We start from the raw sequence: 115,343 nt of genomic DNA, 5'->3' as shown, positions 1-115,343 counted from the left end.
ATGCATGACGGAACATTGATACAATTACCATTATTCATAATGATCATTGCAATTAGCATGATGTTAGTGTTTTATCTTACCATTAACAAGAAGTAAATAGGGTGCATCTATTGAATAACTCACCTTATGCATGGTATTAGACACTGTTAACAAAGCTTTGTTAACAGTGTCTAAAAGTCATAGGAAAAATAGCCAGGCGTCATTGCAAGGGGTCACTTTGGTGGCGACGAAGCAATCTAATGAATGTAGATTGCCATAACCAACGTGGTAATAATTTAAAAGTTTTTGCTTGACCAATAGGGCAATATATGTCAAAAGAATAATACATCCATAAAACCTAGAACTTCTTTTAAAACTAGGCCGCTATAGCTTAGAGGTAGAGCACATCATTGGTAATGATGAGGTCGCAGGTTCAATTCCTGCTAGCGGCACCATACATCTGAGGTTTTGTAACTTCACTAAACCATTTTTATTTTGGTTTCCCACCAAAAGTCCCCAAATTTGACCTACAAAACAGTCTATTTTTAACCGTTTTTCACGGGGGGAAAGTATGACAGAATCGTTAATTTTCCCTGAGAATTTAGTTGAAAATACTGATGCTATTTTCTATAACATAGCCGGTAATTTCACCCCACCTGAATGGCGGAGCCTTACCAATAATTATGGTAAACAATTAAGTAAGACTTCTCGTCAACTTCTATAGTGAAACCTATTGAATTAGGTGATACAAACTTTGTGTTAACCTTGCGAAAGCAGGTATCTAGATTCCAGCCTTCGCGGGAATGACATCTTACAATCGTTATGTTCTTTATCACCTAATCCTATGAGCATAACTATAGAAGCAGTTGAAGAAGATTGCAATAAGATCACTCTCAAACCAGCTAGTGCCTTTATTGGGCATTGGATTAAGGATAAATACAGCAAAGATATGTACTGTGGCATGGAAAAAATAAGCAATCCCGCAAAAATAATGAAAACGGCTATTAGTGGAGCGTAAAAATCTGTTATATTTATAGATATAAGCTAATTTGGAATAACTAAATATAAAAAATTTAATAATAATACAAATAATAGAAAATAAACTATTGACAGCAATCTTTAGTTGAGATATGCTGCGAAATATAGGGGGGTGTTTTCAATTAATTAATTGCTAAAAAGCCTGGAAATCAGGTGTAATAAAGGGGATTACAAGGAATATTTATATGATTAAATATTATGGTTTGTTTGAAAAATATTTAGCAAAGATATCATCTAGGAGACTGTTGGAGATGGCTAATTAATTATATTTTGAGCTATTTTTCGACGAGAATAAATAGGATTTTTGAAGGAATAGTGTACCTATTTCCAGAGAATCTTATAATTTGTAGCAAAAAAGACTTTATTCACCCATTAAATAAGCTTTGTTAACAGTGTCTAGATTACAACAAGCTAATGAAATAGCAGAAAAAGTAGGCTTTTCACCATTTGCTATTGGTAGGAAATATTTACGGGAAGAGATGATAACTAAAGTAAGAAATTTGCTAGGTACGTGTCGAATAGATGCCGAGAAATGTCAGCGTGGTATTAATGGTCTCTATGAGTTTGACGCTACTATAGTTATGCCTATAGGATTAGGTGATAAAGAACATAACTATTGTAAGTTGTCATTCTTAGCAACGGCGGGAATCTAGATACCTGCTTTCGCAAGGTTAACACAAAGTTTGTATCACCTAATTCAATAGGTTTCACTATATCAGTAACTTTTTGCCTGAGATTTATGATAATATCAACTGGGATGAATGTTTTAAACTATTTTTTGAGCTGAGAGGGACTCCAAGTTCAATCCTTAAGAATGAGCAAGAAGTATTACAAATCAGACAACAACGTAAGATGATGCAAATGCAACAATTACAACAGCAGCAACAGACACAAGGGTAAGAAGAATAAATGAAACTATTAATTAACTCTTCATCCCCAGCAAATTTACTAACAAAAGAGCAATTAAAATCAATTTATTGCAAGCTTTTTAGCGGAAAAGATGGTAAAATAATATTAGAGGATTTAGCTCAAATGAGTGGTATATATCGCAGCAATTTTGTTAGGCAAGAAAGTGATTACACTGCCTTCCTTGAAGGCTACCTAAGCGTTGTTTCTATATATCTGCTCGCAGGTTTCAGAAGATGATGGAGTTAATAATATCGATGGTGCTAAAATAGAGTAGTTTTTTATAATGAGGATAAGTTATGAGCAGTAAACCGCTGATGTCGTTGGACTACGCAATTAAATTTTTACTGAAAAATAAAGGTGACTATGAGATAGTCGAGGGCTTTATTTCGGCGATACTTAGAGATGTCGGTGGCTATCCAGCAGTAAAAATCATTGCCTTGCTTGAAAGTGAAAGTAATAAAGAAAGTGCAGAACTAAAGAAAAGCATTGCTGACGTTATTGTTGAAGACCATCAAGGTCATAAATATATTGTTGAAATAGATCGCACATATACTAGCCTCTTTCTCCACAAAGCTTGTTTTAATACTAGTCGGTTGATTGTTGATAGTATTTATGCTAGTCAAGATTATACTAGCATAAAGAAAATATTTCATATCAACTTAATATATTTTGCTTATGCAGGGATGAAATCGCCTTTATGTCATGGTAAGACTATTTTTAGAGAAATCGATAGAGAACATCCTTTAGATGTACATCTTGCCGATAAGGAGGGTAAGGTAGTGGATATTCATAATGTATTTCCAGAATATTTTATTATTTCTGTACCACTTTTTGACGATATTATAAAAAAGGAAATGGATGAATGGTTGTATTTTGCTAAACATGCTGAAGTTAGAGATGATTTTAAATCACCTTATATGAAGAAAGTAGCTGAACGACTTAGCATCCTAAAAATGACTGATAAAGAACGTATAGAGTATAATAGATATGTCAATGAATCCTTAAAACAACGTGATTATATAGTTTCAGCTGAGCAAAAAGGTAGAGAAGAAGGTAGGGAAGAAGGTAGGGAAGAAGGTAGGGAAGAAGGTCTTGAAATAGGTGAAGAAAAAAGAGCTATAGCTATGGCAAAGAAAATGTTGGCTAAAAGAAAGCCAATAGATGAAATCATTGAATTTACCGGACTAACCATTGAAGAAATAAAAAAGTTAAAAAAAGAACTAGAAAATTCAAAAGAAGAATAACCTATGAGCAAAGAAGTAACTGCTAATAACTATGAAACTAGCCCTACTTCCTCTGGTAATGATTGGCTAACTAATATGCCTGAGGAAATACGTAAAGCTGAGTCACTGGGCAAATTCAAAGATGTATCATCTTTAGCTCAGAGCTATTTGGAAGCAGAGAAAAGCTTGAATCAGCGAGTTGCTGTGCCAAAAGATGACAGCTCTGATGAAGAGTGGCATAAATTCTATAGTCGCTTGGGACTGCCTGAAGATAAGAGATATACTGATAAACGCTCCAAAGAAGATGAAGAGTATTTAGCTCGTTATGAGGACATGTTTTACCAAAGCGGATTATCTAAAAGGCAAGGTGAGAAGCTACTTAATTCTCTATATGGTTTTTCGCAGGATTTGCAGAAACAGCAACAAAATGATATTGAGCAAACACGTCACTCTCACATTGGTTGGCTGAAAGACAATTATGGTGAAGGTTTTGACAGTAAAATGACAGTGATGCAGGCAGCCTTATCTAAGTTTGGCACTAAAGAACTGGCTAAATTAATTGAAGATTCACATTACTCACCAGCTTTAGTTGATTTATTAGTTAAAGTCGGTGAAACCTTAAAATCCGACTCGTTAGTAACTGGTAAAGAGATACCAGCAATTAACAGTAGGGATGGGGCATTAGCAGAGATAGAAAAACTTGAATCTAACCCCGAGTTTGTGGTAAAATTAAAGAGTAAAGATCATACGGGACATGAGCAAGCTGTTAAACGTAGGGAACAATTGTACAAAATCGCTTATGATAAGAAACAATAGACTTTTTGCATAAGTCAATCTAGTTGGTGATTTTGTCGTCGAAACTCGCCTCCGCTCCTCACGTACGTCTATGTACGCTGCGGTACTCGGTTTCGTTTCTCCTAAAAATCCCTCAACTATTTTTGACTTATGCAAAAAGTCTAGGGCGTGTCATCAAATGAGTTGACATAGTGATATAAATCATTAAGTTTATAAAAAACTAAAGGGAAAGTTGAAATGCGTCGGTATGCTTTAAGAGATGAGCAATGGGAGAGGATAAAGGATATACTACCTGGAAAAGAAGGAGATGTAGGAGTAACAGCTAAGGACAATCGTCTTTTTGTAGAGGCGGTACTATATAGATATAGAGCAGGAATAGCTTGGAGAGATTTGCCTGAGAGATTTGGGGATTTTAGGGTAATTCATACAAGACATACAAGATGGAGTCAGAGAGGAGTTTGGCAGAAGGTATTTGAGTTACTTGCAGCTGATGCAGACAATGAGTATGCGATGATCGATTCTACAATAGTGCGTGCACATCAACATAGTGCTGGTGCAAAAAAAAAGTCATAACAACTGATCAAGCTATTGGTCGCAGCAAGGGTGGTTTGTCAACTAAAATACATGCAACTGTCGATGGGCTTGGTAACCCGACTGGCTTTCATTTAACAGCAGGACAAGTACATGATTTGCAAGGGAGTGATGCACTAATGGAAAGACTAACACAAGGATTGCATGTACTTGCAGATAAGGCTTATGATGCATATGAGCGGGTAAGGAACAGGCTAAAAGAAAAAGGTTGTGTGGCTGTAATGCCATCAAGGAAGAATCGCAAAATTCCAATAGAATTGGATACAGAGCTTTATAAGGCACGGCACTTAATTGAAAGTTTTTTTGCTAAGCTTAAACAATATAGTGAAACCTATTGAATTAGGTGATACAAACTTTGTGTCATACCTGCGAAAGCAGGTATCTAGATTCCCGCCTTCGCGGGAATGACAACTTACAATCGTTATGTTCTTTATCACCTAATCCTATGAGCATAACTATATAGGGCGATTGCCACACGCTATGATAAAACGGCTCAAAACTTTTTGGGGGCGATTCATCTTGCTGCTTCTGTAATTTTGTTGAATTGATGACACGCCCTAGACAAAAGGTACCACCTTATACGGTTCAAGAAATTAGACGTTTTGTAAAGTTGATTTTTTCAAGCTTATTTACGACAACAAAGGAAGCATTCTTAAGCCTATCCTTATGGCGAAGACGACACCAAGCCAGAGCAAAAGATTGTCACTTTAAAGATAAAGAAAGAACCCGTGTACTGTATGCATAAAGTTTACGACTGTAGTACTAGGCTGTGAACAAAATTTAAATGAAGAATCTTAAATGAAAATAGCTACTTGGAATATTAATTCTATAAGAACGAGACTACAACATTTACGTGACTTTCTAACGGACGTAGATCCCGACATTGTTTTGTTACAAGAAATCAAGTGTGAAACTGAGAAATTTCCTTTTGATGAATTATCGAACTTAGCTTATAATGTCTATGTGCATGGTCAGAAATCCTATAATGGTGTTGCTATTTTATCAAAATTTCCAGCTGATGAAGTGATAAAAGATTTTCCGGCGATTAACTGTACTGGGCAAGCACGAATGATAGAAATCACTGTACAAACTCCAATAGGTTTTTGTAGTATTACTTCATTATATGCCCCTAACGGCTCATTGGTAGGTAGTGATAAATTTGAGATGAAATTAGGATTTTATGACGGTTTAATTAATTACTTACAATCCAAGAAATCTCCTGATACTAAGATAATAGTTGGAGGGGACTTTAATATTGCTCCTTTTGATATTGATGTATACTCAGCAAAAGAGTTACAAAATACCACTTGTTTTACTAATGAAGAAAAACAACGATTGAGAATTATTTTAAATTCTGGTTTTGAGGATTTATATAGATTAGCAAATCCCACTAAGCAAGAATTCTCTTGGTGGGATTATAGAGCAGGTTGTTTTGAACAAAATAAAGGTATGCGTATTGATATGATACTTGCCTCGAGCAATGTTGCAGATTATTTAGATAACTGCTACATGTGTTACAATTTGCGAGCTAAAGTTAAACCTTCTGATCACATACCAGTTGTTGCCGTTATTTAGTTATTCACCTTGACGTATGGCATTTAAAAGTCACAGGGGAAACAGCACAGCGTCTTGCGAGGAACCGCTTTGGGTGGGGGGCGACGAAGCAATCCTGTTTTGTGTTATACGCCTGCGAGGTTTAACTTGTCATACCTGCGAAAGCAGGTATCTATAGTGAAACCTATTGAATTAGGTGATACAAACTTTGTGTCATACCTGCGAAAGCAGGTATCTAGATTCCCGCCTTCGCGGGAATGACAACTTACAATCGTTATGTTCTTTATCACCTAATCCTATGAGCATAACTATAGTCGCTCCGTCAAAAAGGCTGTAGGTATGAGAGGTAATGCATGTTTGCGGTTAAAAATCACATCAAAATCCATAAGATTTTCACCTTATTTTGTCAAAAACCTTATGGATTTACAAAGTTTTTATAACCTAATCACAGTACCAAGCTTGTCATCCCTGCGAAGGCAGGGATCTAAAATAGTGGACAAAAAGCCCTGAGATATTATAGATTCCTGCCTACGCAGGAATGACATCCTTTTTGTTTAAACATAGCAGATGTTGTATCTTTAGACTTTTGACGGGGGCTATCTAGATTCCCACCTACGCGGGAATGACAACTTACAACGCGGGAATGGCAACTTACAATTGCCACGATCACTCGCGTGGTTTCGCAATGACGCCCTGTATTTCCTGCAATTTTTAAATTGCCGTGTGATTATGCGTAAAGTGAGTTAGTCAGGCTGTAAAGGTTTCTTAAGTTGCTATGAACAAAATATGGGAGCTATTATAATTCAGATAAATTTCTACTATCTTTTCGTCATTTTATTATTATACTACGAGTTATGATTATAATGAACTATAATAGCCATATATGAATCAACATATTGCAAATTCTTCTGATTCACTTGATGAAAAGCGTAATAATGCCCGTCAAGGGGGAGGGGAAGAAAGAATTGCCGTACAACATAAGAAAGGTAAGCTTACTGCCAGAGAGAGAATAGAGTTATTGCTAGATCCTGAGAGTTTTGAAGAAACAGGAATGTTTGTTGAGCATAGATGTAGTAATTTTGGAATGGAAGAAAAAAAATTCCTAGGAGATGCAGTAATAACTGGACATGGCACCATAAATGGTAGGTTAGTTTTTGTATATAGCCAAGATTTTACGGTATTCGGTGGATCCCTTGGTGAGTATCATGCTAAAAAAATATGTTCTATACTCGATTCTGCTCTGGCGGTAGGAGCCCCAGTTATTGGGATAAATGATTCGGGAGGAGCAAGAATCCAGGAAGGAGTCGATGCTCTCGCTGGTTATGGTGAATTATTCCAACGCAATGTAATTGCTTCCGGTATTATTCCGCAAATCACCTTAATTATGGGGCCTTGTGCTGGAGGGGCTGTTTATTCTCCTGCCTTAACAGATTTCATATTCATGGTGCGAAACACTTCTTATATGTTTGTAACAGGACCGGATGTAGTTAAAACTGTTACAGGTGAAGAAGTAAGCCAAGAACAGCTTGGCGGGGCAAAGATGCATACTACCAAGAGTGGTGTTGCTGACTTTGCTTTTAAAAATGATATAGAAGCACTCCTAGAAACTAGAAGATTTTTTAATTTTTTACCTCTATCAAATCGTAGTCCACTATCATATCGTCACACCGAAGATCCAGCTGATCGAGTTGATATGTCTCTAAATACCTTAGTCCCAAGTATTCCAAACAAAGCTTACGATATGAAAGAATTAATTGAACGTATTGTGGATGAAGGAGAATTTTTTGAGTTGCAACCAGATTTTGCTAGAAACGTTATAATCGGTTTTGGTTATATGGAAGGAAGATCTACAGGATTTGTTGCAAATCAACCATTACATTTAGCTGGCTGTTTGGATATTAACGCATCAAGAAAGGCAGCAAGATTTGTACGTTTTTGTGATGCATTTAATATTCCGATAGTAACTTTAGTTGATGTACCGGGCTTTTTACCTGGTATTTCCCAAGAGCATAACGGGATTATCAAACATGGAGCAAAATTATTGTATGCATACGCTGAAGCAACTGTACCGAAAATTACCATAATTACCAGGAAAGCTTATGGTGGGGCTTATATAGTAATGAATTCAAAGCATCTTCGTGGTGACGTGAATTACGCGTGGTTCAATTCAGAAATTGCGGTACTTGGAGCTGAAGGGGCTGCTGAAATAATATTTAAAGAAGAATGTAAAGATCCAGAATCAAAAAAACGGAAGATTCAGGAGTATAAAGATACTGTTACTTCTCCTTTCGTTGCAGCATCTAGAGGGTATCTAGATGATATTATCAAACCTCAGAATACTAGATGGCGTATATGTAAAGCACTAAACTTTCTTCAAAACAAGAAAGTACAGTTACCATGGAAGAAACATGACAACTTGCCACTTTAGCGTACTCTTCTACTTTAAAAAATTGACCAAGAATGCAAATGGTGAACAAGTACAGGATTAGTAGGAGATGCATATACTCAAATGACCTGGAGAATTGGATTTGAAAATGAGGGAATAGCACACGCAGCTGTCGAAAGTTAGAAGGGGAAGCGGGTTTAGATAGTACACTTTAAAAGTCGTATGTGGTCAACGTCATTGTGAGGAGCCACTTTAGTGGTGACGAAGCAATCCAAAAAAGCGACCAGAAATGGATTGCTTCGTCGGCTTACGCCTCCTCGCAATGACGCCAGTTATTTTTCTGCAACTTTTAAACTGCTATGATGACCTCTAAACCCGCTCTACCTTCTAACTTTCGACAGTTGTGACTAAAGTGGTTCTTAGGTACACACCTTATTAATTCTGTGTGTATCTCATAGCTGTGAATAAGATACACACAAAAATTAGTGAAATTATTTTTAATTATCTATTAGTGGGGGGCAGAACATCTGGTATAATGCCTAATATTATATTTAAGTACGAGACTTTATGACTAAACCGTTATTTGATAAAATTCTAATCGCCAATCGTGGTGAAATAGCTTTGAGAATAATGCGAACACTAAAAAAGATGGGTATTACATCAGTTGCAGTATATTCGGAAACCGATACCCATTCAATGCATGTACAATATGCTGATGAAGCTTATTATATCGGCAATTCTCCTGCCACTGAAAGTTATTTGTCAATTAAAAATATTATAAATGCTATTAGAGCGAGTGGTGCTGGGGCGGTACATCCAGGATATGGGTTTCTATCGGAAAATTCAAATTTCGCAAATATTCTAAAAAGGGAAGGAGTGACCTTAATAGGTCCAAATGCTTCTGCCATTAAGAAAATGGGCGATAAAATTGAAGCAAAGAAAATCGCTTTGGAAGCAGGAGTTAGCACAGTTCCTGGCTATATGGGTACTATCAGCAATATAAATCAGGCAATAGAAATTGCAGAGGGAATAGGTTTCCCTGTTATAGTTAAGGCAACAGCTGGTGGCGGTGGACGCGGAATGAGAGTGGTGAGGAACTCTGAAGAAATGGCTAATGCCTTTGAATCAGCTAAGCTTGAGGCAGTAAATAATTTTAGTGATGGTAGATTATTCATTGAAAAATTAATTAAGTCCCCAAGGCATATTGAAATACAATTATTAGCTGATCAGTATGGTAATAGTGTTTGTCTAGGTGAGCGAGAATGTTCAATTCAACGCTATCATCAAAAAGTGATCGAAGAAGCCCCAAGCTCCTTTATTACTGAGGAAATACGACAAAAAATGTATCAGGAGACCGTAGCTTTATCTAGTAAAGTAGGTTATTACTCTGCCGGTACAGTTGAGTTTATAGTTGATTTAGATAAGAATTTTTATTTTCTTGAAATGAATACTAGGTTGCAAGTTGAGCATCCAGTGACGGAGCTAATTACTGGTATTGATATAGTAGAAGAGATGATAAAAATTGCTGCTGGTGAGAAATTATCATTTTCCCAAGAAGATATAAAGTTAAAGGGTCACGCATTTGAATCTAGAATTTGTGCAGAAAATCCAATGCGTGGATTTTTGCCGTCTGGTGGTAGAATTACTGAATATTCAGAACCCCCAAAAAATGCTAATATCCGTGTGGATACTGGTTTCGGACTTGGAGGGGAAGTCAGTATGTTTTATGATTCAATGATTGCAAAACTTTGTACTTATGGAGAAACTAGAAAACAAGCTATTGAAGTTATGCGTTCTGCTTTAAGCTCTTATATAATACAAGGTATTTCCCATAATATTAGTTTTCTAGAAGCGGTAATATCACATCCTCGTTTTATAGCAGGTGATATAAATACCGCGTTTATAGAAGAGGAATATCCAGATGGTTTTTCTGGGGCAAGCTTAACATCTGAAATTACTAAAATATTCCTTGCTACAACCATTTTTATTTATATGGCTGAGCAGAAACGGGCATCGTTAATTTCTGGTCAAATAATCGATCAAACTAATAAAATTGGTACTAGATGGGTTGTATCAATTGATGATAAGCTATTCTCAGTGTTAATTAAATCAGTAGATTATGGTTATAACATAAGACAAGAAAATGATAGAATCTACATACGCAGTAATTGGACTTTAGGTAGTAGGCTTTTTCCCTGTATTGTAAATGGTAGAAAAGCCAATGTAAAAATTGAAAATATCGTAACAGGTTATATGTTATCGCATTCAGGCATTACTGTGAAAGCTTATGTCCGCTCTCCAAGAACGTCTGAACTAGAAGCGTTAATGATTACCAAAAATATCCAAGAAGAGCAAACAGAGATGCAAGCTCCTCTTGCAGGGCAAATCATTGCAATTAAGGTTCAAGAAGGTAGTGAGATAATTGTTGGTCAAGAAATTATGGTTTTAACTGCTATGAAAATGGAAAATATACTTGTTGCTGAGCGTAATGGAAAAATTGCTAAAATCCTAGTTAATGAAAAGGAGCAGGTGGTTAGTGGTCAAGTATTACTAGAGTTTGCTTAGGTTGAAAATGTTGCATCACTTTTATCGAGATCTTAAAAAATATTGTGATAGTGGTAAATTACTATTTGTTCTAATAATTGTAGCCGTCATATTGGCTTGCTCAACTTATTATGTGATTTCAATTGAGCCAAAGTCTCTTGGTCCAGACCCAAGTAGAGTTATCGGGCTGATATTAGTAGATCTTACTATATTATTATTTTTAGGTATTTTATTAGCTCGTAAATTTCTACGAGATTTTGTTGATAAAGGAGAGGGGGAAAAGTCCTCGAAATTGCAAAATCGTATCATCATTGCCTTTAGTTTGGTTGCTACAATCCCAACTATTGTTGTTTCAGTATTTTCAGCATATTTTTTTAATTTTGGCATTCAGTCTTGGTTTGATAAAAAGATTTCTGCGGTGCTTGATCAATCGATAATAGTAGCAGAATCTTATATCAATGAGCATAAACTGCAATTGCGAGAAACAGCGTTATCTGTCGCTTATGATTTAAGTGAAATGTATTATGACTTAATACATAACCCCATTTTATTTAATGAAACATTAAATTCTGAAGCTGAGATGCGTTCTCTTGATGAAGTTATAGTTTTACATAAACCTACTAATACTGTTATTGCTAACACCTTCCTAAGTTTTGCAATTTCATTTGCTACTATTCCAGCTCATTTAATGAAAAGAGCTGAAATAGGAGAGATTGTTGAGATAAAATCTGATCCAACAAAGATTCGAATGCTTATAAAACTTAAGGAGCAGAATGATGTATATTTGTTGGTAGGTAGATTGATTGATGCTAAAATTACCGATCATATTAATAAAACTAATGGAGCAGCTGAAGAATATTATCGTCTTAAAAAACATATATCCAGTATGCAGATCAAATTTTCTATAGTATTTATTTTTATTGCTTTATTACTACTGTTAGCTGCAATAAGTTGGGGGATGATCTTTGCTATAAAAATAGTAACTCCTATTCGAAAATTAGTGATTGCTGCTGAAAAAGTTAAAGATGGCGACTTAACTATCCAGGTGCCAGAAGACGTTATTAATAAAAATGAAATAAGCGTTTTATCCTCAGCTTTTAATAGGATGATTAAACAAATTGATCGTCAACAAAGAGATTTAGTTATAGCTCAGCGTGCACTTGCTTGGTCTGATGTTGCAAGGAAAGTAGCTCATGAGATTAAGAATCCTTTGACACCCATTCACCTTGCCTCCGAAAGATTGTTGAGGAAATTTAGTAATCAAGTTGAAGATAAAGCGGAGTTTAATAAATATATACAGATGATCGTACGTCACACTGATGATATTAAGAAGATTGTCTCTGAATTTGTTAATTTTGCAAGATTACCAGCTCCAGTATTTATGGATTGTGATTTAGTAATTCTTATAAAAAATATGGTTGAATCACGAAAATTAATTAATGATAAAATATTATATAGGTTTCTTACAAATGATCCGCATATAGATTTTATCTGTGACACAACTCAAATTAATCAAATTATGGTTAATTTATTAAAAAATGCCGAGGAATCTATAGGGCTTACTAAATTGCAACAAGGTGTTATTACTGTTTCTATAACTAAATCTAATCATCAAGTTACTATTACAGTAGATGACAATGGGGTAGGTTTCCAAGCAAATTTAATTGATAGAGCCACAGAAGCTTATATAACAACTAGATCTAAGGGAACTGGTTTAGGGTTAGCTATTATCAAAAAAATAGCACAAGATCATTGTGCAACATTAGAGTTAGCAAACCGGCTAGAAGGTGGGGCTATTATCAACATAACGTTTAATCTTGATGAATTAAAATTAAAGATCAATAATTCGAAGCAGAGTATTCAAATGGATAACAAGTGAAAGTGCAAGATTATAAATTTTATAATGATTTAATATCACAGGTTGTAGTTGAAGAAATTTGGCTATTTGGTTCTAGAGCAAGGAATGATAATCAGGATAGAGCAGATATTGATTTAGCTATAGTATGTCCTAATGCTACCATCAATGATTGGTTAAAATTGCAAGAGATTATTGATAATGCTGACACACTTTTAAAGATAGATTGTATAAGACTTGACGAATTAGATGATTCATCAAACTTAAAATTATCTATAATACGAGAAGGAGTGAAATTATATGAAAGATACTAAAATAGACTTAGGGTTCTCAAAGTTAAGTAGAGCTTTAATCTCTTTAGAAGATATTGCATTTAAGCCTCAGCAAGAAGATCGGAGTAACATAGATGCTAGCATTCAAAGATTTGAATTTACAATAGAACTATTTTGGAAATTATTAAGGGTAATTCTTGAGAGCAAAGGAGTAGCAGTACAGTATCCTAAAGATGTTTTAAGAGAGGCGTTTAAAGGGCATCTGATTGAGCATGAACAAGAATGGCTAAAAATGCTTCTAGATAGAAATGTTACTTCACACACTTATGATGAGCAGTTAGCAGATAAAATTTATAATAATATTAAATCCTACATTCCCATATTAAGAAGTACATTTGATAGGCTGAATTTTCTTAGAGATTCCATCGTTTGACAAAGTGCTATAAAACTGTTAAGCTATTATAAACCACGAACAAGTATGGAGCAACACCAAATTACGTGAATAGGTAAATTCTTAGATAGGAGCAATTTAATTACTAATACTTCAAAAATACTGATTATTAATAATCAGAAAATATTAAATGAATTATGTCAACAATTATTGAATTGTAAAACTATAAGTATTGATACTGAGTTCTTGCGTAAAAATACCTATTTTGCTCAGCTTAGCATAATTCAAATTATGACAAATAGTCACAAAGTGATAATTGACACTTTGTGCGATTTAGATCTTTCGCCTCTTAACGAAATATTTTTGAACGATAAGGTTCTTAAAATAGTTCACGCCCCTAGAGAGGATTTTGAGATATTTTATCATTTATTTAAGAAATTGCCAAAAAATGTTTTTGACATACAAATTGCCGCTGGTATTTGTGATTTTGGTAAACATTTAAGTTATTCGGATATATGTAGCAAAATTTGCTTTGTTCATATTGATAAAACTTATCAAAGGTCTGATTGGTTAAAGCGTCCTATTAGTGCTAATATGTTAGATTATGCTATTAAAGATGTTGAATATTTAGAACCGATTTACAAAATATTACAACCAATAATACAGGATAATAATCTACAAAATGAATATGACGAGCAAATAAAATCTTTGCTTAATATTGAAAATTATATTGTTAATGCCCAAAAGGCTTGGCAAAAAGTCAAATTCCATAATCATTCAGAGTTTTTTATTAATAAAATGAAAATTATGGCAGCTTATCGGGAAGAACAAGCAAGTACCATAGATCTACCAAGGAGACATTTTATTAGTGATGAAGAGTTAGTAAAGATTTGTCAATATTTACCTACCAGTAACCAAGATTTTGAAAATCTTAAATTAAATGGTCGCTATCTTAGTAAGCAAAAATATAGAACTCAATTAGCAGATCTGTGTCTTGCAATACAAGAATTAGGTGAATAATTGCACTTTATTTATGTTAGTTGTAAAATAAAATTGCTATTTTCTCGGCTCTGTCCAGAAAAGTGTGTAAATTTCGAGATAGGTTATATATAAAAATATAACAAAAAAGGAAATTACATGAATAAAAAAACAAATGAATCAATAAAGCAAGCAGTAGATTTATTAATAGATAATGATACAGATGTAAGCACAATACTGAAAGAAGGAGGATTATTAAAAGAATTGACCAAACGCTTGATAGAGAAGGCATTGCAGTCAGAATTGAATAATCATCTAGGCTATGATAAATACAGTCGTGTAGATAATGATAATGCTCGTAATGGTATAACTAGCAAAAAACTGATCTCCGAACATGGAGCGGTTGAGATAGAAGTACCAAGAGATAGGCGTAGTACCTTTGAACCAGCAATACTACCGAAAAGACAAAAACGTTTTGATGGTTTTGATGATAAAGTCTTATCATTATATGCTAAAGGTATGAGTGTATCTGATATTAAGGTTCAATTACAAGAGTTGTATAGTGTTGAAATAAGTGAGAGTTTAATCAGTCAGATCACCGATGATGTAATGGATGATGTAAAAGCTTGGCAGAGTAGACCGTTAGAAGAGATATATCCGATAGTATTTTTTGATTGTTTAGTAGTAAAAGTTAGGCAAGACAAAAGGATAATTAACAAGGCAATATATGTTGCATTAGGGATTGATTTATCTGGTAGAAAAGATATATTGGGATTATGGATCAGTGAAAATGAAGGGGCAAAATTTTGGCTTGGTAATTTTACTGAAATGAAAAATAGAGGATTAAAGGATATACTGATTGCCTGTAGTGATAATCTTACTGGTATGTCTGAGGCGATAGAAGCAGTTTATCCAAAAACAGAACATCAATTATGTATTGTACATCAGATTAGAAATAGTTTAAAATACGTATCATATAAAGATAGGAAGCAGGTGGCTAGCGATTTAAAGCCGATATATACTGCAGCAACGGAAGAACAAGCACATTTAGCTTTAGTATATTTTGAAGAAAAATGGAATAAACAATATCCACAAATTGCCAAATCATGGTATAATCATTGGGATAATTTAATGATTTTTCTAGGATATCCAGAGGCAATTAGAAAGGTAATTTATACCACTAATTCAGTTGAATCTGTTAATAGTCAATTGCGTAAAGTAACAAATAATAAGCGCGTTTTCCCTAGTGATAGTGCTGTTTTTAAAAGTTTATATTTGACAATTGACTATATGACCAAAAAATGGACTATGCCTATTCCCAACTGGAATGAAGCTATGGCTCATTTGATGATCAAATTTGAAGATAGGCTTAACAAAATTTAATGACCTATTTTGGAAATTTACACACTTTTCTGGACAGAGCCATTTTCTCAAAGGTTGACTAAAACAGAAATCTTATATCTTCTGGCTTTATTGCATGGCAATGTTTAGTGTAGTTTTTTTTAAAACCATTTCTGTATTACTGAGCGTAGTAATTGGTTTCCTAGCAGGAAGATACTCTAAAGTTGAGAGAGATAGTATAGCTTCGTTGTTATTCTATTTTATCTCTCCTATTGTTTTTTTTGCTATTCCCGCCAGTACTACTTTAACTTTATCAGCTTTAAGCGTTACTGTAGTTGTTTTTTTCATTGCCAGCTCGTTATCAATATTTTCCTACTATTTTTTTGGACGATATTGGCTTGATCATACACGAAACATTATAGCATTATCTGCAGGTACCGCTAATGGTGGTTATTTTATGCTGCCAATAGCCGCTGCTCTCTTTGATGATTATGTTTTAAGTATCTATATGATGGCAGTCATAGGTGTAAATATTTTTGAATCCTCAGTAGGTTTTTATATTTGTGCTAGGAGTTTTGCCAATAGTAGTGAAAGTATCTTGAAAGTTGTGAAGTTACCAATTTTAAATGCTTTTTTACTTGGTTGTTTATTTAGTTTCACTGGTTTTACTTTACCTGACTTTCTGGATGATTTTATATATAATATGCGAGGGGCATTTTCTATACTTGGTATGGTTATGGTTGGTTTAGCTCTTTCAGCCTTGCAAAAGTTTGAAATAGACATAAAGTTCACTCTTGCCACTTTTCTAGCAAAATTCCTATTTTATCCAATAGGAATTAACATATTTATCCTTTTAGATAGATTTGTTTTAGGATGGTATGATGAAAATTATTACAATGCTTTCAGACTTCTTGCAACTGCTCCTATGGCAGCAAATGTAATTGTTATAGCTAGTTTACAAAAATTCTATCCAGAAAAAGTTGCTACTACAGTATTTCTTTCCCTAATTTTTAGTGTAATATATATACCAGTTATGGTAAGTATATTCTTAAGCGATTTGAATTAATTATTATAGCTAACCCGATTAGCATTTAGCCATAGTAAACTTTTGTCATTGCGAGGAGGTGTAAGCCAACTAAGCAATCTTGTTTTCTGTCATCCCTGCGAAAGCAGGGATATTATAGATTCCCGCCACGCGGGAATGACATAATTACGCGGGAATGACGACTTACAATTGCTCCGTCGCTACTAAAGTAGCTCCTTGCAATGACGTCTGTGAATTTGGTATAATGCTAGTCAAGTTAGCTATAGCACCAATGATATGAAAATATGATACAAAAATTTATCCAAGTTGGACCTTATATTAATTGGTTCGGCTCACAATATATCCCAGCCCATCAGCTTGCTTATCTTGAGTTTGGTAATCCTAATAATAAAAATGTAATAGTATGTGCCCATGGTCTGACTAGGAATGCTCATGATTTTGATAAAATCGCTATGGCATTAAGTGATAATTTTCGAGTAATTGCTATAGATTATCCAGGACGTGGAAATAGTGATTTTTTTAAAAAGAAAGAACATTATAATTATCCAGTATATATAAAAGATACAGTACTTTTTTTAAGGAAGTTAGCTATTAAGAACTGTATTTGGCTTGGTAGTTCAATGGGTGGGATAATTGGTATGGTTCTAGCTAGTAGATATAACAAACTTATCAAAGCAATGATTATAAATGATATAGGTCCTTTTATTCCGTCATCCCCTCTAGTTAAAATTGGTCTATATGCAGGTCAAACTTCATATTTTGTTGATTTAGCTAGTGCCAAGCAACATTTAAAGCTAATATATAGCCAATTTGGTATTAGTAGTGAGGAAGATTGGGATCATCTTACCAAATATAGTTTTATAAAGACTCAAGACGGAAAATATAAAATGAATTATGATCCTGGTATAGTACACGGTATGAGTGCTAATGCAAGTAAGCAAAAAAATGTTGATATGTGGGCTATATGGAATAAAATTATTTGTAAATTATTGGTTATTCATGGAGCTAAGTCTGACATTTTACAACAATCTACTATTGAAAAAATGAAAAGAAACAAAGAGTTTGATCTTTTCACTGTCGATTATGCTGGTCATGTACCTTCATTAATGACCAATGATCAAATTAACTATATAAAATCTTGGCTAGATACTTTTTGACAAGGATATTAATTATGACTATTTCTACTAAAGTACTTATTATAGGCTCAGGCCCTGCTGGTTTAAGTGCAGCAATCTATACAGCTAGGGCGGCACTAAAACCGATATTATTACATGGTATGCAGCCAGGTGGGCAGCTAACCATTACGACAGATGTTGAAAATTATCCAGGTTTTGCTGATCCTGTGCAAGGTCCTTGGCTAATGGAGCAGATGACTCAGCAGGCAAAAAATGTTGGAGCAGAAATTATTTATGATTATGTAGAAAAAGTAGATTTATCAAAAAAACCCTTAGTGGTGACCACTGGTTCTGGTATAATTTACTGGGCGGACAGCGTTATAATATGTACCGGGGCAGAAGCAAAATGGCTTAATATTCCTTCCGAAACACAATTCAAAGGATATGGGGTCTCAGCCTGTGCTACTTGTGATGGTTTCTTTTTCAAGAATCAGCATGTATTAGTTATGGGTGGAGGAAATAGTGCTGTTGAAGAGGCATTATATTTGACTAATCATGCAAGTCAGGTGACTATTGTTCATCGTCGGGATAGTTTTAGAGCTGAGAAAATTTTACAAGAGAGATTATTTAAGAATCCTAAAATATCTGTTATTTGGAATCATAAGCTGATTGAAGTTATTGGTACAGATAACCCTAAATCAGTTACTTCAGCTAGGCTAGAAAATACCCAAACAGGTGAGTTTAGTTCAATTAATTGTACTGGTATATTCGTAGCGATTGGACATATGCCAAATACTAGTTTGTTCAAAGGACAATTAGATATAGATAGTGATAATTATATTATTACTAAACCTAATTCAACGGAAACCAGTATTAGAGGTGTTTTTGCCGCTGGAGATGTGCAAGATAAGATTTTTAGACAAGCAGTTACTGCTGCTGGTACTGGATGTATGGCAGCTTTAGAAGCAGAGAAGTTTTTAAACCATTAGGTCTGTGAATATTTCTCTTTAATGGGTGATCTCGTCGTTGTTTTCGTTCTCGAATCCTCACGTACACTAGAGTACGCTGCGGTTCTGTGGGCAAAAACGTCTATAAATCTCCACATTAAAGAGAAATATTCACAGACCTAAATCTAAGAGTATAAAAAATTATGGCTCGTAGTAAAGCGATTGATAAAACAGATAAATTAACTGGCTCAAATGAATCAGGTGTAGTTATGCCTGTTGCCCGAACTTTACCGGCAAACGTTCAGGCTGAGCAAATGTTAATAGGAGCGATTTTAGTTAACCATGATTACTACAATACTGTTTCAGAATTCCTGAGACCAAACCATTTTTTTGAGCCACTGCATCAAAAGATCTATAATGCTATTGAAGTTATTACAGAAAAAGGCTTAATTGCTACTCCAGTAACGCTTAGAAGCATGTTAGAACGAGATGAATTATTTCAGCAATTAGATGGTAGTGACTATCTCAATAAGCTGGTCACCTTGTCAATGATGGTAATTAATCCTCTAGATTATGGAAAAATAATCTATGATTTAGCAATAAGGCGTAATTTAATTCAGATAGGGGAAGGGGTAGTTAATAATGCTTATGATTCTTCTTTAGAGTATGATTCAAGTCAACAAATAGAACACGCAGAAGGTAAGCTTTATCACCTTGCTAGTGAAGGAGTTAATGAAAAAAGCTTTGTTAAAGTTGCTGTGTCTCTTTCAGAGTCTCTAGCCAGTATTAACAGGGCGATGAAGAATTCCAGTCATGTAATAGGTATTTCTACCGGCTTAATTGATTTGGATAAAAAATTATCCGGTTTTCAGAACTCAGACTTAGTTATAATTGCTGGACGCCCATCAATGGGAAAAACAGCTTTTGCTATAAATCTTGCAGTGAATAGTTGTAAAGCTATACAACTGAAAAATAATGGACAAGAAAAAGAAAGACAATCAGTAGGTTTCTTCTCTCTTGAAATGTCATCTGAGCAGCTTGCTACTCGTATTCTTTCAATGCATACTGAAATTGATTCATCGTCCCTTCAGTCAGGTCATGTGACGGAAGAGAATTACAATCGATTACGCAAAGAAGTTATCTCTCTTTCTGAGCTACCATTTTTTATTGATGATACACCAGCTTTATCCATTGCTGCCATTCGTACTAGGGCTAGAAAAATGAAGCGTAAGCATAATCTTGGTATATTATTTATAGATTATCTTCAGTTAATTAGAGGAATAAACAAGTCAGATAATAGGGTAAATGAAATTTCAGAAATTACTCAAGGATTAAAAGCTATAGCCAAAGAATTAAATATCCCAGTAATTGCTTTATCACAATTATCTAGAGCTGTTGAACTTAGAGAAGACAAAAAGCCGATGTTATCAGACTTACGGGAATCTGGGTCTATTGAACAAGATTCTGATATAGTAATGTTTATCTATCGAGAAGAATACTACTTAACCCGTAAAGAACCTTCGGCGGGTAGCGAAAAACACTCAGAGTGGGTAAATAAGATAAATCAAGTATATAATGTTGCAGATATTATAGTAGCGAAACATCGTAATGGTCCCGTTGGCAATGTTCAGCTTCATTATGATAATCAATATTCAAAATTTGGTAATTTACAGAGAAACTATCAAAGTGTTTAATAAAAAGTTGTTTTAAACAAAATTAGCTGGTTGCTCCGTCAAAAAGGCTGTAAGTATGAGAGGTATAGCACTTAACATATAGGTTCATACATTATTTTAAACGTTCTACAACTTGCCTCAAATACAGAAATACCTTTATCTAATAATTTTCTAATGTTATTTTTTATCGGAAACCAATGATGTTCAATAGGATTTAAATCAGGGGAATAAGGTGGTAAAAATTTTAGTTTGCAGCCAGCTTTTTCAATTAATTCTTTAGCCCTTTTGGATTTATGAAAGCTTGCATTATCAGCAATGACAACCTGTCCAGGCTTTAGCTCCGGCACAAGGCAATTTTCTATATAAGCTTCAAATACCTTACTATCACAGCTCCCAGTAAAGACTAGTGATGCGATTAAACTATTCTGATTTAACGCACCAATAAAACTTGTTCTTTCACTACGTTTTCCCGATTTACTCCCATTACAACGACTTCCTTTCATTGACCATCCATATTCATATGATTCATTATCATTTATGCCCGCTTCATCAAGATAAACACGTTTCTCTTTCGGCACTTTTTCTAATTCACTGAGAAAATCTTGTCGCTTTCCTTCATCTCTTTCTTTATACGCATATGTCTTTTTTTTCGAGTAATGTTGAGTTTCTTTAAAGCTCGGCTGATAGTCATTATACTTGCAACATTATCTAATTCTTTTGCTATTTCTGTAAGCGTTAACGAGTTACCTTTTTCTACTAAATGACGCAACTCCGATAAATCAGGGATTTTATGACCATATCCTTTCTGGTATCCCTCCTTTGACTTTATATCTCCAGTTTGTTTCTTTAATCTAATCCAATCATAGATTATTGACCGACTAATTTTAAAGGTTTCGCATGTAAGTGCTACTTTCTTATATTTCTCATAATGTTCTATAACTCTAGAACGTAAATCGTAACTGTAGGGGGATGCCATATTGCTATTATAAAATTTTTTTATTATTTATCATTATAACTTATTTGAATCCATATGTTAAGTGCTATAATACATATTTGCGGTTAAAAATCACATCAAAATCCATAAGATTTTTACCTATTTTGTCAAAAACCTTATGGATTTACAAAGTTTTTATAACCTAATCACAGTACCAAGCTTGTCATCCCTGCGAAAGCAGGGATCTAAAATAGTGGACAAAAAGCCCTGAGATATTATATAGTGAAACCTATTGAATTAGGTGATACAAACTTTGTGTCATACCTGCGAAAGCAGGTATCTAGATTCCCGCCTTCGCGGGAATGACAACTTACAATCGTTATGTTCTTTATCACCTAATCCTATGAGCATAACTATATCATAAAGCTCAAGGTATAATAGGCACAGCTCTAGCCAATAAAATGGGTATCAGTCGGGCATCAGTATATAAAATACTAAAAGAAGAGCAGCCAATAGGTTTAAGCAAAATATGAATGTACCAGTAATAAGATGACAAAAAAACCAAAACATGATCAGTTATTTAAAAAAATAATGGGCAATGAAATAGCCGCCCAAGAGTTCTTAGAATATTATCTACCGAATGATTTTCAGGAAAAGATAGATTTGTCAAAGATCAAAGTAGAGAAGGAAAGCTATATTGAAGAGAGTCTAAGGCGAAAATATAGTGATATAGTTTATTCGGTAAAAACTAAAAATGATGAGACGGCTTTCATCTATGTGCTGTTGGATCATCAATCAACGGCTGATTATTGGATGGCACTAAGACTCTATAAATACGCATTACTATTATGTGAAAGGCATAAAAAAAATGAGGATAAGTTACCATTAATTTGTCCGATTATCATGTATAACGGCGTAGAAGAATATAATGTTCCAAAAAACTTGTGGGATTTGTTCACTGAACCTGAGCAAGCTAAAAAGCTGATGACCGAGGATTATCAATTGGTGAACTTACAGAGTATGTCGGATGAGGAGATAGTACAGAAGAAACATTTGGGGATGATGGAATATGTGATGAAGTATATCCATATGCGGGATATGATAAAATTATGGGAGCAGTTTTTAGAAAAGTTTAAGTTAGAGATATTAGTTGATAAAGAGAATGGCTATATTTACTTAAGATCGTTTTTATGGTATACTGATACCAAGCTACCTGAAGACAGGCAATCAGAATTAGAACAACTGCTAGCTAAGTATTTATCTGAAGAAGAAAAAGGGAACATTATGAGAACTGTTGCACAAAAATATATAGAAGAGGGTACGCAGTACGGAATCCAAATTGGTAAAGCTGAAGGTAAAGCTGAAGGTAAAGCTGAAGAAAGAGCGGCTGTAGCTAGAAACTTGTTTAAAGTTGGGGTATCAGTTGACATAATTTCTGCGTCTACTGGTTTATCTAAAAAAGAAATAGAAGAGTTAATGGTATAATTATTACAATAATATTAACTTCTTCAAGATATCTAGTAATAACTTTGGTGCATCAGAGGAAAGTTGGTAACATTTTTCAGGTTGTTGAATAGAGTGAAATGATTTTGTTAATGAGTTACTACGAAAACACATTATGCATGCTTTTCAACTTGAACAATAAGTGTGTGGTACTATGATATGTTATAAGCTTAACCGAATGCCATTGATTTTTAAGTAGGGGTACGTTTCTGAGAGAACTCACTCCCATTACTGAAAGTGAGTTACTCGGCAAAAAGAAATAAGTAGCATTAAAATTTTTATCTTGTATACATATCTGGGTTAAATTACAGCACCAAACAAGCAGAATACGATCAAGAGTTTGCACAAAGAGTAGAATCGAGTAAAGCTAATGATGCTCCAAGTTCTACTATACAAGTTGATTCTTCAGATATAGCCGGCAAGAAAACAATCTGAGTTAGATGCATTTAAACGATTACAAGAAGAACAAGCTAAGGCACTATTAGCAAAAGCAAAAGAACAGTTAGCTCAAAAAGCTATGGTAGATTTAGCAAATACTAAAGTAAAATTGGAAAATAAAGCTAATGAACAACAGAAGGCAACTATCCAAGAGTTTAATAATAAACTCAAAGAATTTACTAATAAAGACTTTCTTGAAAAAATAAAAGATATAATAGAACAAGAGAGTAATGTTGAAAATTTAATTGAACAACAATATGCAGCCATTTTGCAAGGTGTTGTGACGGATTTAGCGTTGCAGGATTATGTATAAATTTTATATTAAACTACTATAATCCTGAGCATGAAACAACCATTATCGATATATATACACTGGCCATTCTGTTTATCAAAATGTCCGTATTGTGATTTTAACTCTCATGTTTCAGATAAAGTAGACCATGATGATTGGCTGAAATGTTATGAGCTGGAGCTAAATCATTTCAGAGATACTATAGGTCATAAATATATAAAATCTATTTTCTTTGGCGGTGGTACTCCATCTTTGATGAAGCCATTTGTTGTTGAAGGAATAATTAAAAAAATAGCAAATCTAGCAACAATAGATGAGCAAACAGAAATTACTTTGGAAACAAATCCTACTTCATTTGAGACTGAGAAATTTAGGGATTTTAGATCAGCTGGAATAAATCGTGTGTCAATTGGCGTCCAATCTCTAGTAGAAAATGACTTAAAGAATTTAGGGAGACAACATGATGTGGGGCAAGCAATCAAGACTATTGAAACAGCTCGTCGTATTTTTCCTAGAATATCTTTTGACCTAATTTATGCAAGAAGTAACCAAACTCTAGAAAGTTGGCAAGATGAATTGACTAATGCCATGGAACTTGCCTCAGGTCATATCTCATTGTATCAATTAGTCATCGAGAAAGGTACGTTATTTTATAAATTATTTAACGATGGGAATCTGACTATACCAAGCTCAGATCAAGCAGCTGATCAGTATGAATGGACTAACTTGTACTTAAAATCCCAAGGATATCTTAGATATGAAATATCAAATTATGCTATATTAGGTCATGAATGTAAGCATAATTTGACATATTGGCAATATAATAATTATTTAGGTATAGGTCCTGGTGCTCACAGTAGAGTTAATATGTACGATAGTAATTCTACATCTCATCTCTATAGTATCATGATGTGGCATAAACCAGAAAAATGGTTGCAAACTGTTAATAGTCTGGGGTGTGGTGTTCAGCATATTAATAAACTTTCTACGCAAGAAATAATTGAAGAAATGTTAATGATGGGGCTACGTCTTGAAAAGGGTCTAAATATTGACATTATACAGAAAAGAACTGGTAAACAATTATTTGATATTTTGGATAGACAAAAGGCAACATACTATAAAAAGCTAGGTCTACTTCAGTGGGATGAGGAATTAGGTGAAAAAGGTTACATTAATCTTGCAGATAAAGGTCTAATGTTACACAGTTATATAGTACCAAGGTTATTTAAATAGAATTCTTTTGTATTTCTTACTATAGCTAATCCGATTAGCATTACTCCGTCTATTAGCAGGGCAGTTTAAAAGTCGCAACTAATGATATAAAATACTAGATTTTAGAAACGAATAACCGTCATCGCGAGCCACGAAGTGGCGTGGCGATCCAAATAAACAGCTTGCTGTTTTATTTTTGCCGTTGCAATTTTTTGGATTGCCGTGTCGTAGCGAAGCGGCTCCTCGCAATGACGTTTATGCATTTCTCAAAACAGATTCTTATATCATTAGTTGCGACTTTTAAACTTCCCTGGTCTATTATAGTGAAACCTATTGAATTAGGTGATACAAACTTTGTGTTAACCTTGCGAAAGCAGGTATCTAGATTCCCGCCTTCGCGGGAATGACATCTTACAATCGTTATGTTCTTTATCACCTAATCCTATAGGCATAACTATATATAAACCAGGGAATATACTAGAGGTAAAGATACCAAAGGAAGGAAGCCCGGGTAAATATAGGACTTTAGGGATTAGCAATTTCGAAGATAAGCTCTGCCAAAAGATGATGAAGAAAGTACTTGAGAACATCTATGAGCCATTATTCCTTAAATGTTCCTACGGTTTCAGGGCAGGAATTGGATGTCATGATGCAGTAAGAGAGCTTTCAAAACATCTTTATGAAAAGGAGGTTGAGAGCATAATAGACTTAGACTTAGCAAACTTTTTTGGTACAGTGGACAGGAAGATATTGATCGAAATATTACAGGAGAAAGTCCAGGATATGAGGCTAATTAGGTATTTAATCCGTATGTTTAAGTCGGGAGTATTATCTGATGGAGAGTTAACTATCCAGGAAGAAGGGGTAATTGCAGGAGCTTTATGCAAAGCAACCTATCAAATCCAAGTACCAATAATAATTTTATTGCATTTTACTTTGCATAATGTCCTAGATTGATAGTGTAGTGCAACTCACTACGTAATTATCATTCTAGGAGACATAATTATGGAAAAGAAATTATTAACTGTTCTAATCAATGATCTTGAACAGGAAATGCTGCGGCTTAACTATACCCCTGGCTCTATGCAATTCTACCGTAGACGATGGAGAATGTTACTGCAATTTGCTCAGGAATGCGGTGAAATTTTCTATTCAGAACGTTTAGGAATAGATTTTGTTGAAAAGCATTTTCGTATCTTTGAGAAAGATTTTAATCGAACCCTTTCTCAATCTGAAACCCAGGAATTGCGTATTATACGAATGATAGGTGATTTTCAATTGCATAATACTATTTTACGCCGATACTATAAGCATGAAGAAATTCTTACTGCACCATATTTTATCGCTATCAGCGATCAATTTAAATCATATTGTGTAAGTAAAGGTTATTCAAAGGTTACAACCAATCACTATGTTACGCAATCTGCACGATTCATGGATTATCTTGTTTCACAAAACATAGCAAATTGCCAATCACTCAACATTACGCTGATCAATAATTATATCAAAACCTTGGCTGGATATACATATAAAACTGTGGAACAAAATATCTGCTCTATGCGAGCTTTCTTCCGCTTTCTTTTAGAAACAGGAGAAGTGCAAACTGATTTTGCTGCAAAAACACCAATGGTACAAGCAAGAAAACAAACTCGGATTCCTTCAGTATGGACTGCAGATGAATTAAAAAAATTAATTATAGCAATTGATAGAGGTAGTCCTAAGGGCAAGAGAGATTATGCTATAATCTTATTGGCATGCTGTTTAGGGATGCGTTGCACAGATATTAAGTCTCTTAAAATGGAAAACTTCAATTGGTCAGAAAAGAAATTAGTTTTTATTCAATCAAAGACAAAAACGTCATTATCTTTACCATTAACACAAGAAGTAGGATGGGCTGTAATTGATTACCTTAAATATGGTCGTCCTAATATAGATAATTCATATGTGTTCGTAAGACATTTAGCCCCCTTTTTGCCTTTTTCAGAAGGAGATCATTTAACCCAAATCATTAAAAGGTACGTGGAGCTAGCACATCTTCCTACTCTCAAGAAAAGAAGGGGAATGCATTCTCTTAGGCATACTATGGCAAGTACTTTACTTGAGCAAGATACTCCTCTTTCTACTATTTCAGAAATTTTAGGTCATGCTGATCCAGATTCAACAGCCATTTATTTGAAGGTTAATATAGCAAAGCTGAAAGAATGTGCCATTTCATTTGAAGAGGTTAGCAACCATGAATGATATTTTTTACACAGGTTCTTTTAAGAGTCATATTCAAGATCATATAGAACTAAAACAAGCTATAGGATACAAATATGACGCTGAAGCTAAGCATTTAAAACGCTTCGATAGATTCGTACTAGACCATTATCCTAACGCTACTGTTCTTACCAAAGAAATTGTACGTGACTGGTGTTGTAAAAAAAGTTACGAAGCACAAGCTAATCAATGTTCTCGCTCATCTATCATCCGACAATTTGCTAAATATCTGGATTCTATCGGATTAGAAGCTTACATCCTTCCAAAAGGCTATTATCCAACAGAAAAACAATATATGCCCTATATTTATACTACATCAGAGTTAGCAAGATTTTTTGCAGAAACTGATAAATGTAAATATTGCTGTGAATGTCCATATCGGCATCACATTATGCCCATAATTTTTAGGATGATTTATATGTGCGGACTAAGGCTATCAGAAGCAAGACTTCTTAAAGTTAGTGATGTTAATCTTGAAGATGGTATCCTTACCATTGATCATTCTAAAAAAGATAATAGTAGATTGGTTCCTATGTCTAATACACTTACAGAACGTTGCCGAGATTTTTCGAAAGAAGTACATCCATACCAGGTTGCAGAGAATTATTTTTTTCCTGCTCTTGGGGGCAGACCAATGACAATAGGGAATCTTTATAAAAATTTCCGTAAGTTCCTATGGCGAGCTAGCATCTCACATGGTGGCAAAGGGAATGGTCCACGTATCCATGACTTTCGTCATACTTATGCTGTTCATTGTTTAAAAAGATGGGTTGAGGAAGAAAAAGATCTAACTGCATATTTTCCGGCTCTGTCCAGAAAAGTGTGTAAATTTCGAGATAGGTTATATATAAAAATATAACAAAAAAGGAAATTACATGAATAAAAAAACAAATGAATCAATAAAGCAAGCAGTAGATTTATTAATAGATAATGATACAGATGTAAGCACAATACTGAAAGAAGGAGGATTATTAAAAGAATTGACCAAACGCTTGATAGAGAAGGCATTGCAGTCAGAATTGAATAATCATCTAGGCTATGATAAATACAGTCGTGTAGATAATGATAATGCTCGTAATGGTATAACTAGCAAAAAACTGATCTCCGAACATGGAGCGGTTGAGATAGAAGTACCAAGAGATAGGCGTAGTACCTTTGAACCAGCAATACTACCGAAAAGACAAAAACGTTTTGATGGTTTTGATGATAAAGTCTTATCATTATATGCTAAAGGTATGAGTGTATCTGATATTAAGGTTCAATTACAAGAGTTGTATAGTGTTGAAATAAGTGAGAGTTTAATCAGTCAGATCACCGATGATGTAATGGATGATGTAAAAGCTTGGCAGAGTAGACCGTTAGAAGAGATATATCCGATAGTATTTTTTGATTGTTTAGTAGTAAAAGTTAGGCAAGACAAAAGGATAATTAACAAGGCAATATATGTTGCATTAGGGATTGATTTATCTGGTAGAAAAGATATATTGGGATTATGGATCAGTGAAAATGAAGGGGCAAAATTTTGGCTTGGTAATTTTACTGAAATGAAAAATAGAGGATTAAAGGATATACTGATTGCCTGTAGTGATAATCTTACTGGTATGTCTGAGGCGATAGAAGCAGTTTATCCAAAAACAGAACATCAATTATGTATTGTACATCAGATTAGAAATAGTTTAAAATACGTATCATATAAAGATAGGAAGCAGGTGGCTAGCGATTTAAAGCCGATATATACTGCAGCAACGGAAGAACAAGCACATTTAGCTTTAGTATATTTTGAAGAAAAATGGAATAAACAATATCCACAAATTGCCAAATCATGGTATAATCATTGGGATAATTTAATGATTTTTCTAGGATATCCAGAGGCAATTAGAAAGGTAATTTATACCACTAATTCAGTTGAATCTGTTAATAGTCAATTGCGTAAAGTAACAAATAATAAGCGTGTTTTCCCTAGTGATAGTGCTGTTTTTAAAAGCTTATATTTGACAATTGACTATATGACCAAAAAATGGACTATGCCTATTCCCAACTGGAATGAAGCTATGGCTCATTTGATGATCAAATTTGAAGATAGGCTTAACAAAATTTAATGACCTATTTTGGAAATTTACACACTTTTCTGGACAGAGCATATTTTCCTGTACTTAAAACCTATATGGGTCACGATTCGTTCCAAGAAACGGCTTATTACTTACGTATGACTGCAGATGTGTTTCCCAATATGATGCTAAAAATAGAAAGCAAATACTTAAATATCATTCCTCAATTAGAAAAAGGAGATTATAATGACACCTACTAATTTTGCAAAATACCTTACTGAGTTTCTTTCAGCTTATTTACCATCACAAAAGAATGTTAGCAAAAATACTATCCATTCTTATCGTGATACCTTCAAGCTTTTAATTAACTTCTGCCAGGAGAGAAAAAATATCTCAGTTGAACAAATTACACTCAATACTCTTTCAAGCGAGCTTATTATTGATTTTTTGGAATGGATTGAGGTTAATAGAAAATGTAGTATCTCCACTAGAAACCAAAGACTTGCAGCCGTCCATTCATTTTTTAGATATGTACAAGCAGAAGAACCATCTGGTATGTTTCACTTTCAGAAAGTAACAGCTATACCTATTAAGAAAGCAAAAAAAGCTGTAATAGAACATCTGACACCGGAAGCAATTAAACTACTTCTAGAACAACCAGATAAACATAGTGCTAGGGGCAGACGTGACCTTACCCTAATGAGTACTTTGTATGACTCAGGGGCACGAGTACAAGAGTTAATAGATATTAGGGTTTGTGATGTTAATTTGCAATCCTCTGCTATCATTACCTTAACTGGTAAAGGAAATAAAGCTAGAAGAGTTCCAATAATGAAAAATACGGCTTCTTTATTACAAAATTATATCCTAGAAAATAAACTAGATAAACCTTGGAAAAATGAACACCAATTATTTATCAATAATCAGCATCATAAACTTACTAAAGAAGGCATTGCTTACATTGTTTCTAAATATGCCATATCCGCAAGGAAAACGTCAACAATTATACCTTTTAAAGTAAAAGTACATATGTTTCGTCATTCAAAGGCTATGCATTTATTACAGGCAGGAGTCAACCTCATATATATCCGTGATTTCCTTGGTCATGTTGATTTAAAAACCACAGAAATTTATGCTAGGGTAGATACTGAGGTAAAAAGAAAGGCAATAGAAAATGCTTATCCCGATTTGATTGAAAGTAATCTTCCGGATTGGAGTAAGGATCAAGCTTTGCTTTCTTGGTTGTCAGAATTAAGGTAGCTTGGATATTATGCAAAGTAAATAAATAAAAAAGTCTGGAGTATAGCAGATTGTAGAGCTTTACTTTGCATAATACTTTACTTCGCATAAGGAGCTTTATGCAAAGCTTTGCATAATGAACCTTGAGGTGTACCTTTATTTGTTGGATAGAATTTATTCCTTTCGATATATCCAGCTTTCAACCATTTCTGTAAAATGGATTTATCTATAGGAATATTTTCCATTATCCAATCATGGCTTATCTCATCGAAACAACTTTTTATATCACCTTCTAGAACATAATTTGCCGAAATTTTCATTCGCAATGCTATCCAGCATTGTTCGATAGCATCCTTTGTAGATCTTCCTGGACGAAAGCCATAGGAATTCGGATCTGCCTTGCATTCAGCTATGGGAAGTAGAGGCAGCGAATATAGTGCTTGCTGACATCTGTCCCGCATTGTTGGAATGCCTAGCGGTCTTAATTTTCCATTTGCTTTCTTAATCATAACTCTTCTTAGAGGTTCTGGTTTGTATCCCTTCTTCTTCAATTTTGCAATCATCTGCCATTTAGCAGTAGGGGAATCAAGTTTAATTCCATCTACGCCTACAGTGTTTTTACCTTTATTAATTTCAGCTACTCGTTTGATGCTTAGTGTTTTCGCAGCAAAAGAGCTTGTAAGAATACGAGACAAGGCTTTCACCTTGTTCCATTTCTTACTTTGTTCAGCCTTGACAATACGCATTTGTAATCTTCTAACAATCACCTCATGTTGTTCCCATTGTATTTGAGACCAACTAGATATTCTATTGTCTATGGGTGCACCAGTAATATTACTCACAATCTATTTGCTTTCCTCATATTCGAATTGTTTACTCATTTTCTTGTCATCAAAGACCAACTGGAAGTCTGCCCGCTTTCGCGTGGAGAATTTTCTCCTATCTGTTACATTACATAACAGCCTTTGCTTTCTCCAGAATCGTTTACCCCCTTACTTATCAATCTTCCTTACGGTTAACCTACCAATTTCTTGGTGAAGTAAAGGGGCTTACCCTGTTCCAGATTAAGTAACATTAATGGGTTAGGTGTTGCCTCTCGACCGATGGGGTTGTTGTCTTCGTAATGGCACTGAAGAATCCATTATCCACCCATTTACCTTTTTGGTTGAGGCGTATTAGTATCTTCCGCCTCTTATTCCTAACGATCTTTATCAGCAATTCACGTATGTTCACCTTACCATCATAGCCTAGCCCTCCAACCGCTTTGATACTAGCAGTTATATACTATCTCACGACTCGTATACCGATTGAACCAGGAGGTACATTGTCTCGGGTGCTTCTAACCCCCTCGTTACCAAGGAAGCCAGACCCGATAGACTCTGCCGGAAGAACAGCAGGATTAAGTAGAATTAAACTTTCGCTTTATTCTATCAATCAATTACTTTAATCGACTTTCCAGGTCGCACCTTTAAAAAAAATTCAAGTATCCCTGACCACGCCCTTTGTTTCAACTGCTCATCTGGTATCTCGTGAACATTGACTAATTGGTAGTCATTGATCCAGCTACTCCTTGCTAGCTTACTATCTTCAAACAAATCCCACAAGTTCCTTGGAACATTATATTTTTCCGTCCCGTTATAAAATATTAGCGGGTAGACTAACGGCAGAGTCTTTGTCTTGGGGTTTAAAATTAAATATCTATCACAGATATTAATTAGGTATTTAAACATCCTGTATGCCATGAAGTGATCAGCTGAACTTTGGTGCTCAATCAGGAGAAATAAATATCCATCCTTACTATCAAACTTAGCAGAAAATAACACATCAGAGATAGAATCTCTTAGATTTTGCTCTATAAAACTGGTATTTTCAAATTTTAAACTAGGGAAATCTATAAGAGCTTTAATATGTTTAGGCAAATGGGCGTTTAAGAATTCATGTGCTACTAGTGGATTCTCCATTGCTTTGCGGAAAATTTGGTCATGTTTTAAACGTTCAGTCATTTTACCCACCTATTTTAGGGAACTCCTTAATAAATATGTTTTGACATAAAAACTTTTAACAGGCAATATAATATATGCTTTGCTACAAAATATTATTATCTATACTATCATTTTTAATGATCTTAAGCCCATATGTAAAACAGATTTAATCCTTGATTATTTTTGCTTTATTACAAAATTTACCTTGCATATCAAATATCTGTACTACCACGGCGGCCTCATGAACAATTAGTTAATTTCTATTAAAGCATTAGTAAAACGTTTTAAGTTCTTTGGTGACCAACCCATAGTAAGCATCATTTTGGGTCTAGTCTCCCTTTTAGTCTTTATTTTATTTAAAATATTTAATACAAATCTTCTGATAATTGCCATATTCGCAGGAGCATTGCCTTGTCTTATGCTACTTGCATCCTCGTTAAATACCACGTCTATAGTTATGCTCATAGGATTAGGTGATAAAGAACATAACGATTGTAAGTTGTCATTCCCGCGAAGGCGGGAATCTAGATACCTGCTTTCGCAGGTATGACACAAAGTTTGTATCACCTAATTCAATAGGTTTCACTATAGTATCCAATGCATAGATTCAACTCCCCAATGGGACCTTATATTCTTTAACATTACTTCAGCAGAATTGTTGGAACTACTGATATAATAATTTACTGATTCTGACACTTTATTTTTTTCAACTACTTTTCTTTTGATCTCAATAACAGAACTCAAACTAGCCCATTGATCATCATTAGTTATTTTCTTAATATCACGAATTATGCGACATTTTCTTTCCTCAATTCTGCCATGTCCCTTTTCATATGTTCCTGCAATATCCGTTCCTAAAAACTCAAAAACCTCTGTCTGAAAAGCTTTTTCAACCTCGTTGTACAATCCAGGGTGATTCATCTTTAAACCCAAAATATATTCACCCTCTTTCTCTACAATTTGCTTAGCTATATTTTTTTGACACCCCATTGCATCAATACTAACTATTGCTCCTTTGATATCCAAACACTCTATTGCTTCTGGAATAGATGTAATCTCATTCTTTTTACTATCAATAACTTTGCCGAATAAAGTTATACCTGATTCAGCTGCATATACATTTAAAAAATGTAATGCTCTGATACCCTCATGTTTTGTTCCTCTCAGCGTTTTACCATCTATTGCATAATGTTTTTCACTTAAATTGTTAGTAAAATATTTTACTAACACCTTATTTAATTGACTAGAATCAAGACTAGTAAAAAAACGTCTAATTGTACAATCACTAGGCGTACCATTTTCAAACGGAAAATATTCTCTCAAAGTATCAATATGTGCCTTGCCAAATTCTTCAATCTCCTCCCAACTCTCCGCCCGTGCGGCAACCGCTACTATTGCTAAAAACACTAACTCTATTAAGGGATATGCTATCTTACTTTCTTGTCTATGATCTTCAATATAGTGAAACCTATTGAATTAGGTGATACAAACTTTGTGTTAACCTTGCGAAAGCAGGCATCTAGATTCCCGCCTTCGCGGGAATGACAACTTACAATCGTTATGTTCTTTATCACCTAATCCTATGGGCATAACTATATCGCAAAAATGTTCTGCAAAGTTCTTGACGAATTCTCTCTCTCTTAACATCACTATCTCCAAATAATAATTATTTTATTAAGAGATTCTTACGATATTACTCCACTATTTGCAAAAACTTTATTATTAACATTTCTTTACCTTCTGTTCATGAGACCGCCGTGGATACTCTATAGAAGCTCAAAAATATAGATTACAGGAATATTGTATACGTAAAAATTTAGAAATCTTAAAAACCTTTGAATTTTCTGAATCATCAACAGTAGGTAATCGTAAAAAGTTCCAGGAAACTGTTGACTTTGCTAAAAAGCATAAAGAAGTTATCGCAATAGTAGCGGATAAGGTAGATAGAATGCAACGTAGTTATAAAGAAACCCCTTTACTAAATGATCTAATTGAAAGAGGAAAAATCGAATTACATTTTTATACGGAAAATTGTATCATTCATAGATACTCTACATCCCAAGAAAAAATGGTATGGAATCTTTTTGTGATGATGGCTCAATCTTACGTAGATAACCTTAGAGATAATGTAAATCGCAGTATTGCTCAAAAGCTCCGTCAAGGAGAGTGGATAAGCACAGCACCTATAGGCTATTTGCATATAAAAAGCAATAATAGCAGAGATAGAGGCAAAGGTAAAATAATAGTTGACCCAGCTCGTGTTCCTTTGATCAAAAAATTATTTGAAACATATGCTACAGGGGCTCATACTCTATCTGAGATGCTAGAGAAAACAAAAGAATGGGGATTACGTAATTCTAGAGGTAATCAAGGTCAGTTATGTCAATCACATCTTTATTCCATTATTACAAACCCATTTTACTATGGAGTAATGAGAGTATTAAAAACTAAAAAAGAATACCCACATATCTACCCACCTATTATTACCAAGGAGGTATTTGATGCTTGCCAGGCAGTTCGACTTGGTTGGAACAAAAAACCATTTAAATATGGAGAAAAAGAGTATATATTTAGAGGATTAATAAAATGTGCGTCTACTGGTCGAATAGTTACTGCTGCTACCAAAAAGAAAACTTACGGTAATGGTGAAGTTGGTGAATGGACATATTTACGAGCATGGGATCCAGATAACAATAATAGGGCAATATACGTGAAAGAAGAAATAATATTAAAAGAAGTCGAAAAGGTTTTTGAAACACTAAGATTAAAGCCTGAGTTACTGAAAGAAGTAATATCTTATATAAAAAGCTCAGCCAGTATCGAACAAGGTTATCATAAGAGCCGTATATCTGAGTTACAATCTGAACACACAAAGATGAAAACTCGTATGGATAAGCTAACAGATTTATTTTTAGATGGCGATCTGACAAAAGAAGTATATGAAGAAAAGCGTCAGCAATTAACCAAAAAACGAGAGGATATTGTCAACGAAATAGCAAGTCACGACAATGCCGATGATAAATTTTCAGAATGCCTGGTCAACTTAGTAGAATTGGCTTCCGGAGCGTCAGAAGCCTTCAAAGGTTCCACTGTCGAAGGAAAACGCAAATTGATAAATTTAGTATTTGTTAACCTGGAAATAAAAACCGGGAAGCTAGACTTTAAGCTACGTCCACCGTTTGATATGTTCGTAAAATGTACCAAAATCGAAGAATGGTGCGCCCTAGTGTCTAGTTTGGTAACCTTGACAGAGTTAAGAATGGCTACCGTCCAATGTTCTTTACCCCTATCACTTTCACTCAATGACAATTATGCTTAACTTCAATTAACATAACTCATCTCAACACTTTTATTATAAAATACTATATCAATTTTAAGGAATCTGTCTAATATTAGGTGACTAATTCACTCTTGTATCATTTTTTTATTTTGAATTTATTCAACTAATTGTAATTTTTATTAATGGTGCCGCACCGCAATTTAGATTAATCATACGTGCAGTATAAGAATTTTATTTTATATAAATCTACTCGCTAGGCTAGCTTGTTTGTGTTATTATTTACTTAATAAAGTTTATAATAGTATTTCTCATATAACAAAATTAACATGACAGTAGAACTTTCTGATAATATATCAACCAAAGAAATTAATATCATTAGTGCTAATAGTAAGCCACCCAAAATGATGGTAGGAACAGATGAGTTTTATGATTTGCTAGTTAATAGTGATATCTTTGTTGATAAAAGCTTAATGATCAAAGAATTATTGGAAGATAGTGGTAAGGTTATACTCATCACCAGACCAAGGCGATGGGGTAAGAGTTTGAATATGAGTATGCTCCAAAAATTTTTTGAGATAGAAATTGACCAAAATGGTGTTCCTTTACCTACAGAAGATAGAGTCAATCGCATGCTATTTACCGGTGGTATAGTAGATTTAGGTATTAAAGGAAAAAGAACTTTAGAACCTTTAAAGATTAACGATAATGAATATGCCATGGTTCAACAAGGCAGTTACCCTGTGATTCTGCTCAATCTTAAAGACGTTAAAGGTAGTAGTTACCAGGAAATTGAAAGTGGGATAAAAAATCAAGTAACTAAGTTATTTGTAAACCATCGGTACTTAAAGCATTATATAGCAAAAGATGAAAATTTACTAGATGATGTACAAAAGGAAAAGTTAAGTCGATATTTTACAGGAAAGGTTGATAAGGAAGACTTAAAAGATAGTTTAAAATTTTTAAGCGAATTACTCTTTAAGTATTTTAATCAGAAAGTCTATATATTAATTGATGAATACGACACGCCGATCAATAGCTCTTACATTAAATTTGATAGTAAGCTGGAAGAGTTTGAGCAGGTACTTGAATTATTTCGCGGCATGTTTGGTAGTAGCTTAAAGACTAATAGTTGTGTAGAAAAAGGAGTAATAACTGGTATATTACGGGTTGCTAAAGCTAATTTATTTTCAGATTTGAATAATGTTAGTGAATATACCTTACTAGATAAAAAGTTTGCTAAGTTTTATGGCTTTACCCAAGCGGAAGTTGATGAGTTATTGACCAAAGTACCACTCGATACTGATCCCGATCAAATTAAAGGTTGGTATAATGGTTATAATTTTGGTGGTGAGGTAATTTACAATCCCTGGTCAATTATGCAGTGTTTATCTAATGAGGGCAAACTTGATCATTATTGGCTAGATAGCGGTGGCACTGGTTTGGTTGATAAAATATTACTATCCGATGAAATGCAAATTGATCTCCAACAATTAGCTAGTGGCAAAAGTATCATCGCACCTATTACCAAACAAATCACTTTCAGTGATATTAATACGCGAAGTGGGTTATTTAGTCTTTTACTATTTAGCGGTTATTTAAACCCAACAGCTATTGAACCTGCAAAAGATATCTACGAATTATCAGTGCCTAATAAGGAAGTAGAATATATATATGAAACCAGGCTATTACAATGGGTGAGTAGCAAATTACAGATGGATAGTTCTTTATATTATCCTCTTGTCACCCTATTACCTAACGAACGATTAGAGGAATTTAGAGAAAAATTACAAGAATTATTACTAAACGCTACTAGTTTTCATCAAACTGGTGAGAAAAAAGCCGAGCTATTTTATAGTGGTTTTATGCTAGGTTTAATTAACACGTTATCTCCTGGCTATATCATAGAAAGTGAAAGAGAGAGCGGCAGTGGTAGAGCTGATATTATATTGCTACCTAAAGTCGGAAAACATAACAATGCTATTATTATTGAATATAAAATATGCAAATCTCCTGATATTCTAAAATCTGTTGCAAAAGAAGGGTTGGATCAAATTGTGAGAAAACAATATGATACTAAAATAAAAGAATATTCACATATTCAGAAAATCATTAAAATTGCTATGGCTTTTCGTGGTAAAGAAGTTGCATTGCAGTATCAAATTGATATGGTTTCTTAAGCCTAATATAGGATTTAGGTACGATAATTTACTGATACGGCTACAATGCTAATAACTATAGCATCACAAAGCTATGAAACTTTTAAAGGTTCTGAAATTCCTCAAAAACATAAAATGATAAATTTCGTATTTCAGAACCTTGAACTGAATGGCAGAAAACTTGAGCACTCTCTACTTTTCCCGTTCGATATTTTTGGAAAAATGATAACTTGTACCGAATGGCGGGGCGTAGTGGACAATTTTAGAACCACAATAGACATAAAATTATTAATTATTCAAGCCTCTATGCTCATATTAGAATAAACTATTTTAGGGATTTTTTTGCCTAAGGAGTTGTAAGAAAATAACGTTTATAAGGTCTACATTATTCATACAGAACAGTATAACATTTTTTACGACACTAGCAATATATGTTACAAGTATCACACAATCACAATTTAGCAAATCTCAGAAAAACTACGCTATAAAAAATACTAAATATTGTAATTTTATACCATTCCAAACTAAGTCCAACAGACTTCCAGGTCAACACTTCTAAAACTTGATTATCGAGTTACAATCTACAACTAATTATGTAATCATTGCATAATTGCCACTAAATTTAATATCTTTACTATTTTTTATAACAATTACTTTACATACCAAAATACATCTTTACTATATAAAGCGTATGATTTTAGGAATAATAAAACTTCCTAAATTTATCATTTAAGGTTTACAAGTCAAAGAAGTTTGTCAAGTAAGTTAATTAAGAAAGAAACTTAAATGGAAGAAATTAAATAATATAGTTGATATAGTTATGCCTATAGGATTAGGTGATAAAGAACATAACGATTGTAAGATGTCATTCCCGCGAAGGCGGGAATCTAGATACCTGCTTTCGCAGGTATGACACAAAGTTTGTATCACCTAATTCAATAGGTTTCACTATATATACTCGAATGATTGTTTGATTGGATCGTAAAACAAGGGGAAAGATAGTAAACACAGTGTACATTTAGTACCTGAATACACGAATACTCCGAAATTTCTCAAAACCAATTCTTCAAAACATTCTAGGGCGTGTCATCAAATGAGTTGACATAGTGATATAAATCATTAAGTTTATAAAAAACTAAAGGATTGTTGAAATGCGTCGATATGCTTTAAGAGATGAGCAATGGGATAGGATAAAGGATATACTACCTGGAAAAGAAGGAGATGTAGGAGTAACAGCTAAGGACAATCGTCTTTTTGTAGAGGCGGTACTATATAGATATAGAGCAGGAATAGCTTGGAGAGATTTGCCTGAGAGATTTGCCTGAGAGATTTGGGGATTTTAGGGTAATTCATACAAGACATACAAGATGGAGTCAGAGAGGAGTTTGGCAGAAGGTATTTGAGTTACTTGCAGCTGATGCAGACAATGAGTATGCGATGATCGATTCTACAATAGTGCGTGCACATCAACATAGTGCTGGTGCAAAAAAAAAGTCATAACAACTGATCAAGCTATTGGTCGTAGCAAGGGTGGTTTGTCGACTAAAATACATGCAACTGTTGATGGACTTGGTAACCCGACTGGCTTTCATTTAACAGCAGGACAGGCACATGATTTGCAAGGGAGTGATGCACTAATGGAAAGACTAACACAAGGATTGCATGTACTTGCAGATAAGGCTTATGATGCATATGAGCGGGTAAGGAATAGGCTAAAAGAAAAAGGTTGTGTGGCTGTAATTCCATCAAGGAAGAATCGCAGAATTCCAATAGAATTGGATACAGAGCTTTATAAGGCACGGCACTTAATTGAGAATTTTTTTGCTAAGCTTAAACAATATAGGGCGATTGCAACACGCTATGATAAAACGGCTCAAAACTTTTTGGGGGCGATTCATCTTGCTGCTTCTGTAATTTTGTTGAATTGATGACACGCCCTAGAACTCTTATTATTAAAGCACGAAATTCCTATCAACGAGTCATTTGCAAAAGTAATATTACCTACAATCCAGGATCATATATTCCTAGCTTTTATTAAGAAACTATTTATTAGCAGTAACATAGAAGCACATAGGTCGTTCTTATTAAATGACTGTATGGCAAGATTTGAACTCATTCTTGATAAAATCGACAACTTATCATTTCAACAAGAAACTTTAAATACTATTGATTTCTTAGCACAGCAGAAAGTTAGCTTATCGCCGAAAATGATTCATTATGTCGAACAATGTTTAGATAATACATCTTTACAAATTGCAGCGTTTAAAGTGCTAAAAAATCAAGCTGATCAAGGAGTATATCAGTTATCTACTAAATGCTTGGATATTTTAGATAAATTGGCTGAAAGGTTAGGGTTTAAACATTTAGAGTTTTTAAAAGATACCCAAAATGCTGCGGTTAATCACGAGTACTTAAGTATATTTACTGCTCTATTAGATATTAAATATATTAATAACGAAGTTCTAAGTAAGTTGCCTTCCTATAATTATTGGGTAAGGGAGTTATTGTCGTATGATCTAGTAATGAGAACTGGGACAACAGATTCTTATGATTTAGAAACTTTTGATGTAAATTTAATCGAGTTAGAAAAAAAACATAACTATGATTTAACCTCCCAAGATAGAGATAAACTGTTATTGTTTCTAATTAATTTGCAACAAGAGAATAGCTACAATCTTAAACAAATAAATCAAATATTGGAATTATTAATTGATTTACCAACAGATATTTTAAGCAAATTAGACAAAACCAAGGATGCAGAATATGAATTAAGGCTTATTTGGCTGAAATCTAAATTTTTTCCGAATCTAGGGAATGTAGAATTACAATTATTACATCAAGGACTTTTTGAGCAAAATAATTGGACCATTAGCATTGTAGATTTATTTCTACAATGTCTGCCAAAGGATGTTAGCATTACACAAATAAGTAATTTTTTAAACTTTATTCAAGAAAATGAGGTGTCTTTTGAGCAAGTAAATGAGTTAATGACTGAATCTCTTGAGAAAAGTGGAAAGAATTTACTTAATAAATGGCAGGAAGTTTTATCTAAATATATTTTAGGAATATATCTAGCTGAGCAATTTTCTAAAATACCAAGGCAAACTACAGAAGGGCAGGAGCTTATTAAGTTACTAGAAGTTGGTTGGTCTATTAAAGACATCAAAGAATTAGGTAATGGTATATTAATTAAGAGCAATAACAATCTTCAAAATTTACAAAAAATCCTAAAATGTACTCAGATAATTTATCACTATAAAATTGCTGAGGATTTTACTAGCCAAGATGGTTTAACTGTTTTAAATATCATTAAAGATTTCGATTTAGATACCATAGAAATTGCCTTACATAAGTTAGCTATCGAACAAAATTTTCAACAAAGCCTAGAAAAAGATATTGAGACCTTACTAAATGAAATAGCCTTAAAAAATAAAGATGATCAACTCATCCAAAGCTTAATTAACAATAATGTCCTAAAATGTGAAATCCAGGATATTGAGCAAATGTACAATTGTACTTCGGCGATTTTACTTAATAATAAACCAATTAAACTCTGGTCTAAGGAAGATATCCAGAATTGGAGTAATTTAATCAAAGGATCGCTAGCAAAACTTCCTGAGCATCAAGCTGAGATATTAGCTGTTATTAAAAAAGCTAATATTTTAGATAGTTCACATGAACCACGGGTAGTTCAACTATTATCTGTATTACTAATGCTACATACTGAAGATGCAGGCAGATTAGTGCAGATATCTACTGGTGAAGGTAAATCGATGGCTGTTGCCATGTTAGCAGTGATTAAAGCTTTACGTGGTGAAGTTGTTGATGTAGTAACTAGTTCATCAGTACTAGCTAAAAGAGATGCAGAAGAAAAAATTGCCTTTTATTCAATGTTCAATCTGACAGTAAAAGATAATAACGATAGTAGTTATGCAGACCCTAAGGAAAAGGACTGTTATACTAAAAATATTGTTTATGGGAGTGTAGAGAATTTCCAATTTGATTTATTACGAGACGCTCATTCTGGGCTAGATATCAGAAAAGGTAGAGCATTTGGTATCGTGATTATTGACGAAGTTGATAGCATGTTGATAGATGAAGGTAGCAAGATTGCCAAACTTTCTAGCCCTTTACCACAAATGGAATATCTTGAGCATTTACTAAGTCTTACTTGGCAACATTTAGAAAAAATTGAACAACATTTTCACTACTCTCATGGAACCAATCAACTGCTATGGATTAAATGTGATTTTACTACTGATCATGGTGAATTACGTCTTGCCAATACTGATGATAGTTATGAAGATAATGTTGTTAAAGTACACGATAGATTTGAATATACTCGTTTTTTGTTACATGAGTACTTAAAACAGTATATTAATCAGTTAGAGGGATGTTTTGTTGTTCCATCACATTTACGTGATTTTGCTTTATTTCAAATAGATAAATGGATTTCTTCAGCTCTTTGTGCAAAATACGTTTTTGAGGAAGGAAAACATTACTTAGTAGCAGAAGGAAGCAATAAATCTAATAAGATAGTACCAGTTGATTTTGCTAACACAGGAGTATTGCAGTTTAAAACCTCATGGTCAAATGGGCTGCATCAGTTTTTAGAAATAAAGCATGACTTAAAAGTATCTCCTGAGAATCTTACCACTAGCTTTATATCAAATATGGGCTTCTTTAATAAATATGGTAAAAATATTTTTGGTATGACTGGTACCCTTGGTAATAAGGATACTCATGAACTATTAGAAGATATCTATCCAATTAAAATATCTTTTATTCCGACTTATAAACATAAACAGTTTATTGAGTTACCTGGTATTGTAGCCACAAGTAACTATAGCTGGCTTTCTGAAATCACAGGTTCTATTATCTCAGAGGCTAAAAAGGGTAGAGCTATATTGGTAATATGTGAAACAATCAATGATGTGGAAAAAATAAAGCATGCTTTGGCTGTTAATAATTATCCTGTAAGTAAAGTTAATCGTTATGCTAGAAATGATAATGAAGAATATTTAGCGGTAAGTCGAAATGTGGACTCTGGTGAAATCATATTAGCGACAAATTTGGCTGGACGCGGTACAGATTTAAAAACCACCACCCAAGTTGAAAAAGCTGGAGGGCTGCATGTGTGTTTAACATTTTTACCAGATAATCAAAGAGTTGAAGATCAGGCATTTGGTAGGACTTCAAGACAAGGTAAAAGTGGTATAGCACTTAACATATAGGTTCATACATTATTTTAAACGTTCTACAACTTGCCTCAAATACAGAAATACCTTTATCTAATAATTTTCTAATGTTATTTTTTATCGGAAACCAATGATGTTCAATAGGATTTAAATCAGGGGAATAAGGTGGTAAAAATTTTAGTTTGCAGCCAGCTTTTTCAATTAATTCTTTAGCCCTTTTGGATTTATGAAAGCTTGCATTATCAGCAATGACAACCTGTCCAGGCTTTAGCTCCGGCACAAGGCAATTTTCTATATAAGCTTCAAATACCTTACTATCACAGCTCCCAGTAAAGACTAGTGATGCGATTAAACTATTCTGATTTAACGCACCAATAAAACTTGTTCTTTCACTACGTTTTCCCGATTTACTCCCATTACAACGACTTCCTTTCATTGACCATCCATATTCATATGATTCATTATCATTTATGCCCGCTTCATCAAGATAAACACGTTTCTCTTTCGGCACTTTTTCTAATTCACTGAGAAAATCTTGTCGCTTTCCTTCATCTCTTTCTTTATACGCATATGTCTTTTTTTTCGAGTAATGTTGAGTTTCTTTAAAGCTCGGCTGATAGTCATTATACTTGCAACATTATCTAATTCTTTTGCTATTTCTGTAAGCGTTAACGAGTTACCTTTTTCTACTAAATGACGCAACTCCGATAAATCAGGGATTTTATGACCATATCCTTTCTGGTATCCCTCCTTTGACTTTATATCTCCAGTTTGTTTCTTTAATCTAATCCAATCATAGATTATTGACCGACTAATTTTAAAGGTTTCGCATGTAAGTGCTACTTTCTTATATTTCTCATAATGTTCTATAACTCTAGAACGTAAATCGTAACTGTAGGGGGATGCCATATTGCTATTATAAAATTTTTTTATTATTTATCATTATAACTTATTTGAATCCATATGTTAAGTGCTATACTGGTCAGCTAATAGTTAATGAAGCAACTGTTCTTAATAAACTAAACTACAATTACACTTCTGTAAAAGATATTGCAGCAATAAAGGATTTACGTGATTCAATAGAGCAAAGTCGGCTTAAACAAATTAAATATTCAGGGTTGTATAAGACTCTAATTGGTGATGAATTATTTTTCTCTTTTAATGAGCTTTACCAAAGCCTAAATAAAGATGAAGAGCTACCTTTTAAATTGAAACAACTAGAAGAACAGTGGGGATTTTGGCTACATAAAATTAATTTAGATGAAACTGTAGAAATTAAGCTCTCAAGAGTATCTTTTCACAGCTACCTTAAAGAGATGAAGTTACAACCTCATAGTGTAATTAGAGGAGAAGATAGTTTTTATTACAGTATTATTCATCAATTAAAGCATTTACATATTGAAACAAACAAAGCAAGTAACATTGACAAATTAAAACACTTAATAATAAATCATATTATAGATAACCCTAGCCTTTATAATAATGCTGCCGTTAATATAGAAAAGTTTGCTAATGATTATTTTAAACCTTCTAAATGGAATGATGATCTGTTTATTAAAGCTGTATCTCGTATCCTTGAAGTTAATATAATATTAATCAAAAGTGACAATAGCTATAAGTATTACAAAAGAGTTGGAGCTACTGAAACCCTATATATAGCCCATGAAATAGACGGGGATTATTCGTCACTAGTGAAAAATGATTTAACTATTGACTATGATACGATGTTTCAAACTAATGTTGAAATTGATACAATACAAGTTAATAAACCAAGTACATCTCGTAATATAAGTGCCGCCCATACTCAGGCAGAAGGGGATATTGTCCCTACAGCTGTAAATAATAATGACGAATTAGAAAATAATTTGAGTATACAGCTACAGAGTGGGGTAATATTAGACTATTTTAACGCATTAGAGGCTAAGCTAGCAAAAAATAATGGTGAACAAAAACAACAGCAAGCCCGTGCTGCTTATGAACAATTCAAACAGGAAGTTCTAACTGGATACAATACTAATAAAATTGCTAAAAACCCTAGCTATGAAACGTTGCAAGCTAATCTATTATTAAAGTTAGACTCTTATGATCAAGCAATAATGCCTTATGATAAGGCGATAGAATTAGATGCAATCTATAGTTTTGTTGCCCACTATAATAAAGCTCATGCAGTTACTGAGCATAGTGGTGGAGTTGATGATCCTAAAAGTGATTTACTAGCTGCAAAAGATCAATTGGAAGGACATCTAATACCACAGTTAGAATCAACTCAAATGGTGTTAATCTCGAACTCAGATGTTGCTATTAACTCAGAGCTTACTAAACAAATTACCAATAAAATTAATTTATTAAAATTACAATTAGACCATATAAATAAAGCATTAACTGTAATAGCAACCGTTGAGCATAAAAATAAAGTAACAAAAGATGCAGTTGCCGCTGGAACGATAGAAAAAGAACAAGCCAGTACCTTCAAAATTGCCATTGATGAGACCAAGAAGCTAAAAGAATTTTATGAGCAAACAGAAATTCCAGAAGATGAAATTGCAGAGCTAGAACATTTAGGATTAGACCATTTATTTACTGTAAAAGAAGTTGAGATAGTGCCTGAGAAAGATGACGACGGTCTCCTTGGTGCAGTAGTTGGATGTGTTTTAGGCATTGGGCAAATAGTATTTGGGGCTGTTGTAGCAGCTTGTGGCGGTGTATCACTTGGGATAGCAATGATTGTAGAGGGGGTGAAAGATCTATATACAGTGGTTACTGGTGGTTTTAATCAAGGATTCTCCTTGGAAAACTATTTCTCGTCCAAAGCAATAAGCTATACAGTGAGCATTATTGCCATGGGATGGGATAACTTCAAGCTAGGTTTACAAGCTGTCAAAGAAAGCATTACAGTTGCAGCTACTGGCATTAAAAATGTAGCATTGCAAGCACTGGGTAAAGAAACTATTAAACAAGGGGTACTATCAGAAGCAACCAAGAGTGTTACATCAGAAGGTTTAGTAAAATCTGCCTTTGAAATAGCTAAAAAAGCAATCCCAGAAGCTATATTATCGGTTGGAGCCCAGCATGCGATCAATTTTGTTTCTGACCAAGTTGCCGATAATATCGTTAAGGAGTTTCGTGACGATATAAGCAACAGTGTTAGAGGGAAAATCAACAATGTCATTAACGACCCACTAACGGCAAATGTTATTGATCGGTCTGTATTAATAGATACTATGCTTGACACTAACAAGTTTACCGCTCATATAATGAATGAGATGGCTCTAATACTACGTCCAGAAGAAAGTGCTTTTATAAACGCTGCAAGCACTATCATTAAGGCAATTGCTAAACAATATCATTCAGGTATTGCGACATGCATTTCTTTGGCAGAAAAAGCAGCAACCGTTAATAAAATCTTAGATGTCACCGAAAGATTTTGTCATAAGCTAATCAGCAAATTATCTGGGATTTCCAGCGAATTACCAAGTAATCAAGAAGTATTTAATATTTATATGCAGTATTACATATCTTCTGATGATAGCATAGCAATTTACAATACTCTAATTAATGAAAAAATACTGAGTAATGAAGGTAAAGTAGTAGGTGAAGAGCTATCTAAAATCAATGATATCAATTTTGGTCAAAATAATAAATTAAAATCAATGATTTTGAGTTTTTGTGTCAAATTAAAGGGTTTACAGGCAGCAGACAATAAAGAAGTACGCACAAAAGTTGCATCTAATGTCGAACACATGATTACTAACAGGATTATGCATTTAATAAAAGCTGAGATACTAAGCCCAGCAATTAATTCAGGAATCAGTGAATTATCAAATGCCATGACCAATAAGTTACATCAAGCTTCCCAAGCTGCTAAGGCTGGAGTCAAACATGAAATGAGTAAGTACTATAATAGGGTGGTACTGACAACAGATGCCACAGACAAAGAAAATCAAATATCTAAAGCTTATGCTTCCCAATCTTCTTCACACGAATCATTTGACCGAACCAAAAAGACCGGTTCAGCAGCAAGTAAACCAACATCATTACTTTTTGTTGACCAAGGGCATGATCATTCAGTTTTGTTTCCTCATACGGAAGGCTCCTTATATCTTGAGTCTGTATCTAATCAAATGTCTAGACCGATACATTTATTTAAAAATGGACAATTAGACCGAATAATTGGTTCACAATATAAAGGAGTGCCAGGATTTAACTTAGATTATGTCATGGGGCAAGGATGGAAAAAACATGATACATTTAATAGCAATCAGCCACCTCGATCATTATATGATCTCGTTCATGATGAAGCTGGTGCAACTAATGCCTCAATATTACTGAAAAAATCAGAAGATCCTAGACTAAAGTTTCACACACCATATAATCAGTATCTTAACAATAAAAAAACTGTCAATAATACTAAATTAGGGGAAAAACCACCTACACAACCGAAGAATCCACCAGCAACTCCTAATATACCACAAAGTAGTTGGGATTACACTTTAGCTATGCTTGGCATTCCACCTACAGGCGAGGCATCAGTTACTCCTAAAACTCTGCCATCTGGTGGGGATATACCAAAGAGTATACTGTTTAAATCTAGCAACAAGCCAACTGTGGAATCAACAGAGTTCAAATGGACTGAAGAGGGAATGGCAAGCCTGCTTGCTGCTAGTCATGCAAACAAGGTAATACCACCAATACCACCACTAGACATAATGGTTAGAGAGCAGTCACTGCCGACTACTTCAAGAACAATAGCTACTTCTGACATATCGGTAGAGGGAAGTATAGGAGAAATAGATCCTATTAAAAACTTAAGTGATAATGAACTAAGAGCAGAATTTGGGTCGGTAACAAGTGGTATAAAATATATTTTCTCTGGACCAGACGCACATGGTGCAAAAATAATAGCAGAACATAAAAAACGATTCCCCGATGCAGAAGGACAAAGAAATATAGAAGTATTAGGACAAGGATTAGCCCTTACTAACCCAGTAATTAAGCTAGCAGTGGAAAAAGTTATTGGTGATGAATTACCAGGTGGAACCGCCGATCCTACAGATTTTATACCGAAAAGAGTTGGCTTACCTACTGTTAGTGGTGCCAAGGTAGTAAAAGACACAACCCCAAAGCCCAAAATTATAGAAGGAAAAGCAATTAATCCAGAAGTACCAGGAACATCTGGACTAGCAAAAGAACCACACCTCCCAACCCTCAGTAGTGATATTACGGCTAAAGCTAAGATTGTAGAGAATCCTTATTTAACTAAAAATTACTTGAAAGAGCTTAAAGATATTACTAAACTTCCAGTAGATGAAAAACAATTGCCCCTACTTAAAGAAGCCTTGAAAACTCAAGAGTTTAGTAAGTTAAGTATAGTGGAAAAGGATGCTCATAGAATAAAATTTAACAATGTAAAGAATACTTTAATTAAAGAATGGGAGCAAAATACTGGTAGAAAATGGCCTGTGTATGAAGAACATCCGAATCCTGACAGAATTGGATATCAATATGATGCACATCACCTTATACAGATAGATCATGGTGGACCAAATACATGGTGGAATATTCATCCGGCTCATGGAGTAACAGAGCATCCTAAAATACATGGCACAGGATCAACAGCAACCCAAATTTTTAAACCTAAAAAGCAATAATTAATTATGAAAAGATATAACTACCTAGAAAAATTTATAAACAATAGCAATACTCCTGCTCCTCGTAACAGTTTTACTAAAACCAATTTTCAAGATGTTAAAAATGCTGAAGATAAATTGGGTTTTGAATTTCCAGAATCTCTGAAAATTTTTTGGTTAGAAATAGGGTCGGGGGTTTTAAGTAAGTCCATTAATGGAAATTCAGCTCTCTGTTACGCCAATTATATATTACGCCCTAACGAAATAGCCGATATTATGATTCTTAAAGAGGAAAGTGATTATATATTACCGGAGGCGGTAGAGTATATTGAAGAAGGTTACATTAAGAGTAATGATATTATCTTTTTTGAAATAGGGGATATGTCAAGTTTTTTAGTGATGAAACCTGGTACTGATAAACCGGATGCTGTATATGATATGCTCGGTAGATTAGTGGAGGAACATTTTGAGAAATTTATTTGGCGATTATACCATGAATCACCAGATTACTATTTGCATGTTAATAAAGTTACCTAAAATATTATATTTTTTTCATTCTGCTACTTAGTGCTAGCTATTTTATGGTGTATATTATAGCAAGTTTAAAAAATTAGTTGCTATGTTAAATCTATAATGACCCCATAAAATAGGACCAAAAAAAATAGATTAATCCGAGTAAATTTGTTAAAAAGCAAGTAAATTGAAAGGAGAAAAAAGTGAGCGTTAAGAAACAATATGCTGCAGAATTTAAGGCTAAGTTGGCAATAGAATTAATCAGTGATAAAAAACTATTGTTGAGGTTAGTAGTGAATATAAGGTACCTCAAAGTAATTTACATGAGTGGAAAGCGAAATTACTTGCCTCTGCTAAAGACGCCTTTCTGCCTGAATCAGAAAGAAATAAGCAGTTGAAAATATTAGAGCAAGAAATCAATGGCTTACACAAGATTATAGGGGAAATTACAGTTGAAAATAATTTTCTTAAAAAAAATTAAAACTATAAATTATGATAGTCGCGTCAGTATGTTAGATGTTCATGATAATATATCAATTAGGCACGCCGCAAGGTTATTAGAGGTTCATAGATCGAAATTTTACTATCAACCTGTACTTAATGATGATAGTGAACTCGCGAATATAATAACTGAGATTTATAGCAAATCTGATTGTCGTTATGGTTTTAGAAAAGTATATGCGGAGCTTATAGATACTGGATTTAATACTAATAAAAAGAAAGTACAAAGACTGATGAAAGAACTTAGCTTTCAAGGGTTATATCCACAAAAGAAATGTATAACAACGATAGGAAATAAAGAACATAAGAGCTACCCATATTTACTGGAGGGAGCAGATATTGTAAGAATTAATCAAGTTTGGACTACTGATATCACGTACATAAAATTACCAGATAGATTTATGTATTTCATTGCCATAATTGATTTATACAGCCGTTATGTTGTAGCATATGGATTAAGTCATAGTTTAGAAGGAGAATTTTATGTATTTATATTAGAAAAAGCGTTGCAAACAGGTAAACCAGAGATATTTAATAGTGACCAGGGGTCTCAATTTACCAGCGGTGATTTTGTAAAATTATTGATTGAGCATAATATTCAAATCAGTATGGATCATAAAGGTAGGTGCTTTGATAATATACATATTGAAAGGTTATGGAGGACAATAAAACAGGAGGCGATATACTATTATAAACCTGAAAATATTGCTGATTTAGAAAAAATATTGAATGAATTTATTAGATGGTATAATAATGAGAGGCGACATCAATCTCTTAACTATAAGAGACCTGCTGATATTTATCAGCCAATAAAAATAGATTAACTCTGTTGAAATTTTATATTATCTGTATTTTATTTATAATAAAAAATAGTTAATTTTTATATAGTTAAAAACGGATTAACTTATTTTTTTTGGTTTGACATTTGGGTACACTATATAGACTTAACATATATGTTCATATTAGAAAAAGATATTTTGTATTTGAGGCAAGTTGTAGAACATTAAAAATAATAGACCTCCTTCGAAACTCGCTTGTGTGCAAGGGTATGAAGGAGACACTTCGTCTCGAACCGCAGCGTATTCTAATGTACGTGAGGATTCGAGTGCCACAGCTGTCGAAAGTTAGAAGAGGAAGCGGTTTTAGATAATGAGCTTTAAAAGTCGTATGTGGTCAACGTCATTGCGAGAAGACCGTAGGTCGACGAAGCAATCCATAAAAGTAACCAAAAATGGATTGCTTCGTCGGCTCATGCCTCCTCGCAATGACGTTGGTTATTTTTTCGCAACTTTCAAACTACCATGATGACCTCTAAAGCCGCTCTACCTTCCAACTTTCGACAGTTGTGATTCGAGTACCGGTATCACGTACAAATCACCAGCAGAAATAGAGTTTCGAAAGAGGTCTAATGTATTAACATATATGTTAAGTGCTATAGCAAAAAATTTAATAGAGTTATGCAGTTTTGCTGCAAGTATACCATTCTTAAGCCTATCCTTATGGCGAAGACGACACCAAGCCAGAGCAAAAGATTGTCACTTTAAAGATAAAGAAAGAACCCGTGCACTGTATGCACAAAGTTTACGACTGTAGTGCTAGTTAGTCTCCCCGTCAAAAGTCTAGAAGGATAATATATAATATGGTTAGCGGGTAAAAATATCTAGATAATCCATAAGAAAATGCTATAATATTGGCAGAAACCTTATGGATTGTATGAATTATGCCGATAGAAGATATAATAAAATCCCAAAAACAAGGACAGCTTTTTGGTTATAAATTGACCGAAGAATTAAACCCTAATAACAAGTTATATAAATTAAGATCGTTAATAAATTGGACTGTTTTAGAGGAATGGTTATTGACAAATGTTAATATCAAGAAATTTGGTAGGAATCGCAGATGTCACAGGTTATTACTTGGAGTAACTATGCTGCAAGCGATGTATAACCTGTCAGATGCTGCAGCTGAAGAAGAGCTGAGAGAGAACGTATATTGGCAATATTTTTGTGGTTGGGAATATTTGCAGAAAGATGCTGAGATATCAGAAGCTAGTATACGAAGGTTTCGTGCTATATTAGGGGAAGAAGGATATAATGAGATATTAAAAGAATTAACAAGAATTGGTTGCAAAGTCGGAGTGCTTAAAAAAAAAGACTTAGCATCGATAATCGTTGATACTACAGTACAAATTAAGAATATTAAGTATCCTCATGATGTGTATTTGATGGATAAGGCAAGAATAGAGCTAGTAAAGTTATGTCATACTTTAGGCATTAAGTTACATGAGACATATGCCAAGCAATATAAAAAAGACATAGTAAAATTATGGAAATATAAGGATAATAGTAAAGCCAAAAAACGTAAGAAGGTAATGCAACATTTAAAGATATTGCTGGGTCGTTTAATAAGAATATGTCAGCGAGAAATAGCAAAAACAAAGTTAAGTTTGTCATTAAAGCAGCAAGAAATACTAAATAAGATTAAAAAGATTCAGGCACAATCTATACTGAGTAAAGCAGAGAAAGAGCGATATAAGGAGGATAATAAAGTATTATATAGTTTTCACGCACCGGAGGTAGAGTGCATAGGTAAAGGGAAATTAAACAAACCCTATGAGTTTGGTAACAAGGTTTCGATAGCAGTAAGTGGTCGAGGTAATTTTGTATTAGCGGCCAAATCATTTCATGGCAATCCATATGATGGTCATACATTATCGCAGACTGTAGAGGTTGTAAAGAAATTAACAGGAGTGGGAATAGCCAGGACATTTGTTGATTTAGGCTATAAGGGGAATAATTTTAAAGAAAAAGACAAGGTGTATAGCCCATATTGCAAGAAGAAGCTATCCTCAGATGATAAGGCAATGATCAAGAGAAGAAGTGCTATAGAGCCGATAATAGGACACCTTAAGCATTATGGTAGAGTTGGCAGAAATTACTTAAAAGGAGTAATAGGAGATATAATAAATCCGTTAATTTCCGCTGTAGGATTGAACTTACGGTGTATTGCTAATCACCTGCTCAAAACAAATTTTTCTACATAAAAATTAGCAAATAAAGAAAATTAATCAAACGATTACAAAATCGTTAACAAAACGTCATGCAAAAATTTTCTAAAAATCATCTTTTTATATCAAAAAATTACATCAGAACAATTAAACTCTAAAATTTTATACAAAAATTTTTTGCTAAGGTGCTAATTTTTGAATTTTTTGCACTTTTGACGGGGAGACTAGTTATGCCCATAGGATTAGGTGATAAAGAACATAACGATTGTAAGATGTCATTCCCGCGAAGGCGGGAATCTATAGTTATGCTCATAGGATTAGGTGATAAAGAACATAACGATTGTAAGTTGTCATTCCCGCGTAGGCGGGAATCTAGATACCTGCTTTCGCAAGGTTAACACAAAACAGGCTCAACTATTGCACCCCTGACCATATAAGTTAGTATATAAATAATCTTTAACAGTGTCTAAGCTAGATTCTTTTATCTATAATTTTATTAATTCTGCTTTTTTGGTTAAAGATTCTATGCCATTTAAGTCAGTGGCAGTTACCCATAATTGTAATCCTAATTCTAGGAAAAGATCAATTAAATACTGCCTCCTTTTGTTATCAAGATGGACAAATACCTCATCTAACAGCAAAATAGGCATAGCAATATTTTCTTTAATAGAATAATTAACTTGGGCAAGTATTATTGCAATGAGCATAGCCTTCTGTTCACCGGTAGAACAGTGTTTAGTTAGGGCATTTTTTTCTTTATGAATAACTACAAAATCACTTTTATGAACTCCAAAATTAGTACGATTAGACATTCTATCACGAATACGACAGCCCACTAATTCATTTTTTATAAAATCAATATCTATATCATAATTTTTTGATATTTTTTCTTCTATAACCCCATTAATTGATAAAATAGCTTTAGGGAACTCATTATCCAAATCATTAATGGTTTTTTGAATATGTTCTAAAATTTTTAACCTATTAATAGCGATTTTAACTGATAATTCTGCCATTTTTTCCTCAATTACTCCAAGCCAATTTGTATCAACTTGATCTTGTAATAGGATTTTACTACGTTCATGCATATAATATTCATATTTAGTGACTATTCCTGCATGAGATGGATTAAAATTATAAACAATCCTGTCAAAGAATTTACGTCTATCACTAATACCGGAAGAGAAAATACCCTCCATTTGGGGGGTAAGCCAAATCATAGAAGAGAACTTGCTCAGTTCATTATTTTGTATTTTAACACCATTAAATTCTGTAAATCGCCTATTAGATTGACGTTTTAAATTTGTTAAAATTTCAGCTGCTCCAAGTTTACTGTGTAGTAGACCATAAGCCGAACAATGTTCTACTCCTCTTTGACAAATATCATCTAATTTTGCTGATCTCAAACCTTTACCAGGCGAAAATAGTGATATTGATTCTAGAATGTTAGTTTTGCCACTACCATTTTCTCCTATTAATATAACAGGGTTATTACCAGTGTTAATCTCTAAATCCTGAAAATTACGGTAATTTAGTAGTTTTAATTTTTGTAAGTAAATATTATTAATCAATAAATTGTCTTCCCACCACTTTTAAATTTCTGATGAGCCTTGTTTAATGTTTTAATAAATTCTGGAGAATATGATTTAAGATCACTTTTTGCTCCACCTTCATATTGTTTGGCTAAATCCATACCGCCTTTAATCATATTATAAGCAAAATTTTCTTTCTTCGTTTCTCCAGCTATTCTTTTAGGATTCATAAATTTATAAACTTGGTATAAAGCAAAATTTTTAACTAAACGTCTTGCTTCCAATCTAGATTGCTTGCTTATACCTTGTAAATTGTCTTTTGATTTTATCAAACCTTGGTTAGCTTCTTTTATCAATAGCGAATGTTGTTGCATCAAGTAACTACTTACTTCAGCAATATTCTTACTGATAAGTTTCTCATCAATTTTAAGATTTAATTTCTTATTATTGAGTTTACCTAAATATTTTTGTATTAATATGATAATCTGTGTCTGTAATTTTGTCAGATCCATTGTTTGCTCGTTAAGACAAGCTAATATTTGTTCTATTTCTTGCTCGAAAGCATCGTTTGCACTTAACTCATTGAAAATTTCCATCGCCTCATCGGAGCCAAGTTCGTCATCATTAGTTATACCTACTAACGCATCCTTAATTTGGTCTGCCAACTTTCTAGAGTCTTTTGGGTTTTTGTTATCTGTTTCCATTTATTAGGCTCCTATTTACCAAGTCTATTCTTGAGTAGACTTACCTCAGGGTAGTTCAAAAGTCGTATGTGGTCAACGTCACTGCGAGAAAAACCGTAGGTCGACGAAGCAATTCTGTTTTGTGTCATCCCTGCGAGGTTTAACTTGTCATCCCTGCGTAGGCAGGGATCTAAATTCCCGCCGTTGCTAAGAATGACAATTTATAGCTAACCAGAATAAGTTCTAGATATTCCAGGTGTCATTGCGAGACCACGTAGTGGTCGTGGCAATCCATGTTTTTGGATTGCTTCGTCGTGCTTACACACTCCTCGCAATGACGACAGTTATTTTCCTGCAACTTTTAAACTGCCATGATGACCCGCTCTACCTTTTAACTTTCGACAGTTGTGGTGTCATCCCTGCAAGGTTTAACTTGTCATCCCTGCTTCAGTGCGGGATCTAGATTCCAGCCTACGCTGGAATGACAACTTACAATTGCTTCGTCGACCTTACACACTCCTCGCAATGACGTTGAAGAATTTTGTGTGCATCACTAGTCTATTCTTGAGTAGTAAAGTGTCCTCTATAAGTTCTATACAACATGACTCCTTGACGATCTTCAATTATAGTTTTGCATAATAAGGCTGAGTCAATAGCTTTTTGTCTTTTGGTGAATTTATATTCTTTTTCTGTACATAACTCACTTATACTAATGTTCTGCCAAACAAGTCCATCAAAAATTTTGGCTTTAATATAACCACTTGACTTTAAATTCTCATAATCTCCTTTATTAACACTTAATGCGTCATCATTCAACAAGAGCTTAATATCCCCAACATTTAGCTTCGTTATCGAATCAATATATTTAATATAGACTTTACCGGTTAGTTCTATCGTGCTAGGTATCATATACTGCAATTTATATTAATCTGGTTAGCTTCTTAAAAATGATGCAATATTGGGTCTTGTTCATCATATTCTTTTAACATATAACCACGCCCCCATACTGTATCAATGTAGTTTGTACCACCAGCAGCATCAGCTAATTTCTTACGTAATTTGCATACAAATACATCTATAATCTTAATTTCTGGTTCGTCAACACTGCTATAAAGATGGTCTAAGAACATCTCCTTATTCAATACCGTTCCCCTACGTAAGACTAATAATTCTAAAATAGCATATTCCTTATTCGTTAAATGAACCTTTTTGCCATCAACTTCTACAATTCTGGTGTCAAGATGAATACTTACCTTGTCAAACCTAACTACTGACTCAGAATGTCCTTTAGAGCGACGGACAATTGCATAAATACGAGCAATTAGTTCTTCGCGATTAAATGGTTTGGTAATATAATCATCTGCTCCGCACGTAAGACCTTTAATCTTTTGATCAACTGTAGTAATACCCGACAAAATCAAGATGGGTGTTTTTACTTTGGCAGAACGTAATCTCAGCAATACTTCGAATCCACTAATATCTGGTAACATAAGGTCTAAGATAATTAAATCATAATTATAAACTTTAGCTATTTCTATTCCTTCTGTACCAAATTCCACCACTTCACAAATAATTCCTTCTGAAGCTAACGTTAACTCAATAGAACTAGCTATATCACTATTATCTTCTACTAACAATACCCTCATTACATCTTTCTCCTTAACAAATTTTTCTTTAATAATTTATTCTTTTTGTTACAACGCTATGTTCTCATTTTATCTCTATAAGAGCAAGTAATTTTATTAAAAATAAGTTCCAAATATATTAAGATGTTGTGAACATTCTTTTTTAAACAGGCAATTTCGTCCTCAAATTTTTAACAATCATCCAGCACACTAAAATTATGGCAGGCGAAAACTCCTATAAATTTCCATATTTTACATAGCTGAATTTGATATAACAAGTTATATTTAAATTTTGTTAACAAAACCTATAGCTGACCCGATTAGTATTTAGCCATAGTCAATTTGTGTCTATTAGCAAGAAGGTTATTCCCGCGTAATTATGTCATTCCTAGCTGCGGCGGGAATCTAGATACCTGCTTTCGCAGGTATGACAGGATTCATACTTTTAATTTATAATTGCTTTGTCGTGCTTCGCTACTACTCGCTAATAGACAGCTTAATGTTAATAGGGTTAGCTATTAGATCTCTTTCAAAACTCTACTTCTGCTGGTAATTTGGACAATGATGCGGTACTCGAATCCTCACATACCCTAGAGTATGCTGCGGTTCGAGGTGAAGCGTCTCCTGCAAATCCTTGTGCATAAGCTAGTTTCGAAAGAGGTCTATCAACTATTTATGGTGCCGATAGAGGGAATTGAACCCCCGACCTACGCGTTACGAATGCGTCGCTCTGCCAACTGAGCTATACCGGCGAAACGTTCATAAACTTGCGTTAATTTAACATTTTTGACCATTCTGGGTCAGAGGCATCTTGAGGAGTGAGAATCTCTCTTTCATTATAACCGGTTAAATCAATGGAATATATACGATTTCTACCTGCTTGTTTGTTTCTAGGAGGCCAACCTTTAGCAAACATAATTATCCTACCATTTGCTGACCAACACGGACTTTCCACTAGGTATCCACTAGTTATAATTCTTTCACTATTCTCCTCGCCATTGGCAAGTACTTTCATTAGCCCAATGGTAAAACCTTCTCCTTTAGAAATTTTAGTAAAGGCTATATAATCTCCCCTAGGTGACCAACTTGGTGCAGCATAAACCCCTCCGCCAAAACTGATACGTTCCACATTTGAACCATCAGAATTCATAATATATAATTGTCTTGCTCCACTTCGATCAGAATTAAAAACTATTTTACTGCCATCCGGTGAATAGCTAGGAGAAGTATTAATCCCAATACCCTTGGTCAATTGCTTAGTCGCCATACTATCCAAATCAATTTCAAAAATATGGGTAGCACCATTTCTTGCTATTGACATTATAGCCTTATCCCCCTGAGGGGAGAATCTTGGGGCAAAGGACATACCAGGGAAATTACCGACTAATTTTTCTTTACCTGTTTTAAGATCACGAATATAAACATGTGGTTTTTGTTTCCGTGCATACGATAAATACATAATCTTATCTGCCTGCGGGGAAAATCTTGGAGTAAGAACTAGATTTTTACCGTCTGACAGATATTTATGATTAGCACCATCATGATCCATCATAGCTATTCTCTTTACCCGTTTTAGATAAGGTCCACTTTCTGACACATACACTATTCTCGTATCAAAATAACCTGAATCTCCGGTAATTTTCTCGTAAATCTTATCAGCTATTTTATGAGCTACCCTACGCCATAAATGTGCTGGTATTTCAAACACCTCACCTATAAGATCTTTTTCTAAACTTACATCCCATAATATAAAACTAACCTTTATCTTGCCAGAAGATAGCTTAGTAACCTCACCATTAATTAGCAAATTAGCATTAATTTGTCGCCAAGCAGCAAAAAGAGGCTTATGTTGTATTCCTAAAACTTGTTCTATAAAAGAGGTAGTAGAAATTGGGCGAAACATGCCGGAACTCTTTAGGTCATTAGATATTACACTAATTATATCAGTACCAATTACACTATTCCCACCATCATCTGCATCAAATTTATTAATAGCTATCGGCATTGGATCAACATGTCCACGCTCTATAACTATAGTTTCTATTGCATAGCTATTAAAGTTAATAGCTAATAACAGTATATTTCCTACATAAGCCAACAATTTAGCTAGTGCCAGGCTAGTTGGTAATATTGTTGCCGAAACTTGCCTATGTTCCTCACGTACGTCTCTATACGCGAAGGTAGCAGGCTTTGTCTCTCCTAAAAATCCCGAGGGCTTTTTTGACTTATACAAGAAGTCTAATATAACAAATAAATACTTGACCACTAATCTCACCTAGATACTTTTTTAACAAATTATATTCAAAATATTATTTTTTACTCTGTTTAAGCAATATATCATAAAAATTTCTGCCACTAAGTAAAAAATCTAATTAAATTATGTTTTAACATAAATTTGTTGATATATATCAAAACCAGCTGGATTTAGCTTATAATCAATTTCTGCTTGCTGCAGATGTTTCAGTGCTTTAATGCAATCATCTAATTTAAGCCTATTTACAGCTTTTTTAAAACTTACCACATATTTGTAAAAAATTGGTGGAGATAGTGATTTTACAGCTATATCTATATCAACACCAGTTTCTAATTTACTCAATACAGTGTATAAATTCAGATAATATCTGATTAATGCTCTGATAATTAGTACTTCATTAATATTTTGTTGTTTTAATTTATTGAATTCTTGTAGAAATTTATCAGGATCTCTTGAGGAAAAATAAGCACATAGATTATCCCCATTTCCCATAAAATCATCACTAACTACCCGCCGTGCATCATCCAAAGTAATCTGCTCTTTATCAAATGCAAAATATATTAATTTATCGATTTCACTAACTAGCATTTGGTGATCGCCTTTTAGGCGAGTTGTTAAATAGTTAACAGCATCTTCTTTTATAACCTTACCCACACTATTACATTTATGTAAAATTATCTTAGCAATTTTTTGTTCATCGTCATGATAACAAGCTAAAGAAGCCAAATAAGTTTCAGTTTCAAAGAACTTACGTATGCTAGAAGCAGTTGATAATTCATCAGCAATAAACACTAAGAAATGTAATGAATCTTTACTAAGAGCAAGTTTTAAAGATTTATCTATAGACTCACCAACTGACCTTACGATAATCAATTGTTTCTGCATAAAGAAATTTTGGGTATTAACTAAAGTATCAAGCGAGCGAGATTTAATCTCTGAATATTCTATCGAGGTTTTTAGTAAATCAAATTTCTTCAGCAAAGTCTTACAAACTTTATCTATATACCCTTTATCTGGACCATAAAGTAACAGAGCCTTAATTTGTCCATTGTCTATCTTGTCAAGTAGTTGCACAATTTGTGATAGGTAGAACTTCATCTTTAATGCTCATATTTACGGCTATAGCTAACCCGATTAGGTTGTTGATATCGTTATAAATTCCTAAATGGTCATTGCGAGTAGGCGTAAGCCGACGAAGCAATCCATTTTTGTCACTTTTTTGGATTGCTTCGTCGCTACTAAAGTAGCTCCTCGCTAATAGCGAAGGAATTATCTATAACCTTAACGGTTTAGCTATACTATTTTGTTTAAAATATAAAATTAATCTTTCCAGTGTCTCATTCGCCCCTTGTTTCGTAAGTTCTTCTAATGCCTTCTCATTTTCTATATAGCTGTGATAAGGTGAAGAAGCAGTGCTATAAGAAGTTACATGCCGGAACGTTCCTGAAGTAACATCTTGATTAGTTACAATATCAACTAACCTATATTGAATAGTTTGACTTACTGTTTCTCTTAACACATCAGAATTCTTTTGAATAATAAGTGGTAAACTTTTGTTGGTAAATTGTACCTTTAATAAATACTTCGTTGTTGATGTTGTAGATCTTGGCAAAATACTAGACAAATAATAACAAAATTCTGCACCACCAATGGAGTCTATTGGCTCAATTTCAATAGCACTTAATTGGTTTAATTCCTGTAAACTATATTTATTACTATATACAGGTCTTAAACTACAAGAAGTAGATAAAAACAAGTAAGTGACGATTAATAATAAATTCAAGCTACTCTTTATCAACTATTAGGTTCCTCCTGTTTAGTTCCATCCTGAGATTGTTCACTATCATTTTCATCCACTTTGTTTTTATTATAGTTACGCCTTCTAGGGGGACGCGAATAATTTGATTTTTTATCAATATATTTACGATTTGACTTAATGGTATCAACAACATTTTCATTGTTTAACTCAGTTACCACTAATGCCTTATCCGTTTCTTGATTAACAACAACTTCCTCTTTATCAATTGTTACTTCTACATTTTTATTTAACTCATTGCTAGTTTCTAATTTATCAGAGTTTTTCCATTTTTGCTTCTTTCTATTAGGATTTGAATTAATAGGCAACTCTTTATTATTCTTTTCTTCTTGATAATTAGAGGACTGATTTTGAATTAGTGGTTTATTAGCAGTCCCAGCATGGTTAGCCTTTTTTGGCAATTTTATTTTTTCAATTGAATAATTATCAGAAGTGGCAGATGGATCAGCGTGGAACCTTAACTTTAAACTATACTTTTCTTCAATTAGAGATATTTCTAAACGTTTATTATTCAGTAAATAGATGACCGAATGAATATTAGCAAAAACATTTACTAGATCGATATTGTCATTAAAGATTTCATTTTCTATCGTACGTAAAATTAACATAGCATTTGACTCATCTGCTCTAACAAGCCCTTTGCCATTACAATACGAACAAATCGATGAATTCGATTCCAAAAATGATGATCTTAATCTTTGGCGAGACATCTCAAGCAAACCAAATTGGCTAATATTAGCAGTTTGAATTCTTGCACGATCCCGACTTAGAAATTCCTTAAAAGATCTCTCAATAATCCTACGATTTCTAGTATCATACATATCGATAAAATCAATAACTACTAAGCCTGATAAATCTCTTAATTTAATTTGCCTAGCAATTTCTCTGGCAGCTTCCAAGTTAGTTTTTAACGCCGTTTCTTCAATATTTTTTTCAGCAGTTGCTCTGCCTGAGTTAACATCAATTGAAATAAGAGCTTCTGTTGGATTTATTACTATATATCCACCAGAAGGTAAAGCAAAAACAGGTTGATATAACTTGGTTAGCTGCTCTTCAACAACAAATTTTGTAAAGATTGGTATTTTATTTTTGTATTCTTTGAGCTTACCGAGATCCGTAGGTAATATATCCTTCATGAATTTTACAGCATTTCGATATGACTCACTACCTTGTATGATTAACTCTTTAACGGTATGATCACACATATCTCGGATGACCTTTTGAATTAGCCCATCTTCTTCGTGTATAAAACATGGAGCTATAGATTTAAAGGTACTCTCTCTAACTTTATTCCATAATCTTACTAAATAATCATAATCTCTTTTTATGTCTAAAGTAGTACAGCCAGCACCAGCCGTACGAATTATAATACTTGACGCACTGCTACTATTAGTTGAAGTTATTTTACTTACTATATTCTTAAGCCTTCTTCGTTCATCAGCATTGGATATCTTACGCGATACACCATTTTGCGAGGGCGTATTAGGCATTAAAACACAATATTTCCCAGCAAGAGACAAAAATGTCGTAAACGACGCACCTTTATTACCCCTTTCCTCCTTGGTAACTTGTACAAGCAGAACCTGTCCCTTTTTTATTACTTCTTGAATTTTATATTGCTTTTGTTTATTCTCTTCATCTTTATCACTTCTTTCCACACTTATTGTTTCAATGTCGTTATCTAAAACATCTAAATTAAATTCTACCTGAATTTTTTCGTCCACTAATCTTTCTATAGCATTTAAATCAATTTCTTCACTATCTATTATCAGATTATAATCTCTCTTTGTTTCGGGTTCTACAAGATCATCTTGGGTAATATCTGAAAGAGAGATTTCTTGTAACTTATTTATAGAGGGCAAAGATTTAAGGTCAGATGCTGGTATATTATAATAATATGGACTAATTTCAGTGAAAGGTAAGAATCCACTTTTGTCCGGACCATAGTCTATAAAGGCAGCCTGTAAGGCGGGTTCAACTCTTATAACTTTTGCAAGATATATATTACCCTTGTTTTGCTGTTTTATCGCAGTTTCATATTCAATATCTTCAATATTGTTATTCTGATTTAGTAATACTACCCTTGTTTCATTAGGAAAGTTAGCATCAACTATAATTTTCTTACTCATTAATTTTTTACTCGTAAACTTCTAGGTATATCTCTAATCTCGTAAACCTAGTAATATTAAAGAACATCTATTTAATTATAACAAATTTAAAACTTAAATATTAAGTTTTAAATTGAGAAAACGTTTAATAAATTTAACAAGTACACTAAAATAACTCTACTTACATAAGCTTGACAAAAAATAACTACAACTTAAAACAGTTCTATATCTAAATTTTATTCATGGTCATAATAAAATATAATTAGACAAATTTTAATGAATAAGCTAATGTACTTTTGGTTACACAAAACTTCTTAAACGCCTCTCTATAAGAAATTTATATACGATGTAATCTAGTTTAGCAAACAATTATTTATGACCAAAAATAATCATTTAAAAACAGCTTTGCTATTGTTTGTTAGTGTATTTCTTTTTGCATGTATTACTTACATCAATGCCCTAGTAATACCAGATTTTCTAGTAAGTAAAGGCTTATCTGGAGAACAGCTAGACCATATTGAATCAATCGAAATGTTAGGTTATATAATAGCTGGTTTATTCTTAACCCCGTTAATTAATAAAATCAGTGATAACAAAACTACCATTGTTAGTCTAGTCTTACTGATAATAGGTATATTAAACCTAATTATGATTAAGGATTACACTCTCCTTAAAATCAATTTTATTGTAATGGCATCTGCCTACTACACTTACATAACCACAACTATCATCAAAATAGTGGAGTTAACCAATAACTATAAATACTATAAATATTTTGCTCTTATTGTCTTTTCTTTGTTATGGATAGCTGGGCAGTTTACCGTGGATTTACTAGCCGGATTTCTAGAATCAGCGATAAATGGGCTATTATTATGCACATTGCTTTATAGTTTCATTATTATAACTTGCTTGCAAAGGGAGAATATTAACAAAAATACAACTTTAGTTTCTAGATTTTCATTCTTAATTGAGAATATAGAATTACAGGTTCTAACAGGCTTTATGGTATCTTACATTACTTTTGATATATTGTGGTATTATGAAGAATTTGCTTTAGAAAAACACTTCCCTGTATCAAAGATAGACGCTATTACTCATTATACTCTTATGAGTATATTTTTCTTGATATCACCTGTCGTTTTATCATTAAAAATAATCAACAAATATCTTGCTAATTTAATATTGATGATTATCCTCTTAGGCAGTTTTATTCTTCTACCAAATTATGGAGTAACTTTAATAGGTAACATCTATCTCCTTTCTACAATTGGCGTATGTTTATGTGCTATTTTTATTTGTAATATATTAATATTATCCGGTAAATTTGAAGCCCAGGATTTGAGAACCGCACTGGCAATATATTTCACTATGTGTGCTATTGGTATTTATTCTGGAGCTTTGTCCTCTTATATATCCCATGGACTCTATGATGGGCAAGGTTTTCTATTTTCTACATATAGTGTTGTTGGAACTTTTGTACTTTATTATTCTTGGTATTTTTTTAAACGAAAATTATACAGATTTCCTACTTAAAGCAATTAAATAAATCTCTACTGATTCTTTACGGCTAGAAGATGGCTTAAAATGCTTGACCTTATGAAAATTAAGTTTAATTCTATTCAGTACACTATTTTCTGTACCACCTCGAAAAATTTTAGCAATAAAATGCCCTCCCGGCTTTAAAACTTTTAAGGCAAAGTCAATCGCATGCTCACATAAGTCAAGAGTCCGAATATGATCAGTTGTCGCATGACCCGTCGTGTTAGCAGCCATATCACTCATTACAATATCAGCACTACCATCTAGCATTTTTATAATCATCTCCTCGGTACCTTCAGCATAAAAGTCTTTTTGCAGACAATCTACGCCAATGATTGGCTCAATTTCAAGCAAATCAACTGCAACGATCATGCTATTATTACTCCCGGACTCATCAGATTTAATAATTTTGGCAGCAACCTGACTCCAGCCACCCGGTGCAGCCCCTAAATCAACTAATTTCATCCCTGGTTTTAACAAATTAAATTTCTCATGAATTTCCAACAGCTTATAAGCTGACCTGGATCTGTAACCATCAAGCTTTGCTTTAGCAACATATGGATCGTTTAATTGGCGAGCAAGCCACTCTTTTGATGAGGTTTTTCGCCTTTTTGCAGTTTTAACGGCAACAAACTTACCTCTAAAACCTAATATGTTAGATGTCATGGGACATAATCTCACTAGATTCTTTAGCAATTCTATCTAATACAGAATTAACAAAACCAACCTCGTTCTCATTCAACATATCACTTGTAATATCGGTGAATTCATTAATTACCACTTTACTTGGTACATTTGGCAAAAATTGTAATTCACAAATTGCCACACGCAAAAGAGCAAGAAGTAGAACAGGCAAGCTAGTAATTTGCCATTCAGATGTTAAATGCCTTGATATCATCTTATCAATTTGAGGTAAATTTACAACTACAGACTTTACTAACAACTCAAAATAGCTTATACTTAATTTTACTTTTATTGGTTTGTTTAAACTAGTTGTTAAATTATTAGCTGCTCGCTCATCTTGATAAAATTGAATAGTTTGTTGTATGATTCGATCTATGTTTTGATCAGGGCTTTCTGATTTATACTGATAGATTGCTTGTACCGCAGCAATACGTGCTATTGTTTTGGTGTTAATCTTGGCTGAGGTCATAAATTTTAACGGTTATTAGTAATATTAATACAGGTTAATGTCATCCCTATAGCAAACTGGTGTCTATAGCGAGGAGCCGCTTTACGGCGACGAAGCAATCCAAGAGAAAACGATTAGATTTGGATTGCTTCGTCGCCGTAAAACGGCTCCTCGCAATGACGGAGTGATGCTAGTCGAGTTAGCTATACATAAATAACATTTGTTATCACTTAATCTATTAGATATAGCAAAAAACTATAGCTTAGTAAACCTCTTTAAAATAATTGAGTTGTATGTTATCAATATTCGGATTCATTCTAACAATCAGCTTATTAGTATTTATTCATGAGTTTGGTCATTATTACGTAGCTAAAATGTTTGGAGTAAAGGTCGAGGAATTTTCGATAGGTTTTGGCAAAGAACTATTCTCTAAAACAGACAAAGATGGCGTAAAATGGAAGGTTTGTGTTCTACCCTTCGGTGGTTACGTTAAAATTTATGGATTTGACCTCACGTCACCTGAAAAATCCAATTCTTCAAAGCATTCGAGTTTGGCATACGCAAATGATCTGAAGAATTGGAACGTAAAACAAGGGGTGAGCGAGCGGAGCGTAGATAAACTACGTGAGTACGCGAATACCCCGCAGTTTTGCGAAGCCAATTCTTCAAAGCATTTGCGTACACATTATGCTTTTCTTAGCAAACCTCTTTATGCCCAATTTTTAATTATAGCTGCTGGACCTATAGCTAATTACTTATTAGCCATCCTGATATTCACAACTATTTATTTTTCTCACGGTCAAGTAGAGATACCGCCAATAATTGGTGAAGTGGTAGCTAATTCGCCCGCAGAACTAGCTGGACTTGCAAAAAACGATAAAATTGTTATAGTTAATGATAATCCAATTAACAATTTTGCCGATTTACAGAGTAACCTATTAACCAATGGAACCAAGCCTCTCCATCTTTTAGTTGAGAGAAATGGCGAGGTTATCGATATCTCTATAACTCCTGCAGAGAAAAAACTGGATAATCATCCTAATCTAAAAAGACCTTATATAGGAATTATTGCTAAAAATGAACCTATTTACATTAAAATGAATATTTTCCAAAGTATCTATCAAGGTTCTGTAGACGTTATTTATATCTCAGGTTTAATTTTAAGACACTTTGGACAAATGCTAATGGGGACAAGATCGTTAAATGAAATTGGTGGACCAATTACCATTGCCAAGGAATCAGGGAAATCCTTAGAACAAGGGGTAGCAAATTTTGCACTATTTGTTGCCATGATATCAATTAATCTAGGGCTACTCAATTTGCTACCGATTCCAGTTCTGGATGGTGGATATTTAATGTTCATAATATACCAAACAATTTTTGGAAAAACACTTAGTGGGGCAATAAAAAATGTTATACTAAGATTAGGTATGGGGATAATTATTTTTCTTATTGTAATTTCTCTGTCAAATGATATAAAAAACTTAGTTTTTAAATGATTTAAGTTATATAACCCGAATAAGTTCTGGAGACCCCAGGCGTCATTGCGAGGAGACACTTTAGTGGCGACGAAGCAATCCAGGAAGGTGATTAGAAATGGATTGCTTCGTCGGCTTACGCCTTCTCGCAATGACATCTGTAAAATTTGGCGTGATGTTATTCGGGTTAGCTATATCCATATAAAATTAAAATATAAAGAAGGTTCTTGTGAAAACAAACATCAAATCAACCATTAAAATAGCTATTTTGGCAACAACTATTTTATATAATGTCTCCGCTTTATCAGCTGAGTATGTTAAAAAAATAACTATTCAAGGTAACAAAAGGATTGAAAGCTCGACTATTGAAAATTACTTAAAGCTCCGAGTTGGAGAAGAGTATAGTACGTCAAGAGAAGATGAGGCAATCAAAAATCTTTACGCAACATCTTTATTTGAGAATATAACTATTAAACTAGTAAATGGTGGTAATTTGATAGTTACTGTATCAGAGACTCCTTTTATTACTAAAGTAATATTCAAAGGTAATGCTAAAATCAAAACTTCCGTATTATCGAAGGAAACAATTACTATGTCTGGCGAATCAATGAGTCTGGCTAAAATCCAACTGGATGTTGAAAAAATTAAGGAGATGTACAAGCGTTCTGGTCGTTATTCGACAACTGTCACTCCACAAATTGAGAAACTAGAGAATGATCGAGTAAAAGTTATTTTTGATATTGCAGAAGGACCTAAAACAACGGTTAAACAAATTTATTTCCAAGGAAATAATAATTATCGTACTAATGAACTGCAATCTGTTATCCTAACCAAACAATCAAAGTGGTTTAGTTTTCTTGAAACTAATGATACCTACGATCCAGATCGCTTGGAGTATGATAAAGAGTTGCTAAAGGAATTCTATCAGTCAGTAGGATTTGCTGATTTCCGCGTTATTTCTGTTACAGCAGAACTGAATCCAACCAAGGAATATTTTACCATCACTTATTCTGTTGAAGAGGGAGCAAAATATAATTTTGGCAACATTACTATTGACAATAAATTACCTAATATTGATCTAAATGAAATTAAAAAATATATTAATGTTATCTCCGGTGAGACATTCAATATTAATCGTTTAAATAAAATAACCAGTAAACTTTCTGAATATTTTACCAGTCAAGGTTATCCAGGAATTAGTGTTTATCCTGATACAAGTAGTAAAAATCCTGATCATACTGTCGATGTTAAATTTGTTATAGATAAGGCAGATAAAGTGTATATTAATCAAATTAATATTACTAATAATCTAAAAACTGAAGATAAAGTTATTAGGCGAGAATTTAAAATTTCTGAAGGGGATATATTTAATCGTTCTTATATCGAGAAAGGTGATCGAAATTTACGTAATTTGGATTATTTTGACAAAGTATTTATTAGCATAACCCCAACAGCTCGAAAAGATAAATATGATATTAATATTGATGTTGAGGAAAAATCAACATCATCAATTAATTTTGATGTTGGCTATAACACAGCAGGAGGAATGTTCGGACGTGTATCATTCTTGGAACGCAATTTCATTGGTAGCGGAAAATTGCTAAATGCTGGAGTACAAGCAGGAAAGAAAAGTATTAGTTACTATGGTGGCATAACCGATCCTCATTTTCTCGATAGAGACTTATCATTAGGTTTCAATGCTTTCAAAAATCATAGTGGGCGTGGTACTTCATTTCTTTCGCAAGGAGATCAAAATTATACGTTAAAATCTATAGGACTCAAAACCTCTCTTGGTTATGATATTGCAGAAGATTTAAGTCATGAGATTGATCATACTATTAAGAGAGAAATATTAAGTTCTCCAGGCAATCCGAGTTCTATATTTTTATATGAACAAATGGGAAAATTTGTTACATCAGCCATTGGACATACTATTACTTATGATCAAGTTGACAGTAAAATTATTCCTAAGAATGGTTACATTATCAGTGGTACCCAGGAATTTGCTGGTGTTGGAGGTAATAACAAGTATTTAAAACATGAACTAGACGGTAAGTATTTTAAATCTTTCATCAATAATAAATTCACTTTGAAAATTGCCAGTAGTGTAGGTAATATTATGGGTGTTGGAGGTAAAACTGTCAGAATTTCTGATCGCTTTAATTTGGGTGATTATAGTCTTAGAGGATTTGCCGCCAGTGGAATAGGCCCTAGAGAAAAAAGAACAAATGAAGGTCTTGGTGGAGAAAAATATTATACAGTTTCAACAGAACTTAACTTTCCAACTGGTTTACCAGAAGACTTTAATTTGACTGGGGTTGTTTTTATGGATGCTGGTAGTTTGTGGGGGGTAGGATTAAATTCTAAAAGTGCCTATAAAGCTGATAGTTTTTATAATGATAACTCGCTTCGTGCTTCTGTTGGAGTGGGCTTTATCTGGGTCACTCGCTTTGCACCTATCCGAATGGACTGGGCATGGCCAATTAAGAAGAAACCTTATGATGACAAGCAAACTTTCCATTTAAAGTTTTCTACACATTTTTAACAATACCCTGTTTTCGCAGGGATGACACAAAAATGGATTGCTTCGTCGGCTCACGCCCACAGCTGTCGAAAGTTAGAGGAGGAAGCGGGTTTATAGGTAATCGTAGCAGTTTAAAAGTTATGGTGTCATTCCTAGCTGCGGCGGGAATTTATAATATTTCAGAGTTTTTTGACGCTATTTTAGATCCCGCACCGAAGCAGGGATGACACAAAACCCGCTCTACCTTCTAACTTTCGACAGTTGTGACTAAAGTAGCTCCTCGCAATGACGGATAAGTATAATGGTTTTAAAAGATGTGGGTAATGCAAGACGGAGTAATGTTAGTTGGGTTGTATATATAATAAATTAAAGATATGAAACATTATAGTTGGTTAACAATAATAAGTTGTTTAGTAATTAACTACTGCTCAACTATTCATGCATCTAATACCAACGTTGAAAATAGAAATGTTGATAGCAGCCTTATGATCCGTAGTCATAAGGGCAATAATAGCCATATTGACAATAGATTTGTTGCAAGAATTGCTATTGTAGACGTACAGTCCATTCTAGAACATTCTGCAGCAATCCAGTCTATAAGAAAATATGTAGACCAGATAAGTAAAAAAATTCGACAGGATCTGTCAAGGAAGGATATGGAGCTTAAAGAAATAGATAATCTATTAATGGGAAAACGTAATTCTGTAAGTGAGGTAGCTTTTGAACAAGAAGTTAATGATTTTCATAAAAAAGTAAACATAGCACAAAAAGAAATACAGGATAGGAAAGTACACCTTGAACAGGCTCATGCTGAGGGTATAGGTAAGGTACAAGAAACAATCATAAAAATTATAAATGATTTAGCAGAAAAGCATAATCTTGATTTAGTTATACCTAGTACTCAAGTTTTATTTGCTAAAAATACCTTAAATATTACACAAGAAGTGATAGTGGAGCTAAATAACAAATTAAAACATGTTACAATTAAATATGAATAATAGAACATAGCAGTTTAAAAGTCGTAGAAAAACCCAAACGTCATTGCGAAACCACGTAGTGGTTGTGGCAATCCATATTCATTAGATTGCTTCGTCGCTACTAAAGTAGCTCCTCGCAATGACGCCGGTTATTTTTTCGCAACTTTTAAACTGCTCTGATAATAGAATATATAGGTTATAATGAAAGAATTCCCCCCTATTACAGTAGCTTATGGTGACGGTATAGGTCCAGAAATAATGCAAGCGGTATTATATATTTTAAAGGAAGCTTCTGCCAGAATACGTATAGAGGTGGTGGAAGTAGGAGAGAAATTATACCAAAAGCATTATACCTCAGGGATAGCAGAAGATACTTGGCAATCATTGGCAAGAACTAACATACTTCTAAAGGCTCCTATTACTACTCCTCTAGGCGGTGGGTATAAAAGCTTAAATGTAACTCTTAGAAAAGCCCTATCTCTTTATGCCAATATTCGCCCGGCTATTTCTTATGCTCCTTTTGTTAAAACACTGCATCCAAATCTAAACGTGGTTATAGTGCGGGAAAATGTTGAAGACTTATATGCAGGCATCGAATATCGCCAGACTCACAATGTTTATGAGTCTCTTAAGCTAATAAGCCGAGTCGGTAGTGAAAGAATTATTAGATATGCCTTTGAGTATGCGATAAAAAATAATCGTAAGAAGGTCACATGTTTTAGTAAAGATAATATTATGAAACTCTCTGACGGAATTTTTCATAAAGTTTTTGAGGAAATTGCTAACGAATATAAGCAAATTCAAAGTAACTATTATCTTATAGACATCGGCACTGCAAGACTAGCAGCTCAGCCAGAATTATTTGACGTCATTGTAACTTCAAATCTGTATGGTGATATTATATCGGACGTATCTGCGGAAATTTCTGGTTCGGTAGGACTGGCTGGCTCTGCTAATATAGGTCAAAATTATGCTTTATTTGAAGCTGTACATGGTTCTGCCTCGGATATTGCCGGTCGTAACCTAGCTAATCCTTCTGGTTTGCTTAACGCAGCAATTATGATGCTAATTCACATCGGACAACATGATATTGCTACATTAATAGAAAATGCCTGGAAGAAAACCATTGAGGACGGAGTCCATACTGGTGATATCTACAATGAGGAAATATCCAGCAAAAAAGTTGGTACTAAAGAATTTGCTGATGAAGTAGTGAAAAGACTAGGTGCCAAACCTTCTACCCTCAAAGTAGCTACATATTCATCATCAGTTGATCAACAACAAGCTACTGAGCAAATATATTCGATTAATAGTAAAGAAGTTAAAGAATTGGTAGGTAGTGATGTCTTCATCCAAATGGCAGCGTTGACTGCCCATGAGGTAGCAGAAAAAATTCAAACTATCAGTTTAGGTGATTTACAATTAAAAACCGTATCTTCCATGGGACTTAAATTATGGCCTAGGGATGAAAGATTTGAATTATTATCTGATCATTGGTGTTGTCGTTTTATGGCAAAGAATGATGGGGAAAGAATAACGCATTTATCTATAGCCCATTTACTTGAATCGCTAAGCCAGGCAAAAATAGATTTTATTAAAATTGAGAATCTCTTTGAATTTGATGGGAAAGCTGGTTACTCGCTTGCTCAAGGAGAGTAGTATTTTTTGCGGTTGTCATTGCGAGGAGCTATTTTAGTAGCAATAAAGCAATTGTAAGTTGTCATTCCCGCGTAGGCGGGAATCTAATATCCCTGCTTTCGCAGGTATGCACAAAAATGGATTGCCACGACCACTTACGTGGTCTCGCAATGACGCCTGAGTTTATATAGCACTTAACATATGGATTCAAATAAGTTATAATGATAAATAATAAAAAAATTTTATAATAGCAATATGGCATCCCCCTACAGTTACGATTTACGTTCTAGAGTTATAGAACATTATGAGAAATATAAGAAAGTAGCACTTACATGCGAAACCTTTAAAATTAGTCGGTCAATAATCTATGATTGGATTAGATTAAAGAAACAAACTGGAGATATAAAGTCAAAGGAGGGATACCAGAAAGGATATGGTCATAAAATCCCTGATTTATCGGAGTTGCGTCATTTAGTAGAAAAAGGTAACTCGTTAACGCTTACAGAAATAGCAAAAGAATTAGATAATGTTGCAAGTATAATGACTATCAGCCGAGCTTTAAAGAAACTCAACATTACTCGAAAAAAAAGACATATGCGTATAAAGAAAGAGATGAAGGAAAGCGACAAGATTTTCTCAGTGAATTAGAAAAAGTGCCGATAGAGAGACGTGTTTATCTTGATGAAGCGGGCATAAATGATAATGAATCATATGAATATGGATGGTCAATGAAAGGAAGTCGTTGTAATGGGAGTAAATCGGGAAAACGTAGTGAAAGAACAAGTTTTATTGGTGCGTTAAATCAGAATAGTTTAATCGCATCACTAGTCTTTACTGGGAGCTGTGATAGTAAGGTATTTGAAGCTTATATAGAAAATTGCCTTGTGCCGGAGCTAAAGCCTGGACAGGTTGTCATTGCTGATAATGCAAGCTTTCATAAATCCAAAAGGGCTAAAGAATTAATTGAAAAAGCTGGCTGCAAACTAAAATTTTTACCACCTTATTCCCCTGATTTAAATCCTATTGAACATCATTGGTTTCCGATAAAAAATAACATTAGAAAATTATTAGATAAAGGTATTTCTGTATTTGAGGCAAGTTGTAGAACGTTTAAAATAATGTATGAACCTATATGTTAAGTGCTATAACTCGTCATTGTGAGGAGCCGCTTTACGGCAACGAAGCAATCCAAAAAAAGCGACCAAAAATGGATTGCTTCGTCGGCTTACGCCTACTCGCAATGACGAGTTATAGGCACAGGCGTCATTGCGAGGAAGACCGCAGGTCGTACGAAGCAATCCATTTTTAATCATTTTTCTGGATTATTTCATCTGTGAATTGGCGTATATAACTAATATACGAAGAACCGTTTCAGGTATATATTATGTTAGTACTTATATCGAATGTTGAGGTTAATTATGTTTAAGTGGGTTCCTAAATATCTGTTATATGTAATCAAGAAAACATTGTATACAACATGTCTGCTTCGAGTGATAACCTATCTAATTGAAAATAATATAGGTTTTTATGAAATTTTCTTTACTAGGTATTCATTATGCCATACCATTCCCTTACTATTCTTTGGGTTTATTGGTTTTACAATTCAGTATTACTGGTGTAAGAATAAAGAACTTTAACAAATACATATGAAGAACCGTTTCAGGTATATATTATGTTAGTACTTATATCGAATGCTGAGGTTAATTATGTTTAAGTGGGATCAATGTCTGTTATATACAATCAGGATGACGTTACATATGATTATCCTGTTTCAAATGATACGGTATCTAATTGAACACAATATAGGTTTTTATGAACTTTTTTTTAGTAAGGATGCATTATGCTATACCCTTCCATTACTATTTTTTGGGTTTATTGGTTTTACAATTCAGTATTACTATAGGTATAAAAATAAAAAACTTTGATAATTAATATTGATTAGTAATTGTTGGGTATAGCTACCACAATTGTCGAAAGTTAGAAGAGGAAGCGGTTTTAGATAGTGTGCTTTAAAAGTCGTATGTGGTCAACGTCATTGCGAGAAGACCGTAGGTCGACGAAGCAATCCAAGAATAGTGGATTGCCACGACCACTATGTGGTCTCGCAATGACGTGTGTGCAACCCAAAACGTCATTGCGAGAAGTAACTTCGCTGCGACGAAGCAATTGTAAGTTGTCATCCTTAGCAACGGCGGGAATCTAGATCCTCTACTTTCGCAGGGATGACAGACAAAATAGTGTCATTCCCGCGTAGGCGGGAATCTAAGATACCTGCTTTCGCAGGGATGACACAAAACATGATTACTTCGTCGCCACTAAAGTAGCTCCTCGCAATGACGGATACCGGGGCAGCTATAAATTTAATTTTTGAGGATATTTATGATATCTATTATTGGTTATGGATTAATCTTACTTGGAATTATAGCAATATTTTCCGGCATTGTTGGACTTTTTAGGTTTCCTGACTTTTATACAAAAATTCATGCTGCCAGTGTAATTGAATGTTGTGGCGTACCTTTATCGCTTGTTGGTCTTGCCTTCTTACAACATGATTTTACTAGCTCTTTTAAATTAGTTTTTGCCGCTATATTGATTTTAATATTAAACCCGGTATCTACTCATGCAATTGGCAAGGCGGCCCTATTAAGCCCAAATAACCAAAAAGAATTAAAATGATTGATCGTTTATTTATTGTACCAGACATCATAAATTTCCAACTAGCTAGTTGGTTGCTTATGATAATCTTGATAATGCTTTTCGTCGTATCAATTAAGCTGATATTTTGTAATTCTTTATTAGAAACAGTGATCATAAGCTCTATGTTTAGCTTGCTTATTGGTTTATCTTATCTACTTATGGATGCTCCCGACGTGGCAATGACTGAGGTAGCTCTGGGTGCCTGTTTATCTAGCTGTGTATTTTTAGGGTTTTTAAGCAAATTGCCAACCGTACAGAAATGTAATCTTAAACCAACACGAGTAATAAGCTCATCAATTATATGCATAATTTTTATAGTAGTACTCACCGTGGCTGGGCTTGATTTATTAGAATATGGAGCGATAGATTCTCCATTGCAAAATCATCTCACCAAATATTATATTGAACATACTAAAAGTGACATTGGTATTCCATCTTTTGTCGCAGCACTACTAGCTAGCTATAGAGGTTATGATACTCTTGGAGAAACTGCTGTCATTTTGATTGCTGGAATATCGGTATTATTACTATTTTCACAAAAAATTACTAAAGATGCTTAAAAATTTTGTTATTATCAAACATACTACTCTCTTTATCTTACCTTATATATTTTTATATGGTCTATATATTCAAATTAATGGTGATGCATCACCAGGGGGCGGATTCCAGGCTGGCACTATATTTGCTTCTACGATAATTGGTTTTGATTTAGTCCATGGTCAATTTAAATTAAAGCAATATTTCTCTATTGACTTACTAGTTGGTATGGCTACTATCGGAGTGCTGATCTATGCCCTAACCGGTATGATATCAATATTATTTGACGATAATTATTTAAACTATTATTCTCTGGCACATGATAAATTACTAGCTCAACATATTGGTATTTTTGCCATTGAAATTGGTGTTGGACTTTGCGTTGCATCAGTTATGTGTCTGATATATTCTATTATTACTGCTGAAATATAATAAGATATTATGTTATAATAGACTTCTTGCATAAGCCAAAGAAGCTCTCGGGATTTTTAGGAGAAACGAAGCCTGCTACCTTCGCATACAAGACGTACGTGAGGAATGAAGGCAAGTTTCGACAACAAAATCACCAACTAGATTGACTTATGTATGAAGTCTAATAGGTTTCACTATATATATCCATTATTGTTATATGTTTAAAAATTTTTCCATAGTCTTATAAGTTGCAGTCATTATTATGCTTGTTATAATTAACCAAAATAGCTCAAAATAATAGATCAATTAGAAACCTTCACAGAGCCTAAGTTATATGCATAAACTAATACAACTAATAAAATGGGAATATTTAATTCAAAACCGTATTAATAATCTTAGTAAATATCTATTTATATTTTTTTTATTTTGTATTTTCAGTGCTGCTTTAATTAATGACCAAACAGATATTAAAAAATTTGGAATTATTTTCTCAGTAATTGTTTTACCGATAGCTCTAATTGGCTTTTCTAGTCTAATATTTCAGCAAGATGTTGAGGATGGAAGTTTGGAGTTACTATTATCTAGCTTCAATGAGAGTGAAATTATTGCTGCTAAATTAATTACCATAATTTTTAGCTCCCTTACTAGTACTCTATTAAATATGCCAGTAATTTATATTATCTTCGATCTTGACATACTAACAGTAAGCTATCTTTTTATCACTCTAACTCTACTATTAATTTTGTCCAGTAGCCTATTAGTTTTAATTGGAGCTGTTCAAAGCTATTTTAGGTCAAATACTAACCTGCTAGCAATATTAATCATGCCGCTACTAATACCCAACATAATACTTAGCGGCCTTGTTTTACAAAATTTTGATAATATAAATCTAATTTTTGTTATGATTGGTATCAATATGCTCCTTGTACCAATCATATTTTACCTCTCATCCTATCTAATTAAGAATATTTACAACATTTAATTTTTATTATACACTATACTGCCCCTTGCACTAATAAAAAAAATTGTTATTTTGTTACAATTCATGTAATTTCTAGTCGTAGATTCTTTAACCATTTTTCGGTAATTATATATATGTGGCAAGCTTTAAGAAGATTAATAGCAGCTAACCCTATGGGAATGTTTTTGTGGGGCATCATAGCCAAATGGTATATTATGATAGCTGTTGCTTCTCTGGTAATACTATTTTGGGTCGCTAAGGGGTTCGAACAAATTGGACTTATAAATTATATAACCACTGCTACAACTGAAATTCTTGACACGTCCAAATCAGTTGCCCAACACTGTACTCCCAAATTAGGTCCCAACTTTGAAAGTTTAACCAATTTTTGGAAATGTTTAGGAAATCCACCAAAATACGAGGTTAGAGAAGGAACAGGTGAGAAAGCTTTAGAGGAAGGATTAGAGAAGTTATTGCCTAAAGATGGAACTGTACCAGAAATGCTTCCTTATCGCAATCCTTATGATTCTCCTGATAATTCTAACGATAGTGATGATAAAGCAACTGATGGTAAGTGAGAATAATATATAACTAACCCGATTAGCATTACTCCATCATTGCAAGGAGCTACTTTAGTAGCGACGAAGCAATTGTAAATTGTCATTCCCGCGTAGGCGGGAATCTAGATAGTCTCCCCGTCAAAAGTGCAAAAAATTCAAAAATTAGCACCTTAGCAAAAAATTTTTGTATAAAATTTTAGAGTTTAATTGTTCTGATGTAATTTTTTGATATAAAAAGATGATTTTTAGAAAATTTTTGCATGACGTTTTGTTAACGATTTTGTAATCGTTTGATTAATTTTCTTTATTTGCTAATTTTTATGTAGAAAAATTTGTTTTGAGCAGGTGATTAGCAATACACCGTAAGTTCAATCCTACAGCGGAAATTAACGGATTTATTATATCTCCTATTACTCCTTTTAAGTAATTTCTGCCAACTCTACCATAATGCTTAAGGTGTCCTATTATCGGCTCTATAGCACTTCTTCTCTTGATCATTGCCTTATCATCTGAGGATAGCTTCTTCTTGCAATATGGGCTATACACCTTGTCTTTTTCTTTAAAATTATTCCCCTTATAGCCTAAATCAACAAATGTCCTGGCTATTCCCACTCCTGTTAATTTCTTTACAACCTCTACAGTCTGCGATAATGTATGACCATCATATGGATTGCCATGAAATGATTTGGCCGCTAATACAAAATTACCTCGACCACTTACTGCTATCGAAACCTTGTTACCAAACTCATAGGGTTTGTTTAATTTCCCTTTACCTATGCACTCTACCTCCGGTGCGTGAAAACTATATAATACTTTATTATCCTCCTTATATCGCTCTTTCTCTGCTTTACTCAGTATAGATTGTGCCTGAATCTTTTTAATCTTATTTAGTATTTCTTGCTGCTTTAATGACAAACTTAACTTTGTTTTTGCTATTTCTCGCTGACATATTCTTATTAAACGACCCAGCAATATCTTTAAATGTTGCATTACCTTCTTACGTTTTTTGGCTTTACTATTATCCTTATATTTCCATAATTTTACTATGTCTTTTTTATATTGCTTGGCATATGTCTCATGTAACTTAATGCCTAAAGTATGACATAACTTTACTAGCTCTATTCTTGCCTTATCCATCAAATACACATCATGAGGATACTTAATATTCTTAATTTGTACTGTAGTATCAACGATTATCGATGCTAAGTCTTTTTTTTTAAGCACTCCGACTTTGCAACCAATTCTTGTTAATTCTTTTAATATCTCATTATATCCTTCTTCCCCTAATATAGCACGAAACCTTCGTATACTAGCTTCTGATATCTCAGCATCTTTCTGCAAATATTCCCAACCACAAAAATATTGCCAATATACGTTCTCTCTCAGCTCTTCTTCAGCTGCAGCATCTGACAGGTTATACATCGCTTGCAGCATAGTTACTCCAAGTAATAACCTGTGACATCTGCGATTCCTACCAAATTTCTTGATATTAACATTTGTCAATAACCATTCCTCTAAAACAGTCCAATTTATTAACGATCTTAATTTATATAACTTGTTATTAGGGTTTAATTCTTCGGTCAATTTATAACCAAAAAGCTGTCCTTGTTTTTGGGATTTTATTATATCTTCTATCGGCATAATTCATACAATCCATAAGGTTTCTGCCAATATTATAGCATTTTCTTATGGATTATCTAGATATTTTTACCCGCTAACCATATTATATATTATCCTTCTAGACTTTTGACGGGGAGACTAGATACCTGCTTTCGCAGGGATGACACAAAAAAGATTGCTTCGTCGGCTTACGCCTCCTTGCAATGACACCAGTTTACTATAGCTAAATACCTTCTTCAGGGGCATTTGAATTTCGTGCTGTAAGGCATATTTTTTTACGGTCTACAGCATAAAAAAGATTCGAATGCTATTATTGTGATAGTAGGCTTGATGAGTAGTGGCAACTCCATATGTATTAAAACCACTTACCATAACTAAAATTACCAATCCCTCCTAGTTCGCCACACCCCTCGCCATAAATAGTGAAAGTTCCAGTACCAGCAAACCACGTGTCAGCAGAATCATCATGATAAAGATTAACATGGGCTCCACCTACACCAATAGGAGCGAAATAACCACATTCAAACCGAACACAATTACCCTTATCCACTAATGACAAAATGTCAATATTAGAATTTAACCAAGTTGCACCAGTTATCCCCCCGCCAACAAAACCACCACCCGGTCCATTATACTGTAAATAATCACCTTGAGTATTCATATAATCATAGCAAGACAAATAAACACCCACGTATGCAATACCCACCGTAACAAAATGAATATGATAACAAAAAGCAGAACTACCTTTAACTAATTTCAAATCATTATCATAACCAGGATATTTCGGATAATTACACTCAGCTAAACTCTTTTTGTTAGCATTAGTAGAGTTCCAATAAATAAGCTTAGCATTTCTGTGAGCATCAAGTCGTGCAATAGCTTGCATTTGTTCTTGAGTCCGAACAATCTTGCCTAAATCTTTTGACATAATTTCTTCCAATAAAAAAAGATAAATAAATTCTAGAACTCAATTATATCCCCATTTTACCACTCATGCAACTAGTTATAAGCGACCCTTGATATTTTGTTACTTTTATGATAATATGTTGTGTAAATATCTATAATTATACTGATCATTTTATGTCAAATACTAATTGTTATGATAAGGCAACTCGTAGAGATTTTATAACCTTAACTGCCAGCAGTATGGTGGTGGTTGGAGCTGCGTGTGCTACCTACCCTCTTGTTGATTCATTTAACCCTTCAGCAGATGTTCTTGCCCTATCTTCAATAGAAGTGGATTTATCTCACATCCAACCAGGTCAAACTCTTACTGTTAAATGGCAAGGTAAGCCGGTTTTTATTACTAATAGAACTCCAGAGAAAATTGCTGAGGCAAGAAATGTAAATCTCACCGAGCTAATAGACCCTGAACTTGACCAAGATAGAGTAAAATCAGGGCATGATAAGTGGTTGATAACTATAGGCATTTGCACACATTTAGGTTGTGTACCACTTGCCAACCAGGGTGATTATGATGGTTGGTTTTGTCCATGCCACGGCTCTCAGTATGATTCATCTGGTCGTGTTCGCAAAGGGCCAGCTCCTTTAAACTTGGCTGTTCCACCATATGAATTTATTTCTGATACAAAAATTAAAATCGGATAATTATTTATGAATGAAAGTGATTATCCTAATAAATCCAATCCAAGCAAATCTAATCCGATAATAGAATGGATAGACTATCGATTACCTGTTTTCTCGTTCTTTAAACATTTAGGCGAATACCGAACACCCAAAAATTTGAGTTATCTATGGAACTTAGGGTCAATAGCTGGTATTGCCCTAGTAATTCAGATAATCACTGGCATTATTTTGGCTATGCATTATACCCCCCACGTCGATTATGCATTCGAGAGTGTTGAAAAGATTATGCGTAATGTCAATTATGGCTGGCTGATACGTTATATACACTCGGTTGGAGCGTCAATGTTTTTTGCTGCCGTTTATCTACATATCTGTAGAGGGTTATATTATGGCTCATACAAAAAACCTAGAGAATTATTATGGCATATAGGCATAATAATTTTTCTTACCATGATGGCTACTGCCTTTATGGGCTATGTGCTGCCTTGGGGACAAATGAGTTACTGGGGAGCAACTGTAATCACCAATTTATTTTCAGCTATACCAATCATTGGCAAATCGATAGTTACCTGGCTTTGGGGAGGGTTTTCAATTGATAACCCTACGCTTAATAGGTTTTTTGCTTTACATTATTTATTGCCTTTTATTATAGTAGCTTTAGTACTACTTCATTTAGTAGCACTACATGTTCATGGATCAAATAATCCCAAGGGTATCGACGTTAAGTCTTCTAAAGATACTATTCCTTTCCATCCATATTATACTGTAAAAGATTTTGTTGGATTCGGTGTTTACTTTCTAATATTTGCTTTTTTTGTCTTTTTTAAACCAAATTATTTAGGACATCCTGACAATTACATACCAGCTAACCCTTTGGTTACTCCAACTCATATAGTTCCAGAATGGTATTTTCTACCGTTTTATGCTATTTTACGGGCAGTGCCGTCAAAACTAGGTGGTGTAATGTTAATGTTTTCTAGTATTTTGTTATTATTTGTTTTACCTTGGCTTGATAGTTCAAAAGTTAGAAGTGCCAATTATAGACCAATATTCCGCACCGCTTTTTGGCTGTTCATATTTGACTGCTTGGTACTTGGATATCTTGGAGGGCAACCAGCAGAAGAACCTTATATTACCTTAAGTAGATTTGCTGCTACTTATTATTTCTTTCATTTTTTCATTGCAGTACCTCTAATTAGTAAGTATGAAAAAACTCTGCCATTACCGGAGTCTATATGAAAGATCATAAAATTATAGTTAACCCGATTAGCATTATGCCAAATTCACAAACGTCTGTTAGCGAGGAGCCTACTTTAGTAGCGACGAAGCAATCCTTTTTATGTCATCCCTGCGAAAACAGGTATCTAGATTCCCGCCTACGCGGGAATGACAATTTACAATTGTTTCGTTGGCTTACGCCTTCTCGCAATGACGTAAGTATCAAGTTTTTCCTATGTTTGTTAATTTTGTTAATATCAAATATTGTCGCTGCCAATGACGAAGCATTACCCACAAAAAAGATTGCTTGGTCATTTGATGGAATCTTTGCTAGCGTTGATAGAAAAGCTGCTCAACGTGGCTTTCAAGTCTATAAAGAAGTATGTAGCGTGTGTCATGGTCTTTATAATTTATATTATCGTAATCTTAAAGATATAGGATTTTCAGATGAAGAAATTAAAGAAATAGCAAAAAATTACACTGTCCAAGATGGTCCCAATGATGCCGGAGAAATGTTTGAAAGACCAGCACTACCATCCGATCCATTTGTTCGCCCCTACCTTAACGAACAAGCAGCAAGAGTTGCCAATAACGGTGCAGAGCCGCCTGACTTATCATTGATTATTAAAGCAAGACCTGATGGAGCAAATTATGTATATTCTATACTTACTGGTTATACTAATCCTCCTGAGAATTTGAAATTAATGCCAGGGTTAAGTTATAATCCATATTTTCCGCATGGTCAAATTGCCATGCCCGCCCCATTGACAGATGGGCAAGTACAGTATATAGACGGAACCAATTCATCGGTCGAACAAATGGCTATGGATGTTACAGTATTTTTACAATGGGCGGCCGAACCTGAAATGGAAAACCGTAAATCTATGGGTTTGAAGGTGATGATATTTTTAGTAATTTTTATAATTTTCTTTTATATCTCTAAAAATAGAATATGGCAAGACGTCAAGCTGTAGCTAAACTGCAGGGCAGTTTAAAAGTCGCAACTAATGATATAAAATACTAGATTTTAGAAACGAATAACCGTCATCGCGAGCCACGAAGCATAGTACCCTACATTTTTTATTCTATCGTAAAAATAGCAAAAAATTATAAGGATATTATGCTACACAAGCGTCATTGCGAGGAGCGTGTAAGCACGACGAAGCAATCCACTTCTGGTCTTTTGGATTGCTTCGTCGCCTAAAGTGGCTCCTCGCAATGACAGTTAGAGATCGGTTTTTTTTTCCTTAAATTGGTACATTATGTCGAATTACACTTTCGCTACAAAATAAAAAATGTAGGGTACTATGGTATTATATGCTCAAATATCTACTAGTTCTTGATAGGCTACTTCTAAAACCTCATAAGATTTTGAGCCTTTAGGAGTTGTAACTTCCACTATATCTCCAACCCCTTTACCTATGAGAGCCTTAGCAATTGGTGATACTATCGATACTCTCTTTTTAGTTATATCTGCTTCATATTCTCCAACAATATGGTATACAACTACTTCCTCCGTTTCGTCGTCTAACAACTTAACTGTAGCACCAAATTTTATGCTGTTACCTGAGAGTTTTGAGGTATCAATAATTTCAGCTCTAGCTACTTTATCTTCAAGATCCAAAATACGACCTTCAATGAAGCTTTGTTTTTCCCGGGCTGCATGCCATTCCGCATTCTCAGATAAATCCCCAAAATCTCTAGCTGTTGCTATAGCCTCAATCACTTTTGGTCTTTCTACATGTTTAAGGTGTTTGATTTCTTTCTCTAAATTATCGAACCCTTTATGTGTAATAGGAAATTTTGTCATAAGAATATGTCTTGTCTAAGTTAAGTTTTCTAGTATATTTGTTGTGTCAAACTTTGTCAAACAGCCCTTTTAGATTATTATGCAAACTAAAATCTTTAAATTTGAGATACAACGCAAAACCTTTCATTTGTACAGCCTAATTATACCGATTTTTTATTTATTTTCATCTAAATTAGTTGTTACTACATTATTATTTTTACTTACTACCTGTGTATTATATATAGATATTGCCAGGCACTACAATTTATACGTTAAAAAATTTATAGATAGGTTTCTTGCAAAGTTTATGAGAGATGAGGAGCAGAACGGTTCATTCAGACTAAGTGGCAGCAGTTTTATGGCGATTGGATTTTTTTTGACAGCTCTTTTATTTTCAAAAGGTTTAGCAATTTCATCTTGGTTGATATTGATAGTAGCTGATTGTCTTGCTGCGTTAGTTGGTACCAAAATAGGTAAGCCTCTAGAAAATGGTAAATCATTGGAAGGCTCTATTGCCTTTCTAATTTCTGCAATTTTTATTAGCATGTTAGTATATTTTTTCATTGGATATCATACTAGTTTTACTGTTATCATAATTAGTTCTATAGTTGCTACCATTGGTGAATTTTATGCAAAAGAGTTATTGATCAACGATAATTTATTAATACCTCTTACCTACTGCTTTTCTACAATTATATTCACCTTTATTTTAGGTTTATGAGAATTCCATTAGAATTTTATGAACTTCTCAGAACCCGGATTAATTTATCGGATATTGTTAGGCAAAAAGTAGTTTTAACTAAGAAATCTGGAAATTACCTTGGACTATGTCCTTTTCATGTTGAAAAATCTCCATCATTCACGGTAAATGATGCCAAGAGATTTTACTATTGTTTTGGCTGTACTGTTCACGGAGATGTTATAAAATTTGTTGCTAGCCTTAGCGGTTTATCTTACAAAGAAGCCGCTATTAAACTTGCCAATGATTATGGCATTGAATTGCCTAAATTAACCGTAGAGCAACAAAAACTACATGAAGAATCGGATGAACTACTCGGTATCTTAGAGATGGCAGAAAGGTTTTTTACCTCCCAATTGTCACAAGAAGTATGTAGTTATTTAGATGATCGGGGTATTGATAAAGAGGCAATTAAAGAGTTTTCCATTGGTTTTGCTCCTCCAGCTAAGGAATTGCAGAAATTTTTTAAAAAAAAATCAATATCTTTGAAAAAACTTCAAAAAGCAGGCTTAGTGGGCGAGAGAAATGATGGTACAATGTATGAAATATTTTATAACCGGATAATTTTTCCGATTAGAAATATCTATAATAAGGTAATTGGTTTCGGGGGGCGAGTAATTGGTGATGGATTGCCTAAATATTTAAATTCTCCGGAAACCATATTATTTCAGAAAAATGAAACATTATATGGAGAGAATAATGCGATTAGTGTTGCTTATAAGAAAAACCATTCAATCTTGGTTGAGGGGTACTTAGACGTTATTGCCTTGCACCAGGCTGGTTTTAAAGAGACCGTAGCAAGTCTTGGTACTGCGGTTACAGAAAATCATTTGCAAAAATTATGGCGGGCTGGTGATGAAATAGCACTTTGCTTAGATGGAGATATGGCAGGAATAAAAGCTACTCAGCGAGTAATTAATCTAGTATTACCGTTAATAAATGGTAATAAGAAAATTTCCTTTGTCATGTTACCTGCTGGCAGCGATCCTAATGATATTATCAATAAAGATGGGGCAGGGGGCTTTGCCCAAATTTTTGATAAAAGGATTAATCTATCCGAAATGATTTGGCGTTCCGAATATGAAGGCAAGAGTTTTGTAACTCCAGAAGACAAAGCTATTTTGGAAAAAAATCTTGAAGATTATTGTAAGCAAATAAACGATAGGACTCTCAGCCATAATTATTACAGATACTTTAAAGACCAAATATGGCAAAATTTAATTAAACGTCAAAGTAGGGGAGGGGCAAGAAATTCAAATGTAATGGTCTCAGCTCCTGATTATTCAGAAATTGAGATGTTAGAACAAGTTTTTTGTATAATGTTAATAAAATTTCCAGAGATGGTTAAGAAGCAAGAAATAAAGGATTTTCTATTAACGTTAAATTTTCAAAATAAAATGCTTGAAGATTTTCGTGATTGGTATTTTACCGAAATTATTGGCAATGATATACTAGATCAGGAAAATATTATTGATTTGGTAGAAAGAGCTGGATTTTATGACACTTTTTCGTTATTGTCAAAACCTAATAATTTATTTCTAGATTTATCATTTAATAAGAATGATATAGATTCTGACTTGCTTTGGCAATGGTTGCATAAGAAACATCACCTAGTACTATTAAAACAAGAATATATATCCATTATTCAAAATGGATCGGATGAAGAATTGAAAAAAGCTATATTATACCGAGAAGAGATTATGAGGGTTTCTAAAGAGCTTTATAATCTAAACGAATCTTTTACTAATTGACCTAAGGTTTATAAATTATGACGGATGAAAAAAAGAATATAGATGAAAAAGGCGAGGAAGTTGATAACTTAGTTAAGTCAGCTAAAGCAAAAGGTAAGGCAGTTACTTATTATGATATAAATAAAGTTATTCCAATCACTAATAATATATCAGTAAATGATCTGGAAAAGGTAATATCAAAGTTTTCTGAAGCTGGGGTTGATATTATAGAAGCTGATGAGGACGAGATTAAACTTGATATTAATGTAGATGAAGAATTTAAACTATCTAATAATGTTGATAATGAACCTGAAGATGACAGTGAAGAAGAAAATTTAGGTACAACCGATGATCCAGTAAGATTATATCTACGAGATATGGGCGGGGTAGGGCTTTTTTCTCGTGAGGCTGAAATAGAAGTAGCTCAAGATATTGAGGAAGGCAAAGAGATAATGGTTAAGTCACTTTGTGAAAATCCAATATCGATGAAATTCTTTATTAAATGGCATGAGGACTTAGCTAATGAAAAAATATTACTTCGGGATTTGATTGATTTAGAAGCTAATATGGTTCACGAATATTGTGGTAATTCTGAAGACAACCAAAATAATGATATAGAATCAGATCATGAAGAGCATGAAGAATCCAGTAATCTATCAATAGCCACTATTGAATTACAGTTATTACCTAGCGTTGTCAAACGTATGGAGAAAATTGCTAAACTTTCTGAAGAGCTGTTAGTTGAAGCAAAAAAACATTACGCACGTTATCCTCAGCCTAAGGGGTTACAAGATAACAAAAAATATGCCAAAAATCTGCAATTACTAATTGTTGAAATTTCTGGTATCCATTTCCACTCTAAAAGAACGGAGGAAATCCTTAATAGAATATATAGTCTGAATAAAGAATTAGTGCATAAAGAAGGGAACTTTCTTAAGTTAGCGGAAAAATATGGCATAACTCGTCAGTGCTTCATAAGTGAATATATGGGAGCGGTAATTGATGAGAACTGGAAGAGGCAAATGCAAAAAAATAATAGTTCTAATTGGAAGAATTTTCTTGCTAAAGAATCGGATTTTACTGATCAAATGATTAGCGAGTTAAGAAACATGGAAATGATTAGTGGTTTGCCAATTATTGAATTTAAAAAATTAGTGCATACAATACAAAAGGGTGAAAGACAGGTTCTTAGAGCAAAAAAGGCTATGATAGAAGCTAATCTTCGTCTAGTTATTTCTATTGCTAAAAAATATGCAAATCGTGGACTACAGTTTTTAGATTTAATTCAGGAAGGAAACATAGGGTTAATGAAGGCTGTTGATAAATTTGAGTATCGTCGGGGGTATAAATTTTCTACTTATGCTACTTGGTGGATTAGGCAAGCTATTACTAGAGCTATTGCAGATCAAGCTAGAACCATACGTATTCCTGTACATATGATTGAAACGATCAACAAAATTATCCGTACTTCTAGGCAGATGCTGAATGAGCTAGGTTATGAACCAACTCCAGCAGAAATTGCTGCTCGTCTTTCTATGCCAGTTGATAAAGTGCGTAAAGTGATGAAGATAGCTAAAGAGCCAATTAGCTTGGAAAATCCAGTAGGCGATGATGATGGTAGTTATCTGGGAGACTTTATTGAAGACAAAAATGCTGTATTACCACTTGATGCAGCAATTCAATCGAACTTACGAGAGGTTACAACTAGAGTATTGGCAACCCTTACTCCTCGTGAAGAGAGAGTTCTAAGAATGAGATTTGGTATAGGAATGAATACTGATCATACATTGGAAGAAGTGGGGCAGCAATTCAATGTTACTAGAGAACGTATTAGGCAAATAGAATCCAAAGCACTACGTAAATTGAAACATCCAACCAGATCTAAAAAACTTAGTAGTTTCCGGGGTGGTTCTAGAAAGCAAAATAACTCTTCCGAGTCTGCTTTTGGCGGCTAATTTGCATAGGATTTTTATTGCTTGATGATACCTACACCCCAGAGCTGTTGAAAATTAGAAGAGGAAAGGGTTTTATGCAGGACAGTTTAAAAGTCGTATGTGGTTAACGTCATTGCGAGGAAGACCGTAGGTTGACGAAGCAATTTTTGTGTCATCCCTGCGAGGTTTAACTTGTCATCCCTGCGAAAGGCAGGGATCTTAGATTCCTGCCGTTGCTAAGAATGACAAGGGAGTGCAGGGATCTAGATTCCCGTCGTTGCTAAGAATGACAATTTATAATTTTATGTATCCCTGTGAAAGCATCTATCCTGTATCCCTGCGAAGGCAGGGAGCTAAAATGCTTCTCAAAAAGTCGGGATTCGAGTGTCGCATCATTGTCCAAATTACTTTAGTCATTTCCGACAGTCTCCTAGAGTTTTGAAAGAAGTCTATTATAATAATACAGGGTAGCAAGTCACAACTTCATCTTTGACAATAGACAAGGAGACTCAGCTACTATAGAATCGCTACTAGAAATAATGAAGAAGTTATAGTGTCCAAAACTCTAAAAATTGGTAAGTGCCAAGTACAGTTATTACCTTTATCACTTACTATATTAGCATTTGTCTTCCTCTTATCATTGGGATTTTGGCAAATTGCTAGATTGCAGGAAAAAGAACTATTTTTGAGTTCAATGAAAAATAATCTTAATAATCCTCCTATTGATATAAAAACACTTAGTGCAGATAAATTGTATGCTAAAGTGAAAATGAAGGGGCATTTTTTGGCTGGTAAGAATTTGCATCTTTATGGGCGTAAATCAATGTCCACTGAAAAAGATGGCTATTATTTAGTTAGCCCTTTTCAAACTGATGATAATAAGATAATTTTAGTTGCATTAGGGTGGTTTGCTGGAAGGTATAAGAAAAATATTAATGATATAGTAGATGGTTCTACAGAAATTACCGGTGTAATTCTCCCTGGGGAGAAAACCAAGCTGTTTGTCCTAAATAATGATGTTAAAAATAATGTGTGGTTTACCTTAGACTTAACTCAGGCATCCGATATTCTTGGTTTGAAATTAGAAGATTTTTATTTAATTATGGAAGGTAACAATAATCGATCTGATATTCTTAAAAGTTTGTCGATTAAAAATCTGTTAAATGTCAGAAATGATCATTTAGAATATGCCGTTACTTGGTTTGCCTTGGCAATTTCGTTAGCAGTAATTTTTGTAATTTATCATTTGCCTAAAAAAAAATAGAGTGTAAACTGAACTATAGGATATAAAAAGTATAAAAAAGGAGCGATTATGACATTAAAAGTAGGCGATATTGCCCCCCATTTTACTATGCCAATAGGTGAGAATAGTAAAATCAATTTGTCGGATTTAGCAGGCAAGTTTGTTGTATTATATTTTTATCCGAAAGATGATACACCAGGTTGTACTATTGAAGCAGGTGATTTTAATAAATTAAAGCCAGAATTTGGGCAAATGAATGCTGTCATTGTTGGGGTATCAAAAGACAACTTAGATTCTCATGATAAATTCAAGAAAAAATATTGTTTGGATTTTGATCTTGCATCAGACTCTAATTCTGATACTTGCGAGAAATATGGAGTTTGGGTGGAAAAATCGATGTTTGGTAAGAAATATATGGGAGTTGAGCGTACTACTTTCTTAATAGACAAAAAAGGTAAAATAGCTCACATTTGGTCAAAAATACAAGTGAGGGGACATGCGGAAGAGGTATTAAATCAGGTGCGGAAAATAATATGAATATAATATTTAAAACAGGATGTATAGCTAACCCAACTAATATTACTACGTCATTGCGAGGATATACTTTAGTAGCGACGAAGCAATCCTTTTTATGTTACCCTTGCGAAAGCAGGGGGCTAGATTTCCGCCTACACGGGAATGACAACTTACAATTACTTCGTTTGGGCTTTGCTCCTTCTCGCAATGACGCCAGTGTATTATGGCTAGATACTAATCGGGTTAGCTATAATAATGTAGGTATAAATGACTAGTTGGTTTTGTAAAGGTATTATTGTCGTTTACTTTCTTCTAACTATAGCTCATGCAGCACATGCTGAGAATTTATTTGTAGTCAAAAAACAGGCTGAAATGTTAAAGGCTATTGAACAAGAAGCTATTGACCAGCTCAAAATATATTTACGGGAAATGAAGTCCATTGCTGTGGACTTTACCCAAGTGGATTCGGCAGGGAATCATGCTGAAGGTAAGCTATTAATTAATAAACCTTCTAAGTTTCGCTGTAATTATTATCCACCATTCCCTTTGGTGGTTATTGGTAATGCTAACTATGTTTCGGTATATGACTATGATATGAAACATGTAAGTCGTATTAAGACAGAGGAGAATGTCTTTAATTTTCTATTAGAAGATGTTGTAGATTTTGATAAATATTTTAAAATTGAGTCGACAATAGATCAAGATAATATGTTTGAAGTCACTATTTATCATACTTTATCGGAGAGACGTAGTCAGATTACCTTTGATAAAGAAACTAAACAGATGAGAATGTTAAAAATACTTGAGGATGACAATGTTATTACCATAAAATTTAATCATATTGCAAAAGTACAGAAATTTGATGATGATTTGTTTAAGCTCAAACATCCAGACATATTTGGAGTACCGAATAGACTTGGCAAAAAAGATATAGAAAAAAAATATAATTTAGCTAGTTAAATAGCTTGCCTATATATGATAAAAGAACTATTTTATTACGTGCTAGTAGTGGGCATTGGCTCTGTTCAGGTGGTCAGGTTCGAAAGAAAGCAGCCAAAATAGTATCTAGTGGGTCATTACTAGCATGTATAATAATAAATCAGCTGTATTATAGCATTTATAGCTAATCCGAAACATTACTCCGTCTATTAGCGAGGAGTCACTTTAGTCACAGCTGTCAAAAGTTAGAAGGGGAAGCGGGTTTAGAGGTCATCATGACAGTTTAAAAGTTGTGGAAAAATAACCGGCGTCATTGCGAGGAGCCACTTCAGTGCCGACGAAGCAATCCATTTTTGGTTACTTTTATGGATTGCTTCGTCGTGTTCACACACTCCTCGCAATGACGTTAGCGGAAGGAATATAATTGTTACATTTTCTCAAGTTTAGAGTAAAAATAATTATGCAAATCAACAAAATTCATGCTATCGCACGTGCTTATATAAGAGATGAAGATTCTGTGTTAGTTGCTGACAATGGAAAAAACCTATTTTTGCCTGGTGGTCACATAAAATACCAAGAGTCAGTTCATACCGCATTATCAAGAGAACTAAGAGAAGAAGTTGGTCTAATTAATTTTGAATTAGGCGATTTTATTGGTATGATAGAAAATATATGGGATTATAATGGCAAAGCTGTTCATGAACATTGCATAATTTTTAAAGTTATTTCAAAAGATTTATCTATAAATAGAGAAGTTAAATCAAAGGAAGATTTCTTAAAATTTCATTGGATAAAATTTAATGAACTGATAAATCTTAACTTTTTACCTGAGGGCTTACATAATTTGTTATCTAGATACGAAAAAGATGGTTTATCCCACTTTAAATCATTAATTAACTAGATATTTTAAGAAGTAGTATTAAGTAAAAAATATCAACTGTTTTAGTTGTAGTGCCTTAATTAAGTTGCTCCTACTACGATAAAGTATCTCATCATATTTTGTGAATATACAAGTGACCAAAACAACAGATCAGTATATTACCTTTGCTAGGAAATATCGTCCTACTAATTTCTCTGAACTATACGGACAAGAAGTTTTAACAAAAATTCTAAATTATACTATTCAAAAAGATCGTATATCTCAAGGGTATCTTCTTACTGGTATTAGAGGGGTTGGTAAAACTACTTCAGCACGTATTGTCGCTAAAACTATTAATTGTAGCAATCCAATAGTTGAAGGTGAGCATATTAAGCCTTGTGAGAATTGTCAGAATTGTAATAGTTTTAATAAAAATAATCATCCTGATATAATTGAAATGGATGCTGCCAGTAAGACAAGCGTTGATGACATTCGTAAAATAATAGAAAGTAGTGACTACAAGCCGCTAATTGGTCGGTATAGTATCTTTATAATTGATGAAGTTCATATGCTGTCTAAGGGGGCATTTAATGCTTTACTTAAAATTCTTGAAGAACCACCAGCACATGTCATATTCATATTTGCTACTACCGAACCACAGAAAATTCCATTAACCGTAATTTCTAGATGTCAGCGATATGACTTAAGAAGGCTAACGTTTGATGATATTTTTCAGCTAATTCAACAGATTGCAAAAAAAGAACAGTTAAATGTTGAAATAGAAGCTCTTAAAATAATTGCCTCTAGATCTGATGGTTCAGCTAGAGATGCAGTCTCAGTACTAGATCAAGCAACAAGTTTGGGGGCAGGGGAGGTTATCACCCCTGAAATTGTCTACCAAATACTTGGTTTAGTTGATACAGCTAGTATCATCAAATTTTTTGAATATCTTATTCAAAGAGATGCGGCTAAGTCGATTGATTTAGTAAACCAGCTCTATATGTCTTCAGCAAATTTAGAAATTTTTGTATCCTTAGTTGCTGATTTTAGTGCCTATCTTAATAAGGTAAAGATGTTACCTGATTATCAGAATCCTATATATCTACCTTTTAAGGAGCAGGTTACAGCTATTTTAACAAAAGTTACCCTTCCTCAATTATCTATTATCTGGCAAATATATAGTAAAGGGATTATAGAGATGAAAACTTCCCATAATCAGTTGATAGAAGCTGAAATGCTGGTGCTAAAATCCATTTACTCACAAATGTTGCCATCGCTAGAAGAATTAGTGGATATACATAATGATGGGACACAACTAGATCAGCCAGTATTACAACAATCAACTCAAAATCATCAAATTACCGATGTTCTTGTAACTGATTTTCTTGAGTTTTTACATTTGCATAATGAGATGGAAATTTACTACAGATTGTTAAACCAAGTGGAGTTGAAAGCTTTTGCACTTCAGGCTATAGAAATAGCTGGAAATGACCTAAATAGCAAAATAAAAGAGCAAATTGGTAGTTTATTATTTGCCTGGTCAGGTAAGATTTGGGATGTGATCATTACCAAACAACCACAAATCATCACTCTTAAAGAGCAATTGATGAATAAAGTAAAATCAAGTAAAGATTGGGAAATTCTAACAAAACACTTTCCAAATATCACGATTTCAGATATCCTGTTAAAGAATTAAAGAGAGAGAGTATGGTAAATTTTAATCAGTTTTTAAAACAAGCTCAGTCAATGCAGAAAAAAATGCAGGAGATGCAAGATCAAATGGCAAGTACTGAATATTTTGGAAAAGCAGGTGGTGGGTTAGTAAATATTACCGTTAGTGGTCGTGGAGAAGTTCGTAAAGTCTCTATTGATTGCTCTTTGCTTAAAGAGACAGAGAAAGAACTGTTGGAAGATTTAATTGTTGCGGCTTTTAGTGATGCCAAAAGTAAGGTTGATGAGGATTCACAAAACTCTATGCACAATGCTTTCGGTAACGTTGCTTTACCACCTGGACTAAAAATGCCATTTTGAATCATTCCAACTGAGTATATATGCGGGGCAGTTTAAAAGTTGCCATCAATAATTGAATGTTCCTGCGAATTGTAAGCTAATATTAGCCTAAGTTTGGGAGGGGGGATAAGACAATTGTATTATGATGTGGACGTTTGTAGAACATGCTGAAATAGAACCGACCAATAATCATGCTGAGCGGCAAATAAAACATCATGTAAAATACAGGAAGAATTCGTTTTTTACGTGGTCAATAAGAGGAGACAGGTTTTTAGAACGCATCAAATCCCTTTTTGCATCGTCGAAACTCCAAAACTTGAACCCTTGTCAGGAATTAACAAATCAACTTTCTTAAAAATCCCTGAACGATCACACTTTTTTTTGGTTTGACAATAGGGTACACTGTATTTGATAACACTAAGAGTCTGTCGGAGAATAGCAAAATTATCCTAATTAATAAGCAATTTTATAAAACAAGTCGTAGGTTCTATAAAGGTTTCTACTGAGTCCAAATAAGAGCTCCTGCAAAATGCAAAAAAAATAATTTAATAAAAATATTCTAAAAACACTTAGTGCTTCTAACTTTTTACTATATTATACTCAAATAATTGGAAATTTAACCATAATATGTGTAATTGTATATGACCATTATGTCTGATAATTGGATAAGAAAAATGTGTGCAGAACATAATATGATTGCACCTTTTACTGATACGCAGATTAAATTAAATAACTCAGAGAGAATTATTTCTTATGGTTTATCTTCGTATGGTTATGATGCAAGAGTTTCAAAGGAATTCAAAATATTTACTAATATCAATTCGGCAATAGTTGATCCCAAAAATTTTACTGAATGTAGCTTAGTAGATAGAGAAGTTGATGTTTGTATTATTCCGCCAAATAGTTTTGCCTTAGCAAGAACAGTTGAGTATTTTAAAATTCCAAGAGATGTACTAGTTATTTGTGTTGGTAAATCAACCTATGCAAGATGCGGTATAATTGTTAACGTAACACCATTAGAACCTGAATGGGAGGGGCATGTAACATTAGAATTCTCCAATACTACTCCGTTGCCGGCAAAAATTTATGCTAATGAAGGAGCTTGTCAATTTTTGTTTTTAAAAGGTGACCAAACTTGTAATACATCTTATGCTGATCGTCATGGGAAATATATGAAACAGCAAGGTGTTACCTTGCCAATAACTTAAAAATTTTAATAAAATAAGGACCTTTTGTTATGAAAGACACTAATCAACAAGAAATGCCACATATCGCTATTAATGCTCAATATATAAAGGATTTATCTTTTGAAAATCCAGACGCTCCAAAATCTTTAGTGTCTTTGGAACGTAATCCACAAATTGATTTATTCCTAGACCTTAATATCTCTAATTTACCTGAAGAAAATTTTTATGAGGTAGAATTAAGTATAGAAGCTAAAGCAATGAGCGAAAAACATAAGCTATTTATAGTAGACCTAAAATATGCTGGGGTTTTTAACTTAATTAATATAGCAGAAGATCAACACCAGATGATATTAGCAATTCATTGTCCAGCAATGATTTTCCCATTTGCTAGAAAAATTATTGCTGATACCACTCAGGATGGTGGATTCCAGCCATTGATGATTGATCCGATTGATTTTGGTGCTTTATATCACAAGAAAATGCGAGAAAGTGAAAATTAATTATAGCTAACCAGACTGTCATTATTTCCAATCCACATGACAATTTAAAATCACAAGGGAAAAAACTAAAAAAACTCAAGAGGTCTATTAGTGAGGACAAGGGGCTTGTTTTAGCGTTAGCAAATTGTAAGTTGTCATTCTTAGCAACGGCGGGAATCATAGTACCCTACATTTTTTATTCTATAGTTATGCTCATAGGATTAGGTGATAAAGAACATAACGATTGTAAGTTGTCATTCCCGCGAAGGCGGGAATCTAGATACCTGCTTTCGCAGGTATGACACAAAGTTTGTATCACCTAATTCAATAGGTTTCACTATATCGTAAAAATAGCAAAAAATTATAAGGATATTATGCTACACAAGCGTCATTGCGAGGAGTGTGTAAGCACGACGAAGCAATCCACTTCTGGTCTTTTGGATTGCTTCGTCGCCTAAAGTGGCTCCTCGCAATGACAGTTATAGTGAAACCTATTGAATTAGGTGATACAAACTTTGTGTTAACCTTGCGAAAGCAGGTATCTAGTCTCTCCGTCAAAAGTCTAAAGATACAACATCTGCTATGTTTAAACAAAAAGGATGTCATCCCTGCGTAGGCAGGAATCTATAATATCTCAGGGTTTTTTGTTGACTATTTTGTCTCCCCGTCAAAAGTCTAGAAGGATAATATATAATATGGTTAGCGGGTAAAAATATCTAGATAATCCATAAGAAAATGCTATAATATTGGCAGAAACCTTATGGATTGTATGAATTATGCCGATAGAAGATATAATAAAATCCCAAAAACAAGGACAGCTTTTTGGTTATAAATTGACCGAAGAATTAAACCCTAATAACAAGTTATATAAATTAAGATCGTTAATAAATTGGACTGTTTTAGAGGAATGGTTATTGACAAATGTTAATATCAAGAAATTTGGTAGGAATCGCAGATGTCACAGGTTATTACTTGGAGTAACTATGCTGCAAGCGATGTATAACCTGTCAGATGCTGCAGCTGAAGAAGAGCTGAGAGAGAACGTATATTGGCAATATTTTTGTGGTTGGGAATATTTGCAGAAAGATGCTGAGATATCAGAAGCTAGTATACGAAGGTTTCGTGCTATATTAGGGGAAGAAGGATATAATGAGATATTAAAAGAATTAACAAGAATTGGTTGCAAAGTCGGAGTGCTTAAAAAAAAAGACTTAGCATCGATAATCGTTGATACTACAGTACAAATTAAGAATATTAAGTATCCTCATGATGTGTATTTGATGGATAAGGCAAGAATAGAGCTAGTAAAGTTATGTCATACTTTAGGCATTAAGTTACATGAGACATATGCCAAGCAATATAAAAAAGACATAGTAAAATTATGGAAATATAAGGATAATAGTAAAGCCAAAAAACGTAAGAAGGTAATGCAACATTTAAAGATATTGCTGGGTCGTTTAATAAGAATATGTCAGCGAGAAATAGCAAAAACAAAGTTAAGTTTGTCATTAAAGCAGCAAGAAATACTAAATAAGATTAAAAAGATTCAGGCACAATCTATACTGAGTAAAGCAGAGAAAGAGCGATATAAGGAGGATAATAAAGTATTATATAGTTTTCACGCACCGGAGGTAGAGTGCATAGGTAAAGGGAAATTAAACAAACCCTATGAGTTTGGTAACAAGGTTTCGATAGCAGTAAGTGGTCGAGGTAATTTTGTATTAGCGGCCAAATCATTTCATGGCAATCCATATGATGGTCATACATTATCGCAGACTGTAGAGGTTGTAAAGAAATTAACAGGAGTGGGAATAGCCAGGACATTTGTTGATTTAGGCTATAAGGGGAATAATTTTAAAGAAAAAGACAAGGTGTATAGCCCATATTGCAAGAAGAAGCTATCCTCAGATGATAAGGCAATGATCAAGAGAAGAAGTGCTATAGAGCCGATAATAGGACACCTTAAGCATTATGGTAGAGTTGGCAGAAATTACTTAAAAGGAGTAATAGGAGATATAATAAATCCGTTAATTTCCGCTGTAGGATTGAACTTACGGTGTATTGCTAATCACCTGCTCAAAACAAATTTTTCTACATAAAAATTAGCAAATAAAGAAAATTAATCAAACGATTACAAAATCGTTAACAAAACGTCATGCAAAAATTTTCTAAAAATCATCTTTTTATATCAAAAAATTACATCAGAACAATTAAACTCTAAAATTTTATACAAAAATTTTTTGCTAAGGTGCTAATTTTTGAATTTTTTGCACTTTTGACGGGGAGACTATTTTAGATCCCTGCTTTCGCAGGGATGACAAGCTTGGTACTGTGATTAGGTTATAAAAACTTTGTAAATCCATAAGGTTTTTGACAAAATAGGGTGAAAATCTTATGGATTTTGATGTGATTTTTAACCGCAAACGTGTATTACCTCTTATGTCTACAGCCTTTTTGACGGAGCGACCAATTTCAGCATAGGCAGGAGTCACTGAAGTAAAGATGATACAAAATGGGATTACACTTCATTGCTGCAAAGAGCGACTCCCCGATAATAAGATTGTTGAAGAGCCGCCATTTTTCTTAAAAGTATGGATACCTCTTTTTTATTCAATCTTTGTGGTACCACATGTCTGACTACCTCCAGCACTACTAGCTACAATCTTTATAATATCAGGAGCCTTAAACAATATTATAATACCAGTTACAATAACCAATGCAACTTCCCATTTTAATTGTCCCCTGAGAGTTTGAATCCCTAGAACAATTATACTAACAACAGCTACACCGCGAGCCGTATTGCCACTAAATACCAGAATCACGTTACACAACACTTTACCCACCGGATCATCAGCAGCAGCAGCATTATCAGCAAAAACATCTGACGCTGCTATAATCAGAGCAATACTGCAAAGAACAAACAACAAACGCCAGATGAAATTATTATCAAACTGTTCAGAATAGGGTCTATAAATATTCATATTTTACCTCATTAACGAATTATTAGACATGCTGACAATTCTATACTGTAGCCTTTTACAATTCAAGGACTAATATAAGGCTTATGGTAATCTAGTTAAAGAGTTTCCAAAAAATATAAGGTATACGTGCTGTTTTAGTCACAATTTTTACAAATCAATTAATTGTGAAATTTATTTCCCAAGAACATATATAAAAGTGAACAAAAATAACCATACTACATCGACAAAATGCCAGTACCAAGCGGCAAATTCAAAACCTAAATGACCATTACCTTTAATAAAATCCCCTCTTCGGACTCTATAATAACAAACAGTTAAAAATATAGTGCCAATTATTACGTGAACCCCGTGAAAACCGGTTGCTAAATAAAAATTAGAAGCATAGATGCCATCTGTAAATTTAAAAGTTGCATGATGATATTCGTAAGCTTGCATTAAACTAAAAAACACCCCCAGTATTATGGTAAAACCAAGAGCGGTTACACAATCTTTCTGATTATTTTCCTCAAGAGCATAATGTGCCCATGTTACTGTTGTACCAGATAATAAAAGAATCAATGTATTAATGAAAGGAATATCAAACGGATCAAATGTTTGAATAGATGGGGGAGGCCATATACCAGGTTTTACTACCCATACACCATCTAGCAATCCTACAGGGGAAAGACTTGCTTTAAAAAACGAGCCAAAAAATACAGCAAAAAACATTATCTCTGACAAGATAAATAGTGCCATACCTATTCTTAAGCCAATTCTTACTGGTTCAGTATGATGTTTTTCAATTAGTCCCTCTTTAATTACATCACTCCACCATGAATATAAACAAAAAACCACCGAAAGAATACCAGCACCAAAAACATATGCACCAAATCGATATTCATGCATAAACATTATGCTGCCACTAGCTAAAAGCAATAAGGCAAATGAAGTTAGAATTGGCCAAGGACTAGGATCGACAAGATGAAATAGATGTTTTTTTCCTGCTAAAGAAACAAAACTGTTATTTTTAATAGACCCATGTAACATAAATAAAAACTCATAAGCAATTTATTGCTTGATTATTCTATGCTATCTTTTGTAAATATCAAGAATAGTCTTTAAGAATCATTTTATTTTGCTTGTTAAATATATAAGGAAGCGTTGAGGAAAATGGTGTAGCTGCAAAAATCTATAGCTAACACAATTAGCATTTAGCCATAGTAAACTGGAGTATTGCAAGGAGCCACTTTGGTGGCGACGAAGCAATTTTGTTTTGTGTTAACCTTGCGAAAGCAGGTATCTAGATTCCCGCCTACGCGGGAATGACAGAGGAGACGGGAATGACAGAGGAGACATCTTCTCCATTGAGGCAAATGGACAAATGCTAATCAGATTAGCTATAAGTTATTTGATTATAGCTGATTTAAGCGGATGGCGATCTAAGGCAAGTTTTAAATGCTTTGTTTGGATATGGGTGTATATTTGGGTGGTGCTAATATCAGCATGTCCAAGCAGCTCTTGAATTACCCTAAGATCTGCCCCCCCTTCTAACAAATGGCTAGCAAAACTGTGACGTAAAGTGTGTGGGGAGATATTATCCGCACTTAGCCCAGCCTTAATAGCTGCTTGTTTTAACAGGATTGCAAAATTCTGTCTAGTCATATGCCCGCTAGCGGCAGAAGAGCAAAATAAATAAATTTGACTTTTTAGATATTTTTTGCTGATAAAGTTACTGCGAATAGTTAAATAATCTAGCAAACTGAGGGCAGCTTGTTCATTGATGATCACCATTCTTTCTTTATTACCCTTACCGGTTATAGAAAATATTCTTTTGATATTTTGGGACATTTGATTTACTAAAATATCAGTTAGTCTGATACTAACAAGCTCAGAAACCCGTAACCCACTTGCATATAATAAATGAATCATTGCTTTTAGGCGTATGGAATCAGGATATTTATCTTGATCACAATATAAAAGTAAAGTTTTGATTTGATCAATTGATAATGTAGAAGGAAGTTTAGTTTGGTATCTTGGTAGGTCTACCATCAAAGTAGGATTATAATTGGTATATTTTTCGCTAATTAAAAATTCATAATAGTTTTTTATAGTTGATATTTTCCGGTTAATTGATCTTGCCTGCAAGCCATTTTCTGCTAAATATTCTACCCAATCTCTAATATTTTCAGCTTTAATATTTAGCTCTGATAATTTATTTTGTAATAAAAACTTCTGAAAATCTAACAGATCGCATTGGTAACTGAGTTTTGAATTATTAGCTACTCCACGCTCAGCTATCATCATTTCTAGGAATTGCTCAATAAACTCCATCATATTAGTATTATTTTCTGTGGAGGCCAGGGTCGGAATCGAACCGACGCATTGAGGATTTGCAGTCCACGGCATTACCACTTTGCTACCTAGCCTAAAGATGCTAAATCCTAACCAATATTAGAGAAAAAGGCAACTTAATTCTTTTATTTTTAGGCATTGCCTAAGAATAGTTTAGCATTACTTCATTTATTAGCGAGAAGTAGAGAAGACCGATGAAGTAATTGTAATAGGGCATTCTTAGCAATGGCAGGAATCTAGATATAGTTATGCTCATAGGATTAGGTGATAAAGAACATAACGATTGTAAGTTGTCATTCCCGCGAAGGCGGGAATCTAGATACCTGCTTTCGCAGGTATGACACAAAGTTTGTATCACCTAATTCAATAGGTTTCACTATAGAACTTAACATGCTGTAAAATTCTCCTTGCAACCTCACTAGCAGAGAGATTTGTAACATCAAACTCAAATAAATTAGGATGAGCAATGTGAATTAATGGATATTTTGGATAAACATCTTGTACATCGATTGATTTATAACGAAGTAGCCTATCTAGATGTTGAATTCGCTTAATATTTTCTTCTTCTGAAATCAGTAATTTTACAGGAATAAACACTGATTTACGATTTACTGCTAGCTGTTGTACTTGGTTAAAAAGCTTACGATCATCATCAACTTCATAGAGACAGTTGGTAAGAACATAATTATTACTAATTTCTTGGCTTAGAAAATTAAAAATACCATTTCGTACAAGTCTAATTGCATCCCAGGCAAATTCTGGAATAGGAGTTAATCCATCATAATTTAGCAATGAAAAAATAGGATTGTTGATATGTTGGTTATCACATATGCTATAACCAGCTCTTGCTATTTCTTTTGCTATAGTATACTTTCCGGTTCCTGGTTTCCCTATCAGGTAGATAATAGTAGTAGTCACTTCGTTAATCTCACTTCTTCAAATTTTCTGCAGTGCATATAAGAACATTACCATCAATCTGTACTATGCGAAGCGTGTCTCCTTTATATGCTGGTTTTACAGAATCTTTGCTTAGTTTGGCATTCATAATCGTTCCTGACCACAATACCTGTCCCTTTTCTCCTACTAGGAGTTCATTACTATATAGCTGTACTTCCTGACCTAACATGTCAGAATATTCGTGCTTGTCATGTTTCTTGCCAACATAGAATTTTAGTGGGTACCATAAAATAATCAGCCATATAAAAGAAACAAAACCGAAAGTTATATACTGGTATTTTAAAAAGCTTGGATAATTATTTAATATTATAGCGTTAGATATTCCACCTAAACCCAAAAATAAAAAACCAACATTTGGAGTGTTAAAAAATTCTATAATTATACAAATAATGCCAGCGATCAGCCACAGTTCTACTATTGGAATGTCAAAGATGGTCATATGATTCCTTCAATTAATCTTCAATTTTAAGAGGTTATTCAATAGTACAATTTCTACTATAATCTTGGAACAAACAATTGTAAACAACCATATCCTAACCTCATAGAAATACTAAACTTACCTTCGCTCCTCACGTGCCTCTATGTACACGAGGAGAGCAGGCTTCCTTTTTTCTCTAAAAATCCCTCAGCTATTTTTAAGCTATGTAGCAAGTCTATTCCTATTGTTGCAAAGCTTGTTACAAAGAAAAAGATTGTCCTAAATATACTTCCTTTACTTGACAGCTTGTGGCTATTTCTTGTGGCGTTCCTGCTAATAGGACTTTCCCGTTGTAAATAACGTATGCCCTGTCAACTATATTAAGAGTATCTCTAACATTATGATCAGTAATTAAGATGCCGATATTGCGGTTACGTAAGTGGACGATCAAATTTTTAAGATCCTCAATCGCTAGTGGATCAATGCCTGCAAGTGGTTCGTCAAGCATAATAAATTTGGGGTTTAATGCTATTGCTCTGGCAATTTCTAGCCTACGTCTCTCTCCACCGGATAATCCCATTGCCGGCATGTCTTTTAGATGAAGAATAGAAAATTCTTTAAGCAAATCTAATGTTTTTTGTTCGATAATTTCCTGATCATTTTCTAGAACCTCTAGCATTAATCTAATATTATCTCCGACAGATAATCCACGAAAAATTGATGGCTCTTGAGGAAGATAGCTAAAGCCAAACCTAGCTCTTAAATAAATTGGTAAATGGGTAATATCATGATTATTATAAAATAATGCTCCACTATCTGGCTTGGTAAGCCCTATAATAATACTAAAACAGGTAGTTTTACCTGCACCGTTTGGACCAAAAAGACCAACTATTTCTCCTGTTTCTAATTGAAGAGATACATCATTTAGTATTACTCTCTTATTATAAGATTTTGAAATACTATTTACTTGTAATTTATCTATTATTAAATGCGACATACTTTTCTGTTTCAATTAATTTTTGGATTTGCTATAATCTATATTATTGAGTTCCGTATAATAGACTAGCTTGTCGGTTCTTATAATACCGTCCTTGTTTTGTACTATTACATTACCAAGCAAGATTAGCTCTTTTTTTTCCACAAAATATTTTGCAGAAGTAGCAATTAATATTTCCTGACCATCATTCCTCTTAGCAGTCAATTTTGATGGTATAGATATGTAATTAATAGTTTTTTTATTATCAACTATTTTATAAGAAATTTCTAAATTAGTCGTTTTTACCATCATATCATCAAACCATAAAATCACCTCGCCTGTAAAACAAGCTTGCTGTTTAGTCTGATCAATTACTAAATTATCAGAATTAATATATAATTTATCCATACTAGAATGTTTTGAGTATGGATGTTCTCCATAAGCTACTGCTGAATTCATTATTAGAAAAAACAACATATAGCAAAGCATGCTAAAAACCTGATATATCAATAATCGTTGATACACTATCTTTGAAATTTATAATATTATTATCATCTGTGGAACTAAATTTATTAGAAGTAATTTCACAATTTTTATAAAAAAATATCACACCTGTTTTACTAGATGTTTCTTTACTTAGTAGATTCAGTTGAGCTTCTTGTGCTTTTAATATGCTTTCTCCTAAAGAAAATTGGACATCATCTCTTAATTCTAACATATGACTATTCTCATTCAATATACCATTTTTTGCATTGATCACTAATACTTTATTGTCATTTATTTTATATTTAGCGTTAATTTCTTCTAATGCATATTTATTATCTAAAGTCCTAACCGCTTGTACAGCATGAACTTGGTAAGGATTTAAGCTTTTATTTAAACCCTTAAAAGTTGAATTTAAAATTTTTATTTCATAATTTGTTTTATCATCTGGATTAAAAGAGCTATCCTCACTATTATTTTCAATTAATTCTAAATTATTATTAATGGGATTAAAATTGATATAAATTAAGTATAAGGTTAGTACTAGACCTAAACAAGATAAGATTTTTGATAGACTAATTGAACGTCTATAAGATGAAATGATAGTACCACTACTTTTATCGATGAAGGGAATTTTTACCATAATATCACCAACATTATCATGGACATTCATCAACTAATTCCTGCCCGAAGTAAGTCATGGATATGAACAATACCAATAACTATATTATTTTCAGTTACCGGTATGCTAGTAATTGATTTACTATTCATGACACCCAAAGCCTCTCCTGCTAACTTCGAGGAAGAAATTTGTTGTGGATTAGTAGTCATTACATCATGTGCATATTTCATATTTATTCTATCATTAATATGTCTACGCAAATCCCCATCTGTTATAATACCAACTAAACTCAAATCTTTATCTACCACTATAGCACATCCAAGGCTTTTTTGATTCATAACCAATATAGTATCAGTAAATGAAGTATCGGTATATACTAAAGGCAACTGATCTTTTACCCTCATTAAACTTTCCACCTTGATAAGATTAGCTCCAATCTTTCCTCCAGGATGATATAGCCGAAAATCATCCTCTGAAAAACCTCGAGCTTCATGTACTGAAGTGGTGAGTGCATCTCCAAGAGATAACATCATTATGGAAGAAGTCGTTGGAGGACCGATATAAGACACTTCATTAATTCTTGGTATTAATAATAAAAAATCACTATTGATTGCTATAGTAGAGTTAGCATTCATAGTCATAGCAATCATTTCTATAGAAAATCTCTTACAATATTTCATTATATCAAATAATTCTTTTGTTTCCCCGGAATTAGATAACATGAATATTATATCCTTCTCAGTTACCATCCCAAGATCACCATGGCTAGCCTCAGCTGGATGCAAATAAAAAGCAACCGTACCAGTAGAAGCAAAACTTGCTGCTATCTTATGGGCTATATAACCACTTTTTCCTATACCAGTTAAAATAATCCTACCTTTACAATTAATAATATGATCTACTACATTGTCAAAGTTACTAGGAATATTATTAGCTAATTCAATTAGGGCTGTAGATTCTTTTAATATAACTCTTTTAGCAACGTCACGATGGTAGTGCATTTTCAATCCAACTCCAATAAATTATATAACTAACCCGATTCAGGGCAATTTAAAAGTCGCAACTAATAGTAAAAAACCAGTTTTATTTAGGTGAGTAGTCGTCATTGCGAGGAGCCGCAAAGCGGCTACGCGGCAATCCAAAAATTGCAGCGGTAAAAATAAAACAGCAAACTGTTTATTTGGATCGCCACGCCACTTCGTGGCTCGCGATGACAACCACTTGTTTCTGTAATTTAGTATTTCTATCATTAGTCGCGACTTTTAAACTGCCCTGAACCCGATTAGTATTTATCCATAACAAACTACCGTCATTGCGAGAAGGCACGAAGCCACAACTGTCGAGAGTTCGAAGGTATAGTTATGCCTATAGGATTAGGTGATAAAGAACATAACTATTGTAAGTTGTCATTCCCGCGTAGGCGGGAATCTAGATACCTGCTTTCGCAGGTATGACACAAAGTTTGTATCACCTAATTCAATAGGTTTCACTATAGAGCAGGTTAGAGGTCATCATGGCAGTTTAAAAGTTATGGTGTCATTCCCGCGTAGGCGGGAATCTATAATATTCCAGAGTTTTTTAATGCTATTTTATATCCCTGCCTACGCAGGGATGACACAAAACCCGCTTCCCCTTCTAACTTTCAACAGCTGTAGGCACGAAGCCCGAACGAAGCAATCCATAAAAGTGACCGAAAATAGATTGCTTCGTCGGCTTACGCCTTCTCGCAATGACGAACCAATGTTAGTCGGGTAGCTATACATCAAGCCTTATGCCAAACGTTACATTATGGCCTTTATAAGGCAAGGACTTAATATAATTCTTTATTTCTTTGGTGTTACCAAAATCTTTCCAGCTATAAGCTACCTCAACTTTCACTACAGGAGCTAATCTGGCAGCAATTCCAAGAGTAAGATGATATATTAAATTATTTTTTTTATTAGTAGCATTTGCAGTGCCAAACTTAGTAATTTCATTTTTTAGTTGACCAACTCCAGCCCCAGCCCCAATAAATAATTCACAAATACTTATATCAAAAATATCGACATAACCACTAAGCACTAAAGTAGTAATTTGAGGCTTAATTTTTGAGTATGTAGCATCAGAAGAATGCTTTGATTGCTGATTAGCCAAAAAATTAAGCATAAGATCAAGTCTAACATTATCTAAAACATAATAACCCACACCTCCGCCAATAATAGCAGCCATATGCTGTTTTAATTCTTTATCATTTAACTTAATATTATTCATTTTATTTGCCCCAACTTCGGCTTTCAAATAAAACTGGTTGTCAATAGCCCAAGAGGAAGCAGAAAATAAAAGTGAGATGCTGATGATTGTTAGTAATAATAAATTTCTCATAATTCTATTTTTTTGTTTAAAGTTTACTATAAATTAGACTTATTAGCCAGCTTATTTTGTTATATAGCTAACCCGAATAAGTTCTTGATATTGTTATAAGTTTTTAAATGTCATTGCGAGGAGGCGTGAGCCGACAAAGCAATCCATTCCTGGTCACTTTTTTGGATTGCTTCGTCGCTACTAAAGTAGCTCCTCGCAATGACGGAGTAATGTTATATAAACTATTGATTATTAGATATCAAATCTTATACCAGCCATTATATTATGCCCTCTATAGGTATGCCCTAAAATTACCTTGTTAAGCCCATAAGCATAACCTATCTCTGAAGCACTCATTTCTTTGTATACCACTGCCCCATAATTTTTCCAACTATATGCAATCTCAAGCTTTACGCCATTAGCTATATCAGCAGAAACACCCGCAACTAACTGACAAGCAACGTTAGTAGAACTGGCCGTATCTTCAACATTGAGTGTAGTAGAATTAGTTGGATTTTCTACTGTTTCTCTGTTCCATACATATAAAGTCTCTTTTGAGGTGCTAACAAGATTCGCATCAAATTTTTCTTTTATGTAGGCTAAACCAATACCACTCCCTACAAAGAACTGAAAAATACCTCCTACTTTAGGAGAATCAACATAACCACTGAACAACAAGGACATAACATTGGCTTTACGCCTTGCCGTTACATTTGCCGTTGCTTGTTTTTCAAGAGAATAAGCACTAGCAGTAAAAAAGTCTTTAGATTCTGGACTAGCTAAAACATCAAGTGTCAATTCTACTCTACCATTTTCCATGCAATAATAACCTACCCCAACACCAAAAATACTAGTAGCATTTGTTTTACTCTTGAACGTCGATGTTATAGAAAAATTGTTAGGCTCGGCAGACTTTGTTGCACTCAACTTACTTACACCCCCTTCAACCTTTAGATAAAAGCGGCGTTCATTTGGGTTTGTTTTCATTGTATCTGCGGGCTGATTTTCATCTGCAAACGATATAGCAGAAAATAAAAAAACAGTACTTGCGGCGGCAATTAAAAATAATTTTTTCATATGCTTGCTCCTAATTATAAGTAAAAAGAAATTAATAGACTTTCAATTAAATTCTAACAAATATTTAGTTTTCTATGCAAGACTTAATTACAAATTAAATATATTTTATTTTTATCAAAGACCAAAAAAGCACAAAAAAAAGGGGGCTAATAAAGCCCCCCTTCTTTCGTAGAATAAAAATGATGAATATATCATTAGTATTATCTATAGCCCCCCTGTTTTCTGTCATCCTTGCGAACTTTCTGTCATCCCTGCGAACGCAGGGATCTAGATTTCCGCTTGACTTCATCAACCAACATCTTCTCACAATGACGGAGTAATAATAGTCAGGTAGCTATACACTCGATTATTAGAGATCAAATCTTATACCAGCCATTATATTATGCCCTCTGATAGCTGCTTTAGGTGTCTCTTTCTTCTTCTTGTCTTTGTCCTTATCATCCTTGTCATCCTTCAAATCGCCTGTTTCTCCATAGTCTCTCCAACTATAGGCAATATCTAGGTTTATGGTATCACCCAATTTAAAAGAAACACCAGCACCCGCCTGATAAGCAAAGTTGTTAGCGGTATTGTAGGATTCAGGATCTTGGGTCTTTGTTTTTGTCTGCCCGTCACTAGTTGTAGTAATAGTAGCAGTAGCATTCTGCTCCACTTGAGCCATACCAACACCAGCTCCGACAAAGAATTTAACAAAACCTGCATCATATAAATCAACATAGCCATTGAGCAACAATGATCTTACACTTTCTTTAGCTATAACTTCCATAGATTCCTCCTTACCGTCGTCAGTCTTCGAAGTATTAGAGGCTTTAAAGTCTGAATTGATAAGCAAGCCAAGTGTCAGATCTGCTCTAACATTATCCATGATATAATAACCAGCACCAGCACCAGCAATACCAGAAATAATGTATTTAAATTTACCAACATCTCCCTCATCTTTCTTGTCTTTATCCTTCTTAAAATCCAGCTCATTCAACCTAATTGCACCGCCTTCAGCTTTAAGATAAAACCCACCTGTTTCAGCAAATGATGCAACAGAAGTCAGAAGAGTCGTACTGGTAGCAGCAATTAACAATAATTTTTTCATATATTATTTCTCCTTAAAATTAATAAACAAGAATCCCTTATAGGCTCTCAAATAAATACCTGTGAAACACAAATCCTTTGCAAATCCCACTTAGGTCACCTGACTTTAGGTATATAACATAATATTTATTTTCAGCCAACTTAAAAAACTATTATAACATTGGGCAATAATATTATTGTAATATTTTGTGGTAATAAGAACACAATATAAAATCCATATAGCTAACCCGATTAGTATTTGCCCATAGTAAACTAAAGTCATTGCGAGAAAGGTCATAGGTCACAACTGTCGAAAGTTAGAAGAGGAAGAGATTTTAGATAGTGTGCTTTAAAAGTCGTATGTGGTCAGCGTCATTGCGAGAAGACCGTAGGTCGACGAAGCAATCTATATCTAATCACTTTTCTGCAATTTTTAAATTGCTATGGGGTTATGCATAAAGGTGTAGTTAATAATTTAATTTTCTATAAATAATCTATGTACCTTTATTGACACAACCTAGTAACTATGATACAAACTATATGATTAAATATATGTTACATAGTTTGATACATAAATATATTAAATTCTAAATATAGCACTTTAGATTTGATGCATAATATTTTTGGTGTCATTCCCGCAACTGTCGAAAGTTAGAAGAGGAAGCGGTTTTAGATAGTGTACTTTAAAAGTCGTATGTGGTCAGCGTCATTGCGAGAAGACCGTAGGTCGACGAAGCAATCCATAAAAGTAAACAAAAGTGGATTGCTTCGTCGGCTTACGCCTCCTCGCAATGACGCCAGTTATTTTTCCGCAACTTTTAAACTGCCATAATAACCTCTAAACCCGCTCTACCTTCTAACTTTCGACAATTGTGGGGAATCTGGATGCCTGCCTACGCAGGCATGACATTTTGGGTTGAGGCATGACACTTGCAGGCATGACATTTTGGGTTGAGGCATGACAGTAATATGTAAGTAAGGATAACACCTTGGAATAACAAATTACTTTTTTAAAAAGATATGGTAAAATATGGTTAAAAAACAAAAATTCTTAAAAAATTTACTGACCAGCGTGTCAGTTGCCTCTATCGTAGCAAGTATAGGGGGAAGTAGTAGTGCTTTTGCTGCTAATTTTGATGTTGGGGCTGCTATCGCTCTTAGTGCTACTGCTGCTGCTAATAATGATACGGCGATTTTTAATGATGTTGGTGGTGGTGTCCTTACAGTCGATGCCCTTGATAACATAAATATAAATGCAGAACATGATGGTACTGTTACACTAAGGAAGCCTTTTACTATAACAGGAATAGCTGATAATGGAAATATAACTATTAACGTTGGTGGCCATGCATTAGTACTTACTGGTAGTGCAAATACAAGTGTAACACTTAATGGTGGTAGGGTAACTGGTAACGTAGGTCATGATGTAACTTTTGCTGCTGGTGGTGGTATGGTAACTGGTGACGTAGGTCATGATGTAACTTTTGCTGCTGGTGGTAGGGTAACTGGTACTGTTAGAGGTAATGTAACTGTTGGTGCTGGTCGTGCTACAATTGGAAGAGCTATTGCGGGTGGTGTGACTTTTGGTGGTACTGGTACGTTAACTGCCACCGGTGGGGTTGATGCTAATGTGGATTTTGCTGGTTATGCAGGTATAATTGTTCTGGGAGATAATCAGGCAATCGGTGGGAATGTAACAAACGTAGGTGCAGCAGCTGCTGGTACATTAACCTTCGCAGGAGTTGGTAGAGTAAATGGAGATATCGGTGCTGCTGATAATGCTGCTGCTGGTGATAGGTCTTTAGCAACCATAAATATAGGTGATGGAGAAGTACATTTACAGGGTGATGTTTTTGCTACTACCACTCAGCTTACCAACGTAAATTCAGTACTTAAGCTAGCAATCGATAAGACAATCAATGGTGCTGTACGGAATACTACTGGTGCTGCTGGTGCTAATGGTGTATTAACCTTCGAAGGAGCTGGTGTAGTAACTGGAAATATTGGTGCTAATGGTACTGCTTTATTAGCAGTAAATATAGGTGATGGAGAAGTACATTTACAGGGTAATGTTTATGCTACTAATACTAACCTTACCCACGCAGATTCTGTACTTAAACTGGCAGCTACTAAGAAAATCACTGGTGCTATCACTACAGCTAATAATAATCAGGGCACATTAATCTTCGAAGGAGCTGGTGAGGTAACTGGAAATATTGGTGCTGTTGGTCATGCTTTAGATATAATTAATCTTCAGGCTGGTAATATTACATTAAAAGGAGATGTTTTTACCCAAAACCTTAACTACTACACTAAGGCTGGTGTTGCTGCTGACGGAAAAACTGTAACAATTAAGGGTAATTTTACAGGAAAGGTTGATTTTAGTGACGCTAAGGCGAATATTTTAACATTTAACGGTGATGCGGGTCCTTATACTTTTGCATCAGCAATAGAACATGGCAATAATGGTACTTTAAATGTTCAGACTGACCTGGTAGCAACCAATGCAGATATTGGCAAGATTAAAACCATAAATATTGGTACTGCTAATAATAATGCTGTTCTGACAATAGCTGCTACAAATGCTGATGTTGCTCTTCTTGGTAATGTTGCTCCTGTTGTAAATCAAGAAATTAAGTTCTTGGATGTAAACTCGCAGTTGAAACTAAGGACAAATAATGGTGGGGATCGAATCATAACCTTTAATAATGACTTACCAGGATTTGCTGGTGGTGGTGGAGTCGTAACGTTGGAGGGTACAAATAATCACTCTTTAACTGTACAATCTGCAGGTGGTGACAAAACTCTTGGAATAAATGGTAATGAGCTGACAAGATTGGAAGTTCGTGGTAAGGTGACTGTTAAAGGAGAGGCCGGGGTTAGTAAGCTTGATATAAGCAATACTCTTGTGTTAAACATTATCAATGGTGCAACATTTACCGATGAGAGTTGCACCTCAGCCAAGATTCCTGAGGTTCATATTGGGAAGGCTTTTGGCACCACGCTTGTCGGTGCAGCATCTTACATACTGGATGCCAAACATGGACCTGTTGATATTTTGGCTGCTGGTAAAACAATTAAGTTCTCGCATGCAGATGCTAGGTTAATATTACGGAATAGTGCTGCTGCTGCTAACCGCACTATAACTTTACAAAATGATCTAGACCCAGGTGCTAAGAATACAGGTATAGTTGAGTTTGATTCTGTTAATAATGGTGCAGAATTAAAGATTGATGGAGGCAAAAATTTAGGTACAGCGGGTCATAAACTAAAGAAGGTAATTTTCTCTGGTGCGGGTAGCTTTGACATTAATGCTACTCTTAACACTGCAAGTATAGAGCTAAATACAAATGCTGTAGTAACCCTGGGTACCCGAGGTGTTATTAATAGTGATATTATCTTTTCTAAAGATACTACACTTAATGCTCAGGATACTATCAACGGTAATGTGAATTTCAATAATAAGAACGCTACGATTAAACTAGCAGATAAGAAAGAAATCACTGGTACTATAACCGGTGGTGGTAAGGGAACTTTAGAGTTCCAAGGGGATGGTGCCGTAGGTGCTACTAATTTAAAACTGTTAAAAGCCGGTGCCGGTAATGTGACATTAGCCACTGGTACTTATACCATTGGTGAAATCCAGGGTAACGGTCTAAAAGACTTAACTTTTGCTAGTGGTTTTAATTTAACAGGTGGTATTAACTTGACTGCTGGCGGACAGGAAGTTGGTTTAATATTCCAAGGTGATGGCAAAATTAGTGGTAACGTCGGTTCCGTTGGTAATATCAAAATTCAAAAAGGTACTGTTAAATTTGATGGTTCAATCCGTGCTAAAAATATAATAATATCAGATAAGGCAATTGCTGAGATTGCTGGAAATGTAAATGCCAATGCTATTAATGGAGCAGGTAAGGTTAAATTTAATAACCAAAACGATATTGTTATTAATAGTGCAATGGAGATTGAAAATGTAGAAATAGCCGGAGGTAACGTAAGTATCAAGGACATTTCAGAGGGTAAGATTCTCTTCTCTGGTTCTAAAAATACAACTTTAACCTTAAAGGAAGAGAGTACTGTAAGTAACATTACAACAACTGGCAATAATTTGCATAGTCTAGCATTAAATGCAGATCTTACCATTACAGGGGCTGTTGGAACAGGTAGTAATAAATTAAAAGAGATTAAATTACTAGGTGATCATAAACTTATCATTACTAAAAGTAATTTCTATGCTGCTGTGTCAACCCAAACTAATAATAGCGGTGAAGTAATATTTGACTCAGAAGATAGCATTGCTTATGGCACTCTAGGAACAGAAAAGCTTAGATTGTCTGATGTAATTTTTGATAATAATTCTACGGTGAAAAGTGATATTTACTCCAAGAAAATAACAATTAATCCTGGTAAAACTGCAACTTTTGCTGGTACTGAGGAAAGAGCTATAGATATCTCACAAGTAGATGTGGGGGGAACTCATTTGGCAAGACTATTGGAGAAATTTACCTATCACACGAAAATTGGTTCGGAAAATATAGAGGCTGATTCGTCATCCAAGATAAAGTTTGGTAATGCAGCCTTGATTAATGCACCAATTAATGGCGGACAGGTAATATTAGAAGATAATGTATGGTTTACAGAAAAAGTAAAGTCAGCAGCTGTAACCTTTGCACCAAATAAGTATGCAATATTAGAAACAGATATTATTTCTTCTAAAATTGAAGCCAATCAAGCCAAGTTAATTATCCTGGCTGAAAAACAACTTATAACTGGTGATTTAGCAGCTAAAGATTTAACAATAGATCTTGGAGCTAATCAATTTCAATATACTGGTAATGCCAAACTAACAGGAACTCTAGAGCTGAACACTTTCTATGACACCTCAAAAATGGCAGGTGGTAATATAGAAATTCAGGATAACAGTAAATTAGATTTATCAAAGCTAGACAAACTGGTTGTAAAAGTGAAAGCACGATCTGATATTAACAAAATTTCTGAAGATACTAAATATGCTATAATTACATCAGTTGATAAAGATGGTATTACTGTAATTGATAAAGATAAAATTACTCTTGAGTCAGATAGTGAACAAAATCGCTTTGTCAGCTGGACTATTGATCCTAACAATCTAACCCTATCTGCAAAAGACATTTCTACAGAAAAATTAGAGGAATTAAAGGAAAAATTAAAGGAAAAATCAGAGAAGGAATCTGGGAAGGGATCAGAGAAGGGAACAGAGAAGGAAGCTGACAGCGTATCAAAAAAACTGACATGGATTGATATGTTGATTAAAGCTAAACCAGGTAGTGCTGCTGCTAAATACAAAAACGGCGTTGGTCATATGGATGAGGAAAATGCCGAACGGGCGGATGGTAGATTATTGCCTGGTAACGCAACTCCAATAGAACAGAATCTAATAAATTTAATATCTGCAGTAACAATGCAATCTATTGTTAATCAAGTTACTGCGAGGTCTTTGAATATGCATCTCCCTGTAGCATCTGGTGATGATGATACGAAAATGTATGGAGTATGGGGTAGTCCGTTTTATGGTACCGCTAATCAGAAAATGCAAGAAGGAGTTAGCGGTTATAACATGAAATCGGCTGGTGGGATAGTTGGCTTTGATGGTTTAGTAAATGATAACTTGCTATTTGGAGCAGCTTATAGCCTAATTGATACAAAAATGTCCCATAAAGATCAAAAAAGTGGTGATAAAACTAACAGTAGAACTAATATCTTCTCTTTATATGGTTCATATAAATTTGCAAGTAATTGGTTTACTGAAGCCGTAGCCTCATGTGGTATAACTAATGTTGAAAACTTAGAAGGGCGTATGATCCCAACTAATTTGAGAAGCGTTACTACTCTAGAAACAGCTGTTGCTAAGTATAAATCTATTTCGTATAGTGGACAACTACACAAATTTAATGTCATACCTGCGAAAGCAGGTATCTAGCCAGGGCAGTTTAAAAGTCGCAGCTAATGATACAAGAATCTGTTTTGAGAAATGCATAAACGTCATTGCGAGGAGCCGCAAAGCGGCGACACGGCAATCCAAAAAATTGCAACGGCAAAAATAAAACAGCAAGCTGTTTATTTGGATCGCCACGCCACTTCGTGGCTCGCGATGACGGTTATTCGTTTCTAAAATCTAGTATTTTATATCATTAGTTGCGACTTTTAGTGTGCCACGAAGTGTAAATAGTCTAGCTGTTGAGAGAGCAGCCTTAGAAGTGTCGACCTAACACACTAAGTATCGAGTCTTGAGCTGATTATAGTAATATAATTGGTTAAGCGTAGACAGAGATGTTATAGACCGTAAGCCGAAAGGTTAAAGTGATTGAGCCTCGTTAAGCAATTCTTTTGGGATCGCAGACTGTGTTAAAAGGCAGGAATGCAACATAACACATACCATAAATAGGCAGGTATGTGTTAGATCTCCGGGGTCTAAGAGCATGGTATGTAATAAAAGTCTATTTATAAACGTGGGATATCCTATATTTTCTCTTAAGTTAGGAGTATTAGCCGACAAGTATAAAAGCAAGGGAGCTGAAAAGAAATATAGGAAGTCAGAATCAGCATAGTACTGAGGAAGTTAGGTAATGCTAATGGAGGGAAGGCTGGTGGGTAAGTTCGACTAACACAGGGAAACGTTATGAAAGCACAGACTTTCAATAATTAACGGTAACTAAACTGTGTTGGATAGCCAAAGCAATTAGGTGAATGAATTTATCTTGAGCCCATTGCGGGAAAACCGCACGATGAGGTTCTAACGAGGGGCGTAAGTGGTGACGCTTACGTCTACTCTATAACTGCCCTGGGTATCTAGCGCTACAGTCGTAGTTTACAAATAATATAAATATGTATTAGAATGTATGGCATAGTTGAAGGAGGAGATGAGATAAGGAATGGATAACATCAAGATATGGCAAGAACTGGAAGG

General features: G+C 34.1%; 112 protein-coding genes, 3 tRNA genes, 1 other RNA gene and 5 pseudogenes (2 of these 121 only partly in view). 79 read left to right on the top strand and 42 right to left on the bottom strand.

The window, feature by feature from the left end; genetic code table 11:
- Both ACQH2P_RS09045 and ACQH2P_RS09040 read left to right on the top strand, forming a co-directional pair.
- Positions 1-96, top strand: the 3' end of a protein-coding gene (locus ACQH2P_RS09045) for a multidrug effflux MFS transporter (protein ID WP_425363867.1). 1,122 nt of this gene lie to the left of the window's left edge; 96 of the gene's 1,218 nt are visible here — the last part of the coding sequence; the start codon falls outside the window, past its left edge; it ends in the stop codon at positions 94-96.
- Positions 97-359: 263 nt separating this feature from the next.
- Positions 360-434, top strand: a tRNA-Thr gene (locus tag ACQH2P_RS09040).
- A gap of 216 nt (positions 435-650) precedes the next feature.
- Here the strand turns inward: ACQH2P_RS09040 and ACQH2P_RS09035 are convergent.
- Positions 651-815: a hypothetical protein gene (locus ACQH2P_RS09035; protein WP_425363866.1), complete on the bottom strand. Its 165-nt coding sequence runs from the start codon at positions 813-815 to the stop codon at positions 651-653.
- 8 nt (positions 816-823) lie between these two features.
- Here ACQH2P_RS09035 and ACQH2P_RS09030 point away from each other — a divergent pair, with 8 nt between their 5' ends.
- From ACQH2P_RS09030 to ACQH2P_RS09000, 7 genes and pseudogenes are all read left to right on the top strand, one after another.
- A complete protein-coding gene (locus tag ACQH2P_RS09030) occupies positions 824-997 on the top strand; it encodes a hypothetical protein (protein WP_425363865.1) in 174 nt (57 codons plus the stop codon).
- Between the two features lie 412 nt (positions 998-1,409).
- Complete coding sequence (locus tag ACQH2P_RS09025) at positions 1,410-1,670, top strand: hypothetical protein (RefSeq protein WP_425363242.1); 261 nt, start codon at positions 1,410-1,412, stop codon at positions 1,668-1,670.
- A 73-nt stretch (positions 1,671-1,743) separates the two neighbouring features.
- Positions 1,744-1,917 (top strand): hypothetical protein, encoded by a 174-nt coding sequence (locus tag ACQH2P_RS09020; RefSeq protein WP_425363864.1) that lies wholly within the window; start codon positions 1,744-1,746, stop codon positions 1,915-1,917.
- 9 nt (positions 1,918-1,926) lie between these two features.
- Complete coding sequence (locus ACQH2P_RS09015) at positions 1,927-2,163, top strand: Bbp19 family protein (RefSeq protein ID WP_425363863.1); 237 nt, start codon at positions 1,927-1,929, stop codon at positions 2,161-2,163.
- A gap of 59 nt (positions 2,164-2,222) precedes the next feature.
- A complete protein-coding gene (locus ACQH2P_RS09010) occupies positions 2,223-3,170 on the top strand; it encodes an Rpn family recombination-promoting nuclease/putative transposase (RefSeq protein WP_425363862.1) in 948 nt (315 codons plus the stop codon).
- A 3-nt stretch (positions 3,171-3,173) separates the two neighbouring features.
- Entirely contained in the window at positions 3,174-3,965 is a 792-nt protein-coding gene (locus ACQH2P_RS09005; protein WP_425363768.1) for a hypothetical protein, read from the top strand.
- 216 nt (positions 3,966-4,181) lie between these two features.
- Positions 4,182-4,858, top strand: a pseudogene (locus ACQH2P_RS09000) (IS5 family transposase); the annotation flags it as partial.
- On the opposite strand, the gene ACQH2P_RS08995 reads toward ACQH2P_RS09000, so the two are convergent.
- Entirely contained in the window at positions 4,823-4,972 is a 150-nt protein-coding gene (locus tag ACQH2P_RS08995) for a hypothetical protein (protein WP_425363861.1), read from the bottom strand. The pseudogene ACQH2P_RS09000 and the gene ACQH2P_RS08995 sit on opposite strands and share 36 nt — an antisense overlap.
- A gap of 361 nt (positions 4,973-5,333) precedes the next feature.
- Here ACQH2P_RS08995 and xth point away from each other — a divergent pair, with 361 nt between their 5' ends.
- The gene (xth, locus tag ACQH2P_RS08990) at positions 5,334-6,110 is read left to right on the top strand and encodes an exodeoxyribonuclease III (RefSeq protein WP_425363860.1); all 777 of its coding nucleotides are present in this window, start codon (positions 5,334-5,336) and stop codon (positions 6,108-6,110) included.
- A gap of 104 nt (positions 6,111-6,214) precedes the next feature.
- On the opposite strand, the gene ACQH2P_RS08985 is transcribed toward xth, so the two are convergent.
- Positions 6,215-6,379: a hypothetical protein gene (locus tag ACQH2P_RS08985; protein ID WP_425363859.1), complete on the bottom strand. Its 165-nt coding sequence runs from the start codon at positions 6,377-6,379 to the stop codon at positions 6,215-6,217.
- Positions 6,380-6,603: 224 nt separating this feature from the next.
- Positions 6,604-6,753, bottom strand: coding sequence for a hypothetical protein (locus ACQH2P_RS08980; protein WP_425363858.1), 150 nt, complete (start codon positions 6,751-6,753; stop codon positions 6,604-6,606).
- 219 nt (positions 6,754-6,972) lie between these two features.
- Here ACQH2P_RS08980 and ACQH2P_RS08975 point away from each other — a divergent pair, with 219 nt between their 5' ends.
- The 11 genes from ACQH2P_RS08975 (at position 6,973) to ACQH2P_RS08925 (ending at position 20,657) form a co-directional block, all read left to right on the top strand.
- The gene (locus ACQH2P_RS08975; RefSeq protein ID WP_425363857.1) at positions 6,973-8,517 is read left to right on the top strand and encodes an acyl-CoA carboxylase subunit beta; all 1,545 of its coding nucleotides are present in this window, start codon (positions 6,973-6,975) and stop codon (positions 8,515-8,517) included.
- A 525-nt stretch (positions 8,518-9,042) separates the two neighbouring features.
- Entirely contained in the window at positions 9,043-11,040 is a 1,998-nt protein-coding gene (locus tag ACQH2P_RS08970; RefSeq protein ID WP_425363856.1) for an acetyl-CoA carboxylase biotin carboxylase subunit, read from the top strand.
- Between the two features lie 7 nt (positions 11,041-11,047).
- A complete protein-coding gene (locus tag ACQH2P_RS08965; protein WP_425364152.1) occupies positions 11,048-12,898 on the top strand; it encodes a sensor histidine kinase NtrY-like in 1,851 nt (616 codons plus the stop codon).
- Positions 12,899-12,900: 2 nt separating this feature from the next.
- Positions 12,901-13,188 (top strand): nucleotidyltransferase domain-containing protein, encoded by a 288-nt coding sequence (locus tag ACQH2P_RS08960; protein ID WP_425363855.1) that lies wholly within the window; start codon positions 12,901-12,903, stop codon positions 13,186-13,188.
- Positions 13,175-13,579 (top strand): HI0074 family nucleotidyltransferase substrate-binding subunit, encoded by a 405-nt coding sequence (locus ACQH2P_RS08955; RefSeq protein ID WP_425363854.1) that lies wholly within the window; start codon positions 13,175-13,177, stop codon positions 13,577-13,579. The genes ACQH2P_RS08960 and ACQH2P_RS08955 overlap by 14 nt, the downstream gene beginning before the upstream one ends.
- Before the next feature lie 117 nt (positions 13,580-13,696).
- Positions 13,697-14,557, top strand: a complete 861-nt coding sequence (locus tag ACQH2P_RS08950) for a ribonuclease D (RefSeq protein ID WP_425364151.1) — start codon at positions 13,697-13,699, stop codon at positions 14,555-14,557.
- Positions 14,558-14,674: 117 nt separating this feature from the next.
- Positions 14,675-15,898, top strand: coding sequence for an IS256 family transposase (locus ACQH2P_RS08945; protein WP_425362497.1), 1,224 nt, complete (start codon positions 14,675-14,677; stop codon positions 15,896-15,898).
- Between the two features lie 94 nt (positions 15,899-15,992).
- Positions 15,993-16,922, top strand: a complete 930-nt coding sequence (locus tag ACQH2P_RS08940; RefSeq protein ID WP_425363853.1) for an AEC family transporter — start codon at positions 15,993-15,995, stop codon at positions 16,920-16,922.
- 263 nt (positions 16,923-17,185) lie between these two features.
- Entirely contained in the window at positions 17,186-18,058 is an 873-nt protein-coding gene (locus ACQH2P_RS08935) for an alpha/beta fold hydrolase (RefSeq protein WP_425363852.1), read from the top strand.
- A 14-nt stretch (positions 18,059-18,072) separates the two neighbouring features.
- Positions 18,073-19,005 (top strand): thioredoxin-disulfide reductase, encoded by a 933-nt coding sequence (trxB, locus tag ACQH2P_RS08930; RefSeq protein ID WP_425363851.1) that lies wholly within the window; start codon positions 18,073-18,075, stop codon positions 19,003-19,005.
- A gap of 161 nt (positions 19,006-19,166) precedes the next feature.
- Positions 19,167-20,657, top strand: a complete 1,491-nt coding sequence (locus ACQH2P_RS08925) for a replicative DNA helicase (protein WP_425363850.1) — start codon at positions 19,167-19,169, stop codon at positions 20,655-20,657.
- A gap of 71 nt (positions 20,658-20,728) precedes the next feature.
- On the opposite strand, the gene ACQH2P_RS08920 is transcribed toward ACQH2P_RS08925, so the two are convergent.
- Positions 20,729-21,612, bottom strand: a protein-coding gene (locus tag ACQH2P_RS08920; RefSeq protein ID WP_425363003.1) for an IS630 family transposase whose coding sequence is annotated in 2 segments (ribosomal slippage) — positions 20,729-21,289 and positions 21,292-21,612 — 882 coding nt in all. Because the reading frame shifts where the segments join, the coding sequence is not laid out codon by codon here.
- A gap of 507 nt (positions 21,613-22,119) precedes the next feature.
- Between ACQH2P_RS08920 and ACQH2P_RS08915 the strand changes: the two genes are divergently transcribed.
- From ACQH2P_RS08915 to hemW, 3 genes are all read left to right on the top strand, one after another.
- Positions 22,120-23,055, top strand: a complete 936-nt coding sequence (locus ACQH2P_RS08915; protein WP_425363849.1) for an Rpn family recombination-promoting nuclease/putative transposase — start codon at positions 22,120-22,122, stop codon at positions 23,053-23,055.
- A gap of 535 nt (positions 23,056-23,590) precedes the next feature.
- Positions 23,591-23,824 carry a hypothetical protein gene (locus ACQH2P_RS08910; protein WP_425363848.1) on the top strand — a complete coding sequence of 78 codons (234 nt, stop codon included), beginning with the start codon at positions 23,591-23,593 and terminating at the stop codon, positions 23,822-23,824.
- A 30-nt stretch (positions 23,825-23,854) separates the two neighbouring features.
- Positions 23,855-25,036, top strand: coding sequence for a radical SAM family heme chaperone HemW (gene hemW, locus ACQH2P_RS08905; protein ID WP_425363847.1), 1,182 nt, complete (start codon positions 23,855-23,857; stop codon positions 25,034-25,036).
- A 169-nt stretch (positions 25,037-25,205) separates the two neighbouring features.
- On the opposite strand, the gene ACQH2P_RS08900 is transcribed toward hemW, so the two are convergent.
- Positions 25,206-25,451: a hypothetical protein gene (locus tag ACQH2P_RS08900; RefSeq protein WP_425363846.1), complete on the bottom strand. Its 246-nt coding sequence runs from the start codon at positions 25,449-25,451 to the stop codon at positions 25,206-25,208.
- On the opposite strand from ACQH2P_RS08900, the gene ACQH2P_RS08895 reads away from it, so the two are divergent.
- Genes ACQH2P_RS08895 through ACQH2P_RS08870 form a run of 6 tightly spaced genes read left to right on the top strand, consistent with a single transcriptional unit; the run spans position 25,424 to position 30,582 of the window.
- Positions 25,424-25,972 (top strand): reverse transcriptase domain-containing protein, encoded by a 549-nt coding sequence (locus tag ACQH2P_RS08895; RefSeq protein WP_425364150.1) that lies wholly within the window; start codon positions 25,424-25,426, stop codon positions 25,970-25,972. The two genes, ACQH2P_RS08900 and ACQH2P_RS08895, sit on opposite strands and share 28 nt — an antisense overlap.
- 48 nt (positions 25,973-26,020) lie before the next feature.
- A complete protein-coding gene (locus tag ACQH2P_RS08890) occupies positions 26,021-27,256 on the top strand; it encodes a site-specific integrase (protein ID WP_425363126.1) in 1,236 nt (411 codons plus the stop codon).
- Complete coding sequence (locus tag ACQH2P_RS08885) at positions 27,249-28,133, top strand: tyrosine-type recombinase/integrase (RefSeq protein ID WP_425363845.1); 885 nt, start codon at positions 27,249-27,251, stop codon at positions 28,131-28,133. Before ACQH2P_RS08890 ends, ACQH2P_RS08885 begins: the two co-directional genes overlap by 8 nt.
- A gap of 16 nt (positions 28,134-28,149) precedes the next feature.
- On the top strand, positions 28,150-29,373 hold the full coding sequence (locus tag ACQH2P_RS08880; RefSeq protein ID WP_425362497.1) for an IS256 family transposase: 1,224 nt from the start codon (positions 28,150-28,152) through the stop codon (positions 29,371-29,373).
- A complete protein-coding gene (locus ACQH2P_RS08875; RefSeq protein ID WP_425363844.1) occupies positions 29,373-29,582 on the top strand; it encodes a hypothetical protein in 210 nt (69 codons plus the stop codon). The genes ACQH2P_RS08880 and ACQH2P_RS08875 overlap by 1 nt, the downstream gene beginning before the upstream one ends.
- Positions 29,569-30,582: a site-specific integrase gene (locus ACQH2P_RS08870; RefSeq protein ID WP_425363843.1), complete on the top strand. Its 1,014-nt coding sequence runs from the start codon at positions 29,569-29,571 to the stop codon at positions 30,580-30,582. Before ACQH2P_RS08875 ends, ACQH2P_RS08870 begins: the two co-directional genes overlap by 14 nt.
- A 77-nt stretch (positions 30,583-30,659) precedes the next feature.
- Here the strand turns inward: ACQH2P_RS08870 and ACQH2P_RS08865 are convergent, their stop codons facing one another.
- The 3 genes and pseudogenes from ACQH2P_RS08865 to ACQH2P_RS08855 form a co-directional block, all read right to left on the bottom strand.
- A complete protein-coding gene (locus tag ACQH2P_RS08865) occupies positions 30,660-31,403 on the bottom strand; it encodes a reverse transcriptase N-terminal domain-containing protein (protein WP_425363842.1) in 744 nt (247 codons plus the stop codon).
- 624 nt (positions 31,404-32,027) lie between these two features.
- Positions 32,028-32,564 (bottom strand): annotated as a pseudogene (locus ACQH2P_RS08860) (Rpn family recombination-promoting nuclease/putative transposase); the annotation flags it as partial.
- Between the two features lie 228 nt (positions 32,565-32,792).
- Entirely contained in the window at positions 32,793-33,008 is a 216-nt protein-coding gene (locus tag ACQH2P_RS08855) for a hypothetical protein (RefSeq protein ID WP_425362675.1), read from the bottom strand.
- Between the two features lie 8 nt (positions 33,009-33,016).
- Here ACQH2P_RS08855 and ACQH2P_RS08850 point away from each other — a divergent pair, with 8 nt between their 5' ends.
- Positions 33,017-33,148 carry a hypothetical protein gene (locus tag ACQH2P_RS08850; protein WP_425362822.1) on the top strand — a complete coding sequence of 44 codons (132 nt, stop codon included), beginning with the start codon at positions 33,017-33,019 and terminating at the stop codon, positions 33,146-33,148.
- Here ACQH2P_RS08850 and ACQH2P_RS08845 read toward each other — a convergent pair.
- Together ACQH2P_RS08845 and ACQH2P_RS08840 are read right to left on the bottom strand one after the other, a co-directional pair.
- Entirely contained in the window at positions 33,129-33,959 is an 831-nt protein-coding gene (locus ACQH2P_RS08845; RefSeq protein ID WP_425364149.1) for an ISAs1 family transposase, read from the bottom strand. The genes ACQH2P_RS08850 and ACQH2P_RS08845 overlap by 20 nt on opposite strands.
- An 11-nt stretch (positions 33,960-33,970) precedes the next feature.
- Complete coding sequence (locus ACQH2P_RS08840; RefSeq protein ID WP_425362823.1) at positions 33,971-34,117, bottom strand: hypothetical protein; 147 nt, start codon at positions 34,115-34,117, stop codon at positions 33,971-33,973.
- A 194-nt stretch (positions 34,118-34,311) separates the two neighbouring features.
- Between ACQH2P_RS08840 and ACQH2P_RS08835 the strand changes: the two genes are divergently transcribed.
- The 5 genes and pseudogenes from ACQH2P_RS08835 to ACQH2P_RS08815 all read left to right on the top strand — a co-directional run bounded on the left by ACQH2P_RS08835 (position 34,312) and on the right by ACQH2P_RS08815 (position 43,213).
- A complete protein-coding gene (locus ACQH2P_RS08835) occupies positions 34,312-35,862 on the top strand; it encodes a recombinase family protein (RefSeq protein WP_425364148.1) in 1,551 nt (516 codons plus the stop codon).
- Positions 35,863-36,149: 287 nt separating this feature from the next.
- A complete protein-coding gene (locus ACQH2P_RS08830) occupies positions 36,150-38,000 on the top strand; it encodes an AAA family ATPase (RefSeq protein WP_425363841.1) in 1,851 nt (616 codons plus the stop codon).
- An 815-nt stretch (positions 38,001-38,815) separates the two neighbouring features.
- Positions 38,816-38,953: a hypothetical protein gene (locus ACQH2P_RS08825; RefSeq protein WP_425363840.1), complete on the top strand. Its 138-nt coding sequence runs from the start codon at positions 38,816-38,818 to the stop codon at positions 38,951-38,953.
- Between the two features lie 177 nt (positions 38,954-39,130).
- Positions 39,131-39,907, top strand: a pseudogene (locus tag ACQH2P_RS08820) (IS5 family transposase).
- A 168-nt stretch (positions 39,908-40,075) separates the two neighbouring features.
- Positions 40,076-43,213 (top strand): preprotein translocase subunit SecA, encoded by a 3,138-nt coding sequence (locus ACQH2P_RS08815; RefSeq protein ID WP_425363839.1) that lies wholly within the window; start codon positions 40,076-40,078, stop codon positions 43,211-43,213.
- Here the strand turns inward: ACQH2P_RS08815 and ACQH2P_RS08810 are convergent.
- A protein-coding gene (locus ACQH2P_RS08810; RefSeq protein WP_425363003.1) for an IS630 family transposase occupies positions 43,203-44,086 on the bottom strand; the annotation gives its coding sequence in 2 pieces (ribosomal slippage) (positions 43,203-43,763 and positions 43,766-44,086; 882 coding nt in all). The two genes, ACQH2P_RS08815 and ACQH2P_RS08810, sit on opposite strands and share 11 nt — an antisense overlap.
- Here ACQH2P_RS08810 and ACQH2P_RS08805 point away from each other — a divergent pair.
- From ACQH2P_RS08805 to ACQH2P_RS08780, 6 genes are all read left to right on the top strand, one after another.
- Positions 44,080-48,825: a hypothetical protein gene (locus tag ACQH2P_RS08805; protein WP_425363838.1), complete on the top strand. Its 4,746-nt coding sequence runs from the start codon at positions 44,080-44,082 to the stop codon at positions 48,823-48,825. The genes ACQH2P_RS08810 and ACQH2P_RS08805 overlap by 7 nt on opposite strands.
- Positions 48,826-48,831: 6 nt before the next feature.
- Entirely contained in the window at positions 48,832-49,341 is a 510-nt protein-coding gene (locus ACQH2P_RS08800; RefSeq protein ID WP_425363837.1) for an SMI1/KNR4 family protein, read from the top strand.
- 428 nt (positions 49,342-49,769) lie between these two features.
- Entirely contained in the window at positions 49,770-50,642 is an 873-nt protein-coding gene (locus ACQH2P_RS08795) for an IS3 family transposase (protein ID WP_425363836.1), read from the top strand.
- 325 nt (positions 50,643-50,967) lie between these two features.
- Positions 50,968-51,123 carry a hypothetical protein gene (locus tag ACQH2P_RS08790; RefSeq protein ID WP_425362973.1) on the top strand — a complete coding sequence of 52 codons (156 nt, stop codon included), beginning with the start codon at positions 50,968-50,970 and terminating at the stop codon, positions 51,121-51,123.
- Positions 51,124-51,538: 415 nt separating this feature from the next.
- The gene (locus ACQH2P_RS08785; RefSeq protein WP_425362593.1) at positions 51,539-52,861 is read left to right on the top strand and encodes an IS5 family transposase; all 1,323 of its coding nucleotides are present in this window, start codon (positions 51,539-51,541) and stop codon (positions 52,859-52,861) included.
- Positions 52,862-53,055: 194 nt separating this feature from the next.
- Positions 53,056-53,223, top strand: a complete 168-nt coding sequence (locus ACQH2P_RS08780) for a hypothetical protein (protein ID WP_425363835.1) — start codon at positions 53,056-53,058, stop codon at positions 53,221-53,223.
- 87 nt (positions 53,224-53,310) lie between these two features.
- Here ACQH2P_RS08780 and recF read toward each other — a convergent pair whose 3' ends face one another.
- The 10 genes and pseudogenes from recF to ACQH2P_RS08730 all read right to left on the bottom strand — a co-directional run bounded on the left by recF (position 53,311) and on the right by ACQH2P_RS08730 (position 62,864).
- Positions 53,311-54,393, bottom strand: coding sequence for a DNA replication/repair protein RecF (gene recF, locus ACQH2P_RS08775; protein ID WP_425364147.1), 1,083 nt, complete (start codon positions 54,391-54,393; stop codon positions 53,311-53,313).
- Positions 54,393-55,061 (bottom strand): DUF5394 family protein, encoded by a 669-nt coding sequence (locus ACQH2P_RS08770; RefSeq protein ID WP_425363834.1) that lies wholly within the window; start codon positions 55,059-55,061, stop codon positions 54,393-54,395. Before ACQH2P_RS08770 ends, recF begins: the two co-directional genes overlap by 1 nt.
- Positions 55,062-55,598: 537 nt before the next feature.
- Positions 55,599-55,949, bottom strand: coding sequence for a hypothetical protein (locus tag ACQH2P_RS08765; RefSeq protein ID WP_425363833.1), 351 nt, complete (start codon positions 55,947-55,949; stop codon positions 55,599-55,601).
- Positions 55,950-55,981: 32 nt separating this feature from the next.
- A complete protein-coding gene (gene ctrA, locus ACQH2P_RS08760; protein ID WP_425363832.1) occupies positions 55,982-56,686 on the bottom strand; it encodes a response regulator transcription factor CtrA in 705 nt (234 codons plus the stop codon).
- Positions 56,687-57,197: 511 nt separating this feature from the next.
- A pseudogene (locus ACQH2P_RS08755) lies at positions 57,198-57,329 on the bottom strand (palindromic element RPE1 domain-containing protein); the annotation flags it as partial.
- A gap of 12 nt (positions 57,330-57,341) precedes the next feature.
- Positions 57,342-57,417 (bottom strand) — tRNA-Thr (locus ACQH2P_RS08750).
- Positions 57,418-57,437: 20 nt separating this feature from the next.
- Positions 57,438-58,763, bottom strand: a complete 1,326-nt coding sequence (gene tolB, locus ACQH2P_RS08745; RefSeq protein WP_425364146.1) for a Tol-Pal system beta propeller repeat protein TolB — start codon at positions 58,761-58,763, stop codon at positions 57,438-57,440.
- A 279-nt stretch (positions 58,764-59,042) separates the two neighbouring features.
- On the bottom strand, positions 59,043-60,017 hold the full coding sequence (holA, locus tag ACQH2P_RS08740; protein WP_425363831.1) for a DNA polymerase III subunit delta: 975 nt from the start codon (positions 60,015-60,017) through the stop codon (positions 59,043-59,045).
- A gap of 175 nt (positions 60,018-60,192) precedes the next feature.
- Positions 60,193-60,717, bottom strand: a complete 525-nt coding sequence (locus ACQH2P_RS08735) for a hypothetical protein (protein WP_425363830.1) — start codon at positions 60,715-60,717, stop codon at positions 60,193-60,195.
- Positions 60,714-62,864 carry an Rne/Rng family ribonuclease gene (locus ACQH2P_RS08730; protein WP_425363829.1) on the bottom strand — a complete coding sequence of 717 codons (2,151 nt, stop codon included), beginning with the start codon at positions 62,862-62,864 and terminating at the stop codon, positions 60,714-60,716. Before ACQH2P_RS08730 ends, ACQH2P_RS08735 begins: the two co-directional genes overlap by 4 nt.
- A 354-nt stretch (positions 62,865-63,218) precedes the next feature.
- Here ACQH2P_RS08730 and ACQH2P_RS08725 point away from each other — a divergent pair, with 354 nt between their 5' ends.
- Positions 63,219-64,376: a hypothetical protein gene (locus ACQH2P_RS08725; RefSeq protein WP_425363828.1), complete on the top strand. Its 1,158-nt coding sequence runs from the start codon at positions 63,219-63,221 to the stop codon at positions 64,374-64,376.
- On the opposite strand, the gene ACQH2P_RS08720 is transcribed toward ACQH2P_RS08725, so the two are convergent.
- Positions 64,356-65,048, bottom strand: a complete 693-nt coding sequence (locus tag ACQH2P_RS08720) for an RlmE family RNA methyltransferase (RefSeq protein ID WP_425363827.1) — start codon at positions 65,046-65,048, stop codon at positions 64,356-64,358. The two genes, ACQH2P_RS08725 and ACQH2P_RS08720, sit on opposite strands and share 21 nt — an antisense overlap.
- A complete protein-coding gene (gene nusB, locus ACQH2P_RS08715) occupies positions 65,038-65,535 on the bottom strand; it encodes a transcription antitermination factor NusB (RefSeq protein ID WP_425363826.1) in 498 nt (165 codons plus the stop codon). The genes ACQH2P_RS08720 and nusB overlap by 11 nt, the downstream gene beginning before the upstream one ends.
- Before the next feature lie 272 nt (positions 65,536-65,807).
- Here nusB and rseP point away from each other — a divergent pair, with 272 nt between their 5' ends.
- The 11 genes and pseudogenes from rseP (at position 65,808) to ACQH2P_RS08660 (ending at position 77,315) form a co-directional block, all read left to right on the top strand.
- A complete protein-coding gene (gene rseP / locus ACQH2P_RS08710; RefSeq protein WP_425363825.1) occupies positions 65,808-67,013 on the top strand; it encodes an RIP metalloprotease RseP in 1,206 nt (401 codons plus the stop codon).
- A 220-nt stretch (positions 67,014-67,233) separates the two neighbouring features.
- Positions 67,234-69,537, top strand: a complete 2,304-nt coding sequence (bamA, locus tag ACQH2P_RS08705; RefSeq protein ID WP_425364145.1) for an outer membrane protein assembly factor BamA — start codon at positions 67,234-67,236, stop codon at positions 69,535-69,537.
- Between the two features lie 32 nt (positions 69,538-69,569).
- Complete coding sequence (locus ACQH2P_RS08700; protein WP_425363824.1) at positions 69,570-69,743, top strand: hypothetical protein; 174 nt, start codon at positions 69,570-69,572, stop codon at positions 69,741-69,743.
- Positions 69,744-70,001: 258 nt separating this feature from the next.
- Positions 70,002-70,514, top strand: a complete 513-nt coding sequence (locus ACQH2P_RS08695) for an OmpH family outer membrane protein (RefSeq protein ID WP_425363823.1) — start codon at positions 70,002-70,004, stop codon at positions 70,512-70,514.
- A gap of 180 nt (positions 70,515-70,694) precedes the next feature.
- Positions 70,695-72,152, top strand: coding sequence for an NADP-dependent isocitrate dehydrogenase (locus ACQH2P_RS08690; RefSeq protein ID WP_425363822.1), 1,458 nt, complete (start codon positions 70,695-70,697; stop codon positions 72,150-72,152).
- Positions 72,153-72,386: 234 nt separating this feature from the next.
- Positions 72,387-73,270 (top strand): IS630 family transposase gene (locus tag ACQH2P_RS08685; RefSeq protein ID WP_425362619.1). Its coding sequence is split into 2 segments (ribosomal slippage): positions 72,387-72,707 and positions 72,710-73,270, totalling 882 coding nucleotides; the frame shifts between segments, so codons are not numbered across the junction.
- A gap of 881 nt (positions 73,271-74,151) precedes the next feature.
- Positions 74,152-74,334, top strand: coding sequence for a hypothetical protein (locus ACQH2P_RS08680; protein WP_425363821.1), 183 nt, complete (start codon positions 74,152-74,154; stop codon positions 74,332-74,334).
- Positions 74,335-74,510: 176 nt separating this feature from the next.
- Positions 74,511-74,807, top strand: coding sequence for a Na+/H+ antiporter subunit G (locus tag ACQH2P_RS08675; protein WP_425363820.1), 297 nt, complete (start codon positions 74,511-74,513; stop codon positions 74,805-74,807).
- Positions 74,804-75,797 (top strand): annotated as a pseudogene (locus ACQH2P_RS08670) (DUF4040 domain-containing protein). Before ACQH2P_RS08675 ends, ACQH2P_RS08670 begins: the two are co-directional and overlap by 4 nt.
- 313 nt (positions 75,798-76,110) lie before the next feature.
- On the top strand, positions 76,111-76,758 hold the full coding sequence (locus tag ACQH2P_RS08665; RefSeq protein ID WP_425363819.1) for a heme exporter protein CcmB: 648 nt from the start codon (positions 76,111-76,113) through the stop codon (positions 76,756-76,758).
- A 113-nt stretch (positions 76,759-76,871) separates the two neighbouring features.
- Entirely contained in the window at positions 76,872-77,315 is a 444-nt protein-coding gene (locus ACQH2P_RS08660) for a DUF2670 domain-containing protein (protein ID WP_425363818.1), read from the top strand.
- 300 nt (positions 77,316-77,615) lie between these two features.
- Here ACQH2P_RS08660 and ACQH2P_RS08655 read toward each other — a convergent pair whose 3' ends face one another.
- Entirely contained in the window at positions 77,616-78,938 is a 1,323-nt protein-coding gene (locus ACQH2P_RS08655) for an IS5 family transposase (RefSeq protein ID WP_425362593.1), read from the bottom strand.
- Between the two features lie 334 nt (positions 78,939-79,272).
- On the bottom strand, positions 79,273-79,845 hold the full coding sequence (locus ACQH2P_RS08650) for a hypothetical protein (protein WP_425363817.1): 573 nt from the start codon (positions 79,843-79,845) through the stop codon (positions 79,273-79,275).
- A gap of 152 nt (positions 79,846-79,997) precedes the next feature.
- Between ACQH2P_RS08650 and petA the strand changes: the two genes are divergently transcribed.
- The 3 genes from petA to ACQH2P_RS08635 all read left to right on the top strand — a co-directional run bounded on the left by petA (position 79,998) and on the right by ACQH2P_RS08635 (position 82,696).
- A complete protein-coding gene (gene petA, locus ACQH2P_RS08645; protein ID WP_425363816.1) occupies positions 79,998-80,525 on the top strand; it encodes a ubiquinol-cytochrome c reductase iron-sulfur subunit in 528 nt (175 codons plus the stop codon).
- A gap of 6 nt (positions 80,526-80,531) precedes the next feature.
- Entirely contained in the window at positions 80,532-81,743 is a 1,212-nt protein-coding gene (locus ACQH2P_RS08640; RefSeq protein WP_425363815.1) for a cytochrome b, read from the top strand.
- A 218-nt stretch (positions 81,744-81,961) separates the two neighbouring features.
- Positions 81,962-82,696, top strand: a complete 735-nt coding sequence (locus ACQH2P_RS08635) for a cytochrome c1 (protein ID WP_425364144.1) — start codon at positions 81,962-81,964, stop codon at positions 82,694-82,696.
- A 347-nt stretch (positions 82,697-83,043) separates the two neighbouring features.
- On the opposite strand, the gene greA is transcribed toward ACQH2P_RS08635, so the two are convergent.
- The gene (gene greA / locus ACQH2P_RS08630) at positions 83,044-83,532 is read right to left on the bottom strand and encodes a transcription elongation factor GreA (protein ID WP_425363814.1); all 489 of its coding nucleotides are present in this window, start codon (positions 83,530-83,532) and stop codon (positions 83,044-83,046) included.
- 79 nt (positions 83,533-83,611) lie between these two features.
- On the opposite strand from greA, the gene ACQH2P_RS08625 reads away from it, so the two are divergent.
- The 15 genes from ACQH2P_RS08625 to ACQH2P_RS08555 all read left to right on the top strand — a co-directional run bounded on the left by ACQH2P_RS08625 (position 83,612) and on the right by ACQH2P_RS08555 (position 95,495).
- The gene (locus ACQH2P_RS08625; RefSeq protein ID WP_425363813.1) at positions 83,612-84,232 is read left to right on the top strand and encodes a diacylglycerol/polyprenol kinase family protein; all 621 of its coding nucleotides are present in this window, start codon (positions 83,612-83,614) and stop codon (positions 84,230-84,232) included.
- A complete protein-coding gene (gene dnaG / locus ACQH2P_RS08620) occupies positions 84,229-86,001 on the top strand; it encodes a DNA primase (protein ID WP_425363812.1) in 1,773 nt (590 codons plus the stop codon). Before ACQH2P_RS08625 ends, dnaG begins: the two co-directional genes overlap by 4 nt.
- Before the next feature lie 17 nt (positions 86,002-86,018).
- On the top strand, positions 86,019-87,935 hold the full coding sequence (gene rpoD, locus ACQH2P_RS08615) for an RNA polymerase sigma factor RpoD (protein WP_425363811.1): 1,917 nt from the start codon (positions 86,019-86,021) through the stop codon (positions 87,933-87,935).
- A 532-nt stretch (positions 87,936-88,467) separates the two neighbouring features.
- The gene (locus ACQH2P_RS08610; protein WP_425363810.1) at positions 88,468-89,178 is read left to right on the top strand and encodes an SURF1 family protein; all 711 of its coding nucleotides are present in this window, start codon (positions 88,468-88,470) and stop codon (positions 89,176-89,178) included.
- Positions 89,179-89,226: 48 nt separating this feature from the next.
- Positions 89,227-89,694 carry a thioredoxin-dependent thiol peroxidase gene (gene bcp, locus ACQH2P_RS08605; protein ID WP_425363809.1) on the top strand — a complete coding sequence of 156 codons (468 nt, stop codon included), beginning with the start codon at positions 89,227-89,229 and terminating at the stop codon, positions 89,692-89,694.
- Positions 89,691-89,948, top strand: coding sequence for a hypothetical protein (locus tag ACQH2P_RS08600; RefSeq protein ID WP_425363808.1), 258 nt, complete (start codon positions 89,691-89,693; stop codon positions 89,946-89,948). The genes bcp and ACQH2P_RS08600 overlap by 4 nt, the downstream gene beginning before the upstream one ends.
- A gap of 97 nt (positions 89,949-90,045) precedes the next feature.
- Complete coding sequence (locus ACQH2P_RS08595; protein WP_425364143.1) at positions 90,046-90,633, top strand: outer-membrane lipoprotein carrier protein LolA; 588 nt, start codon at positions 90,046-90,048, stop codon at positions 90,631-90,633.
- Between the two features lie 36 nt (positions 90,634-90,669).
- Positions 90,670-90,765, top strand: an RNA gene (gene ffs / locus ACQH2P_RS08590) — signal recognition particle sRNA small type.
- 307 nt (positions 90,766-91,072) lie between these two features.
- Positions 91,073-91,513, top strand: coding sequence for an NUDIX domain-containing protein (locus tag ACQH2P_RS08585; protein WP_425363807.1), 441 nt, complete (start codon positions 91,073-91,075; stop codon positions 91,511-91,513).
- 106 nt (positions 91,514-91,619) lie between these two features.
- Complete coding sequence (gene dnaX, locus ACQH2P_RS08580; RefSeq protein WP_425364142.1) at positions 91,620-93,167, top strand: DNA polymerase III subunit gamma/tau; 1,548 nt, start codon at positions 91,620-91,622, stop codon at positions 93,165-93,167.
- Positions 93,168-93,178: 11 nt separating this feature from the next.
- On the top strand, positions 93,179-93,502 hold the full coding sequence (locus ACQH2P_RS08575) for a YbaB/EbfC family nucleoid-associated protein (RefSeq protein WP_425363806.1): 324 nt from the start codon (positions 93,179-93,181) through the stop codon (positions 93,500-93,502).
- Positions 93,503-93,623: 121 nt separating this feature from the next.
- A complete protein-coding gene (locus ACQH2P_RS08570; RefSeq protein WP_425363805.1) occupies positions 93,624-93,836 on the top strand; it encodes an IS66 family transposase in 213 nt (70 codons plus the stop codon).
- Between the two features lie 286 nt (positions 93,837-94,122).
- Entirely contained in the window at positions 94,123-94,689 is a 567-nt protein-coding gene (gene dcd, locus ACQH2P_RS08565) for a dCTP deaminase (protein ID WP_425363804.1), read from the top strand.
- A gap of 29 nt (positions 94,690-94,718) precedes the next feature.
- Complete coding sequence (secB, locus tag ACQH2P_RS08560; protein WP_425363803.1) at positions 94,719-95,168, top strand: protein-export chaperone SecB; 450 nt, start codon at positions 94,719-94,721, stop codon at positions 95,166-95,168.
- Positions 95,169-95,372: 204 nt separating this feature from the next.
- The gene (locus ACQH2P_RS08555) at positions 95,373-95,495 is read left to right on the top strand and encodes a hypothetical protein (protein ID WP_425363802.1); all 123 of its coding nucleotides are present in this window, start codon (positions 95,373-95,375) and stop codon (positions 95,493-95,495) included.
- A 24-nt stretch (positions 95,496-95,519) separates the two neighbouring features.
- Here the strand turns inward: ACQH2P_RS08555 and ACQH2P_RS08550 are convergent, their stop codons facing one another.
- Positions 95,520-95,753 carry a hypothetical protein gene (locus ACQH2P_RS08550; protein ID WP_425363801.1) on the bottom strand — a complete coding sequence of 78 codons (234 nt, stop codon included), beginning with the start codon at positions 95,751-95,753 and terminating at the stop codon, positions 95,520-95,522.
- A 170-nt stretch (positions 95,754-95,923) separates the two neighbouring features.
- On the opposite strand from ACQH2P_RS08550, the gene ACQH2P_RS08545 reads away from it, so the two are divergent.
- A complete protein-coding gene (locus ACQH2P_RS08545; protein WP_425362593.1) occupies positions 95,924-97,246 on the top strand; it encodes an IS5 family transposase in 1,323 nt (440 codons plus the stop codon).
- Between the two features lie 507 nt (positions 97,247-97,753).
- On the opposite strand, the gene ACQH2P_RS08540 is transcribed toward ACQH2P_RS08545, so the two are convergent.
- The 5 genes from ACQH2P_RS08540 to ACQH2P_RS08520 all read right to left on the bottom strand — a co-directional run bounded on the left by ACQH2P_RS08540 (position 97,754) and on the right by ACQH2P_RS08520 (position 100,533).
- Complete coding sequence (locus tag ACQH2P_RS08540) at positions 97,754-98,128, bottom strand: TrbC/VirB2 family type IV secretion system protein (protein WP_425363800.1); 375 nt, start codon at positions 98,126-98,128, stop codon at positions 97,754-97,756.
- 171 nt (positions 98,129-98,299) lie between these two features.
- On the bottom strand, positions 98,300-99,154 hold the full coding sequence (locus ACQH2P_RS08535) for a cytochrome c oxidase subunit 3 (RefSeq protein WP_425363799.1): 855 nt from the start codon (positions 99,152-99,154) through the stop codon (positions 98,300-98,302).
- Between the two features lie 164 nt (positions 99,155-99,318).
- Entirely contained in the window at positions 99,319-99,480 is a 162-nt protein-coding gene (locus ACQH2P_RS08530) for a hypothetical protein (RefSeq protein WP_425363798.1), read from the bottom strand.
- A 31-nt stretch (positions 99,481-99,511) separates the two neighbouring features.
- Positions 99,512-100,438: a site-specific tyrosine recombinase XerD gene (locus ACQH2P_RS08525; RefSeq protein ID WP_425363797.1), complete on the bottom strand. Its 927-nt coding sequence runs from the start codon at positions 100,436-100,438 to the stop codon at positions 99,512-99,514.
- A 20-nt stretch (positions 100,439-100,458) separates the two neighbouring features.
- Positions 100,459-100,533, bottom strand: a tRNA-Cys gene (locus ACQH2P_RS08520).
- Between the two features lie 190 nt (positions 100,534-100,723).
- Between ACQH2P_RS08520 and ACQH2P_RS08515 the strand changes: the two genes are divergently transcribed.
- A complete protein-coding gene (locus tag ACQH2P_RS08515) occupies positions 100,724-100,858 on the top strand; it encodes a hypothetical protein (RefSeq protein WP_425363796.1) in 135 nt (44 codons plus the stop codon).
- Here ACQH2P_RS08515 and ACQH2P_RS08510 read toward each other — a convergent pair.
- From ACQH2P_RS08510 to ACQH2P_RS08485, 6 genes are all read right to left on the bottom strand, one after another.
- Positions 100,823-101,377, bottom strand: a complete 555-nt coding sequence (locus ACQH2P_RS08510; RefSeq protein WP_425363795.1) for a hypothetical protein — start codon at positions 101,375-101,377, stop codon at positions 100,823-100,825. The two genes, ACQH2P_RS08515 and ACQH2P_RS08510, sit on opposite strands and share 36 nt — an antisense overlap.
- 10 nt (positions 101,378-101,387) lie before the next feature.
- Positions 101,388-101,855 carry an NfeD family protein gene (locus tag ACQH2P_RS08505; RefSeq protein WP_425363794.1) on the bottom strand — a complete coding sequence of 156 codons (468 nt, stop codon included), beginning with the start codon at positions 101,853-101,855 and terminating at the stop codon, positions 101,388-101,390.
- A gap of 238 nt (positions 101,856-102,093) precedes the next feature.
- On the bottom strand, positions 102,094-102,816 hold the full coding sequence (gene lptB, locus ACQH2P_RS08500) for an LPS export ABC transporter ATP-binding protein (protein ID WP_425364141.1): 723 nt from the start codon (positions 102,814-102,816) through the stop codon (positions 102,094-102,096).
- 30 nt (positions 102,817-102,846) lie between these two features.
- Entirely contained in the window at positions 102,847-103,299 is a 453-nt protein-coding gene (locus tag ACQH2P_RS08495) for an LptA/OstA family protein (RefSeq protein ID WP_425363793.1), read from the bottom strand.
- A gap of 1 nt (position 103,300) precedes the next feature.
- Entirely contained in the window at positions 103,301-103,966 is a 666-nt protein-coding gene (gene lptC, locus ACQH2P_RS08490; protein WP_425364140.1) for an LPS export ABC transporter periplasmic protein LptC, read from the bottom strand.
- The gene (locus tag ACQH2P_RS08485) at positions 103,966-104,916 is read right to left on the bottom strand and encodes a KpsF/GutQ family sugar-phosphate isomerase (RefSeq protein WP_425363792.1); all 951 of its coding nucleotides are present in this window, start codon (positions 104,914-104,916) and stop codon (positions 103,966-103,968) included. The genes lptC and ACQH2P_RS08485 overlap by 1 nt, the downstream gene beginning before the upstream one ends.
- A gap of 376 nt (positions 104,917-105,292) precedes the next feature.
- Here ACQH2P_RS08485 and ACQH2P_RS08480 point away from each other — a divergent pair, with 376 nt between their 5' ends.
- Entirely contained in the window at positions 105,293-105,670 is a 378-nt protein-coding gene (locus ACQH2P_RS08480) for a hypothetical protein (RefSeq protein WP_425363791.1), read from the top strand.
- Here ACQH2P_RS08480 and adr read toward each other — a convergent pair whose 3' ends face one another.
- From adr to ACQH2P_RS08465, 3 genes are all read right to left on the bottom strand, one after another.
- Positions 105,671-106,276 (bottom strand): adhesin Adr, encoded by a 606-nt coding sequence (gene adr, locus ACQH2P_RS08475; RefSeq protein WP_425363790.1) that lies wholly within the window; start codon positions 106,274-106,276, stop codon positions 105,671-105,673.
- 231 nt (positions 106,277-106,507) lie between these two features.
- Positions 106,508-107,332 (bottom strand): outer membrane protein, encoded by an 825-nt coding sequence (locus ACQH2P_RS08470; protein WP_425363789.1) that lies wholly within the window; start codon positions 107,330-107,332, stop codon positions 106,508-106,510.
- Between the two features lie 349 nt (positions 107,333-107,681).
- The gene (locus ACQH2P_RS08465; RefSeq protein WP_425363788.1) at positions 107,682-108,419 is read right to left on the bottom strand and encodes an outer membrane protein; all 738 of its coding nucleotides are present in this window, start codon (positions 108,417-108,419) and stop codon (positions 107,682-107,684) included.
- A gap of 654 nt (positions 108,420-109,073) precedes the next feature.
- On the opposite strand from ACQH2P_RS08465, the gene ACQH2P_RS08460 reads away from it, so the two are divergent.
- The 4 genes from ACQH2P_RS08460 to ACQH2P_RS08445 all read left to right on the top strand — a co-directional run.
- Complete coding sequence (locus tag ACQH2P_RS08460; protein ID WP_425363787.1) at positions 109,074-109,229, top strand: hypothetical protein; 156 nt, start codon at positions 109,074-109,076, stop codon at positions 109,227-109,229.
- Positions 109,230-109,427: 198 nt separating this feature from the next.
- Positions 109,428-114,356: an autotransporter outer membrane beta-barrel domain-containing protein gene (locus tag ACQH2P_RS08455; protein WP_425363786.1), complete on the top strand. Its 4,929-nt coding sequence runs from the start codon at positions 109,428-109,430 to the stop codon at positions 114,354-114,356.
- A 51-nt stretch (positions 114,357-114,407) separates the two neighbouring features.
- Positions 114,408-114,548: a hypothetical protein gene (locus ACQH2P_RS08450; protein WP_425363785.1), complete on the top strand. Its 141-nt coding sequence runs from the start codon at positions 114,408-114,410 to the stop codon at positions 114,546-114,548.
- A 760-nt stretch (positions 114,549-115,308) separates the two neighbouring features.
- On the top strand, positions 115,309-115,343 hold the start of the coding sequence (locus ACQH2P_RS08445) for an IS701 family transposase (RefSeq protein ID WP_425363784.1). 1,303 nt of this gene lie beyond the right edge of the window; 35 of the gene's 1,338 nt are visible here — the first part of the coding sequence; its start codon is at positions 115,309-115,311; its stop codon lies beyond the right edge, outside the window.

This window comes from Candidatus Tisiphia endosymbiont of Hybos culiciformis, from assembly GCF_964030975.1.
In the GTDB taxonomy this organism is placed as follows: Bacteria; Pseudomonadota; Alphaproteobacteria; order Rickettsiales; family Rickettsiaceae; genus Tisiphia.
This window is presented reverse-complemented; position numbering and strand designations above follow the sequence as displayed.

Excerpts from the sequence above, each read along its gene's own strand:
- ACQH2P_RS08625 (WP_425363813.1), top strand. The coding sequence starts at position 83,612 with ATGCAAACTAAAATCTTTAAATTTGAGATACAACGCAAAACCTTTCAT.
- lptC (WP_425364140.1), bottom strand. The coding sequence starts at position 103,966 with ATGAATGTCCATGATAATGTTGGTGATATTATGGTAAAAATTCCCTTC.
- ACQH2P_RS08485 (WP_425363792.1), bottom strand. The coding sequence starts at position 104,916 with ATGCACTACCATCGTGACGTTGCTAAAAGAGTTATATTAAAAGAATCT.
- ACQH2P_RS08940 (WP_425363853.1), top strand. The coding sequence starts at position 15,993 with ATGGCAATGTTTAGTGTAGTTTTTTTTAAAACCATTTCTGTATTACTG.
- ACQH2P_RS08720 (WP_425363827.1), bottom strand. The coding sequence starts at position 65,048 with ATGACATCTAACATATTAGGTTTTAGAGGTAAGTTTGTTGCCGTTAAA.
- ACQH2P_RS08730 (WP_425363829.1), bottom strand. The coding sequence starts at position 62,864 with ATGAGTAAGAAAATTATAGTTGATGCTAACTTTCCTAATGAAACAAGG.
- ACQH2P_RS08725 (WP_425363828.1), top strand. The coding sequence starts at position 63,219 with ATGACCAAAAATAATCATTTAAAAACAGCTTTGCTATTGTTTGTTAGT.
- bcp (WP_425363809.1), top strand. The coding sequence starts at position 89,227 with ATGACATTAAAAGTAGGCGATATTGCCCCCCATTTTACTATGCCAATA.
- ACQH2P_RS08600 (WP_425363808.1), top strand. The coding sequence starts at position 89,691 with ATGAATATAATATTTAAAACAGGATGTATAGCTAACCCAACTAATATT.
- ACQH2P_RS08550 (WP_425363801.1), bottom strand. The coding sequence starts at position 95,753 with ATGACATCCTTTTTGTTTAAACATAGCAGATGTTGTATCTTTAGACTT.
- ACQH2P_RS08935 (WP_425363852.1), top strand. The coding sequence starts at position 17,186 with ATGATACAAAAATTTATCCAAGTTGGACCTTATATTAATTGGTTCGGC.
- ACQH2P_RS08660 (WP_425363818.1), top strand. The coding sequence starts at position 76,872 with ATGTGGCAAGCTTTAAGAAGATTAATAGCAGCTAACCCTATGGGAATG.
- ACQH2P_RS08890 (WP_425363126.1), top strand. The coding sequence starts at position 26,021 with ATGGAAAAGAAATTATTAACTGTTCTAATCAATGATCTTGAACAGGAA.
- ACQH2P_RS08450 (WP_425363785.1), top strand. The coding sequence starts at position 114,408 with ATGCATAAACGTCATTGCGAGGAGCCGCAAAGCGGCGACACGGCAATC.
- ACQH2P_RS08880 (WP_425362497.1), top strand. The coding sequence starts at position 28,150 with ATGAATAAAAAAACAAATGAATCAATAAAGCAAGCAGTAGATTTATTA.
- ACQH2P_RS09030 (WP_425363865.1), top strand. The coding sequence starts at position 824 with ATGAGCATAACTATAGAAGCAGTTGAAGAAGATTGCAATAAGATCACT.
- ACQH2P_RS08680 (WP_425363821.1), top strand. The coding sequence starts at position 74,152 with ATGTGGTCAACGTCATTGCGAGAAGACCGTAGGTCGACGAAGCAATCC.
- dnaG (WP_425363812.1), top strand. The coding sequence starts at position 84,229 with ATGAGAATTCCATTAGAATTTTATGAACTTCTCAGAACCCGGATTAAT.
- ctrA (WP_425363832.1), bottom strand. The coding sequence starts at position 56,686 with ATGAGGGTATTGTTAGTAGAAGATAATAGTGATATAGCTAGTTCTATT.
- petA (WP_425363816.1), top strand. The coding sequence starts at position 79,998 with ATGTCAAATACTAATTGTTATGATAAGGCAACTCGTAGAGATTTTATA.
- ACQH2P_RS09010 (WP_425363862.1), top strand. The coding sequence starts at position 2,223 with ATGAGCAGTAAACCGCTGATGTCGTTGGACTACGCAATTAAATTTTTA.
- ACQH2P_RS08495 (WP_425363793.1), bottom strand. The coding sequence starts at position 103,299 with ATGCTTTGCTATATGTTGTTTTTTCTAATAATGAATTCAGCAGTAGCT.
- ACQH2P_RS08690 (WP_425363822.1), top strand. The coding sequence starts at position 70,695 with ATGAAAGAATTCCCCCCTATTACAGTAGCTTATGGTGACGGTATAGGT.
- ACQH2P_RS08780 (WP_425363835.1), top strand. The coding sequence starts at position 53,056 with ATGCCCATAGGATTAGGTGATAAAGAACATAACGATTGTAAGATGTCA.
- ACQH2P_RS08575 (WP_425363806.1), top strand. The coding sequence starts at position 93,179 with ATGGTAAATTTTAATCAGTTTTTAAAACAAGCTCAGTCAATGCAGAAA.
- ACQH2P_RS08915 (WP_425363849.1), top strand. The coding sequence starts at position 22,120 with ATGACAAAAAAACCAAAACATGATCAGTTATTTAAAAAAATAATGGGC.
- ACQH2P_RS08975 (WP_425363857.1), top strand. The coding sequence starts at position 6,973 with ATGAATCAACATATTGCAAATTCTTCTGATTCACTTGATGAAAAGCGT.
- ACQH2P_RS08570 (WP_425363805.1), top strand. The coding sequence starts at position 93,624 with ATGATGTGGACGTTTGTAGAACATGCTGAAATAGAACCGACCAATAAT.
- ACQH2P_RS08470 (WP_425363789.1), bottom strand. The coding sequence starts at position 107,332 with ATGAAAAAATTATTTTTAATTGCCGCCGCAAGTACTGTTTTTTTATTT.
- ACQH2P_RS08945 (WP_425362497.1), top strand. The coding sequence starts at position 14,675 with ATGAATAAAAAAACAAATGAATCAATAAAGCAAGCAGTAGATTTATTA.
- ACQH2P_RS08830 (WP_425363841.1), top strand. The coding sequence starts at position 36,150 with ATGACAGTAGAACTTTCTGATAATATATCAACCAAAGAAATTAATATC.
- ACQH2P_RS09015 (WP_425363863.1), top strand. The coding sequence starts at position 1,927 with ATGAAACTATTAATTAACTCTTCATCCCCAGCAAATTTACTAACAAAA.
- secB (WP_425363803.1), top strand. The coding sequence starts at position 94,719 with ATGAAAGACACTAATCAACAAGAAATGCCACATATCGCTATTAATGCT.
- ACQH2P_RS08885 (WP_425363845.1), top strand. The coding sequence starts at position 27,249 with ATGAATGATATTTTTTACACAGGTTCTTTTAAGAGTCATATTCAAGAT.
- ACQH2P_RS08770 (WP_425363834.1), bottom strand. The coding sequence starts at position 55,061 with ATGGAAACAGATAACAAAAACCCAAAAGACTCTAGAAAGTTGGCAGAC.
- ACQH2P_RS08675 (WP_425363820.1), top strand. The coding sequence starts at position 74,511 with ATGATATCTATTATTGGTTATGGATTAATCTTACTTGGAATTATAGCA.
- ACQH2P_RS09005 (WP_425363768.1), top strand. The coding sequence starts at position 3,174 with ATGAGCAAAGAAGTAACTGCTAATAACTATGAAACTAGCCCTACTTCC.
- nusB (WP_425363826.1), bottom strand. The coding sequence starts at position 65,535 with ATGACCTCAGCCAAGATTAACACCAAAACAATAGCACGTATTGCTGCG.
- ACQH2P_RS08665 (WP_425363819.1), top strand. The coding sequence starts at position 76,111 with ATGCATAAACTAATACAACTAATAAAATGGGAATATTTAATTCAAAAC.
- ACQH2P_RS08870 (WP_425363843.1), top strand. The coding sequence starts at position 29,569 with ATGACACCTACTAATTTTGCAAAATACCTTACTGAGTTTCTTTCAGCT.
- holA (WP_425363831.1), bottom strand. The coding sequence starts at position 60,017 with ATGAAGTTCTACCTATCACAAATTGTGCAACTACTTGACAAGATAGAC.
- ACQH2P_RS08955 (WP_425363854.1), top strand. The coding sequence starts at position 13,175 with ATGAAAGATACTAAAATAGACTTAGGGTTCTCAAAGTTAAGTAGAGCT.
- ACQH2P_RS08640 (WP_425363815.1), top strand. The coding sequence starts at position 80,532 with ATGAATGAAAGTGATTATCCTAATAAATCCAATCCAAGCAAATCTAAT.
- ACQH2P_RS08855 (WP_425362675.1), bottom strand. The coding sequence starts at position 33,008 with ATGAGCATAACTATAGACGTGGTATTTAACGAGGATGCAAGTAGCATA.
- rpoD (WP_425363811.1), top strand. The coding sequence starts at position 86,019 with ATGACGGATGAAAAAAAGAATATAGATGAAAAAGGCGAGGAAGTTGAT.
- ACQH2P_RS08925 (WP_425363850.1), top strand. The coding sequence starts at position 19,167 with ATGGCTCGTAGTAAAGCGATTGATAAAACAGATAAATTAACTGGCTCA.
- ACQH2P_RS08455 (WP_425363786.1), top strand. The coding sequence starts at position 109,428 with ATGGTTAAAAAACAAAAATTCTTAAAAAATTTACTGACCAGCGTGTCA.
- xth (WP_425363860.1), top strand. The coding sequence starts at position 5,334 with ATGAAAATAGCTACTTGGAATATTAATTCTATAAGAACGAGACTACAA.
- ACQH2P_RS08800 (WP_425363837.1), top strand. The coding sequence starts at position 48,832 with ATGAAAAGATATAACTACCTAGAAAAATTTATAAACAATAGCAATACT.
- ACQH2P_RS08505 (WP_425363794.1), bottom strand. The coding sequence starts at position 101,855 with ATGACCATCTTTGACATTCCAATAGTAGAACTGTGGCTGATCGCTGGC.
- ACQH2P_RS08805 (WP_425363838.1), top strand. The coding sequence starts at position 44,080 with ATGCCATATTGCTATTATAAAATTTTTTTATTATTTATCATTATAACT.
- ACQH2P_RS08540 (WP_425363800.1), bottom strand. The coding sequence starts at position 98,128 with ATGAATATTTATAGACCCTATTCTGAACAGTTTGATAATAATTTCATC.
- ACQH2P_RS08525 (WP_425363797.1), bottom strand. The coding sequence starts at position 100,438 with ATGGAGTTTATTGAGCAATTCCTAGAAATGATGATAGCTGAGCGTGGA.
- rseP (WP_425363825.1), top strand. The coding sequence starts at position 65,808 with ATGTTATCAATATTCGGATTCATTCTAACAATCAGCTTATTAGTATTT.
- ACQH2P_RS08765 (WP_425363833.1), bottom strand. The coding sequence starts at position 55,949 with ATGATACCTAGCACGATAGAACTAACCGGTAAAGTCTATATTAAATAT.
- hemW (WP_425363847.1), top strand. The coding sequence starts at position 23,855 with ATGAAACAACCATTATCGATATATATACACTGGCCATTCTGTTTATCA.
- ACQH2P_RS08695 (WP_425363823.1), top strand. The coding sequence starts at position 70,002 with ATGATCCGTAGTCATAAGGGCAATAATAGCCATATTGACAATAGATTT.
- ACQH2P_RS08545 (WP_425362593.1), top strand. The coding sequence starts at position 95,924 with ATGCCGATAGAAGATATAATAAAATCCCAAAAACAAGGACAGCTTTTT.
- ACQH2P_RS08910 (WP_425363848.1), top strand. The coding sequence starts at position 23,591 with ATGGTAGATTTAGCAAATACTAAAGTAAAATTGGAAAATAAAGCTAAT.
- ACQH2P_RS08785 (WP_425362593.1), top strand. The coding sequence starts at position 51,539 with ATGCCGATAGAAGATATAATAAAATCCCAAAAACAAGGACAGCTTTTT.
- ACQH2P_RS08970 (WP_425363856.1), top strand. The coding sequence starts at position 9,043 with ATGACTAAACCGTTATTTGATAAAATTCTAATCGCCAATCGTGGTGAA.
- ACQH2P_RS08875 (WP_425363844.1), top strand. The coding sequence starts at position 29,373 with ATGACCTATTTTGGAAATTTACACACTTTTCTGGACAGAGCATATTTT.
- ACQH2P_RS08535 (WP_425363799.1), bottom strand. The coding sequence starts at position 99,154 with ATGTTACATGGGTCTATTAAAAATAACAGTTTTGTTTCTTTAGCAGGA.
- ACQH2P_RS08815 (WP_425363839.1), top strand. The coding sequence starts at position 40,076 with ATGGCAAGATTTGAACTCATTCTTGATAAAATCGACAACTTATCATTT.
- ACQH2P_RS08465 (WP_425363788.1), bottom strand. The coding sequence starts at position 108,419 with ATGAAAAAATTATTGTTAATTGCTGCTACCAGTACGACTCTTCTGACT.
- greA (WP_425363814.1), bottom strand. The coding sequence starts at position 83,532 with ATGACAAAATTTCCTATTACACATAAAGGGTTCGATAATTTAGAGAAA.
- ACQH2P_RS08655 (WP_425362593.1), bottom strand. The coding sequence starts at position 78,938 with ATGCCGATAGAAGATATAATAAAATCCCAAAAACAAGGACAGCTTTTT.
- ACQH2P_RS08585 (WP_425363807.1), top strand. The coding sequence starts at position 91,073 with ATGCAAATCAACAAAATTCATGCTATCGCACGTGCTTATATAAGAGAT.
- dcd (WP_425363804.1), top strand. The coding sequence starts at position 94,123 with ATGACCATTATGTCTGATAATTGGATAAGAAAAATGTGTGCAGAACAT.
- ACQH2P_RS08595 (WP_425364143.1), top strand. The coding sequence starts at position 90,046 with ATGTTAAAGGCTATTGAACAAGAAGCTATTGACCAGCTCAAAATATAT.
- ACQH2P_RS08965 (WP_425364152.1), top strand. The coding sequence starts at position 11,048 with ATGTTGCATCACTTTTATCGAGATCTTAAAAAATATTGTGATAGTGGT.
- ACQH2P_RS08700 (WP_425363824.1), top strand. The coding sequence starts at position 69,570 with ATGGATTGCTTCGTCGGCTCACGCCCACAGCTGTCGAAAGTTAGAGGA.
- adr (WP_425363790.1), bottom strand. The coding sequence starts at position 106,276 with ATGAGAAATTTATTATTACTAACAATCATCAGCATCTCACTTTTATTT.
- ACQH2P_RS08650 (WP_425363817.1), bottom strand. The coding sequence starts at position 79,845 with ATGTCAAAAGATTTAGGCAAGATTGTTCGGACTCAAGAACAAATGCAA.
- ACQH2P_RS08790 (WP_425362973.1), top strand. The coding sequence starts at position 50,968 with ATGAGCTTTAAAAGTCGTATGTGGTCAACGTCATTGCGAGAAGACCGT.
- trxB (WP_425363851.1), top strand. The coding sequence starts at position 18,073 with ATGACTATTTCTACTAAAGTACTTATTATAGGCTCAGGCCCTGCTGGT.